Annotated in this window: 107 protein-coding genes and 4 tRNA genes (2 of these 111 only partly in view); 59 read left to right on the top strand and 52 right to left on the bottom strand. The window is 32.8% G+C overall.

Annotated elements, in window-relative coordinates:
* From dnaG to OD917_RS15730, 5 genes are all read right to left on the bottom strand, one after another.
* Positions 1 to 1082, bottom strand: partial view of a DNA primase gene (dnaG, locus tag OD917_RS15750; RefSeq protein WP_263524359.1) — the 5' portion only. 991 nt of this gene lie to the left of the window's left edge; 1082 of the gene's 2073 nt are visible here — the first part of the coding sequence; the start codon lies at positions 1080 to 1082; the stop codon falls past the left edge of the window.
* Positions 1083 to 1208: 126 nt separating this feature from the next.
* A complete protein-coding gene (locus OD917_RS15745; RefSeq protein ID WP_263524358.1) occupies positions 1209 to 2237 on the bottom strand; it encodes a hypothetical protein in 1029 nt (342 codons plus the stop codon).
* A 58-nt stretch (positions 2238 to 2295) separates the two neighbouring features.
* Positions 2296 to 3015, bottom strand: a complete 720-nt coding sequence (locus OD917_RS15740) for a hypothetical protein (protein WP_263524357.1) — start codon at positions 3013 to 3015, stop codon at positions 2296 to 2298.
* Positions 3002 to 3562 (bottom strand): RNA polymerase sigma factor, encoded by a 561-nt coding sequence (locus tag OD917_RS15735; protein ID WP_263524356.1) that lies wholly within the window; start codon positions 3560 to 3562, stop codon positions 3002 to 3004. Before OD917_RS15735 ends, OD917_RS15740 begins: the two co-directional genes overlap by 14 nt.
* A gap of 201 nt (positions 3563 to 3763) precedes the next feature.
* Positions 3764 to 4741: a polyprenyl synthetase family protein gene (locus OD917_RS15730; RefSeq protein ID WP_263524355.1), complete on the bottom strand. Its 978-nt coding sequence runs from the start codon at positions 4739 to 4741 to the stop codon at positions 3764 to 3766.
* A gap of 164 nt (positions 4742 to 4905) precedes the next feature.
* On the opposite strand from OD917_RS15730, the gene OD917_RS15725 reads away from it, so the two are divergent.
* Positions 4906 to 5766 (top strand): hypothetical protein, encoded by an 861-nt coding sequence (locus OD917_RS15725; protein WP_263524354.1) that lies wholly within the window; start codon positions 4906 to 4908, stop codon positions 5764 to 5766.
* Between the two features lie 121 nt (positions 5767 to 5887).
* On the opposite strand, the gene rlmN is transcribed toward OD917_RS15725, so the two are convergent.
* Positions 5888 to 6934, bottom strand: coding sequence for a 23S rRNA (adenine(2503)-C(2))-methyltransferase RlmN (gene rlmN / locus OD917_RS15720; protein WP_263524353.1), 1047 nt, complete (start codon positions 6932 to 6934; stop codon positions 5888 to 5890).
* Positions 6935 to 7308: 374 nt separating this feature from the next.
* Between rlmN and OD917_RS15715 the strand changes: the two genes are divergently transcribed.
* From OD917_RS15715 to OD917_RS15690, 6 genes are all read left to right on the top strand, one after another.
* Positions 7309 to 7869: a YceI family protein gene (locus tag OD917_RS15715; RefSeq protein ID WP_263524352.1), complete on the top strand. Its 561-nt coding sequence runs from the start codon at positions 7309 to 7311 to the stop codon at positions 7867 to 7869.
* Positions 7870 to 8174: 305 nt separating this feature from the next.
* Positions 8175 to 8744, top strand: coding sequence for a YceI family protein (locus OD917_RS15710; protein WP_263524351.1), 570 nt, complete (start codon positions 8175 to 8177; stop codon positions 8742 to 8744).
* A 5-nt stretch (positions 8745 to 8749) separates the two neighbouring features.
* Positions 8750 to 10201 carry a hypothetical protein gene (locus OD917_RS15705; RefSeq protein WP_263524350.1) on the top strand — a complete coding sequence of 484 codons (1452 nt, stop codon included), beginning with the start codon at positions 8750 to 8752 and terminating at the stop codon, positions 10199 to 10201.
* A 10-nt stretch (positions 10202 to 10211) separates the two neighbouring features.
* The gene (locus OD917_RS15700; RefSeq protein ID WP_263524349.1) at positions 10212 to 10763 is read left to right on the top strand and encodes a hypothetical protein; all 552 of its coding nucleotides are present in this window, start codon (positions 10212 to 10214) and stop codon (positions 10761 to 10763) included.
* Positions 10764 to 10942: 179 nt separating this feature from the next.
* Entirely contained in the window at positions 10943 to 11308 is a 366-nt protein-coding gene (locus OD917_RS15695; RefSeq protein WP_263524348.1) for a hypothetical protein, read from the top strand.
* A gap of 111 nt (positions 11309 to 11419) precedes the next feature.
* Positions 11420 to 12061, top strand: coding sequence for an O-methyltransferase (locus OD917_RS15690; protein ID WP_263524347.1), 642 nt, complete (start codon positions 11420 to 11422; stop codon positions 12059 to 12061).
* A gap of 249 nt (positions 12062 to 12310) precedes the next feature.
* Here the strand turns inward: OD917_RS15690 and OD917_RS15685 are convergent, their stop codons facing one another.
* The 7 genes from OD917_RS15685 to OD917_RS15655 form a co-directional block, all read right to left on the bottom strand.
* Positions 12311 to 12874 (bottom strand): phosphatase PAP2 family protein, encoded by a 564-nt coding sequence (locus OD917_RS15685; protein ID WP_263524346.1) that lies wholly within the window; start codon positions 12872 to 12874, stop codon positions 12311 to 12313.
* Entirely contained in the window at positions 12874 to 13221 is a 348-nt protein-coding gene (locus tag OD917_RS15680) for a twin-arginine translocase TatA/TatE family subunit (RefSeq protein WP_129746441.1), read from the bottom strand. Before OD917_RS15680 ends, OD917_RS15685 begins: the two co-directional genes overlap by 1 nt.
* A gap of 153 nt (positions 13222 to 13374) precedes the next feature.
* Positions 13375 to 15618, bottom strand: coding sequence for a M1 family metallopeptidase (locus OD917_RS15675; RefSeq protein ID WP_263524345.1), 2244 nt, complete (start codon positions 15616 to 15618; stop codon positions 13375 to 13377).
* Positions 15619 to 15683: 65 nt separating this feature from the next.
* Positions 15684 to 16190 (bottom strand): DUF6702 family protein, encoded by a 507-nt coding sequence (locus tag OD917_RS15670; protein ID WP_263524344.1) that lies wholly within the window; start codon positions 16188 to 16190, stop codon positions 15684 to 15686.
* Positions 16187 to 16942 (bottom strand): hypothetical protein, encoded by a 756-nt coding sequence (locus tag OD917_RS15665; protein WP_263524343.1) that lies wholly within the window; start codon positions 16940 to 16942, stop codon positions 16187 to 16189. The genes OD917_RS15670 and OD917_RS15665 overlap by 4 nt, the downstream gene beginning before the upstream one ends.
* Positions 16932 to 17660, bottom strand: coding sequence for a carboxypeptidase-like regulatory domain-containing protein (locus OD917_RS15660; RefSeq protein ID WP_263524342.1), 729 nt, complete (start codon positions 17658 to 17660; stop codon positions 16932 to 16934). Before OD917_RS15660 ends, OD917_RS15665 begins: the two co-directional genes overlap by 11 nt.
* Positions 17647 to 18414 (bottom strand): carboxypeptidase-like regulatory domain-containing protein, encoded by a 768-nt coding sequence (locus OD917_RS15655; RefSeq protein WP_263524341.1) that lies wholly within the window; start codon positions 18412 to 18414, stop codon positions 17647 to 17649. The genes OD917_RS15660 and OD917_RS15655 overlap by 14 nt, the downstream gene beginning before the upstream one ends.
* Before the next feature lie 166 nt (positions 18415 to 18580).
* Between OD917_RS15655 and pepE the strand changes: the two genes are divergently transcribed.
* The gene (pepE, locus tag OD917_RS15650) at positions 18581 to 19288 is read left to right on the top strand and encodes a dipeptidase PepE (RefSeq protein ID WP_263524340.1); all 708 of its coding nucleotides are present in this window, start codon (positions 18581 to 18583) and stop codon (positions 19286 to 19288) included.
* Positions 19289 to 19410: 122 nt separating this feature from the next.
* Here the strand turns inward: pepE and OD917_RS15645 are convergent.
* Both OD917_RS15645 and OD917_RS15640 read right to left on the bottom strand, forming a co-directional pair.
* Positions 19411 to 19483: transfer RNA gene (locus OD917_RS15645), tRNA-Gly, on the bottom strand.
* A gap of 98 nt (positions 19484 to 19581) precedes the next feature.
* Positions 19582 to 19654 (bottom strand) — tRNA-Gly (locus OD917_RS15640).
* Between the two features lie 135 nt (positions 19655 to 19789).
* Between OD917_RS15640 and OD917_RS15635 the strand changes: the two genes are divergently transcribed.
* Both OD917_RS15635 and OD917_RS15630 read left to right on the top strand, forming a co-directional pair.
* Positions 19790 to 20227 carry a GNAT family N-acetyltransferase gene (locus tag OD917_RS15635; RefSeq protein ID WP_263524339.1) on the top strand — a complete coding sequence of 146 codons (438 nt, stop codon included), beginning with the start codon at positions 19790 to 19792 and terminating at the stop codon, positions 20225 to 20227.
* Between the two features lies 1 nt (position 20228).
* Positions 20229 to 21812 (top strand): murein L,D-transpeptidase, encoded by a 1584-nt coding sequence (locus OD917_RS15630; protein WP_263524338.1) that lies wholly within the window; start codon positions 20229 to 20231, stop codon positions 21810 to 21812.
* On the opposite strand, the gene OD917_RS15625 is transcribed toward OD917_RS15630, so the two are convergent.
* Complete coding sequence (locus OD917_RS15625; protein ID WP_263524337.1) at positions 21801 to 22526, bottom strand: murein L,D-transpeptidase catalytic domain family protein; 726 nt, start codon at positions 22524 to 22526, stop codon at positions 21801 to 21803. The two genes, OD917_RS15630 and OD917_RS15625, sit on opposite strands and share 12 nt — an antisense overlap.
* A 289-nt stretch (positions 22527 to 22815) precedes the next feature.
* Between OD917_RS15625 and OD917_RS15620 the strand changes: the two genes are divergently transcribed.
* Positions 22816 to 25245 (top strand): carbohydrate binding family 9 domain-containing protein, encoded by a 2430-nt coding sequence (locus OD917_RS15620; RefSeq protein WP_263524336.1) that lies wholly within the window; start codon positions 22816 to 22818, stop codon positions 25243 to 25245.
* 139 nt (positions 25246 to 25384) lie between these two features.
* The gene (gene gpmI / locus OD917_RS15615; protein WP_263524335.1) at positions 25385 to 26902 is read left to right on the top strand and encodes a 2,3-bisphosphoglycerate-independent phosphoglycerate mutase; all 1518 of its coding nucleotides are present in this window, start codon (positions 25385 to 25387) and stop codon (positions 26900 to 26902) included.
* Positions 26903 to 27009: 107 nt separating this feature from the next.
* Here gpmI and OD917_RS15610 read toward each other — a convergent pair whose 3' ends face one another.
* The gene (locus OD917_RS15610) at positions 27010 to 28263 is read right to left on the bottom strand and encodes a DUF445 domain-containing protein (protein ID WP_263524334.1); all 1254 of its coding nucleotides are present in this window, start codon (positions 28261 to 28263) and stop codon (positions 27010 to 27012) included.
* Positions 28264 to 28485: 222 nt separating this feature from the next.
* On the opposite strand from OD917_RS15610, the gene map reads away from it, so the two are divergent.
* The 6 genes from map to pruA all read left to right on the top strand — a co-directional run bounded on the left by map (position 28486) and on the right by pruA (position 36694).
* The gene (gene map / locus OD917_RS15605) at positions 28486 to 29304 is read left to right on the top strand and encodes a type I methionyl aminopeptidase (RefSeq protein WP_111284594.1); all 819 of its coding nucleotides are present in this window, start codon (positions 28486 to 28488) and stop codon (positions 29302 to 29304) included.
* A 25-nt stretch (positions 29305 to 29329) separates the two neighbouring features.
* A complete protein-coding gene (locus OD917_RS15600) occupies positions 29330 to 30103 on the top strand; it encodes a class I SAM-dependent methyltransferase (RefSeq protein WP_129746453.1) in 774 nt (257 codons plus the stop codon).
* A gap of 113 nt (positions 30104 to 30216) precedes the next feature.
* Entirely contained in the window at positions 30217 to 33120 is a 2904-nt protein-coding gene (locus tag OD917_RS15595; protein WP_263524333.1) for a DEAD/DEAH box helicase, read from the top strand.
* Positions 33121 to 33194: 74 nt separating this feature from the next.
* Positions 33195 to 34448: a DUF5103 domain-containing protein gene (locus OD917_RS15590; RefSeq protein WP_263524332.1), complete on the top strand. Its 1254-nt coding sequence runs from the start codon at positions 33195 to 33197 to the stop codon at positions 34446 to 34448.
* Between the two features lie 80 nt (positions 34449 to 34528).
* Positions 34529 to 34915: a Co2+/Mg2+ efflux protein ApaG gene (apaG, locus tag OD917_RS15585; protein WP_008467225.1), complete on the top strand. Its 387-nt coding sequence runs from the start codon at positions 34529 to 34531 to the stop codon at positions 34913 to 34915.
* 153 nt (positions 34916 to 35068) lie between these two features.
* Positions 35069 to 36694, top strand: a complete 1626-nt coding sequence (pruA, locus tag OD917_RS15580) for an L-glutamate gamma-semialdehyde dehydrogenase (RefSeq protein ID WP_263524331.1) — start codon at positions 35069 to 35071, stop codon at positions 36692 to 36694.
* 80 nt (positions 36695 to 36774) lie between these two features.
* On the opposite strand, the gene OD917_RS15575 is transcribed toward pruA, so the two are convergent.
* Positions 36775 to 37521 (bottom strand): carbonic anhydrase family protein, encoded by a 747-nt coding sequence (locus tag OD917_RS15575; RefSeq protein WP_263524330.1) that lies wholly within the window; start codon positions 37519 to 37521, stop codon positions 36775 to 36777.
* A gap of 307 nt (positions 37522 to 37828) precedes the next feature.
* Here OD917_RS15575 and OD917_RS15570 point away from each other — a divergent pair, with 307 nt between their 5' ends.
* Positions 37829 to 38560 carry a hypothetical protein gene (locus tag OD917_RS15570; RefSeq protein ID WP_129746458.1) on the top strand — a complete coding sequence of 244 codons (732 nt, stop codon included), beginning with the start codon at positions 37829 to 37831 and terminating at the stop codon, positions 38558 to 38560.
* A gap of 78 nt (positions 38561 to 38638) precedes the next feature.
* Here OD917_RS15570 and rsmG read toward each other — a convergent pair whose 3' ends face one another.
* Entirely contained in the window at positions 38639 to 39268 is a 630-nt protein-coding gene (gene rsmG, locus OD917_RS15565; protein ID WP_263524329.1) for a 16S rRNA (guanine(527)-N(7))-methyltransferase RsmG, read from the bottom strand.
* 107 nt (positions 39269 to 39375) lie between these two features.
* Here rsmG and OD917_RS15560 point away from each other — a divergent pair, with 107 nt between their 5' ends.
* The 7 genes from OD917_RS15560 to OD917_RS15530 all read left to right on the top strand — a co-directional run bounded on the left by OD917_RS15560 (position 39376) and on the right by OD917_RS15530 (position 47343).
* Positions 39376 to 40473 carry a fatty acid desaturase family protein gene (locus OD917_RS15560; protein ID WP_263524328.1) on the top strand — a complete coding sequence of 366 codons (1098 nt, stop codon included), beginning with the start codon at positions 39376 to 39378 and terminating at the stop codon, positions 40471 to 40473.
* 75 nt (positions 40474 to 40548) lie between these two features.
* On the top strand, positions 40549 to 41739 hold the full coding sequence (locus tag OD917_RS15555; RefSeq protein WP_057123704.1) for a pyridoxal phosphate-dependent aminotransferase: 1191 nt from the start codon (positions 40549 to 40551) through the stop codon (positions 41737 to 41739).
* A gap of 377 nt (positions 41740 to 42116) precedes the next feature.
* The gene (locus tag OD917_RS15550; RefSeq protein WP_263524327.1) at positions 42117 to 42572 is read left to right on the top strand and encodes a ferritin-like domain-containing protein; all 456 of its coding nucleotides are present in this window, start codon (positions 42117 to 42119) and stop codon (positions 42570 to 42572) included.
* A gap of 322 nt (positions 42573 to 42894) precedes the next feature.
* A complete protein-coding gene (locus tag OD917_RS15545) occupies positions 42895 to 44763 on the top strand; it encodes a peptidase U32 family protein (protein ID WP_263524326.1) in 1869 nt (622 codons plus the stop codon).
* 521 nt (positions 44764 to 45284) lie between these two features.
* Positions 45285 to 46445 (top strand): formate-dependent phosphoribosylglycinamide formyltransferase, encoded by a 1161-nt coding sequence (gene purT / locus OD917_RS15540; protein WP_263524325.1) that lies wholly within the window; start codon positions 45285 to 45287, stop codon positions 46443 to 46445.
* Positions 46446 to 46447: 2 nt separating this feature from the next.
* Complete coding sequence (locus tag OD917_RS15535; protein WP_263524324.1) at positions 46448 to 46768, top strand: DUF6370 family protein; 321 nt, start codon at positions 46448 to 46450, stop codon at positions 46766 to 46768.
* Positions 46768 to 47343 carry a Crp/Fnr family transcriptional regulator gene (locus OD917_RS15530; protein WP_263524323.1) on the top strand — a complete coding sequence of 192 codons (576 nt, stop codon included), beginning with the start codon at positions 46768 to 46770 and terminating at the stop codon, positions 47341 to 47343. The genes OD917_RS15535 and OD917_RS15530 overlap by 1 nt, the downstream gene beginning before the upstream one ends.
* An 81-nt stretch (positions 47344 to 47424) precedes the next feature.
* Here the strand turns inward: OD917_RS15530 and aceA are convergent, their stop codons facing one another.
* A complete protein-coding gene (gene aceA, locus OD917_RS15525) occupies positions 47425 to 48705 on the bottom strand; it encodes an isocitrate lyase (protein WP_263524322.1) in 1281 nt (426 codons plus the stop codon).
* A 328-nt stretch (positions 48706 to 49033) separates the two neighbouring features.
* Entirely contained in the window at positions 49034 to 50635 is a 1602-nt protein-coding gene (gene aceB / locus OD917_RS15520) for a malate synthase A (protein WP_263524321.1), read from the bottom strand.
* A 211-nt stretch (positions 50636 to 50846) separates the two neighbouring features.
* Here aceB and OD917_RS15515 point away from each other — a divergent pair, with 211 nt between their 5' ends.
* The 4 genes from OD917_RS15515 to OD917_RS15500 all read left to right on the top strand — a co-directional run bounded on the left by OD917_RS15515 (position 50847) and on the right by OD917_RS15500 (position 54585).
* On the top strand, positions 50847 to 52328 hold the full coding sequence (locus tag OD917_RS15515) for a helix-turn-helix domain-containing protein (RefSeq protein ID WP_263524320.1): 1482 nt from the start codon (positions 50847 to 50849) through the stop codon (positions 52326 to 52328).
* Between the two features lie 6 nt (positions 52329 to 52334).
* Positions 52335 to 52694 carry a hypothetical protein gene (locus tag OD917_RS15510; RefSeq protein WP_263524319.1) on the top strand — a complete coding sequence of 120 codons (360 nt, stop codon included), beginning with the start codon at positions 52335 to 52337 and terminating at the stop codon, positions 52692 to 52694.
* Between the two features lie 322 nt (positions 52695 to 53016).
* Positions 53017 to 53733 carry a pirin family protein gene (locus OD917_RS15505; protein WP_008467248.1) on the top strand — a complete coding sequence of 239 codons (717 nt, stop codon included), beginning with the start codon at positions 53017 to 53019 and terminating at the stop codon, positions 53731 to 53733.
* Between the two features lie 318 nt (positions 53734 to 54051).
* A complete protein-coding gene (locus tag OD917_RS15500) occupies positions 54052 to 54585 on the top strand; it encodes a YceI family protein (protein WP_263524318.1) in 534 nt (177 codons plus the stop codon).
* Between the two features lie 161 nt (positions 54586 to 54746).
* Here the strand turns inward: OD917_RS15500 and OD917_RS15495 are convergent, their stop codons facing one another.
* Positions 54747 to 55607: an AraC family transcriptional regulator gene (locus OD917_RS15495; RefSeq protein ID WP_263524317.1), complete on the bottom strand. Its 861-nt coding sequence runs from the start codon at positions 55605 to 55607 to the stop codon at positions 54747 to 54749.
* Positions 55608 to 55701: 94 nt separating this feature from the next.
* On the opposite strand from OD917_RS15495, the gene OD917_RS15490 reads away from it, so the two are divergent.
* Both OD917_RS15490 and fabD read left to right on the top strand, forming a co-directional pair.
* Positions 55702 to 56064: a DUF983 domain-containing protein gene (locus tag OD917_RS15490; RefSeq protein WP_091492477.1), complete on the top strand. Its 363-nt coding sequence runs from the start codon at positions 55702 to 55704 to the stop codon at positions 56062 to 56064.
* A gap of 73 nt (positions 56065 to 56137) precedes the next feature.
* Positions 56138 to 57010 (top strand): ACP S-malonyltransferase, encoded by an 873-nt coding sequence (fabD, locus tag OD917_RS15485; protein WP_263524316.1) that lies wholly within the window; start codon positions 56138 to 56140, stop codon positions 57008 to 57010.
* A gap of 347 nt (positions 57011 to 57357) precedes the next feature.
* Here fabD and OD917_RS15480 read toward each other — a convergent pair whose 3' ends face one another.
* The 3 genes from OD917_RS15480 to OD917_RS15470 all read right to left on the bottom strand — a co-directional run bounded on the left by OD917_RS15480 (position 57358) and on the right by OD917_RS15470 (position 60544).
* Positions 57358 to 58263 carry a DMT family transporter gene (locus OD917_RS15480; protein ID WP_263524315.1) on the bottom strand — a complete coding sequence of 302 codons (906 nt, stop codon included), beginning with the start codon at positions 58261 to 58263 and terminating at the stop codon, positions 57358 to 57360.
* An 86-nt stretch (positions 58264 to 58349) separates the two neighbouring features.
* Positions 58350 to 59366, bottom strand: coding sequence for a UDP-glucose 4-epimerase GalE (gene galE / locus OD917_RS15475; RefSeq protein ID WP_263524314.1), 1017 nt, complete (start codon positions 59364 to 59366; stop codon positions 58350 to 58352).
* A 44-nt stretch (positions 59367 to 59410) separates the two neighbouring features.
* A complete protein-coding gene (locus tag OD917_RS15470) occupies positions 59411 to 60544 on the bottom strand; it encodes a DegT/DnrJ/EryC1/StrS family aminotransferase (protein ID WP_263524313.1) in 1134 nt (377 codons plus the stop codon).
* Positions 60545 to 60679: 135 nt separating this feature from the next.
* On the opposite strand from OD917_RS15470, the gene OD917_RS15465 reads away from it, so the two are divergent.
* Both OD917_RS15465 and OD917_RS15460 read left to right on the top strand, forming a co-directional pair.
* On the top strand, positions 60680 to 61918 hold the full coding sequence (locus OD917_RS15465) for a 3-deoxy-D-manno-octulosonic acid transferase (protein ID WP_263524312.1): 1239 nt from the start codon (positions 60680 to 60682) through the stop codon (positions 61916 to 61918).
* A 340-nt stretch (positions 61919 to 62258) separates the two neighbouring features.
* Complete coding sequence (locus OD917_RS15460) at positions 62259 to 62474, top strand: hypothetical protein (RefSeq protein WP_111284537.1); 216 nt, start codon at positions 62259 to 62261, stop codon at positions 62472 to 62474.
* Positions 62475 to 62587: 113 nt separating this feature from the next.
* Here the strand turns inward: OD917_RS15460 and OD917_RS15455 are convergent, their stop codons facing one another.
* The 4 genes from OD917_RS15455 to mutS form a co-directional block, all read right to left on the bottom strand.
* A complete protein-coding gene (locus OD917_RS15455; RefSeq protein ID WP_263524311.1) occupies positions 62588 to 62971 on the bottom strand; it encodes a DUF1508 domain-containing protein in 384 nt (127 codons plus the stop codon).
* 199 nt (positions 62972 to 63170) lie between these two features.
* Positions 63171 to 63256: transfer RNA gene (locus OD917_RS15450), tRNA-Leu, on the bottom strand.
* Between the two features lie 15 nt (positions 63257 to 63271).
* Positions 63272 to 63344 (bottom strand) — tRNA-Gly (locus OD917_RS15445).
* Between the two features lie 161 nt (positions 63345 to 63505).
* Positions 63506 to 66112 carry a DNA mismatch repair protein MutS gene (gene mutS / locus OD917_RS15440; RefSeq protein ID WP_263524310.1) on the bottom strand — a complete coding sequence of 869 codons (2607 nt, stop codon included), beginning with the start codon at positions 66110 to 66112 and terminating at the stop codon, positions 63506 to 63508.
* Between the two features lie 157 nt (positions 66113 to 66269).
* Here mutS and OD917_RS15435 point away from each other — a divergent pair, with 157 nt between their 5' ends.
* The 3 genes from OD917_RS15435 to OD917_RS15425 all read left to right on the top strand — a co-directional run bounded on the left by OD917_RS15435 (position 66270) and on the right by OD917_RS15425 (position 69609).
* Positions 66270 to 66701: a DUF1573 domain-containing protein gene (locus OD917_RS15435; protein WP_008467274.1), complete on the top strand. Its 432-nt coding sequence runs from the start codon at positions 66270 to 66272 to the stop codon at positions 66699 to 66701.
* A 75-nt stretch (positions 66702 to 66776) separates the two neighbouring features.
* Positions 66777 to 67319 (top strand): RNA methyltransferase, encoded by a 543-nt coding sequence (locus OD917_RS15430; protein ID WP_263524309.1) that lies wholly within the window; start codon positions 66777 to 66779, stop codon positions 67317 to 67319.
* Between the two features lie 106 nt (positions 67320 to 67425).
* Complete coding sequence (locus tag OD917_RS15425) at positions 67426 to 69609, top strand: T9SS type B sorting domain-containing protein (protein ID WP_263524308.1); 2184 nt, start codon at positions 67426 to 67428, stop codon at positions 69607 to 69609.
* Between the two features lie 72 nt (positions 69610 to 69681).
* On the opposite strand, the gene folK is transcribed toward OD917_RS15425, so the two are convergent.
* Positions 69682 to 70815, bottom strand: a complete 1134-nt coding sequence (folK, locus tag OD917_RS15420; RefSeq protein ID WP_263524307.1) for a 2-amino-4-hydroxy-6-hydroxymethyldihydropteridine diphosphokinase — start codon at positions 70813 to 70815, stop codon at positions 69682 to 69684.
* Between the two features lie 138 nt (positions 70816 to 70953).
* Here folK and sppA point away from each other — a divergent pair, with 138 nt between their 5' ends.
* The 3 genes from sppA (at position 70954) to OD917_RS15405 (ending at position 76450) form a co-directional block, all read left to right on the top strand.
* The gene (gene sppA, locus OD917_RS15415) at positions 70954 to 72711 is read left to right on the top strand and encodes a signal peptide peptidase SppA (protein ID WP_263524306.1); all 1758 of its coding nucleotides are present in this window, start codon (positions 70954 to 70956) and stop codon (positions 72709 to 72711) included.
* 12 nt (positions 72712 to 72723) lie between these two features.
* Positions 72724 to 73671: an alpha/beta hydrolase family protein gene (locus OD917_RS15410; RefSeq protein WP_263524305.1), complete on the top strand. Its 948-nt coding sequence runs from the start codon at positions 72724 to 72726 to the stop codon at positions 73669 to 73671.
* A gap of 175 nt (positions 73672 to 73846) precedes the next feature.
* A complete protein-coding gene (locus OD917_RS15405; protein ID WP_263524304.1) occupies positions 73847 to 76450 on the top strand; it encodes an AsmA-like C-terminal region-containing protein in 2604 nt (867 codons plus the stop codon).
* A 112-nt stretch (positions 76451 to 76562) separates the two neighbouring features.
* On the opposite strand, the gene OD917_RS15400 is transcribed toward OD917_RS15405, so the two are convergent.
* On the bottom strand, positions 76563 to 77609 hold the full coding sequence (locus OD917_RS15400; RefSeq protein WP_263524303.1) for a glycosyltransferase family 9 protein: 1047 nt from the start codon (positions 77607 to 77609) through the stop codon (positions 76563 to 76565).
* Between the two features lie 166 nt (positions 77610 to 77775).
* The gene (locus OD917_RS15395; RefSeq protein WP_263524302.1) at positions 77776 to 78570 is read right to left on the bottom strand and encodes a DUF2797 domain-containing protein; all 795 of its coding nucleotides are present in this window, start codon (positions 78568 to 78570) and stop codon (positions 77776 to 77778) included.
* 243 nt (positions 78571 to 78813) lie between these two features.
* Between OD917_RS15395 and OD917_RS15390 the strand changes: the two genes are divergently transcribed.
* The 3 genes from OD917_RS15390 to OD917_RS15380 are packed head-to-tail and all read left to right on the top strand — an operon-like array spanning position 78814 to position 81018.
* Positions 78814 to 80325, top strand: a complete 1512-nt coding sequence (locus OD917_RS15390) for a GH3 auxin-responsive promoter family protein (protein WP_263524301.1) — start codon at positions 78814 to 78816, stop codon at positions 80323 to 80325.
* 15 nt (positions 80326 to 80340) lie between these two features.
* Positions 80341 to 80742 carry a YbbC/YhhH family protein gene (locus OD917_RS15385; protein WP_263524300.1) on the top strand — a complete coding sequence of 134 codons (402 nt, stop codon included), beginning with the start codon at positions 80341 to 80343 and terminating at the stop codon, positions 80740 to 80742.
* A gap of 33 nt (positions 80743 to 80775) precedes the next feature.
* The gene (locus tag OD917_RS15380) at positions 80776 to 81018 is read left to right on the top strand and encodes a redox-active disulfide protein 2 (RefSeq protein WP_263524299.1); all 243 of its coding nucleotides are present in this window, start codon (positions 80776 to 80778) and stop codon (positions 81016 to 81018) included.
* 455 nt (positions 81019 to 81473) lie between these two features.
* On the opposite strand, the gene serB is transcribed toward OD917_RS15380, so the two are convergent.
* The 7 genes from serB to OD917_RS15345 all read right to left on the bottom strand — a co-directional run bounded on the left by serB (position 81474) and on the right by OD917_RS15345 (position 85572).
* Complete coding sequence (gene serB / locus OD917_RS15375; RefSeq protein ID WP_111283869.1) at positions 81474 to 82703, bottom strand: phosphoserine phosphatase SerB; 1230 nt, start codon at positions 82701 to 82703, stop codon at positions 81474 to 81476.
* 156 nt (positions 82704 to 82859) lie between these two features.
* Positions 82860 to 83297: a VOC family protein gene (locus OD917_RS15370; RefSeq protein ID WP_263524298.1), complete on the bottom strand. Its 438-nt coding sequence runs from the start codon at positions 83295 to 83297 to the stop codon at positions 82860 to 82862.
* 64 nt (positions 83298 to 83361) lie between these two features.
* Positions 83362 to 83802, bottom strand: coding sequence for an SRPBCC domain-containing protein (locus OD917_RS15365; RefSeq protein ID WP_263524297.1), 441 nt, complete (start codon positions 83800 to 83802; stop codon positions 83362 to 83364).
* Between the two features lies 1 nt (position 83803).
* Positions 83804 to 84214 carry a VOC family protein gene (locus OD917_RS15360; RefSeq protein WP_111283865.1) on the bottom strand — a complete coding sequence of 137 codons (411 nt, stop codon included), beginning with the start codon at positions 84212 to 84214 and terminating at the stop codon, positions 83804 to 83806.
* Positions 84215 to 84304: 90 nt separating this feature from the next.
* Complete coding sequence (locus OD917_RS15355; protein WP_263524296.1) at positions 84305 to 84709, bottom strand: SRPBCC family protein; 405 nt, start codon at positions 84707 to 84709, stop codon at positions 84305 to 84307.
* 33 nt (positions 84710 to 84742) lie between these two features.
* Entirely contained in the window at positions 84743 to 85147 is a 405-nt protein-coding gene (locus OD917_RS15350) for an SRPBCC domain-containing protein (RefSeq protein ID WP_263524295.1), read from the bottom strand.
* Between the two features lie 14 nt (positions 85148 to 85161).
* Complete coding sequence (locus tag OD917_RS15345; RefSeq protein ID WP_263524294.1) at positions 85162 to 85572, bottom strand: VOC family protein; 411 nt, start codon at positions 85570 to 85572, stop codon at positions 85162 to 85164.
* Positions 85573 to 85713: 141 nt separating this feature from the next.
* Here OD917_RS15345 and OD917_RS15340 point away from each other — a divergent pair, with 141 nt between their 5' ends.
* The gene (locus tag OD917_RS15340; protein WP_263524293.1) at positions 85714 to 86679 is read left to right on the top strand and encodes a GlxA family transcriptional regulator; all 966 of its coding nucleotides are present in this window, start codon (positions 85714 to 85716) and stop codon (positions 86677 to 86679) included.
* A 60-nt stretch (positions 86680 to 86739) separates the two neighbouring features.
* Complete coding sequence (locus tag OD917_RS15335; RefSeq protein ID WP_263524292.1) at positions 86740 to 87213, top strand: hypothetical protein; 474 nt, start codon at positions 86740 to 86742, stop codon at positions 87211 to 87213.
* Between the two features lie 20 nt (positions 87214 to 87233).
* On the opposite strand, the gene OD917_RS15330 is transcribed toward OD917_RS15335, so the two are convergent.
* From OD917_RS15330 to OD917_RS15305, 6 genes are all read right to left on the bottom strand, one after another.
* Positions 87234 to 87875, bottom strand: coding sequence for a murein L,D-transpeptidase catalytic domain family protein (locus OD917_RS15330; protein ID WP_263524291.1), 642 nt, complete (start codon positions 87873 to 87875; stop codon positions 87234 to 87236).
* A 139-nt stretch (positions 87876 to 88014) separates the two neighbouring features.
* Positions 88015 to 89247, bottom strand: coding sequence for an ATP-dependent Clp protease ATP-binding subunit ClpX (clpX, locus tag OD917_RS15325; protein ID WP_263524290.1), 1233 nt, complete (start codon positions 89245 to 89247; stop codon positions 88015 to 88017).
* Positions 89248 to 89432: 185 nt separating this feature from the next.
* A complete protein-coding gene (clpP, locus tag OD917_RS15320; RefSeq protein WP_008467307.1) occupies positions 89433 to 90107 on the bottom strand; it encodes an ATP-dependent Clp endopeptidase proteolytic subunit ClpP in 675 nt (224 codons plus the stop codon).
* Between the two features lie 317 nt (positions 90108 to 90424).
* Positions 90425 to 91747: a trigger factor gene (locus OD917_RS15315; RefSeq protein ID WP_263524289.1), complete on the bottom strand. Its 1323-nt coding sequence runs from the start codon at positions 91745 to 91747 to the stop codon at positions 90425 to 90427.
* A gap of 112 nt (positions 91748 to 91859) precedes the next feature.
* Positions 91860 to 92204, bottom strand: coding sequence for a phage holin family protein (locus OD917_RS15310; protein WP_263524288.1), 345 nt, complete (start codon positions 92202 to 92204; stop codon positions 91860 to 91862).
* Between the two features lie 56 nt (positions 92205 to 92260).
* Complete coding sequence (locus OD917_RS15305) at positions 92261 to 93025, bottom strand: alpha/beta fold hydrolase (RefSeq protein WP_263524287.1); 765 nt, start codon at positions 93023 to 93025, stop codon at positions 92261 to 92263.
* Between the two features lie 200 nt (positions 93026 to 93225).
* Between OD917_RS15305 and OD917_RS15300 the strand changes: the two genes are divergently transcribed.
* Positions 93226 to 94611 carry a hypothetical protein gene (locus OD917_RS15300; RefSeq protein WP_263524286.1) on the top strand — a complete coding sequence of 462 codons (1386 nt, stop codon included), beginning with the start codon at positions 93226 to 93228 and terminating at the stop codon, positions 94609 to 94611.
* 49 nt (positions 94612 to 94660) lie between these two features.
* Here the strand turns inward: OD917_RS15300 and OD917_RS15295 are convergent, their stop codons facing one another.
* The 3 genes from OD917_RS15295 to OD917_RS15285 all read right to left on the bottom strand — a co-directional run bounded on the left by OD917_RS15295 (position 94661) and on the right by OD917_RS15285 (position 98587).
* Positions 94661 to 95515: a DUF4249 domain-containing protein gene (locus tag OD917_RS15295; protein ID WP_263524285.1), complete on the bottom strand. Its 855-nt coding sequence runs from the start codon at positions 95513 to 95515 to the stop codon at positions 94661 to 94663.
* 5 nt (positions 95516 to 95520) lie between these two features.
* Entirely contained in the window at positions 95521 to 97794 is a 2274-nt protein-coding gene (locus tag OD917_RS15290; RefSeq protein ID WP_263524284.1) for a TonB-dependent receptor plug domain-containing protein, read from the bottom strand.
* A 79-nt stretch (positions 97795 to 97873) separates the two neighbouring features.
* Positions 97874 to 98587, bottom strand: a complete 714-nt coding sequence (locus OD917_RS15285; RefSeq protein WP_263524283.1) for a pyridoxine 5'-phosphate synthase — start codon at positions 98585 to 98587, stop codon at positions 97874 to 97876.
* 116 nt (positions 98588 to 98703) lie between these two features.
* Here OD917_RS15285 and OD917_RS15280 point away from each other — a divergent pair, with 116 nt between their 5' ends.
* From OD917_RS15280 to murI, 8 genes are all read left to right on the top strand, one after another.
* The gene (locus OD917_RS15280; RefSeq protein WP_263524282.1) at positions 98704 to 99363 is read left to right on the top strand and encodes a CBS domain-containing protein; all 660 of its coding nucleotides are present in this window, start codon (positions 98704 to 98706) and stop codon (positions 99361 to 99363) included.
* A 99-nt stretch (positions 99364 to 99462) separates the two neighbouring features.
* Positions 99463 to 100347 (top strand): NAD kinase, encoded by an 885-nt coding sequence (locus OD917_RS15275; protein WP_263524281.1) that lies wholly within the window; start codon positions 99463 to 99465, stop codon positions 100345 to 100347.
* A 173-nt stretch (positions 100348 to 100520) separates the two neighbouring features.
* Positions 100521 to 101213, top strand: coding sequence for a DUF6089 family protein (locus OD917_RS15270; protein WP_263524280.1), 693 nt, complete (start codon positions 100521 to 100523; stop codon positions 101211 to 101213).
* A gap of 2 nt (positions 101214 to 101215) precedes the next feature.
* The gene (locus OD917_RS15265; RefSeq protein ID WP_263524279.1) at positions 101216 to 101956 is read left to right on the top strand and encodes an isoprenyl transferase; all 741 of its coding nucleotides are present in this window, start codon (positions 101216 to 101218) and stop codon (positions 101954 to 101956) included.
* The gene (locus OD917_RS15260) at positions 101889 to 104636 is read left to right on the top strand and encodes an outer membrane protein assembly factor (RefSeq protein WP_263524278.1); all 2748 of its coding nucleotides are present in this window, start codon (positions 101889 to 101891) and stop codon (positions 104634 to 104636) included. The genes OD917_RS15265 and OD917_RS15260 overlap by 68 nt, the downstream gene beginning before the upstream one ends.
* A 42-nt stretch (positions 104637 to 104678) precedes the next feature.
* Positions 104679 to 105716, top strand: coding sequence for an OmpH family outer membrane protein (locus OD917_RS15255; protein ID WP_263524277.1), 1038 nt, complete (start codon positions 104679 to 104681; stop codon positions 105714 to 105716).
* 14 nt (positions 105717 to 105730) lie between these two features.
* Complete coding sequence (locus OD917_RS15250) at positions 105731 to 106234, top strand: OmpH family outer membrane protein (protein ID WP_263524276.1); 504 nt, start codon at positions 105731 to 105733, stop codon at positions 106232 to 106234.
* Between the two features lie 149 nt (positions 106235 to 106383).
* A complete protein-coding gene (murI, locus tag OD917_RS15245) occupies positions 106384 to 107160 on the top strand; it encodes a glutamate racemase (protein WP_263524275.1) in 777 nt (258 codons plus the stop codon).
* A 4-nt stretch (positions 107161 to 107164) separates the two neighbouring features.
* Here the strand turns inward: murI and OD917_RS15240 are convergent, their stop codons facing one another.
* Both OD917_RS15240 and OD917_RS15235 read right to left on the bottom strand, forming a co-directional pair.
* Complete coding sequence (locus OD917_RS15240) at positions 107165 to 108400, bottom strand: aromatic hydrocarbon degradation protein (protein WP_263524274.1); 1236 nt, start codon at positions 108398 to 108400, stop codon at positions 107165 to 107167.
* Positions 108400 to 109728, bottom strand: coding sequence for a DUF4270 domain-containing protein (locus OD917_RS15235; RefSeq protein WP_263524273.1), 1329 nt, complete (start codon positions 109726 to 109728; stop codon positions 108400 to 108402). The genes OD917_RS15240 and OD917_RS15235 overlap by 1 nt, the downstream gene beginning before the upstream one ends.
* A gap of 231 nt (positions 109729 to 109959) precedes the next feature.
* Between OD917_RS15235 and OD917_RS15230 the strand changes: the two genes are divergently transcribed.
* From OD917_RS15230 to OD917_RS15210, 5 genes are all read left to right on the top strand, one after another.
* A complete protein-coding gene (locus OD917_RS15230) occupies positions 109960 to 110802 on the top strand; it encodes a DUF6268 family outer membrane beta-barrel protein (protein WP_263524272.1) in 843 nt (280 codons plus the stop codon).
* Between the two features lie 12 nt (positions 110803 to 110814).
* Entirely contained in the window at positions 110815 to 111819 is a 1005-nt protein-coding gene (locus OD917_RS15225) for a Kelch repeat-containing protein (RefSeq protein ID WP_263524271.1), read from the top strand.
* Positions 111806 to 112138, top strand: a complete 333-nt coding sequence (locus tag OD917_RS15220; protein WP_263524270.1) for a DUF4907 domain-containing protein — start codon at positions 111806 to 111808, stop codon at positions 112136 to 112138. Before OD917_RS15225 ends, OD917_RS15220 begins: the two co-directional genes overlap by 14 nt.
* On the top strand, positions 112139 to 113251 hold the full coding sequence (locus tag OD917_RS15215) for a sensor histidine kinase (RefSeq protein ID WP_263524269.1): 1113 nt from the start codon (positions 112139 to 112141) through the stop codon (positions 113249 to 113251).
* A gap of 225 nt (positions 113252 to 113476) precedes the next feature.
* Positions 113477 to 114190 carry a LytR/AlgR family response regulator transcription factor gene (locus OD917_RS15210; RefSeq protein WP_263524268.1) on the top strand — a complete coding sequence of 238 codons (714 nt, stop codon included), beginning with the start codon at positions 113477 to 113479 and terminating at the stop codon, positions 114188 to 114190.
* An 84-nt stretch (positions 114191 to 114274) separates the two neighbouring features.
* Here OD917_RS15210 and OD917_RS15205 read toward each other — a convergent pair whose 3' ends face one another.
* Together OD917_RS15205 and OD917_RS15200 are read right to left on the bottom strand one after the other, a co-directional pair.
* The gene (locus tag OD917_RS15205; RefSeq protein WP_263524267.1) at positions 114275 to 114793 is read right to left on the bottom strand and encodes a gamma carbonic anhydrase family protein; all 519 of its coding nucleotides are present in this window, start codon (positions 114791 to 114793) and stop codon (positions 114275 to 114277) included.
* 11 nt (positions 114794 to 114804) lie between these two features.
* Positions 114805 to 115343, bottom strand: the 3' portion of a protein-coding gene (locus tag OD917_RS15200) for a type IX secretion system membrane protein PorP/SprF (RefSeq protein WP_111283807.1). 451 nt of this gene lie beyond the right edge of the window; the window shows 539 of its 990 coding nt (coding positions 452–990); its start codon lies beyond the right edge, outside the window; it ends in the stop codon at positions 114805 to 114807.

Raw genomic sequence — 115343 nt, 5'->3', positions numbered from 1 at the left:
TTTTCTAAATAAGCAACTAAATCGTCATGAGAATTTTTTCGAGCAAAACTGTCTGGATCTTCTCCATCAGGAAAAGAACAAACTCTTACATTCATTCCTTCTTCCAAAATCAAATCTATTCCTCGAATAGAAGCTCTTAAACCAGCTGCATCTCCATCAAAAAGAACGGTTATATTTCGCGTCAGACGATTTATTAAACGAATCTGATCTGGCGTTAAAGCCGTTCCAGAAGAAGCTACAACATTCTCTATTCCAGCTTGACTAAACTGAATTACATCGGTATAACCTTCCACCAAATAACAATTGTTTTGTTTGGCAATTGCTTGTTTAGCATGATAAATTCCGTAAAGGACTTTACTTTTATGGTAAATATCACTTTCTGGCGAATTCAGATATTTTGCTGCTTTTTTATCATTCGTTAAAATACGTCCTCCAAAACCTAAAACACGACCTGACATACTTTGAATCGGAAACATTACACGCCCTTTAAATCGGTCAAATGGTCTATCTTCTCTCGGAATTGTTAAACCTGTACTTTCTAGAAATTCTAATTTATAACCTTTCCCCAAGGCTTCTTTCGTCAAAGCATCCCAAGTTTCTGGAGAATATCCTAAATTGAATTTTTTAATGGTTTCATTCGTAAATCCTCTTTCTTTAAAATAAGATAAACCAATCGCTTTTCCTTCTTCAGAATTTATTAAAACATCTTGAAAATACTTCGCAGCAAATTCAGAAACCAAATACATACTTTCACGAAGATCTGTATTTGCTTTTTCTGCTTCAGTTTGTTCCGTTTCTTCAATTTCGATATTGTATTTTTTGGCTAAATAACGAATGGCTTCTGGATAGGTAAACTGCGAATGTTCCATTAAAAATTTAACAGAATTTCCACCTTTTCCTGTACTAAAATCTTTCCAGATTCCTTTCGCTGGAGAAACCATGAACGAAGGAGAACGCTCATCTGAGAATGGACTCAAACCTTTAAAATTACTTCCTGCGCGTTTTAAATTGACAAAATCGCCGATAACCTCCTCTACTCGAGCAGTTTCAAAAACAGAGTCAATGGTGCTTTGTGAAATCAAAGTGTATAAATTTTAAAAGTTGAGAGCTAGCAAAAATACGCAAATCTTGTTGGAATTTTAATCATTTTAAATCAAAAAAGCACCTCTGTTGAGATGCTTTTTTCACTAACTAAACGACCAATACTTTTAGTTTAAATCTACGCGAAGCCCTAACGATATGTTATTCTCTTTTACTAGATTATTTTGAAATAATGTATTTAAATCATACTTACAATACAAACTTAGTTCTCTATATCCTATATATGAGCTCAGACCATAAATAAAATTATTTACATTGTAATCGCCTTTTATTGTGGTTTTATATTTTAAATCTTCTTCTTCAAATTTTAATATCTGTTTTGATTTTACGTTGATTCCTGCATAACCCCCAATACCAAAACGGAAACTTTTATGAGTTTTAAAATACGTTTTTCCGTTACTTTCAGTGGGTCTGGTAAAATCAAACTCTAAATGTACCGGCGCAACCAAATACACATTTCTAAAACGAGATTCGGTCAAATGCATCTGGTTTTCTAATAGATTTGTCTGTTCTCCATCTACGACAAAACTTCTGTTATTTGTTGGACGTATATTATTATACATTAATGAAAGCCCGTATTTTGCATGAAGCAAATTGTCATTTTTCATTAATCTTGAATTATAAGTAAAACCCCATTCGTAAAAATGCGATCCCATAAATTTATAATTTGAATCCTGAAGCTTTCCATCTGCCAGCATATTATTTAAACCCATCGCAAATACAAACTGAGAAGTAGTTCTTTTTTCGCTTCGAATAGAATCTTTATGATGACTATATGACTTCCAGCGAATCATGTAGATTTTTGCAGAATCTTCTTTTATTTTCCCATCTACTTTTTTCTGAACTAAATCGTTTAGTTCATTTTGAGCCAGAGTAATTTTTTCTTCCATAATTACAGCTCTTGCCTCTGCCAATTCTTTTTTACGTTTTTCAGCCTGTTCCTGAGTAATTTTTCCTTCAGATAACTGAACGTTTACTGCTTCAACTTCTTCTTTTAAAGCTTCTTTTTCTTCTTTTGTAATCTTCTCGATTTTGTTAGCGATTCTTTTTGTTTCAGATTCAAAGGTTTCTTGTCCAATTACTTTACTTACCAAAAGGAAAAAGAAAAGAATGAAATAAATGGTAATATTTTTCATGATTGATTGATTTTTTAAAATGATTGATTAGTGATTGATGATTTTATTTATTAATGCTTTACTCTTGTTGATTTCTATTAGACAAAGCGACTTTTACTTCTTGAAAGTTTTTGTTTACTTTAGTAATCACTTTTTCTCTAAATGAAAGCTCTAACTCGCCGTCGACTTGATTCAATAAATCGTTGGCATTGATTTTTACTTTTGCTTTTTTAACGCCGCTTTCTGCCAAAACTTTATTTTCTCCTGTTTGCAATAATTGATCAACATTTTCTTTTTTAGGATTCTCTGTGATTACGGTTTGATTGTTTACTGATTGTTTTTCTTGATTGTTTTTGATGATGATTGAAGACTCCGCTATTTGATTTGATTCATTTTTACTGATTCTATTTAAAATTTGATTCCTAATTTTTTCATTTTTATTTACTTTTTCTTCCGAAGTTTTCTCGGCAATTGCATTCTCGGTTTTCGCTGAATCAATAGTATTTAAAACAGGTTCTGTAACCGATTCTTTTTTAGTTTTAGTTTCTTTTTCAACAACTACTGCTTCTGGCGTTTTAACTGCATTTTTATTTTGATTGAAAAACAACGTTCCAACCAATAAAAACCCAATAAAACTTGCTGCGATATACAGCCATTTTCTTTTTGATTTTTTCTCTGTTTTTTTCTCTTCTGCAACACTCAACATTGCATCCAATCGATCCCAGGCTTTGTTGCTTGGCTCGATTTCTCGTTGGTTTAGTTTTTCACGGAAATCCTTTTCAAAATTATTCGGTTCCATTATCTTGTTTTTTTAAAATAGTAATTTGTGTTTGCAGCATTTTTCTAGCGTGCGATAATTGCGATTTCGATGTTCCTTCATTAATACCTAACATCTTGGCAATTTCATTGTGTTTGTAACCTTCGATTGCGTATAAATTGAAAACCATTTTATAACCATCTGGCAAAGCATCAATTAAATACTGAATCTGTTCTACTGTAAATTGGCTGTCGATTTCATTAAAGCTTTCTTCAACAAAAAATTCATCTTCGGCAAATTTTACTTTTTTCTGAACTCTTAAATAAGAAATAGATTCGTTAACCATAATTCGGCGGATCCAGCCTTCAAAACTTCCTTTGTGTTCAAAGTTTTTCAAATTTGTAAACACTTTCATGAAAGCTGTTATCATTACATCTTCTGCCAATTGAATGTCCTTTATATATTGACGGCAAACACTTAACATTTTCGAAGAATATTTACCGTAAATCTGCTGCTGTGCCTGACGATTGTTCTCGACAGCCAACTTTATGATTTTGGTTTCTTCTTGATGTAACGAAATAATTTTCATTAATAAGCTCTTGGTTTTTGGTTTTAGAAACAGACTTCTATTAGCATAGACGATTGTCGATTTAAAATGGTTGCATGAACTTAAAAAAAAATCAAATTTTTAAATTCCAAATTCCAACGCATAGTAATACACAACTGATTTACAACAAAGTAAACCAATTATCTAATTAACAAGTTTTCTGATTATCTAATTTAAGAAAGATTATTTTTTTCTCTCAATAACGTAGTTCACCATCAAAGTCAAAGCATCTTTATACTCAGAGTCTGGGTAATTGTCTAAAAGAGAAAGAGCTTCCTGCTGAAATTCGACCATTTTGTTTTCGGCGTAAGCCAAACCATTATTATCTTTTACAAAAGCAATAACTTCCTTGACGCGTTTTTTGTCTTTGTTGTGGTTTTTGATGGAGTTTATCAGCCACTTTTTTTCTTGCGGAGTACAAGTATTTAAAACGTGAATTAAAGGCAAAGTCATTTTTTGCTCTTTAATATCAATTCCTGTTGGTTTCCCTATGGCTTCTTCGCTATAATCAAATAAATCATCTTTGATTTGAAAAGCCATTCCGATCAATTCTCCGAATTTGCGCATGTTTTCTACCTGAATATCGTCTTCGATTACGGCTTTCGCGCCAAGCGCACAACAAGCTGCAATAAGCGTTGCCGTTTTCTTTCTGATGATTTCGTAGTAAACATCTTCGGTAATATCAAGTCTTCTTGCTTTTTCGATTTGAAGTAATTCTCCTTCACTCATTTCGCGAACGGCTACAGAAATAATTCTCAATAAATCAAAATCGCCATTATCAATAGAAAGCAATAAACCTTTCGACAATAAATAATCTCCAACCAAAACGGCAATTTTATTTTTCCAAAGTGCATTGATTGAGAAAAATCCGCGACGACGATTACTGTCGTCCACAACATCATCGTGTACCAAAGTTGCCGTGTGAATAAGCTCAATTACTGAAGCTCCGCGATAGGTTCTTTCGTTTACAGTACCGCCAGAAACCATTTTTGCAGTAAGAAAAACAAACATCGGACGCATTTGTTTTCCCTTGCGGTTTACGATATAATAAGTGATTCGGTTTAGTAACGCAACCTTTGAAGTCATCGACTCATGGAACTTTTTTTCGAAAAGTTCCATCTCGGTAAAAATAGGCTGTTTTATTTGAGACGTAATATTCATTTAGACTTCAAATATACTATTTTTAATAAAAATACGTTGTGTATTTTAAGGTTGGATTTAAAAAAAAATTATGTCTTAATCTAAAAACAACTACCAAAAATAGCTCTAACTAATACTGATTTGAATTCATTAATTAAAAAAGAAGAACCCAAAACTATTTATTTATGAAAACAAAATTTTTATTACTTAGCACTTGTATTACTATGTCTTTTTTTGTCAGCTGTAATTCTGATGAAAAAACAAATGATGGATCTGGAACAGCGATTACAAATGAAGAGATTATAACCAACTCTAAAATCGATGCTTCTGTAGAAGATGTTACTAATATTGCCGAAGATCAATTTAGCTCTCAGATTAATGTAAATTCAAAACCAGGCGGACCTATAAAAAATTATCTTCCTAGCTGTGCCACAATTACTACGGTTTTAACTAACAATACTTGGACAAAAACAGTAGATTTTGGCGTTGAAGGCTGTACTCTAAATAATGGAAATACAGTAAAAGGAAAAATGGTTGTTTCTTTTTCAAACGATTTTAGCACTTCTACACAAACTATAAGCTACACTTTTGAAGGATTTTATCATAATGGAAGAAAACTTCAGGGAAGTAAAAGTATTGTAAGAACTATTAAAGAAACTGATTTATTGGTAACACCTCACCCTGTTTCGACAGCTTCGATAGATTTAACGATTACTTTTGATGATGGCGGTGTTTATACCAGAAAAGGAACTTTGATAAAAGAAATGACTTCTGGTTATGATACTTGGTACGATTGGGATGACAATGTATTTATTGTTACAGGAAGCGGTTCTACAACTTTCCCTAACGGAGATACTTTTTCGGCAGAAATTACAACTCCTTTAGAATTTAATGCCGAATGCAGAAAATGTTTTGCGGTAAAAGGTATTGTTTCTATAACTAAAAATGGTGCGACTGCAACTATTGATTATGGAAACGGAGAATGCGATACAATTGCAACAGTAACAAAAGACGGAGTTACAGAAGAAGTAGATTTGAAAAAATAGCATCCTTTTTGCCCAAAAAAAGAAGCATTAATAACAAGAATTATTTTCTCGTTTTTAATGCTTCTTTTTTTATCATCTAAAACCGATCATATACTACTCGCGGAGTATTTTTTAGCAAATATTATTCTGCTTCTTTATTGGCTAATTGTCCGCAAGCGGCGTCGATGTCTTTTCCTCGGCTTCTTCTCACTTTCACTACAACTCCAATATTTTCTAATGCTTTTATATATGCCATAATCGATTCTTCTGAAGCTTGCTGGAATTCTCCATCATCAATTGGGTTATATTCAATTAAATTGACTTTGCATGGAACATATTTACAGAATTTCACCAAAGCATCAACCGAAGCTTTATCATCGTTAATTCCTTTCCAAACTACATATTCGTAAGATATTTTACTTTTGGTTTTTCTGTACCAATATTCTAATGCTTCTCTCAAATCTTTTAAAGGGAAGTTTTTACTGAAAGGCATAATTCGAGCACGAGTTTCGTCTATCGCAGAATGCAAAGAAACCGCCAGTTTAAACTTCACATCGTCATCTGCCATTTTTTTGATCATTTTCGGAATTCCCGAAGTAGAAACCATGATTCGTTTTGGAGACATCCCTAAACCTTCCTCAGAAGTAATCATGTCGATTGCTTTAATGACATTATTATAATTCATTAAAGGTTCTCCCATTCCCATGAAAACAATATTCGAAAGCGGATGATTATAGTATAAACGGCTTTCTTTATCGATAGCTAAAACCTGATCGTAAATTTCGCCTGGCTCTAGATTACGCATTCGTTTCAATCTTGCTGTTGCGCAGAAATTACAATCTAAACTACACCCAACTTGACTAGAAACACAAGCCGTAGTTCTAGTTTCTGTCGGAATTAAAACAGATTCTACCACAAGCCCGTCATGAAGCCTAACGGCATTTTTAACTGTTCCGTCACTACTTTTCTGCATTGTATCAACCTTGATATGATTGATAACAAAATTGTTTTCAAGCATTGATCTTGTAGCTTTTGCCACATTTGTCATATCTTCAAAACTGTGAGCTCCTTTACTCCATAACCATTCATAAACCTGATTTCCGCGGAAAGCTTTATCCCCATTTTCAACAAAAAAATCGCGAAGTTGGTCTTTTGATAAGGCGCGTATGTCTTTTTTCTCCATTTGCATGCTGCAAAGTTAATTTTATTTCCAGTATTTTCTACAACTTAAAGCGTTTTCCATCCTTTTTTTCTTTATTTCTCTAATAAGAATTGGATCGAAAAAACGATACTTCCTCTATTGCTAAAAAAACACAACAAACTAATAAGCAATTACTTATGCTTTATTTTTTTAATCTTCAAAAGCTAAAACCTAGCTTTAATAAGGCTTCACATCCTTTACTATAACAATTTAATAAAACTTTAGCCATGATTTTTATCATTTCGTTTTCTACGCGCACGCGATAATTTTGGTCTAAGAAATAAGGATAACGGGTAATTCTTTTAACCACTAACTGAATTTGAAGCTTCCTTATTTAAATGATTAACCTATACTTTATCAAAATGAAAACAATTCAATCAATTTTACTGACAGTGATTTTCACAACACTTTCATTACAGGCAAATGCACAAAGAAATTATACGGTAAATACAAATTCCACTTTTGAAGTTGCAGGAACTTCTACCGTACATGACTGGGTAATGAAATCTACAGAAGGAACAGGAACTGCAAACCTAACAGTTAAAGATTCTAAACTGGCTGGCATTCATAGTCTATCTATTTCAATATTAGCAGAAAGTTTAAAAAGCTACAAAGAAAGCATGGATAAAGTAGCTTATGAAGCTTTGGATACTGATACGCATAAAAACATTGAATACGTTTTGAAATCTGCTGAAAAAATAGATGAATCAACTTGGAATCTAACTGGAGTTTACACTATTGCAGGAGTAAGTAAAGAATATCAAACTCAGGTAAAAGTAACTACTAATAAAGGAACAATCACGCTGCAAGGTTCTAACCAAATTACTTTTGGCGATTTTGAAATGACTCCACCAAAGGCTGCATTGGGAGTTGTTAAAGCTGGAAAAGATTTGACTGTGATCTTCAATATTGTTTTAAGCTAAAGAAAATCAATTTCTAATGTTAAAATAAATACCCTTTTTAAGTTTTTATTTTCTCCAAACAAATGTTAAAAACTGAAAACTTAATAAAATTCAATACCCGTTTTTGCTTTAGTGATCGATTTTGTAAAAAATGAAAACGTTGTAGTTATTAAATACTTATTTAATAAAATTTTAACAATGATTTTTATCATGTATTTCACTGATTTATAGAAGGATCTTTGATACAAGTTAAAACAACATTCTTAGTACTAAATAGAAACTGGCCGACTTATTAACTTATTTTTTATAATAAAAACATGACAAACATGAAAACAAGTACAATAAAATTTTTAGCATTCGTAACAGCTTTCTTCGGAATTACAACAATTGTTACTGCACAAAAATCATACAATTTAGACAGCAAATCTACATTCTCTGTTGCGGGAACTTCAACACTTCACGACTGGGAAATGAAATCGGCTTCAGGAACTGGAACTGCATCAATAAATATTGCTAACGGAAAATTAACTGATATCGATGCATTAACAATAACACTACCAGCAGAAACTGTAAAAAGCGAGAAAAAAAGCATGGACAAAGTAGCTTATGAGACTTTAAAGACAGATAAAAATAAAAATATTAAATACGTTCTAAAATCTGCCGAAAAAGTAAACGAAACTACTTGGGAGTTAACTGGAACTTACACAATCGCAGGAGTTAGCAAAGTATACAAAACAACTGCAAAAACAACGGTAACAAAAGATGGTTTAAATCTGCAAGGATCTAATAAAATCACTTTTACAGAATTCGGAATGAAATCGCCAACTGCAATGCTTGGCACAATTAAAACAGGTCAAGACTTAACCTTAAAATTTAATTTAAACTTTAATTTATAACCGCCATGAAGAAGATTTATATCCTATTTATTACAGTAATAAGTACGTTTGCTGTAAATGCACAAGTAAGCTTTGGAAACATGCAAAACCAAATCTCTAGAGGAAAAGACGGTATCAACGTTTTCGACGTACAAAAAGACACTAGAGAATTTAAAGGTCTTAGTATTGACCTTGGTGCTGCTTTCAACATGGATTTTCAAGCTACAAATTCATTTAACGACCAACCTAATAACATTACGACTGCAACTACTACAGCTACTGGAACAACCACTAGATCAATTACAGGATATCGTTTAATGAATACTGAGAACAATTTTACTCTTCCTGCTGCTGACATGTATATTGGTGCTCAATTGTTTGATGGAGTAAGAGTAAATTTAGATGTTTATTTAGCTTCAAGACACCACAATGATTCTTATGTAAAAGGTGGATACTTACAAATTGACAAGTTAGACTTCATCAAAAAAGATTTCTTGGCTGATGTAATGAAATATGCTACAATTAAAATTGGGCAGATGGAGAACAATTTTGGTGATGCTCACTTTCGAGGTTCTGATAATGGTAATACAATCAGAAATGCATTTGTTGGAAACAACATCATGTATTCTTTCACTACAGAAATGGGTATGGAGGTTTACTACAACAGAAGTGGATGGGTAAGCATGTTAGGTGTTACAAATGGTAATTTAAATCAAAGTAATGAAGAAGTTTTTTACACTACTGGACCAAACACTAATACAACACATAGCCCTTCAATCTTAGCTAAATTTGGTTACGATAAACAGCTTAATGACGATTTAAGAATAAGATTAACCGGTTCATATTATCATAATGCAAATCTTGGCAACGCAAACATCTATTCTGCTAATAGATCAGGATTTGGTTATTGGGGTATATTGAATAATAACGCTTATAAAAACACCATTACCAAGACAGATGCTGATGGTAACGTTATTTCTACAAATACTACTGATGTCGCTACTAGTTTTAGTAAAACATCTACTCCAGAGGCAACGTTCAACCCTAATTTCAAAAATTGGGCTACTACGTACATGATTAACCCTTTTGTGAAATATAAAGGACTTGAATTCTTTGGAACAATCGAATTAGCTTCAGGAGGAGATAAAGCTGGTACTGACGACAAACGTACGGCTAATCAATATGCTTCAGAGCTTATTTACAGATTTGGAAAAACAGAACAATTCTATATCGGAGGAAAATACAATACCGTATCAGGAAAATTATCTAATGCTGATGCTAAAGAGGTTACTGTAGATAAATTTGAAGCAAGTGCTGGCTGGTTTATGACTAAAAACATTTTAGCTAAATTAAACTACGTTAATCAAAACTATAAAAATTACTCGCAATTTACAGGAGATCCTGCTACTGGAAATCTAAACAACTTTTATGGTGGTAAATTTAATGGTTTAGTATTCGAAGCAACAATTGCATTCTAATATAAAAAAAATGAAAACAAGATTTTCAATATTAATTATGGGTTTAGTAATTTTCCTTTTCTTAGGAAGTGCTAAACCCACTTTTTTTGCAGAAGATACAGCTGTGGCAATAAATAAAATTAAAATAGAGATCACAGGACTATCTACTGTTGGTAAATACAATTGTTCTAATACCTTTAATATAAAAGACACTGTTTACGTAAACTCAGCTAGGAGAAACACTTTTAATACTGATATTAAAATGTCAAACTTTGATTGTGGCAACAAAATAATGACGAAAGATTTACAAGGAACAGTAAAAGTGAAAAAATTCCCCAACAGCACAGTTTCTATAAGTGATATAAAACCAATGGGGAAAAATTACAAATGTCGACTGAACTTTTTCATAACTGATAAAACTCTGAAATACAAAGATTTTATATTATATAATACCGATGATAAAATTCAAGGAACGCTAAGTTTGAAATTCTCTGATATTGAACTAGAACCGCCAGTAAAAATGGCTGGATTGATTAAAGTAAAAGACGACATTGTAATTAATTTCAGTTTGTTTAAAAATTAATTTTTTTCTTCTAAAAAAATTTAATGCCCAGCAACATAATTTCAAAATTTTGGCACAAGAATTGTCTAGCTCTAAAAAGAAAACATAATCTTACAAAGAGCTCAATCATTTTAAAATTTGTAATTTTATTTTTCAGCCATTTAACCTTTAAGTTTTATCAACCTAAAAAAATTGAAATTATGAAAAAACAAATTTTAAGTTTAGCTGTTATTGCCTTATTAGCATTCGCTGTTCAATCATGCGAGAAAAAAGAGCCAAAACCTGCAGAAGATGAGTTAACTCTTGGCAACAAAGTTGATTCTCTTACATCTGATATCGAAGAGGTAAAAGACAGCGCAGTAAGTAAAGCTGAAACCACAGCTACAAAAGCTAAAGATGCTACAGAAAAAGCTGCAAATGATGTAAAAGAAGCTACTAAAAAAGCAGCTGAAGATGTAAAAGATGCCACTAAAAAAGGTGCTGAAAAAGTTGAAAATGCTGCTAAAGCTGCTAAAGACGGAACTGTAAAAACAGCCAAAGAAGTAAATGAAGCTTTGAAAAAATAAATTTCATCAAAATCTAAACAGAAACCATTCGCAAAACGAATGGTTTTTTTATGCAAAATTGCAAGCGAATTATTTTTGTATTTTTGCATTCAAATTACTAGATTTTACAACATGCATTTTATATCTCAAGAATTAGAAGATTACATCGAACAACATTCTGAAAACGAACCAGAATTGTTAGCAAAACTCAATAAAGAAACGTACCAAAAAATACTTTTGCCAAGAATGCTTAGCGGTCATTTTCAAGGTCGCGTTTTAAGTATGCTATCTAAATTAATTCGTCCCGTAAATATTCTTGAAATTGGAACTTATACAGGTTATGCTGCTTTGTGCCTATGCGAAGGAATGCAGGAAAACGGACAATTGCATACAATAGATATTAAAGAAGAATTGGTCGATTTTCAGCGAAAATATTTTGATGCTTCCCCTTGGGGAAAACAGATTTTCCAGCATTTGGGCGAAGCCGTAAATATCATTCCAAATTTGGATGTAAAATTTGATTTGGTTTTTATTGATGCCGATAAAGAAAACTATCTGAATTACTGGGAAATGATTGTTCCAAAAATGAATAGAGGCGGAATCATTTTATCTGATAATGTTCTTTGGAGCGGAAAAATACTAGAACCAGTTCATCCAAATGATGTTAGCACAAAAGTACTTTTAGAATACAATCAGCTTTTGAAAGATGATCCGAGAGTAGAGACGGTTTTATTGCCAATTCGTGATGGATTGACGGTTTCGAGGGTATTGTAATTTTTTTAGATTTTAAGGTTCTGAGATACTGAGGTTCTAAGTTTTTAAACTAAAAATTTACTATTGGATTGCCTCCTGCTTTAGCTGGAGGAACATAATTTAAGATCAAGGGCTTTAGCCAAAACTCCTTCGAGTATTTGGCTAAAGCCTTTTTTATTTGCCTATAAAAAAACCTCCAGCTAAAGCTGGAGGCAATTGATATATAATCCTTAGTATCTTAGTATCTCAGAATCTTAGCATCTTAAAAAACTATCCTGGAAAATATTGCGGTTTCAGTTTTCTATAAACCAAATAAAGCAAAAATCCGAAAAGAGCTCCAAAGAAATATCCTGTAAGGATATCACCTGGAAAATGCAATCCTAAATAAATTCGGCTGTAAGCAAAAATTAAAGGCCACAGAAATATAAATCCGAAATATTTGAAATAGCGCTTTAAAATTAAAAATAAGAAAGTCGCAACCGCCATTGTATTAGCAGCATGTCCAGAGAAAAAGCTATATGATTGTCGAACCTGCACAACTCTGATAATTGAGTTAACTTCAGGATCATTACATGGTCGCAAACGCTGAAAAGTGTGTTTGAATAAGTTACAGGTTTGGTCTGTAAAAGCAATCAAAACTGCGATAAAAAGCAACAAATACAGGGTTTGCTTACCTCCTATTTTTTTATAAATAAGATAGAATAGCAATAAGAAAAATGGCGTCCAATACAACTGATTGGTAATAATAAGCCATAATTTATCGTATGTTTCAGAACCTAATCCGTTAAGAAAGATTAAAAGATCTTTATCTAATTCCTGTATTTTTTCAAGCATTACATTTGGCGTTTAATAGGTCCAGAGAGTGTGTCAATATCTTCTTTTACTTTTTCGATTTCATTTGCAGTATCTCCTAAAAGATTTCCTGTATCTCCAAGTAAATTCGATTTTGCGTTATTAATTTCTGCATTGATATTTCCAGTAATATCATTCAGAGATTTCGCATCAAGACCATTAGCCTCAGCTCCTTTCTGAATTTCGCTTTTAATATCATTGGTTGCATTTTTTAATTGAGCCATAGCTTTTCCCATTGTACGTGCAATTTCTGGCACTTTATCTGAACCAAAAAGCATTAGTACGATAAACAGTATAAAAACTAATTCTCCTCCTCCTATACCAAACATAACTTTTAATTTTGTAGTCGCAAAGATATTAAATTTTGCAGCTTAGAGTTTTAAAATTAACTTAAAAAGTCCTTGAAAATGCATTTAATTAAAATAAAAAAGCTCATCAAGCATTTATACACCTGATGAGCTTTTTATAAGCTTTTAATTTATTTAGTCAAATTTTGACTTTGTTTCTACTTTTGGCCAAGAGTTATTGGTTACATCAATATCAGCCGTTAGCAATTGCGGGTCAATTTGAATACTCTTAATTGCTTTTGTTGTAGCGTAAACTTTTTTAGCCGTTTCGTTACTTTTTCTCCAGATTTGAGCTGGGTATTTGTAACTGTCTTTTGAACCATCTTCATAAGTAATCTCAACTAAAATTGGCATAATCATACCTCCTGGCTTATTAAACTCTACTTCGTAGAAATATTTAGGAGATTTAATACTCGCTTTTTCTTCAGCCGTAAAAGTCTGATCTACATAATCCGCTAAAGGTTTAAAATCTTGCACTTTTAAAGCTTTTTTCTTAGAATCGCTTACTTCTGCATTATCTCCAGCGACTAAGTAAACAAAAGGTCCTTTTTCATATCCAAAACGTCCTTTTCTTACTTTGACATCTTTAATATCTGTAGTTGGAGTATCTGAAACATAATATTGTTTTACATCTTTAATTCCTATATCAACAAAATCTGTTGAGTAGAACCAACCTCTCCAGAACCAGTCTAAATCTACTGCAGAAGCATCTTCCATTGTTCTAAAGAAATCTTCTGGTGTTGGATGCTTAAACTTCCATCTGTTTGCATATGTTTTAAATGCATGGTCGAATAATTCTCTTCCCATAACCACTTCTCTCAAAATATTAAGACCAGTAGCTGGTTTTCCGTAAGCATTATTTCCAAATTGGTGAATAGTTTCAGAGTTTGACATAATTGGCTCTAAAAACTTCTGATCACCGCTCATATAAGGAACAATGTTTTTAGCCGGCCCTCTTCTTGAAGGGAAATTTGAATCTAATTCTTGTTCGGCTAAATACTCCAAGAATGAATTTAAACCTTCGTCCATCCAAGTCCATTGGCGCTCGTCAGAGTTTACAATCATTGGAAAGAAAGTATGTCCAACTTCGTGGATAATTACACCAATCATTCCGTTTTTAACTTCTTTGCTTGTTACGCCGTTTTCATCAGGACGACCGTAATTCCAGCAAATCATTGGATATTCCATTCCTTGATCTTCTGCTGAAACTGAAACTGCTTTTGGATAAGGATAATCAAAAGTATGAGCAGAATAACTTTTTAAAGTATGCGCTACAACCATTGTAGAAGTTTCACCCCAAAGCGGATTTGATTCTTTTGGATAAACAGATTCTGCCATAACAGTTCTGTCTCCAATTTTTACAGCCATTGCATCGTAAATGAATTTTCTTGAAGAAGCAATTCCAAAGTCACGAACATTTTTAGCACTGAATTTCCAAGTTTTTTTCTTTTCAGAAAAACCTTTTTCTGCTGCTTCTGCCTCTGCTTGTGTTACAATTACAACAGGTTTATCAAATGATTTTTGAGCATCTTGATATCTTTTTACTTGTTCAGCAGTAAACACTTCGCTTCTGTTCATTAATTCTCCCGTAGCATCAATTACGTGATCTGCAGGAACTGTAATATTTACATCAAAGTTTCCGAATGGAAGAGCAAACTCTCCACTTCCCCAAAACTGCATATTTTGCCATCCTTCAACATCATTATAAACTGCCATTCTTGGATAGAATTGTGCAATTACATATAATTTGTTGCCATCCTTCTCGAATAATTCATATCCTGAACGACCACCTTCTTTTCTATAATTATTGATATTATACCACCATTTGATCGAAAATGAAATTTTCTCTTTTGGTTTTAATGGCGAAGTCAAATTAATGCGCATCATTGTTTCGTTGATCGTGTAAGACAATGCATTTCCTTTAGCATCTTTAACTTGTTCAATGTTAAAACCACGTTCTAAGTCTTTTTTCAGATATTTAGAAGAAAATCCTTCAAGTGGCAAAACCTGACTAATTTTATCACTTTCTGCTAATGAAGTTTGCGTATTTGCTTTTGCCTGATTTTGGTCCAATTGTACCCATAAATATTCTAAACTATCTGGTGAATTATTAGTATATGTAATCGTTTCAGATCCGCTTAATCTTGAGTTTTTATCATCCAATTCAACATCAATTTTATAATCTGCCTGTTGTTGGTAATAAGCTGGCCCTGGTGCTCCAGAAGCTGTACGAAACATATTTGGAGTTGCCAGTAAATCGTACATCTGGCTAAACTTATTGGTATCGTATTTTCCCTGCTGTCTTGTAGGTGTGGTTGCTGCTTTCTCCTGCGCGACTAACATTGCAGGAAAAAGTAATAATAATGAAAGTTTTTTCATAAAAATCTAATGGTAATTTCTTAGGGCGTGAAAATAGTAATTAAAACACTAATTTTACGGATTCGCTAATACTTTAACAATTCTTTCCTTGAAGATTCTGTAAAAAGCACACTTCTTTTGGTATCAAATGCTGAAATATGTGTAATGTTTTGCTGTTCTGCATTCCAATCTACTAAAATAGTGTTCGAAATTTCAAGTGTTTTAAATTTATCAACATCCTTAATTCTTGAATAACAAACCAAAACGTCACCCGCTTCTACTTCCTTAGACAAAAAAGTTATAGCTTTCGATTGTCCGTTTACTTTAATTAAAAAATGTTCCGACAAGTATTTCTTCAATAATTCAACATCTGCTGGAGTTTCTTTGCTTGTACCCACAAATGCTTTTTTGTGATACTTTTTCTCCATTGCATTATTCAAATCATCAATAAAAATGCGGGAAGTAATTTGCAGCATCTTTTTTTCAGCTGCATAATTGACCTGAAAAACCCCAACATAAAATTTATGAAAAGTAAATGCTGAAGACAATACAAACAAAACTGCCAGCAAACAGTAAATTAATTTATTTTTCATTTTTGAACAGCAGGAGCTTTCTTAAATTCTTTATTCTTGTTAACCATAAAATCTATTAACTGAAATTTTTGATCAGGATCAACCAAATGTTTTGAATGCGGATCATTTGAACAATACATTAAAAACAGCTCAATTTCGTCGTCTTTAAGATTCAATGTTTTGGTATAAAAATCTTTTGTAAAATTATCTTTAGCATATTCTACAAAAGCAATATCTGTAACTTCTTCTTCTTTTACATCTTCTTTTTTGCTCAATAGTTTTTTGACATCTTTAAAAATACGAACAAAGTCCATTCCGTATTTAATAGTTTGATCTGAGAGCATCGCATTGTTTTTTGCGGTAGACTGTTTATCATCTTCAAACTGCATATCTACAATTCCTTGCGAACCGCCTCCCAGCGCCTTAACTTTTAATTCTTTTTGAACAACAACCTCTTTTAACTGATTATTTACTAAATCCAATTTTATTTTAAACAAAATTTCAGCGCAGTCTTTCTCAGTTAAAACAATTTTTTTTGATTGAAATGCTAAACCCGAAAACAGCAAAGTATCTTTTGGCCGAGCCATGATATCAAACAAACCGCCTGAACCAATAAATGTTCTGACATTTGCATTAACATTCATTACATAACCACTTTCTATGGCTAAAAAATCATTTAAAACCTGACCGTGCAATGGCTTTCTTGAACCGTTTTGTCCCAATACAATTTGACAAAATAAGCAGACAACGAGTATTCCTAATTTATTTTTCATTTTCGAGAATTGTTAGATATTTTCTTGCTAAATCTGTGATTAAAAACATACTCATTGTTTTGTTTTTAGTATTCAAAGATACAGCAAAATCAGCATCATCCACACAAAATAATTGAAATCCTTTTATATCATCAACAGGAATTCTTAATCTTTGCGTGTAATAATTCTCTTCAAAAAGATATTCCAACTTTCTAAAAAGAGCTTCCTTTTTCTCTACATTCACTTCTTTCTTCAACATGGCAGTTCTCCCCGAAATGGCATTTAAAAGCTTATCCACAGAAGTAGAAGTCGCAGTATAAACTTTTCGCTCTGCTGGAGTATATTTTTTCTGCCCATATGGAATAATTCCTAAATTCTCAGCAGTTATGTTAGCGTTTTCATTAACAATCACTTCTTTTAATTCAACCTCTTTTGCAGTCATTTTAATAAGAAGCACATTGGGCGAAATATCTTCTGAAGCTATTCTTCGCTTAAGCGGTTCTAAATTTACAGCAGAAAAAACCAAAACATCTCCTTCTTTAACAGCAATCGAAAAACCACCATCAGAATCAGAAATAGTTGCTGCTTGCGTGTTATTATTAACAATATTCACCCCTTCAATTGGAGTGGACTGTTCCATTACTTTTCCTACCAACTGCCTGTAATCGCTTTTTTGTCCAAAACTAAGTTGAACAAAAATCAAAAAAACAATACTTGATATTACTTTATTTATTTTCACTAGCAATTATTTCTTTATACTTTACAGCCAATTCCCCTAAAAGAAATTCTGTCGAAGTTTTATTTTTCGAATTTAAAATAATAGTAAATTTTTCATTTTCAATTGCATAATATTCAAACCCTTTTACATATTCTGCTGGAATTTTCAATCTGTCAATAAAATGATCAATACTAAACATATTCTCCAACAGCTTCATGAAAAATTCTTTCTTTTCGACTGCAACTTCTTTTTTAAGCATTGCCGTTCTTCCAGAGAAGAAATTCAGCAAAGGATCTGCAGAAATAGAACCGCCAACCATACCACCTCCATTAGCCGTCGCATTAAGAGCTGTTGCTGTTTCTAATTTTCTTTCTGCAGCAGTATATTTTTTTTGGCCTGCTGGGATTATCCCTAATTTTTCGGCACTAATATTATCGTATTTTTTCACAACAACCTCTTGCAATTGATACATTACCATACTAAGATTTACCATGAAATTAAGGTTTGAGAAATCTTCAGGTTTCAGCAAAATTCTCTTTTCTTTAAAACTGATTGAAGAAAAAACTAGAATATCATTTGGCTTTGCCAAAATTGCAAAAGATCCTGAAGCATCAGTTGTTACCGTTTCTTCCGTTTGTGCGTTAATCACATAAATACCTTCTAAATCTGATGTATTCGAAACTACTTTACCACTTAAAATAGCACGATCCTGAGTTTGAGACAAACAAGTCTGTCCCGCTAAAACAATTAAAAAACAAGTAATTTTCTGAAACAAAATGAAATAAATTAAAAATATTCTTAAAAGGGTAAAAATATCTTAATATGATCCAAATTAAGTATTAACGAGTTGGTAAAAATATGTTAATTAAAATGATAAAATTTTAGACAAAAGAGAGAGTTTTTAATACCTTTAACAAACAAAATTTTGAGTTAAAAAAATCATGAAAAGCGTTATTATTGCAAGCACTTCTACATTACACGGAGGCAACTATTTAGAATATCTTTTACCTACTTTAAAATCGCATTTTAAAAACTGCAAAACAATCCTATTTATTCCTTATGCACGCCCAAGTGGAATTTCGCACGATGAATATACACAAAAAGCAGCGGAAGCGTTTGCAACGATTAATATTGATGTTAAAGGAATTCATGAATTTGAAAATCCGCAAGACGCTGTAAAAAATGCAGAAGGAATATTTACTGGCGGAGGAAACACATTTTTGCTAGTAACACAGCTTTATAAAAACAACGTTATGCAGTTGCTTTCTGAAACTGTAAAAAACGGCACACCCTATTTAGGATCAAGCGCTGGAAGTAATATTTGCGGTTTGTCAATGCAAACTACAAACGACATGCCTATTGTTTACCCTCCAAGTTTTCAAACTTTAGGATTAATTCCTTTCAATTTAAATCCACATTATCTGGATGCTGATTTGCAATCTAAACATATGGGAGAAACACGCGAAACAAGAATTAAAGAATTTCATGCATTCAATTCAATTCCGGTTTTAGGTTTAAGAGAAGGAAGCTGGCTGGAAGTTAAAGGGGACAAAATAACTTTAAAAGGAAATCTGAAAGCTCGTTTGTTCAGACAAAATCAAGATCCAACGGAATTAGAAACAGAAAGCGATTTGAGTGATTTGAAATAATTTTGAACCATATAAGCTCATTTAAATCTAAAGTTTAAAAAATAAAATTTTTATATCATTTATATGATTTCAAAAAGAAACAAAAACAAAAAAGCCTCAAACATTGTTTGAGGCTTTTGAAGAGCGAAAGACGAGGCTCGAACTCGCGACAACCAGCTTGGAAGGCTGGAGCTCTACCAACTGAGCTACTTTCGCATTAACCGGGTGCAAATTTAAAAAATTTAATTTTAAAAACAAATAAAAATCAAAAATTTTATTTTCACAAAAACAAAACTAAAAAGTTTGTTTTCTAGAGCGAAAGACGAGGCTCGAACTCGCGACAACCAGCTTGGAAGGCTGGAGCTCTACCAACTGAGCTACTTTCGCATTGGTTGTGCAAATATAGAAAGAAAGTTCAGTTAAAAACAAGCTTTTCGGCAAAAAAAATTAATAAAAAACAACATTAATTTATAACTTATTTAAAATTAAAAAGTTATAAATGCAATATTTTTAAAAAAAATTATGATCACAATTAAAGAAATTACGTCAAAAGAGACTTATGCAGTTCGTCAACCCGTTTTAAGAAAAGGAAAACCTATAGAAAGCTGCATATTTGATGGCGATGATTTAGATACTACTCATCATTTTGGATTATTTGAAAATGAAGATTTAATAGGAATTATTTCGTTATTTGATAAAATCAACACTATATTTGCCGAAAAAAATCAAGCCCAAATTCGAGGGATGGCAGTTTTAGAAGGCCATCAAAAAAAGGGATTTGGAGAAGCTTTAGTTAGACATTGCGAAACCTACTGCAATGATAATCAAGTTGATTTGATTTGGTTTAACGCCAGAACAGCCGCTGTAGGCTTTTATCAAAAAATGAATTACCAACCCCGAGGTGAAGCATTTGATATTAAAGATGTTGGCGAACATTATTTGATGTTTAAAAAATTATAATATGAAAAAATTCTACTCTATAGTAGTAATATGCATTCTTGTTGGCTGTAAAAAAGACATTCCCAAACCTATTCCTGTTGCCAAAAAAAAGGTTCCAGAAATTATACTTACTGACGAAAGAAAAGTCGAAATAGACACTGCCACAATAAGCACTTTTAAAAGTGAAACTTTAAAAGAATTTTATATCGCATCAGAAAATCAAACTGTTTGGGGAAATCTTAAAAAAAGAAAATTCGTTTTATCTCAATTAGAAAATTCAAGTGAATTAGGTTTAGAACCAGAAGATTACAAAATTTCTCAGTTGAAAAAATTTGAAAGTAAAATTGGCAAGCTTAACGATAAAGATTTAGCCACTTATGATATTTTGTTGACTTATAATTTCGAAAAATACTTAAGCCATTTATATAAAGGCAAACTAGATCCTAAAAAAATTTACACTAATTGGGACTTGGATGAAAAGACATTTGATGTAAATAATGTTTTGATCAAGGCTTTCAATAGAGACAAGTTAGATAGTATTGTCGAAAATATTCAGCCGAAAACACAAACTTACAAAGAGTTGCTAAAAGCGCTGGAAATCATCAATACATTTCCAGATGACGATATAAAAACCATTGAATCTGCTGATAAAATTGTTCTAAACGATACCAATTCTGCTTTAATAAACATTAAAAAAAGGCTTTTGTATTGGAATGATATGACTGGAAAAGATAGTCTTACTAAGATTTATGACCAAAGGACTTTTGAATCGGTTAAAAGATTTCAAGAAAGGCATGGTTTAGCTGCAGATGGAGTTATCGGAGCAGGAACAATAAGCGCTTTAAACTACTCTAAAGAAAGAAGAAAAAAACAAATTATTGTCAATTTGGAACGCTGGAGATGGTATCCTTCTGAATTGGCTGAAAATTATTTCATTATCAACATCCCTGATTACAGCTTAAATGTAGTTGAAAATCAAGACACAACTTTGGTTCGAAATGTTGTTGTAGGAACGAATAAAAGAAAGACACCTATTATTACGTCTTTCTTAAAAACAGTCGTTTTTAATCCAACTTGGACTGTTCCTCCGACAATTTTAAAAGAAGATGTTGTACCAGCAATGAAACGCAATCGAAGTTATTTGGCTAAGAAAAACATCACCATTTATGACACATCTGGAAACGCAGTAGATCCAGTTAAATGGAATGAAAACAAACCAAACAATTATCGTTATGTGCAGAGTCCTGGCTATAATAATTCGTTAGGTTTAATGAAAATTTTATTCCCAAATCATCATAGCGTTTATTTGCACGACACCAATCACCGTAATATTTTTGTACGAAACAATCGTTCTATGAGTTCTGGATGCGTTCGTGTTGAAAATCCGTTGGAACTTGCACAGCATATTTTAGATGTTGACGGAAACTGGCCTCAAGATAGAATTGATACTATAATTGCCAGCAAGAAAACCATGAGTTTTAAAATCACTAAAAAATATGCATTATATCAATGGTATTGGACAGCATGGAGCAAAAAAAATCAGCTCCTTTTTAGAGCTGATATTTATAATTTAGATTCGGATTTATATGCTCAATTACGAAATTAGCCTTTCCTCCATCGAGAAACTTCTTGACGGATGATAGATATATAAACACGATTTGTCTTTTATTAATTGAATAATATCGTTTGTCAATTCAACTGGAACTGCTGGACAGCCTTGGCTTCTGCCTAATCTTTTATGATCTCTAATGAAAGATTCAGATACATAGTCTGCGCCGTGCATTACAACGCCTCTTTCGCGAGCATTGTCATTTACGCCATTTTCTAAACCATCTAAACGCAAAGAAGCGCCATGTTTGCCTTGATAAATTTCACCAGTTGCATAAAAACCTAAACTGCTTTTAAATGATGAATTAAGATTTGAAAATGCTGAAGCAAATTCTTCTCCAGTATTTCTTCCGTGAGCCACAAGTGAATTAAACAAAATTGTATTGCTAGTTAAATCAATCACCCACAAACGTTTAGTGTTTGATGACAAACTAAAATCAATTAATGTTAAGATATTTTTCTTGATCACTCCTCTTTCTTTCAACAAATAAAATCCCTTTAAAGCTTCCGAAAAAGTTTTAAGTTCAGGCATTTTAAAGTTGTTCGAATTTAATGAATTATAAACGCTCTCGATTTTGGAATCAACTGTAACTTTTTCAATTTTTGCAATTGTCTTTACAGTAGCATTTTTTTTAAGATCGGCAGTGTTTTTTGAATCTTTTCCAAAAGACAATAGCAAAAACACAAATAACGGATAAATTTTGTAAATCATTGAATTTCTTTAGGTTAAACAAAAAATTTGGGTATCGCAAAAGTATAAAAAAATCACGCCTTGCAAAATACAACCCTGATTTTCAGGCCTTTTTTGCTTAAACTTTAACATTATTAACATAAATATGCTTTTTCTGTAAGATTTTATCTTATAGTTAAATTCATAACATTTAAGCCATTTTTCTTAAAAAAAGCTGAACAAAATGGAAATCTTGAAACTTAAAGTGTAACAACTAGAATAAAATTTAGTCTATTGTTTCTATAAAAAACCTATTTCGCATAAAAAATCAATGAAAAAAATCATTTTCTTAAGTCTTCTATTATCTGCTTTGTGGAGTTATGGCCAGAAAAAAATACTTCAGGCTCAATTAACTTCGCAAGCCATTTCTATTGATGGAAAATTAGACGAACCTGCTTGGGAAAATGTGCCAGTTGCTACCGATTTTGTTATGCTTGAACCAGATAACGGAAAAGCAATTCCGTACGAAAAACGTACTGAAATTAAAGTCCTATATAATAATGACGCTATATATATAGGTGCAATGATGTATGATAATGAGCCTTCTAAAATTTTAAAAGAAATTTCTCAGCGTGATAATTTTGGAACAGCAGATCTTTTTGGTGTTTTTATAAATGGTTTCAATGACGGACAGCAAGATTTTATGTTTTACGTTTCTGCAGCCGATGTTCAGGGCGATTGCATCATGACCGACGCAAACGGAGAAGATTATTCTTGGGACGCTGTCTGGATTAGTAAAGCAGCAATAGCAGAAAACGGATGGATTGTCGAAATGAAAATTCCTTATTCTGCTTTACGTTTTTCTGCTGAAAAAAAACAAACTTGGGGAATTAATTTCTTTAGAGAAATCAAGCGTGAACGTTTTAAATATACATGGAATTTTGTCGACCAAAAAATTGGAACTTTTACACAACAGACTGGAACTTTAGAAGGAATTGAAAACATAAAACCTCCTACTCGATTGTTTTTTATGCCTTATGCTTCTTACTATTTAAATGCCGCTGAAGGGCAAAAAACGTATGGAACAATGAAAGGCGGAATGGATATTAAATATGGTATAACAGATGCTTTTACAGTTGATGCCATTTTAATTCCTGACTTTGGACAGACAAAATATGACGATCAAATTTTAAATCTTGGTCCTTTTGAACAGCAGTTTAACGAAAACAGGGCTTTCTTTACCGAAGGAACAGATTTGTTTAGCAAAGGAAATATGTTTTATTCCCGAAGAATTGGTGGCGCTCCATCAATCGACCCTTCATTAAATGAAAATGAAGAAATTACCGAATTGCCAGCCGCTGTAAATTTGGTTAATGCTCTAAAATTATCTGGAAGAACCAAAGATGGTCTTGGAATTGGGGTTTTAAACGCTGTAACCGAAAAGACTTTTGCTACAATAGAAAACAACGAAAGCGGAGAAACGAGACGTGTAATTGTTGAACCTCTTACCAATTACAATGTTTTGGTTTTAGATCAGCGTTTTCGCAAAAACTCGTCGGTTACTTTTATCAATACCAATGTGACTCGAAATGGTCATACTAGAGATGCAAATGTTACTGGTTTGGCATGGGATTTAAACACAAAAGCGAATACTTATAGTTTATTTGGAAATGTAAAATACAGCCATATTAATGATTTTCAAGATAAAAATGGTTTTTATTCGACAGTAAGTTTGGCCGAAACCAGCGGAAATTACCGATATAGCATTGGTTCAGATTTTGTTACAAAAGATTACGATCCAAATGATCTCGGAATTAATTTTTACACTAATTATTATAATTTTTATGGGAATGCCAATTATAGAATTCTAAATCCGACCAAAAAGTTCAACACTTTTAGAATCAACTATAATATGTATACCGAATTCAATAAAGAATCTGGAAAATTGCAGGACAATAATATAAATGCGAATTTAAATTTAACCACGGTAAAAAACAATTATTACGGAACTGGAATTACATTTTATCCGTTAGAAACTTATGATTATTACGAGCCGCGTGCCGAAAATAGATATGTTGCAATTCCGAGAAGAATAGAAACTTGGGGAAGTATTTCTACCAACTATAACCATAAATTTGCTATTGATTTAAACGGTACATTTAATGTGTTTGATGAATCTGAAAGAATTACGTATGGCTTTGATATTGGACCAAGATACCGTTTCAGCGACAAACTTTTATTGACTTATTTCTTTAGCTATCTTAGAAAAAATAATAATAAAGGCTACATCGATCAAATTGACAACGACAATAATGCTACGACTCCAAACGAAATCATTTTTGCCAATAGAAACGTTATTACATATTCCAATACTTTAGGAGGTAAATACGCCATAAACAGCACCATGACAATAAATCTTGCTGTTCGTCAATATTGGTCTTATGCTGATAATAAGGATATTTTATCATTAGAACCAAACGGAGAGCTTTCGCCTTATCCGCAGTACACTGACAATAAAAATTCAAGTTTTTATTCTTGGAATGCCGATTTATCTTATTCATGGTGGTTTGCGCCTGGAAGTCAGCTTACTGCTTTGTATCGAAATAACGCTTCAAATTTTGAAAGAGTTATTGATAAAGATTTCAGACACAATGTTTCAGGACTTTTAAATAATGATGCTTTAAAACACATATTTTCTATAAGTGTCAAATATTTTATTGACTATAATGCTGTCAAAAATAAAGTCAGAAAGCGAGCTTAGCGTGAATAAATTTTAAAAAATAAAGGCTTCTGCAATTAAATTAATATTTTTTATCTCTCTTCATTTTATTAAATATAAATGTAACAATCGTTTCTTGCCTATTTTAGAAATGGCTTATCTTTGTAGAAAACAAAAAGTAATGAACAAAAAAGTTATCCTTATGATTTTAGACGGTTGGGGAAAATCTCCTGACCCTAAAGTATCTGCAATAGACAATGCAAATGTTCCTTTTATAAACAGTCTATACAAAAATTACCCAAGCGCACAACTTAGAACTGACGGATTAAATGTTGGTTTGCCAGAAGGCCAAATGGGAAATAGTGAAGTTGGACACATGAATCTTGGTGCAGGAAGAATTGTATATCAAGATTTAGCCAAAATAAATTTAGCTGTAGAACACAAAACTTTAGCAAAGGAGCAAGTTTTAATTGATGCTTTTACTTACGCTAAAGAAAACAATAAAAAAGTACACTTTTTAGGATTAGTTTCAGACGGTGGTGTTCACTCACATACTTCACACCTTCGCGGATTAATCGATGCTTCTCAAGAATACGGTTTAGATCAAGTTTACATTCACGCTTTTACAGATGGACGCGACGTTGATCCAAAATCTGGAGGAAAATATATTCATGATTTAGAAGATTATATTAAAGATACTCCAGTAAAAATTGCTTCTATCATCGGGCGTTATTATGCAATGGATCGCGACAAACGTTGGGAACGTGTAAAATTAGCTTACGATTTAGTTGTAAATGGCGTTGGAACTCCATCAACAAATGCTGTGGCTAGTGTTTTGGACAGCTATGCAAAAGATGTAACAGATGAGTTTATCGAACCAGTTGTTATTGTTGACGAAAATGCAAAACCTCTTGCTACAATTGTAGAAGGCGATGTTGTAATTTTCTTCAACTTTAGAACAGACAGAGGTCGTGAACTTACTGAAGCACTTTCTCAGCAAGATTTCCACGAGCAAAATATGCATAAACTAAACCTTTATTATGTAACATTAACAAACTACGACGAAACATACGAAAACGTAAAAGTAGTTTACAATAAAGATAATATCACTGAAACGCTTGGTGAGGTTTTAGAAAAAGCAGGCAAAAAACAAATCAGAATTGCTGAAACTGAGAAATATCCACACGTAACATTCTTCTTCTCTGGAGGTAGAGAAACTCCTTTTGAAGGTGAATCTAGAATCTTGAGAAACTCTCCAAAAGTAGCAACTTACGATTTGAAACCAGAAATGAGCGCTTACGAACTAGCTGATGCTCTTGTTCCTGAATTGAACAAAGGTGAAGTTGATTTCGTATGTTTGAATTTCGCAAACGGAGATATGGTTGGTCACACTGGAATTATGGAAGCTGCAATTAAAGCTTGTGAAGCTGTTGACGCTTGCGCGAAAAAAGTTATCGACGCTGCTCTTGCAAATGATTATACAACAATCGTAATTGCTGATCACGGAAACTGCGAAACAATGATTAATCCTGATGGTTCTCCAAATACAGCTCACACAACAAACCCAGTACCGATTATTTTAGTTGACAAACAACTGAAGAGCATTCAAGATGGTGTGTTAGGCGATATAGCTCCAACAATTTTAGAATTAATGGGCGTGCAACAGCCAAATGCAATGACTTGTCATTCATTATTATAGGAAATATTTTTTCTTTATAAAAAAGAGGCAAATTTTAAAAATTTGCCTCTTTTTTTTACGCCCGTTTTTGTCATTTCGACGAAGGAGAAATGACAAGATTTTAGTTGTCAAATAATAAAATAATGATACAATTGCTCAACCCCATAAATCACAAGCCCAATAACCCCACCAACTAAAGTCCCATTTATTCTAATATATTGAAGATCTTTTCCTATTTCTAATTCTAGTTTTTCTGAAACTTCTTTTCCGTCCCAGCTTTTTACGGTTGACGAAATCAAATCCCCAATTACTTTTTTGTTATTTAAAAGAACCGATAATAAATCATTTTTTATAAAACTGTTGATTTTATCAATCATAATGGGATCTTCCTTAATTCCGTTTCCGAAAGTTTGAATTAAATTTGAAATACTATTTTTTATTGAAGAATCATCACCTTTATTCAAATCGTTTGTAATGGATAATTTTATTTCATCCCAAATTCCGTTGATGTAATCCTGAACCTCTTTTTTTCCAACAAAACCCAAAATCATATCATTGATTTTAATTCTCATTTCTTCGGAGTTTTTTATTTTGTCTAGAAAATTATAAACGTATTCGTCAATTTTAAGTCTTACCGTGCTTTCTGGATTTTTTGCTTCGTTTAAAAAATCTTGCAATCCATTAAAAACACCTTCCGTTATACTTTTATCAGCCAATCCGAAACTTAAAAAGGGAGTTGAAGCTTTTACTTTTTTTCGAATTAAATCTTTATTGCTCGCCAATTCAGCACTCATCACTTCCAAAAGATTAGTCAATAATTGATCTTTTACATTACCTTTTTGTAAAGGTTCTAAAGCCAATGCGACCCAATCTCCAAAATTTATTCCTTCAATTTTTTCTTTAAATTGAACCTGAATAAATTTTCTAACATCTTCATCTTTTATAGTTCTTAAAATCCCTGGAACAATGTTGAGAGCAACAACACTTGCAATTTTATTAGCATTTTCTTCATGCGAAAGCCATTCTGAAGCCTTGGTTGCAAAATTAAATTCATCCAGTTTAATTTCTAATTTTTCTCGGTCCAGAAATTCCTCAGAAACAAAATTTCCAAGGTTCTCTCCTATTTCATTTTTCTTGGTCGGAATAATGGCTGTATGCCAAATCGGAATTCCCATCGGATGGCGAAAAAGTGCCACAACCGCAAACCAATCGGCAATTCCACCAACCATTGCCGCTTCGCTAAAAGCCTGTAGCATCGGAATTTTAAAATAAATAGCAATTAAAAACAACAATACTGCAATACCCAAAAGTCCTAAAGCATTTCTCTTCATTTTCTTAAGAGCCTTTACTTTAGCAATATCTCGATCTATAATAGTTTCCATAATTATAAGCATTTGTACTACTAATTTATGTCTTTTTTCCGAAACGCTTTAACTCTATTGATTGTTTTGATAGTCACTAATTCACGAATTTTCTTTAAAAATTAATTAATCCATTTGTGTAATAACTTTTTTTTAATTTTTGGTTTGAGAGAATTCGAGAATTCGTGGCTAAAAAATTTAGATAAAATATTGTACTTTTGCGAACTGAAAAATGGAAAAAATATGATTATCCAAAAAACTAGAGAGGAAATCGAATTAATGCGCGAAAGTGCTTTAATCGTATCAAAAACATTAGGAATGATTGCTTCTGAAATTAAAGAAGGAGTTACTACATTATATCTTGACAAATTAGCCGAAGAATTTATTCGTGATCACGGTGCAGTTCCAAGTTTCCTTGGATTGTACGATTTCCCGAATTCGCTTTGCATGAGTCCAAACGCTCAAGTTGTTCATGGTATTCCAAATAATGTTCCTCTTAAAAATGGTGACGTTATTTCGGTTGACTGTGGAGCTTTCAAAAATGGTTTCCACGGAGATCACGCATACAGTTTCGAAATTGGAGAAGTTGCTCCTGAAGTTAAAAAACTTCTACAAGTAACTAAAGAATCTCTTTATGTTGGAATTAGAGAATTTAAAGCAGGAAATCGTGTGGAAGATGTTGGAAATGCGATTCAAAAATATACTGAAGCTCATGGTTACGGAGTTGTTCGTGAATTGGTTGGACACGGTGTTGGACAAAAAATGCACGAAGAACCAGAAATGCCAAACTATGGAAAACGTGGACGTGGAAAGCTTTTTGTTGAAGGAATGGTTGTAGCAATCGAACCAATGATCAACATGGGAACTAGAAACATCAAACAACTAAAAGACGGCTGGACAATCTTGACTGCTGACGGAAAACCTAGTGCGCATTTTGAGCACGATGTGGCTTTAATTGATGGAAAACCAGAATTATTATCGACTTTTCAATACATCTACAAAGCTCTAGGAATCGAAAGCAACGAAGAAGACGAATTCAGAAAAGTGCCTTTGGTTCTATAATAAAAAATAACCCGAATCTATTCCTGTGAAAAAATTATTTAAACTTGTACTTAATACAATTCCGCGCCCTTTATTAATTCGCTTGAGTTATGTTGCGCGTCCAATTTTGGCTTTCTCTTTAAGAGGAGATAAATTTACAGATCCTATTGATGGAAGAAGCTTTAAATCGTTTTTGCCTTACGGATACGGGAAACAACGTAATAACGTGCTTTCGCCAAGTACACTTTCTTTAGAAAGACACCGTTTGCTTTGGTTGTATTTGAATGATCAGACTGATTTTTTTACAACGCCAAAAAAAGTATTGCATTTTGCTCCAGAACAAGCTTTTTATAAAAGATTCCGAAATCAGAAAAACCTCGATTATACTACAACCGATTTACTTTCGCCTTTGGCTGATGTAAAAGCAGATATCTGTAATTTACCTTTCAAAGACAATGAATATGACGTTATTTTATGTAATCACGTTTTAGAACATATTCCAGATGACACAAAAGCAATGCAGGAATTATACAGAGTTTTAAAACCAGGCGGAATGGCGATTTTACAGATTCCTCAGGATTTATCTCGCGAAGTTACCTTTGCAGATGATTCTATTACAGATCAAAAAGAACGTGCTAAAATCTTCGGACAATACGATCACGTGCGCGTTTACGGACGCGATTATTTCGATAAATTAAGAAGCATTGGTTTTATTGTTATCGAAGAAGATTATACGAATAAAATTGCACCAGAATTGGTTGAAAAATATTGTTTAGCTAAAGGCGAAATTATTCCGCTTTGCTTTAAACAAGAAAACTAATTCTTTTCACCATAAATAAGTTCATTTAAAGAGTTTTCAAATTATTGTTATTTTGAAAACTCTTTATTTTTTGCCCAATTCCCAAATTACAAGCCTAATCAAATCCCTAAATCTTGGAACCTACAAAACCATTTCAATTCTGTTTTGACATCAGTTTGGAAAAAAATCTGAATGTCTATATTCCAACTGCCTACATCGTTGAGAATACTACTGAAATTAAGTATTTAAACAAAAAAGCCAGTCCCGACGTGCTGGAAAGTTTTGGAATCGTTTTTGAAAATTTAGATTCTAATACCAAAAGAATTTTGACAGCCTGCGATTCTTTAAAACCTGAATTCATTTTCAAGAAGTTCAGCGCAAAAATCAAATCGGCTAAAACAATTGCTGATCTTCAAAAAGATTCTAAAATTGATTTTGCCATTCGTCAGCATTTAAAATTCAATTTGAGTTCATTTTACGATTTGATTGTAAAAGAGCAATTTCCTTTGTCACTAAATCTCGGACCAGAAAAAGATTTTTATCGTTCGAGAGTCAATATTGATCCGCTTGATTTTGAACCTCAGATTCAATTTGACAAACATCCTGAAGGAATCACTTACACTCTTTCTTTAAAAGAAAATGAAACCACTTTTGCTCCAATGGATATCAAAGCTGAAATTCTTTTGGATGAACCCGGCTGGCTCATTATCAATAAAAAATTAGGACAGTTAAAAGAGCTAAATTCTAAGAAACTGATGCCTTTTTTAAAGAAAAAATCAATTGAAATCCCTTCAAAATTAGTTGATGATTACTTTAAAAGTTTTATTCCGCAAATAGCGAAAAAAATTGATATTGAAGCAACTGGTTTTGAAATTGAACTTCGAGATAAAATCATTTCCTGCACGATTCAGCCTATTCATGATTTCTTTAAAAACTGTTATTATCTCAATCTTTATTTTGATTATAACGGATATTCATTTGATGCAAGCAAAACTAAAAAAACACATTCTTTTGTCGATTTCAGTGTTGCTAATGAACCTAAAATAATTCAGTTTAAAAGAAATTCTGAAGAAAGTTTTTTTATCGAAAAATTAAATGAAATTGGTTTAACCAAAATCAAAAACGAACTATTTGGATTACATTCAGAAGCAGAGAATAAAGATCCTTATGTCAATATTCAACTAATTATTGATAATAAAGAAAAGCTGAAAAGTTTAGGTTTTACTGTTGAAAATCTGAAATTAGAAAGCAGAGAGATTGTTACAGAAAGTTATACCATTTCTGCATCAAAAGAAACGACTGGAGATTGGTTTGATATTAAAATAATTATTACCGTTGGAAATTATAAAATCAATTTCAGCGAAATTATTCCAAATATAAAAAGCAAAGAAAGACTTTTTGCGTTGCCTGACGGAAACTATTTCTTGATTCCGTTAGAATGGTTTAGCAAATACGGCTCTTTGGCAAAATTAGCCAAAACAGAAAATGGCGTTTTACTTTTACGAAAAAGCAATTTTACTGCTTTAGACGGAATTTCAGAAATCGACAATGATTTAGATCAAATTCATCAAGCTGAATTTACAGCTTCAGATTTAATAAAAGCAACTTTAAGACCCTATCAAATTGAGGGTGTAAAATGGCTTTTAAGACATTTTAATTCCAATATGGGTGCTTGTTTGGCCGATGATATGGGACTTGGAAAGACGTTACAAACTTTGTCTGTTTTGGTTTCGGTGCAAGAACAATTAGGCTTTACAACCAAAACTACTAATTTTGATTTATTTGCCAACGAAACTACTGTCGAAAGAGAACCGCTTAAAGCCCTTATTGTTCTTCCTTCTTCATTAGTTTTTAACTGGTTTAATGAAGCTGGAAAATTTACGCCTCACTTTTCGAAAATGCAATATGTTGGAAATGACAGAAAATCATTAGCAAGCAGAATCAATTCAACCGATTTGATTTTTACAAGTTACAGCATCATTCATCGCGATATTTCAATTTTAGAAAAATACGATTTCCGTTATTTGATTTTGGACGAAAGTCAATATATCAAAAACAAAAATTCTAAGATTTTTAAAGCCATAAATAAAATTAGTACGGGACATAAAATTGCCTTGAGTGGAACTCCGATCGAGAATTCGCTTGACGATTTATGGTCGCAAATGCAGTTTATCAATCCAGAGATTTTAGGAAGCTATGCTTTTTTTATGGAAAATTTCAAAAATCCGATTGAGAAAAAACAGAATGAAGAGGTTTTGGCAGAATTAAAAAATCTTATTCAGCCTTATATTTTGCGACGAACTAAAGAACAGGTTTTAAAAGATTTGCCAGAATTAATAGAGCAGATTTATTACTGCGATATGGATCCTGAACAGGAAAAATTATACGAAAAAGAAAAATCTAAAGCTCGTAATTTCCTTCTTAAAACTGACGGATCTCCTGACAAAATCAGCATTATCAATACTTTGATGAAACTGCGTCAGTTAAGTAATCACCCAAAAATGGTCGATGCTGACTCAGAAATTGATTCTGGAAAATATATTGCGGTTACGAACTATTTAGAAAGTTTAGTAAAAGGAAAACAGAAAGCGATTATTTTCAGTTCGTTTGTTACCAATTTAAGTTTTTATACCGATTGGTGTAAAGAAAATAAAATTGAATTCTGCGAAATTACAGGTGAAACACCTGCAGACAAAAGAGAACAGCAAGTAAAATTATTTCAGGAAAAAGAAAATCCGTTGTTATTCTTTATTTCATTAAAAGCCGGTGGAGTTGGCTTGAATATTACAAAAGCTTCTTACGTATTATTCTTGGATCCGTGGTGGAATCCTTTCGCAGAAAAACAAGGAGTTGGTCGAGCACATAGAATTGGGCAATTGAATAAAGTAAATGTGATTCGTTTTATTTCTAAAAACACTGTTGAGGAAAAAATCATAAAATTACAGGAAAACAAAAAACTATTATCTGATTCCCTTTTAGAAGAAAGTTATATTAATGATGAAATTGAAGGTAACTTAGAATATATTTTGGGTTCTTAATAGTTAAATCCAATAGATTGGCATCTTTTTCGTTATATAAAATTGTTATATTTACAATCTTACAACGAAATAAGATGCCAAAATTTTTCTATTCAAGCTTCATTTTTCTTTTTATTTTCACTTTAGCGAAAGCTCAAGAAAAAGAAATCGATCCTCCTTATAATATTAAAACTGTCTCTTTTATTCAGAATGGCAGTAATGTTTCGCCCATTTTCGAATTAGGTTCAGCATTTACATTTCAATTTGATGATTTGTTTGGCAATGAAGCCAATTATTATTTTGAAGTTATTCATTGCGATTACAACTGGTATCCAACAGATATTCCAAAAACTGACTATATTCTCGGTATGGATAATCAGAGAATTACAGATTTTTCGAATTCTTTTAATACACTTCAGGTTTATACGCATTACAGACTTTCTTTCCCTAATCAGTTTACGCAGCTATTGAAACTTTCGGGAAATTATATGCTTCGAATTCTAAACGATGATAAAGAAGTCGTTTTCTCAAGAAAATTTATTTTGTACGAAAACCATTGTACCGTTGGAGCTCAAGTAAAAAGAACCCGTAACCTCAGCAATATTGACTATAAACAGAATCTTGATATTGCAATTTTGTCAAATGATATTGTTTTTCAGACACCATTGCAGAATGTAAAAGTTCTTTTATTGCAAAATGGAAACTTTCATACTGAGATAAAGAATATTGTTCCTCAATATACCATTGGTAATCAGCTTATTTATAAATATGACAAAGAAACCCAATTTTGGGGCGGAAATGAGTTTTTATATTTTGAAAATAAAGACATTCGTGCAGCAAATAATAATGTGGCTAAAGTAGGTTCTAACGGCGATATTTATAACGCTCATTTATACACTAATGCAGCAAGAGGAAATCAGATTTACACCAATTATGAAGATGTAAATGGAAATTTTGTTGTGAAAAATATCAATGGTTCTAACAATGATATTGAAGCCGATTATGCTTGGGTATATTTTACACTTTCGGCACCTGCTTTTAGATTGAACAAAGACATTTATATTACCGGAATGTTCAATAATTATAGTCTTACGCCAGAATATAAAATGGATTACAACACTGACAAAGGCGTTTTCGAAAAAGCCATTATGATCAAACAAGGTTTTACCAATTTTCAATATACTGTAGCTGATAAAAAAGGAGTCATTGATAATGAAAATGCTATTGATGGAAACTTTTATCAGACTGAAAATGAGTACACGATTTTAGTCTATTATAAAGAAGCTACAGATCGTTATCAGCGTGTAATTGGAAAAGGAAATGCAAACTCTATCAATATAGTCAACTAAAACAAATGTTAAGGTTTTAGATTAAACGATTTTTTTTCGTAGCTTTGCCTCTATAACACTCACATATATACGGCGTTAGTATGGTTTCTCAAATTACACGAGGCATAAAAATATCTGTTTTGACTAGTTTTGAAGGTACATACTTCAAGAACTACAAGATTCATTTTGCTTTTAGCTACGTAGTTACCATCGAAAATCATAGTAAAGATTCTGTACAGTTAACTTCTCGCCACTGGGAAATTTTTGATTCTTTAAACGACTTAGAAGTTGTAGACGGCGAAGGCGTAATTGGCAAAAAACCGGTTTTAAAACCTGGAGAAAATCATACTTACAGTTCTGGTTGTTTATTATCGTCTCCTTATGGCGCTATGAAAGGTCATTTTAATATGATCAATTTTACTACAACAAAAACATTCAAAGTTATCGTTCCTACTTTTAGAATGTGTGCTCCTTTTGCTTTAAATTAAGATATAATTTGCAACGATTGCTTTTATCGTTATCTTAATCATAAAATTGTCAATTTATTAATTTATCCTTTGTACTTTTGTGCAGCGTTAGATTATTCGTAACAAAACAAATCGTCTAACTTTAAATTGTCTAATTCACAAATTTTAAATAACATGCTTAAAGGATTTTTCCATGTACCAAAAGCGGTAAACGAGCCTGTAAAAAGCTACGCACCAAACTCTCCAGAAAAAGCAGCTGTTCAGGCGGCTTACACAACAATGTGGAATTCTCAAATTGACGTTCCTTTGCATATAGGAAGCGAAGAAATCAGAACTGGAAACACAAGAAACATTACAGCTCCACACGACCACAAACACGTTGTTGGAAAATATCATTTAGCTGAAAAACAACATATTGAAAAAGCAATTGCTAATGCTCTTGAATCAAGAAAAGCATGGGCAAATATGGCATGGGAACAACGTGCTGCTATTTTCTTAAAAGCTGCTGAACTTATCGCAGGACCATACAGAGCTCGTATCAACGCTGCGACAATGATTGGTCAATCTAAAAATATTCACCAAGCAGAAATCGATGCTTCTTGTGAATTGATCGACTTTTTACGTTACAATGTTGAATATATGACTCAAATCTACAACGATCAGCCAAAATCAGATTCTTCTGTTTGGAATCGTGTAGAATACAGACCTTTAGAAGGTTTTGTTTATGCTATTACTCCTTTCAACTTTACTGCAATCGCTGCAAATCTTCCTGCTAGTGCTGCTATGATGGGTAACGTTGTGGTTTGGAAACCAAGTGATAGCCAAGTATTTTCTACAAAAATCATTTTAGATGTTTTCAAAGAAGCTGGAGTTCCTGATGGAGTTATAAACGTAGTTTTCGGAGATGCTTTAATGATTACTGATACTGTTTTGGCAAGCCGTGATTTTGCAGGTATTCACTTTACAGGATCAACTCACGTATTTAAAGATATTTGGGCAAAAATTGGTGCAAACATCCACAACTACAAAACCTACCCAAGAATTGTTGGTGAAACTGGAGGTAAAGATTTTATCATTGCTCACCCAAGCGCAAACGTAAAACAAGTTGTTACAGGAATTACTCGTGGAGCTTTTGAATTCCAAGGGCAAAAATGTTCTGCAGCATCTAGAGCTTATATTCCGCAAAGTTTATGGCCAGCTGTAAAAGAGCAATTAATTACTGATGTAAAATCTATGAAAATGGGTTCTCCAGAAGATTTTGGAAACTTTATTACAGCAGTTATTCACGAAGGTTCTTTCGATAAACTAGCTAGTTATATTGATCAAGCTAAAAAAGATGCTGACGCAGAAATCATCGTTGGAGGAAATTATGACAAATCGGTTGGATACTTTATTGAGCCAACAGTTATTGTTACTACAAACCCAAAATATACTACAATGGAAACTGAGTTGTTTGGACCAGTTATCACTATTTATGTTTATGAAGATGCTAAATGGGAAGAAACTCTTGAATTAGTTGATACTACTTCTGAGTACGCTTTAACAGGAGCTGTATTTAGTCAAGATCGTTATGCTATTGAAATAGCAACAACTAAATTACAAAACTCTGCTGGTAACTTCTATATCAATGATAAACCAACTGGAGCTGTTGTAGGAATGCAGCCATTTGGCGGAGCAAGAGCTTCTGGAACTAACGATAAAGCAGGTTCTGCATTAAACTTATTACGTTGGGCTTCTCCAAGAACTATCAAAGAAACTTTTGTAACTCCAGAAGATTACAGATACCCTTTCTTAGGATAATCTGATTTTAGAGTTTAGAGTTCAGATTATAGATTATAAAAGGCTTAGACTTCATTCTGAAGTTTAAGCCTTTATTTTTATTAAAGAAAAATTACTTCTCCAGAATGCAGATCATAATAAGCACCTATTATTTTGATTTCGCCTTTATCTTCCATTTCTTTCAAAATTGGGCTTCTCGATTTTATATCTGCAATTGTCTGTAAAACATTATTTTTTGCAACATATTCTACAAAATCATCGTTCTTCACAGTTTTATCACCAGCAAAATCTTGAGATTTAGCAATAGCTGGTTTTATTTTTGCAAGCATTGCTGTAATATTTCCGAGTTTTACATCATCGATTGCAGATTTAATGGCTCCGCATGATTCATGTCCTAAAACCAGAATAAGTTTTGCTCCAGAAACTTTACAGCCAAATTCCATACTGCCTAGTAAATCCTCATTTACAAAGTTCCCTGCAACTCTTCCAACAAAAAGATCTCCAATTCCTTTATCAAAAACATCTTCAACTGCAATTCTACTGTCAAGACACGAAAGAATAACAGCTTTTGGATATTGCCCTTCTGCGGCATCACGCACTAAGGCTGAATGATCTCTTAAAGTAAGATCATTATTCATATAACGCTTGTTTCCATCTTTCAAACTTTTTATGACCAAATCTGGAGTCAAAGCTTTCTGCTCTTCGGCAGTTAAAACTTTCTCTTTCAAAGGAACTAATTTCGAAATCTTGTCCAAAGATTCGTTCTCAGATTTATTTTTATCTGATTTTTTTTCGCAGGAAACTGCTAATACTAATAAAGGGAGCAACATAAAAATTACTTTTTTCATTTGAGATAATTTTAAAATTATGAAAAACACCTAAAACATAAAACACTACAAATAAGAACTTTAAAGAATTTTACAGAAGTAAAAACTTACACTAAAGTATAAAAATATCTACAAATAAAAAGATCATTTTTGCATAATATTTTTTGTAATACTTTTCTTATTTATTTAAAAATCAACACTTTAAAAACTCAAATTGTCTTATTTTAATACTTTAAAAACTTATTGTTCCTTTCAAAAAAAACTCATCCGCATAAATTTGCTCATCATTAATCAACATTAAAAGATTTAATAAATTAACAACATAAGTATGAGAAATTTAAACAATGTTCCTAAAGTTATTATGGAATCTAAAAGCATTGGACATGCTATTGATTATAAATGGACAAAAAAGAAAATAAATAAACTTCTAGATCCCGTTGAAGAAAATGAAGAGCTTGAAAACACTTTAATGCACATCAACCATAAAGGCTCAATTGGTTTGACTGCTGCATTATTAGAGTGGGTTTACTGGCGTTTTACAGGTTACAGTCAAGCTACAAATGATACACAAAAACGAATTGAAGCTCTTTGGTGTTCTGTCACTAATCTTGAACAAACAAATCCATTATTATTTGATACCGATTTTGAAGTTCCTGCAAATGGTTCTGTCAATGGTGCATTATGGATTGCATTAATGAACGTAACAATGATTGATGCAAAATACAGAAGAGGTTCTTACTTCTTACAAAATGATCTTGTTGGATTAATATTGTTGGCGCGCCACATTACTCCAAAAAAGAAAAAATTTGACAATTGGTTGGGTCAGACAATTACAAACTTAATTCACACACATCCAAATCCATATCAAAATGATGAATTAGATGAAAGTGATGAAATGATTTATGATTCTTCAAACGAACCTGTAATTTCGAGAGAATACTTCTTTGACACAGCATTTGAATATTCTGCTGAAGCATCAGAAAATGCTATTCATAGTTTCATCGACAATTTAGATCATAAAGCAAATACATTCCTGAATTTTTCAAAGAAAGCTTCATAATTTTAAACGTTAGTTTTAATTCAAAAAAATAACCCGATTTAGAAACTCTAATCGGGTTATTTGCTTTTATATAAAATATTACGGTTTAAACTTTAAAGGAAGATGAACTACTTTTTTGGTTTCAAAAAACTCATCTTCAAAATAATCTGCCAAATCATATAAGGTAGCATTTGGAAAATCTTTTAATTCATCAGCTAAATCTCCACCTTTTAAATAAAGAATTCCATTTTTTAAAGTGTGTTTGTGCTGTTTCTTAATTTTATCTTTAATCCAAGAAACAAAATCAGGCATATTGGTTACAGCGCGGCTTACTATAAAATCGAAATCTCCTTTTACCAATTCAGCACGTTTTTGTTCTGCTTTTACGTTTTTCAATTCTAATGCATCTGCAACGCCTTGTACTACTTTTATTTTTTTAGCAATAACATCAATCAAATAAAAACGAGTTTCAGGAAAAAGAATTGCTAACGGAATTCCAGGAAAGCCTCCTCCTGTTCCAACATCTAGAACAGTCGCTCCAGGTTCGAATTTCATTATTTTAGCAATTCCTAACGAATGCAAAATGTGTTTCGTATACAAAGAATCAATGTCTTTTCTAGAAATCACATTGATTTTTTCATTCCAATCGTGGTATAAAAAGTCTAATTTTTGAAATTGTTCGATTTGAAGATCGCTCAAATTGGGAAAATATTTCAATATCTCATCCATTGCTGTAAATTTTTAACAAAAGTACTACTTTACGATTGAAATATTTAACTCAATTTTGCAAATTGAGAATTTATAATAATTACCTTTGAAAACTATTTAAATCAATTATGAATAACGACGCACCTATTTTTGCAAGGCAAGACAATCTGAAGTTTTTCAGAACGCTTAACTCTCGCGTAAACAATTATTTCAAAGAAAATAATATAAAAAAAACCGGGAATTGGCAGTTACATTTAAAAGCTGTTATTCTATTTGCTGTTTTTTTAACTCCCTACTTTTTAATCCTTACGCTTGACATGCCTTTTTGGGTAATGTTGCTTTTATCAATCGTAATTGGAATTGGAATGGCTGGCGTGGGAATGAATGTAATGCACGACGGAAACCACGGATCATATTCTACTAAGAACTGGATTAATAAATTCATGGGTGGAACTATTTACGTTTTGGCAGGAAATGTATACAACTGGCAAGTACAGCATAATGTTTTGCATCACACTTATACTAATATTCCTGGTCACGACGAAGATCTAGACGCAGGTCGTATTATTCGTTTTACGGAACATGCAGAATGGCATAGTTTTCACCGTTTCCAACATTACTACTCTGTTTTCTTATACGGATTATTAACTTTCAATTGGGCACTTACTACCGATTTTAAGCAAATGCGTAATTATCTTAAAAGAAAATTATCTTACGGAGAACCAAAAAGCCCAAAAATCCTTTGGACAACTCTTATAATCACAAAAATGATTTATCTTTCTATCTGGATTGTTCTGCCAATTTTAATTGGAATTACTTGGTGGAAAGTTCTTTTAGGATTTTTTGTAATGCATTATACAGCTGGATTAATCTTAAGTATTGTATTCCAATTAGCACACGTTGTAGATCATACCACAAATCCAACTCCAAATGAATTAGGAGAAATGGATAACACTTGGGCTGTTCACCAATTGTACACAACGACTAATTTTGCTCCCAAAAATCCAATTGTAAACTGGTACACAGGCGGATTAAATCATCAAATCGAACATCATATTTTTCCAAATATTAGTCATATTCATTACGGTAAAATTGCAAAAATTGTAAAAGAAACAGCAAAAGAATGCAATTTGCCATATTATGAATACAAAACAATGGGAAGTGCCGTTGTTGCTCACTTTAAACATTTACGTGATTTGGGAATGAAACCAGAATTAGCAGTTTAAAAACTAAAAAAAATCTATTAATAATTAACCTTCCTTAATAGGCGTAGCAAATTAAGGACATTCAAAAATTTTATAATGAATCATATTCTTTCGGACAGAATCAACAACTTAGCGACTTCGCAAACATTAGCAATGGCCGCTTTAGCACGCGAATTAAAAGCACAAGGAAAAGACATTATCAGCTTAAGTTTAGGTGAGCCAGATTTCAATACACCTGATTTTATCAAAGAAGCTGCAAAAAAAGCAATCGACGACAACTACAGCACATATTCTCCAGTTGATGGATACCAAGATTTAAAAGAAGCTATCTGCAGAAAATTCAAAAGAGATAATGATTTAGATTACAAACCATCTCAAATCGTAGTTTCTACAGGAGCAAAACAATCTTTATACAACATTGCACAAGTAATGTTAAACGACGGTGACGAAGTTATCTTACCAGCACCTTACTGGGTTTCTTATTTCGAAATCGTAAAACTTTCTGGTGGAGTTCCAGTAGAAGTTCCAACTTCTGTTGAAACAGATTTCAAAATCACTCCAGAACAATTAGAAGCTGCAATCACACCAAAAACAAAAATGATGTGGTTTTCTTCTCCTTGTAATCCATCTGGATCTGTTTACAGCAGAGAAGAATTAACAGCTTTAGCTAAAGTTTTAGAAAAACACCCAAATATTTATGTAGTTGCAGATGAGATTTATGAGCACATCAATTTCTCTGGAACTTTCTGCAGTATCGGTTCTATCCCAGGAATGTTAGAAAAAACAATCACTGTAAATGGAGTTGCAAAAGCATTTGCAATGACAGGATACAGAATTGGTTACATCGGAGCTCCAGAATTCATCGCAAAAGCGTGTACAAAAATTCAAGGACAAGTAACTTCTGGTGCAAATTCTGTTGCGCAACGTGCTACAATTACAGCTGTAGATGCTGATCCAAGCGTATTAAACGAAATGGTTCAAGCTTTCCACGGACGTAGAGATTTAGTGGTTGGATTATTAAAAGAAATTCCAGGCGTAAAAATCAACGTTCCAGAAGGAGCTTTCTATGTATTCCCAGACGTTTCTTCTTTCTTTGGAAAAACTTTAAAAGGACACGAAATTAAAGATGCAAACGATGTTTCTATGTATCTTCTAGCTGAAGCAAACGTAGCAACAGTAACCGGAGACGCTTTCGGAAATCCAAACTGTATTCGTTTCTCTTACGCAACAAGCAACGATATCTTAAAAGAAGCATTACGCAGAATCAAAGAAGCTTTGACTGCATAACAATATACTAAGTTTTACTAAAACGGCTTAAGGTTCAAAAGTTTCATCACTTTTATACTTTAAGCTGTTTTTTTATGGACGTGTCCCTTTCCCGATAGCTATCGGGAGGCTATCTGCTACAAGTCCTCGCACTTCTTTTATCAGACTCTGGGCTTTCCTCTTCTATCCCTCACGCAAACTGTAAACGAGAAATATCATTTTCAAAAGAAAATCCAAAGCTTCTAAAATTGTTGAAATTCGAGAAATTCGAAGCAAACAAAAAAACAGTTTCAAAATTCCCATTCTACAATATTATAAAACCTCGATTGCAATCATGTAAAACAAAGCCTTTTATAATTGCAAACTTTGTAACATATTAATTTCAAAAATTATATGTCATGATAAATGCAGAAGAAACCACAACAGAAACAATTAAAACCTTAGAAGGATTAATTTCGATTCTTGAAGATGGAAAATTAGGATATACAGATGCAGCTGAACATGTAGAAAATCCAGCAATGAAAAGCGATTTTCTTGAATATGCTCGCGAAAGAGCGTTGTTTATTGTAGAACTACAAAATCAAATCAACAAATTAGGAAAATCGACAGATACTTCTGGCGGCGGACCACTTGGTGTTTTACACCGTACATGGATTGATATAAAATCAGCATTTACAGGAGGTGATACAGAAGCCATTATAAATGCTTGTATTACTGGTGAAGAAGCCGCAATCGAAAAATATAAAATGGCACTCGAAGGGAATCTTTTAGAACACGATCAAATTTACATTGTATCGAAACAATTAAACAGTATTCAAAATACTTTATCACAAATTAAAATGAGAGCAAACTAATCGATTCATGCTTTTTTTTGAAAACTGCTCGGTCTTCGGATCGGGTGGTTTTTTTGTTTCTAATAAAAAAACCTACATAAGCAGATTAAAATCTGCCCCTACAATATGTCCTGAGTCTACGACTCTTTCTTGATTAATTTGCGAAGTAAGAATTCATTTTGTAGCAACGAATTTTAATTCGTAAATTAGAAATAAAATAAATTCATCCCATATTAAGTTAACAATTTCAAAAAAATCGCTTCATCACTAGCAAACTCGAATAATTTATTAGACCTTTGCACACTTTTTTTCGTGAATACCACAAAAGGCTAAAGTTTTAGAAATGAAGAAGAAAATAGAAATATTAGCTCCAGCAAGAGATTTAATTGGCGGAATGGCAGCTATTAACAGCGGTGCAGATGCAGTATATATTGGAGCACCACAATTTGGAGCACGTTCTAATGCCAACAACTCTATTGAAGATGTTGCAGCATTAGTAAAATATGCGCATTTATTTAATGCTCAGGTTTTTGTGGTAATGAATACCATTTTATACGACAACGAATTAGAAACGTGTCGTGCCATGATTTGGGAATTATACGATATTGGTGTCGATGCTTTGATCATTCAAGATATGGCAATTATGGAAATGGACTTGCCTCCTATCGTACTTCATGCCAGTACACAAGCTAATAATCGTGACAAAGAAAAAATAAAATTCCTTAAAGATGCTGGAATCAAACGTGTGGTTTTAGCGCGTGAATTGAACCTGCATCAAATTAAAGAGATCTACGATTACGCTGATGTTGAATTAGAATTCTTCGTAACGGGAGCACTTTGCGTATCATTCAGCGGAAACTGTTATATGAGTGTGGCAAACGGAGAACGTAGTGCGAACCGTGGTTCATGCGCGCAAAACTGCCGTTTACCATATAACTTAATCGACGGAAATGGAGATACTTTAATCAGAAACAGTCACTTACTTTCGATTAAAGATTTAGACGTTTCAGATCAAATCCCGAATTTGATCGAAGCTGGAATCGTTTCTTTCAAGATCGAAGGAAGATTAAAAGACGTTGCTTACGTTAAAAATAACGTTTCTTATTTACGTCAAAAACTAGACAGCTATTTAGAAGGAAGCGATAAATACATCAAAGCTTCTTCTGGAAAATGCACCTATACTTTCGATTCTACTTTAAGCAGAACTTTCAATCGTGGTTATACTGATTATTTCGTAAACGAAAGACATAGCTCAATTGGTTCTTGGGAAAGTCCAAAATCAAAAGGTCAATATATTGGTAAATTAATTCGAACTATTGGAGATGCTTACGAAATTGAAAACGGTGAATTATTAAACAATGGTGATGGACTTTGTTTCATCAACGAAAACAATGAAGCCGACGGAATCTACGTAAACAAAGCCGAAAACGGAAAAGTTTATCCAAACGTTTTAAAAGAAATAAAAGACGGGACCTTTATTTATAGAAATAATGACGCTGCTTTCATCAAAATCGTTGAAAGAGAAGACAGTGCGATCCGTAAAATTGGAACGACTTTATTACTTACAGAAAACGAAAACGGTTTTGAATTAATCGCAACCGATGAAGACGGAAACGTAAGCACAGTAAAATTAGAACACCCGAAAGAAAAAACGAAAACAGGCGAATCGATCGAAGAAAACATTAAAGTTCAGTTGGCAAAAACAGGCTTTACGCCTTACAGCGCTGATGAAATCAATGTAATGTTCTCTGAAAATTGGTTCCTTCCTATTTCAAAAATCAATGAAATGAGAAGAAATGTTTTCGAACAATTATCAGAAATTCGTTTGGCAAATTACGTTCGCGAAGAGCATCAATTGGTAAAAACATCACATCCTTATCCAGAAACCAAATTGGATTTCATGTACAACGTTTCGAACAAAACCGCTCGTAAATTCTACGAACGCCACGGTGTTACCGAAATCGAAAAAGCATTTGAATTACAATGGGATCCAGGAAAATCTCGTGTAATGACAACTAAATATTGCATTAAATACGAATTAAAAAAATGCCCAATTCACCAAAAAGATATAGTTGGTGTCAAGGTAAAAGAGCCATTAGTATTAAAACAGGGAGAATTGGAATACAAACTAAAATTCAACTGTAAACCCTGCGAAATGGAAATCTGGGAAAAAGATGCTGAATTTGAGATTGAAGAAGATCATTTTCATTAATATTATTTAACCGCAAAGAACGCAAAGAAATACGCAAGGTTCGCAAAGATTAATTTTAAAATCTTTGCGGACCTTTTTATTTTGGGCGTGCCCCTCCGGGTCGGGCTATCCGTTACAAGTCCTCGCACTTCCTTCGTCAGGCTGTGGGCTTTCCACTTCTATCCCTCACGCAAATATTTTCAGAAGAACTTTTAGGTTTATAATTCCCCGAATCTTGTCATTTCGAGGAACGAGAAATCGCACTAGAAACTCCGCAATCAAAATCGCCAATCTTTGTCGAATCCCGAGTGTGATTTCTCGTTCCTCGAAATGACAAACTGTATGGTTACTTTTTCTAAAACGTAAGTTGGTTATTAAATTAAATCTGCTTGAATCTGCAAAATCTGCGTGAGAAATTCTTTGAGTTCTTTTTTTATCTTAAAAACAAAAATTTAGCGCTCTTTGCGTAAATCTTTGCGAACTTTGCGGTTAAAAAAAGCTTTTTCCCTACTTTTACTACTTAAACACTACAAAACTCCAAAATGAAAATATTACTCCTAGGTTCAGGCGAATTAGGCAAAGAATTCGTAATAGCCGCACAACGAATCGGACAAACCATAATCGCAGTTGACAGTTACGAAAATGCACCAGCCATGCAAGTCGCACACGGTTTTGAGGTCATTAATATGCTCGACGGCGAAGCTCTTGACCAAATCGTAGCCAAACACAAACCAGACTTTATCGTTCCCGAAATAGAAGCCATTCGCACGGAACGTTTTTACGATTACGAAAAACAGGGAATTACCGTTGTTCCTTCAGCGAAAGCGGCAAACTTTACCATGAATCGTAAAGCTATTCGTGATTTAGCCGCAAAAGAACTCGGATTAAGAACAGCAAAATACCAATACGCAACCTCAGCAGAAGAACTGCAAAAAGCCGTTCAGGAAGTTGGAATTCCTTGTGTGGTAAAACCTTTAATGTCATCTTCTGGAAAAGGACAATCAACAATCAAAACTGAAAGCGACATTGAAAAAGCATGGCAATATGCCGTTGCAGGCTCGCGTGGTGATGTTATTGAAGTGATTGTGGAGGCTTTTGTTGATTTTCATTCAGAAATTACGCTTTTAACGATTACTCAAAATAACAATCCTACATTATTCTGCTCTCCAATTGGACACAGACAAGAAAGAGGCGATTATCAGGAAAGCTGGCAACCTGCTTTGGTTTCAGAAAAAGATTTGTACGAAGCGCAGGATATGGCCGAAAAAATTACGGAAGCCTTAGGCGGTGCCGGACTTTTTGGTGTTGAGTTTTTCCTGACCAATGAAGGCGTTTATTTCTCTGAACTTTCTCCACGTCCGCACGATACCGGAATGGTAACTTTGGCTGGAACGCAAAACTTCAACGAATTTGAATTGCATTTAAGAGCTATTTTAAGTCTTCCAATTTTCGAAATCACTTTAGAAAAAGCTGGAGCAAGCGCCGTAATTTTAGCATCAGAAGATTCTGCAAATCCAACTTTTACAGGAATCGAAAAAGTAGCGGCTTTACCAAAAACCGATTTCAGGATTTTCGGTAAGCCAACTTCAAGACCTTATCGAAGAATGGGAGTTGTTTTAAGCCATGATTCACTTTCAACTCCAATTAATGAAGTAACAGAACGCGCCAAAGAAACTGCAAAATTAATAACCGTAAATTCTTAACTATGAAAAATATATTATTGGTGACATTCCTTTTTATTGGAATTGCTGTTCAGGCGCAAGACAAAAAGAAATTTGACAACCCAACAATCGTTGAAGCTTCGTGCGGAGAATGCCAATTCGGAATGAAAGGTAAAAGCTGTGATCTAGCAATTCGTATTGACGGAAAAAGCTATTTTGTAGATGGAACTACGATTCACGATCACGGTGATGCACATTCGGAAAAAGGTTTTTGCAATGCAATCAGTAAAGCTTTAGTTACGGGAGAAATCAAAGGAAACAGATTTAAAGCAACTTCATTTACCTTAATCGACGATAAAAAATAATGGAATTAATTCTTGAAAACATTGCCAAACACGTTTCTCTTACACCAGAAGAACAGGCGCTTTTTTTATCTAAACTGGAAACCAACACTTATAAAGCAAAAACACTGTTGTTAAATGCTGGCGAAGTCTGCAAACATTCTTATTTTGTAAACTCTGGAATTTTAAGAAGCTTTAATATTAATGATAATATTGTCGAACATGTTCTTTCGTTTGCCTGCGAAGGCTGGTGGATGAGCGATATGTACAGCTTTTTTTCTCAAAAACCAGGACAGCTTTTTATTGAAGTTTTAGAAGAAGCAGAAGTAGTTTCTTTATCCAAAGAAAATCAGGAGCAATTGTATCTTGAAATTCCTAAGCTGGAACGTTTTTTTAGGATCTTGATTGAAAATTCTTTGGTAGCGAATCAACAAAGATTAATGGATAACTTGAGTTTGCCTGCAGAAGAACGTTTCGAAAAATTCACTAAAAAATACGGAACATTAGTTCATAAAGTTCCTCAAAAACAAATCGCTTCTTTCATTGGTGTTACGCCTGAATTTTTCAGCAAAATGAAAGCTCGTCTTTTGAAAAAGTAAAGTTTTCCGCCACGAATTCCCGAATTATTTTTTTTATAATCTTTGAGAATAAAAATTCGTGAATTCGTGGCGGAAAAAAAATTAAAATTGCTCAACCTCGGTAGAATGTTTCATTGCTGTTATAGCTGATTTTCCAAGCATAACAGTATTTTGAACCGCGTCAAAATAAGAAGTTCCTACAAAAGCCTGATGTTTTACTGCTCTGAATCCGTTTTGCTGTAAAGCGAATTCTCTTTCCTGTAATTCAGAATAGCCAGCCATTCCACGTTCTTTGTAGGCTTTAGACAATTCGAACATACTTGTGTTTAAAGCATGAAATCCTGCCAAAGTGATGAATTGAAAACTATAACCCATTTCTGCCAAATCTTCTCTAAACGTTTCCATTTCGGCAACTGATAATTTTGCTGCCCAATTGAAAGACGGAGAACAATTATAAGCCAGCATTTTATCTGGAAATTCTTTTTTCATTGCTTTTGCAAACTTTCTTGCATAATCTAAATCCGGATTACTGGTTTCCATCCAAATTAAATCGGCATAAGGTGCATAGCTCAAGCCTCTTGCGATTCCCTGTTCTATTCCGTTGTTTACATAGAAGAAACCTTCACTTGTTTTTTCTCCAGTTAAGAATTTCCGATCTCTTGGATCTGCATCACTTGTCAATAAATTTGCTGCATCGGCATCTGTTCGGGCAACGATTAAAGTCGAAACTCCCATAACATCTGAAGCCAAACGGGCAGCAATAAGTTTATTAATCGCTTCTTGCGTTGGAACCAAAACTTTTCCGCCCAGATGTCCGCACTTTTTAGCAGAACTTAACTGATCTTCAAAATGAACTCCAGAAGCTCCAGCTTCAATCATCGATTTCATTAATTCGAAAGCATTTAAATTTCCTCCAAAGCCTGCTTCAGCATCGGCCACAATTGGCACTAGGTAATCTTTTTTATCTTCAATATTATTTACAATCTGAATCTGATCGGCACGCAGTAAAGCGTTATTGATCTTTTTTACCACCAATGGCACACTGTTTACAGGATAAAGCGATTGATCTGGATACATTTCTCCTGCCAGATTTGCATCGGCAGCAACCTGCCATCCGCTTAAATAAATTGCTTCTAAACCTGCATCGACTTCCTGAATCGCCTGATTTCCAGTCAATGCTCCTAAACCAGCAACATAATCCTGACTTTTTAACTTTCTCCATAATTTCTCTGCACCTATTTTAGCAATAGAATGCTCAATGTGATATGACCCTTGAAGCGACACTACTTCACTCGCCGTGTAAGGACGCTCAACACCTTTCCATCTCGGGTTCGTAATCCAATCGTTAATCAATTCCTGAATTCTGTCTTCTGTTGTTTTCATAATATAGTTTAGTTAAAGTGGTTAGTAAGTAATAGTTTTCAGTCTCAGTTATCAGTATTCAGTTTTAACTGGACTTATTTTTTCTTTGAGTATAATTTTAAACACATAGAAACATAGCTTTCCTTTGTGGTTAAAGGCGTTTCACTTCTTTCAATACACATAGCTATCTGTGAAAAACTAGTTTTTTCTTTTATCTTTTATTTAAATCTAAATCTATGTTTCTATGTGTTTAAATAATTTAAGACTAAATTTTATCTGTCTAATCTGCTAAATCTGCGGAAAAAATTATTAGCTCGCAGATTTGGCAGATTGAGCAGATTTTAAAAGTTTATAAGTATTTATAGCACGGAATTGTTAGAAAATCTACAAAATGCAGGTTTACTACTAATCTTTCCAGCATTTTTTCTGCTAGTGGAAACTGTTGCTTTTCATAATTTTCTGCTCCTATTTCTTCTTTGATTTTTCTAAATTCATCTAAAGCCAATTTGTGATAATATGCCAAATCTAATTTTTTGCTATTATCTAAAATAACTTTATTCTGAAGCCATTGCCACAATTGTGATCTCGAAATTTCGGCTGTTGCTGCATCCTCCATTAAATTATGAAGCGCCGCTGCTCCTTGTCCGTTTAGCCATGAAGCCAGATACAGAACCGCAACATTGATATTTTTTCGAACACCAATTTCAGTAATCAATCCAATTGGCGGTTCGATCAAATCTGCTTCTGTAATTCTTCTGTGCTCTCTTTTAATATGAATCTGATTTGGAGTTGGCATTCCTTCATCAAAAACGGCTTTTGCTAGCGAAACTAAATCTGGATGCGCAACCCAAGTTCCGTCATGACCGTTCCGAACTTCGCGTTCTTTATCCGTTTTTACTTTCGCAAAAGCGATTGCATTGGCTTCATCATTATTTCTAATCGGAATTTGAGCTGCCATTCCGCCAATGGCGTGAATTCCCCTTTTATGGCATCTCTGAATTACCAAATTTGAATAAGCATTCATAAAAGGCGAAGTCATATTTACCTGATCTCGATCTGGAACAATGAATTTTGGATTTTTTCTAAACTTTTTAATGTAAGAGAAAATGTAATCCCATCGCCCACAGTTCAAGCCAACAATATGTTCTTTCAATTCGTAAATGATTTCATCTAATTGGAAACTTGCTGTAATTGTTTCAATTAAAACCGTCACTTTGATGGTTCCACGTTTCAGATTTAGATAATCTTCTGTAAAATCAATTACGCTGTTCCACCATCTTGCTTCTAGATAATGTTCTAATTTCGGAATGTAGAAATACGGTCCAGAATTATTCTCTAAAAGTCTTTTATGATTGTGAAAAACATACAAACCAAAATCTATCAGCGATCCTGAAACTTCATTTCCTTCAATTAGAAGATGCTTTTCAGGCAAATGCAAACCTCTCGGACGTACAATTAGCGTTGCGATTTTTTGATTTAAATGATAAGATTTCTGTTTTACCAAATCGGTAAACGTGATGGTTTTATTAACGGCATCAATCAAATTCATTTGTCCATCCATTAGGTTTTGCCAAGTTGGCGAAGTGCTGTCTTCAAAATCGGCCATAAAAGTTTTCGCACCCGAATTCAAAGCATTGATAATCATTTTGCGATCAACAGGTCCAGTAATTTCCACTCTTCTGTCTAATAGATCTTTCGGAATTTCTCCAGCTGTCCAATTACCTTCTCTGATGCTTTTTGTTTCCGGAGTAAAAACTGGCATGATGCCCTGATCAAAAGCAACTTGTTTTTGCTCTCTTTGCAAAAGCAGTAATTTTCTTTGCGATTCAAATTTTTTATGCAATTCGGTAATAAACGCAATCGCTTCTTCTGTCCAAATTTTTGGATAAGCAAGCTTTTTGTCGGCCAGAATTTCTAAAGCCATTTCAGTAATCTCTAATTGGTTTTTCATAGCTGCAGATTTTAATTTTTATTAGACTAAAAAGTTTCTCTTTCTAATCATTTTTCATTTCATCAAAACAACAAAACCATAACTAACTCATAATTAACATGTTTTGACAGTACAATGTTATAAAAAAGTTTTTTACAAAACAAGCGAACGTTCGCTAAATTTTAAAAATATTTATTTTGCGATTGTTTTTAGAATACTTATATTTGACATTATGGATATCGAAAAAGACTATATAAAGCTGATTTTTGGGCTAAAATTGAAGCAAGTTCGCACACAAAAAAACTTGTCTCTTTTTGGTTTGGCCAAACTGACCAATCTATCAAAATCATATTTGAACGAGATTGAAAAGGGAAAAAAATATCCCAAAACAGATAAAATTTTGCTTTTATGTGAACATTTGGACGTGACTTACGACCAAATGGTATCTTTAAAACTCGATAACAACCTCGCTCCGATTGGTGAAATCTTAAAATCTGGAATTTTAAAAGAGATTCCGCTGGAACTTTTTGGAATTCAAGAAGCTGATTTAATTGATATTATTGCGAATGCTCCTGCTAAGGTCAATGCCTTTATCAGTACTATTTTTGAGATTGCACAGCATTATAATTTAAGCCGAGAAAGTTTTTTTCTTGCTGCTTTGCGTTCTTATCAGGAAGCGCACAGCAATTATTTTGAAGATTTAGAAGAAAAAGTAATTGCTTTTTCAAGGTCATTTCAGATTAATTTAGATTCTAAAATCAGCATCGAAGAACTGGAAGCGATTTTAAAAGAAGAATACGAATACAACATTAAAGAAATCGCTTTTACAGATCAGGAAGCTTTAGGAGATTTGCGTTCAATTTACGTTCCGAAAAGTAGAACTTTATTGCTTTCAACCGAAATTGATGCTCCACAGAAAGCTTTTATTTTAGCCAAAGAAATAGCCTATAATTATTTGAAAATTTCGGATCGTTTACTCACTTTTACTTGGATTAAGTTTGAAAATTTTGATCAGGTTTTGAATAACTTTTACGCTTCTTATTTTGCAGGCGCTTTAATATTGCCCAGAAAATTAGTGGTGGATAAAATCAATCTTTTTCTGGAAGACGAAAATCCAAAACCAGAAGAATTTGTTCAATTAATTGAAAGTTTTGAAGTTTCGCCTGAATCTTTTTATCAGAGATTAACCAATTTATTACCAAAAGATTTTCAGTTGAAAAACCTTTTCTTCTTGAGATTATCTCACCGAATTGGTTCTGATGTTTATCAAATCAACAAGGAATTGCACATTACACATCAGCAGGAACCGCACGCCAATGAAACCAACGAGCATTATTGCAGAAGATGGGTTTCGGTAAAAACTATTAACGAAGCAATCAGACAAAATAAGCCTCATTTTTTTGATGCTCAGATTTCGAGTTACGCCAATAGCGGAAACGAATATTTGGTTTTTTCATCGGCTACAAAAGATCCCTTCGCAGAAAATTACATTAGAAGTATTTCTGTCGGAATTTTAATTAATCCGACAATGAAAAAGAAATTTAAATTCATTGACGGAAAACCTTTGGTAAAACGAATTGTAGGTGTAACTTGCGAAACTTGCGCCGTACAAAATTGTTTAGAAAGAGCTGCTCCGCCAATTGTTTTAGAGAAAAAGAAACGTCACGAAAATACAGATGCGGTTGTACAGCAGTTTATGAATCAATATAGTTAGAATTTTATGCACTATTTATCTTTATTAATAATGCTGTTTTCTATTAATTTAAGCCAGAAAACAGAAAAACTTAATGGCCGTTATAATTACCTAATAGAAGATAACGATTTGTATATTCTAAAAGATAAAATTACTTTTAAGGATAGCGTTTTTGCTTTTGACAACAAGTATCTGCCAAAAGGAAGGATTTCTTATGGCAACGCAATACTACTTGATAATTTTATTAATACGGATTTGATTATCAGTATCCCAAAAGATCAAATCGAAAAAGATACTATTCCTTTTTTCATGCATGATAAGAAAAGTTCTTCTATGAATTATCTTGATGAAGTGGTTGGGAAAGGGAAATTGATTAGGATTAAATAATTTAGTTGAACAGATTTCAGTCTAATAATTCGCCCCAATCTTGTCATTTCGACGAAGGAGAAATCCACGTGAGAAGCTCGACAAAGATTGGATTCACATTGCGGATTTACTTGCGAAGATTTCTCCTTCGTCGAAATGACAAGCCACGTGGTTACTTTGAGATAAACCCTTTGAATTTCTGTGACTTTGTGTCTTTGTTTCTAAAACCTTAGTCCCTCAGAACCTTCAAAACTTAGCATCTCAAAGAACTTAACCTAGATTAAGTGCTTTTCCTTTACATCGACCGTATCTTTGTACTATAAAAATACAAAAGGATAAAATCATGGAAAATATAGTATTGCACAAAGCAGAATCAAGAGGAAACGCAAATCACGGATGGTTGAACGCTTATCATAGCTTTAGTTTTGCGAGCTGGTACAATCCTGATAGAATTCAGTTTGGAGCGCTTCGTGTTTTGAACGATGATACGATTGCTGCTGGAATGGGATTTGGAACGCATCCTCACGATAACATGGAAATTATTACAATTCCGCTTGAAGGTGATTTAGCACATAAAGACAGCATGGGAAATACTGAAGTTATTAAAAACGGAGATATTCAAGTGATGAGCGCGGGAACTGGAATTCAGCATAGCGAGTTTAATCCGAATGCAGATCAGCAGACTAAATTATTGCAGATTTGGTTGTTTCCAAATAAAAGAAACGTTACGCCACGTTATCAGCAAATTACTTTGGATGTTGCTGACAGACATAATAAATTATCTCAGGTTTTATCTCCAAATGCAGATGATGAAGGTGTTTGGATTCACCAAGACGCTTGGTTCAACATGGGTAATTTCGATTCTGGAGTTACTGCTGAATATAAAATCAAAAAAGAAGGAAACGGAGTTTATGCTTTCGTTTTAAAAGGAAATGTAACCATCAACGGTCAGGAATTAAATTCTCGTGACGCAGTTGGAATTTCAGGAACTGATACTTTAAATATTAAAGCCAATACAGATGCTGAATTTTTATTAATGGATATTCCTATGAATTATTAATTCAAACAAAAACAATTAAATACCTGTATCTTGAAACGATAATCAATCTGTAAATCAGATTATTATCGTTTCTTTTTTTGTAACTTCAATCATTGAACGGTTTTAAACTTAAAAGGATAAAAAGTCTCTCGCAGATTTTGCAGATTCAGGAGATTGTAAAAATAAAAATCTGCTTGATCTGCAAATCTGCGGGAAAAACAAATCACAATCTTATTACATTTTTTATTTCTTAATCTAGGTTAAGTGCTCCAGGACAACTGTCACCGTAACTTTGTCCTATCAAAATGAAACAAATTAATTATTTAAAAAAATAAAATTATGGCAACTACAAAATGGTCAATTGACCCAACTCACTCAGAAATTGGTTTTAAAGTAAAACACATGATGTTTACTAATGTTTCAGGAAAATTTGGAACTTACGATGCAACAGTAACAACTGACGGAGAAAATTTCGAAAATGCAGATATTCAGTTTTCTGCTGACATTGCTTCTATCGATACTGCAAATGCAGACAGAGATGGTCACTTAAGAAGTGGTGATTTCTTTGACGTAGAAAATCATCCAAAATTAACATTCAAATCTTCATCTTTCAAAAAAATCGATGATGGAGATTATGAAATTACTGGAGACTTAGACATTAAAGGTGTTTCTAAAACTGTAAAATTCCCAGTAGAATTTAGCGGAATCATGACTGATCCTTGGGGAAATACTAAAGTTGGTTTAAATATTGAAGGAAAAATTAACCGTAAAGACTGGGGTTTAAACTGGAACTCTGCTCTTGAAACTGGCGGTGTGTTAGTTGGAGAAGAAGTTAAATTAAACATCGAAATTCAATTAGCAAAACAAGCTTAATCTTTGGTTTTAGATTAGATTTAATTGGTTGGTTAGGAAGCCTGCACCTTTCTCGGGAGTGCAGGCTTTTTTGCTTTTAGGAACGAGCTTCGACTTCGCTCAGCCTGACATCCATTTCAAGATATATCGCATGTTAGACTGAACGAAGTCGAAGCCTTTTTTTATTTTATATTTCTAAATTCTGTTGGCGACATTCCTGTTTGTTTTTTGAAGAAGCGGGAGAAATACGAATAATCTTCGTAACCAACTTTGAATGCGACTTCATTTACGGCTAATTGCTTATCGATCAGCATTCTTTTGATTTCTAAAATCACTCGGTCTGTAATTACTTCTGTGGCGGTTTTTTGGAGAATTTCGTTGCAAATTCTGTTCAAATGCTTAAGTGTGATATTTAATTTTTCTGCATAAAATGAAGGTAATTTCTCGGTTCTGAAATATTCTTCTAAAAGCGACTCGAATGTATTTATTTTGATATTGTACGAATGCGTTTGATGGGAATATGTTTCACTATATTTTCGTGCAACTTCAATATGAATACAGTCTAATAAATTCAGCAATTTATCTAATTGATATTTATTATTCTGGCTATTTTCCTGAATCAGAAGGTCAAAATAAGGTTGGATTTTCGGAATTTCATTTTCTTCAAAAACCATTTCTGGTCGATTATGAATTGAATGGTAAAAATTATAATCGTTAATTTTTTTCTGTCCGAAATACAAATTGTACAATTCTTGAGAAAAGATAATTACAAAACCTTCAATATTTTCCGATAAATTCCAATGATGCATTTGTCCTGGTTGCAACACAAACAAACTTCCTCTTTTGATTTCAAACTGGTCAAAATCGACTTCATGCAATCCTGAACCTTTCGTAAAAAAGACCATTAAATACGAATCATGCCGATGCGGTTCTTCGACAAAACTGTGATTTTTCAAATGTTCTTTAAATGTATTTACATAGAAATCACGGTGAATATCGTTACAGCTAAAATTCTGAACACTATAAACGGGATATCTTTTCATAAAATGTCTTTTTTGTGCTATAATAAGCGAAGATATAAAAAAGACTTTTAAGTCATTCCAAATTACCTTTGTATAAACAAAAATCAACATTATCATGTCAAGCGCATTAACTCATATTTTAAAAAACGAATGTCCTGTTTGTCATAAAGGAAAAGTTTTTACAGACAAGAACATTTTTCTAAATTTCAGTTTTCCAAAGATGAATGAATACTGCAGTCACTGTCACTATAAATTTCAAAAAGAGCCTGGTTACTTCTTTGGAGCAATGTATGTAAATTACGGATTAACAGTAGCTCAAGGAATTGCAACGTATTGCATTGCACAGTATTTCTTCGAAACCAACTTCGATTTAAGAATCCTTCCTATCATTGCTGTTGTGATTACTTTACTGACTCCTTTTAATCTTAGATTTTCAAGATTAGCGTGGATTTATATGTTTAAGGGTTATACGAGCTAAAAAAATAGTACTTTTGCCTTCCAATTGAAACTAATTTTCAATTTTAAAAAAAAGTAAAAATTAAATTAGACAAATGAAAGCATACGTATTTCCGGGTCAAGGAGCGCAATTCACAGGAATGGGTAAAGACCTTTATGAAAATTCGGCTGTAGCCAAAGAATTATTTGAAAAAGCTAATGAAATATTAGGTTTTAGAATTACAGATATCATGTTTGAAGGCACTGCCGAAGAACTAAAAGAAACTAAAGTTACACAACCAGCTGTATTTTTACACTCTGTTATTTTAGCTAAAACTTTAGAAGATTTCAAACCGGAAATGGTTGCAGGACATTCATTAGGAGAATTCTCTGCTTTAGTTGCTAACGGAACTTTATCTTTTGAGGATGGTTTAAAATTAGTTTCTCAACGTGCATTAGCCATGCAAAAAGCTTGCGAAATCACTCCATCTACAATGGCAGCTGTTTTAGGTTTAGCTGATAATGTTGTGGAAGAAGTTTGTGCTTCTATTGATGGTGTTGTGGTTGCTGCAAATTATAACTGTCCTGGACAATTAGTAATTTCCGGTGAAACTACTGCTGTTGAAAAAGCTTGTGAAGCTATGAAAGCTGCTGGAGCAAAACGTGCTTTAATTTTGCCTGTTGGAGGTGCTTTCCACTCACCAATGATGGAACCAGCAAGAGAAGAATTAGCTGCTGCAATTGAAGCAACGACTTTCTCTACTCCAATTTGTCCAGTGTATCAAAATGTAACTGCAAACGCAGTTTCTGACGCAAATGAAATTAAAAAGAACTTAATCATTCAATTAACTGCTCCTGTAAAATGGACTCAGTCTGTTCAGCAAATGATCGCTGATGGCGCGACTTTGTTTACTGAAGTTGGTCCTGGAAAAGTTTTAGCTGGTTTGATTAATAAAATTGATAAAGAAGCTGCTACTGCTAACGCTTAATCTTAGAGACGCACTGCAGTGCGTCTTTCGTATCTAAATCACATAAAAAAACCTCATAGACTTAATTAGTTTATGAGGTTTTTTTATTTTGTTATTTTCTCAAAGGATAATTCTGAATTCTTTTAGACATTTCAGCTTTAAATTCCTCTGGTGTCAATCCCTTTGCAAACTCGGCATCAAAATCAAAAGCTTCAGGGTCTATACCTTTAAATTTTGGCTTTTAAACTTCGTATTCAACTCTTGGCTCTTCAACCTTGTTCTTTTTATTTTCTTTACCCGAACTCATTATTCCTACATTTCTTATTCTTACAAATTTACAAAATAAAGTAAATCAAATTGATTCTTTTTTACAAAGCTTTCTTTTCCTTCTTTTTGTAATTAATAATAAAAACTCCCAAAATAATCAAGATTGTAGCGATTATAAAATCGATGGTAATTTTTTCATCCAAAATCAGCCAGCCAAAAAATACAGCAATTATGGTATTGATATACGCTAAAATAGAAACTTGAACTGGCGTAACGTGTTTCAAAGCGTAATTGTAACTAAAAAAAGCAATTACAGATCCAAAAATCGACAAATACAATGCGGCTAAAATACTTTTAGAACTCCATAAATTCACATCGATAATTGGCGAAAAAATAAATGCCAAAATAATCTGAATGCACGAAGCCATTGTAAACTGGTAAAATAAATTAAGAATTATATTTTTAGATTTGTTCCCATGAATTTTGGTATAAATTGTTCCGGCAGCCCAAGCAGTAATCGCAAATCCCATAAACATCATTCCGATTCTGTAATCGGCATCTAAAAAAGATCTTAGTCCATCTTTAAATATAAAAACGACTCCCGAAAATCCTATTATAACTCCAATAAATCCTCTTAAACTTGGTTTTTGTAATTTAAATAAAATACTGCCAAGAAAAATAAGTATAGGGGACATCGCACTGATTACCGAAGCCAGTCCGCTTGGCACAGTCTTTTCAGCAACGGTTGTAAAACCATTTGCAATTACAATCATCAAAATAGAAGGAACAAGCTGATGTTTTAAATTTTCCCACCCAATCCATTTCAATTCTTTTTTGAACAATAAAATAATCATCATAATTATTCCCGCCAATCCCTGACGAATTGAAGTTACAAACCAAGGCGGAATCGTTTCAACTGCAACTCTAATCCCTAAAAAGGTAGTTCCCCAAATAATTCCAACAGCCGCTAAGGCAAATATTAATTTATAATCTAAACTTTGTTTCATGATAATTAATACGCTAAAAAAAAATCCCAAACTATACTGCTATAATTTGGGATCTTAAAATTTTATAATTTTAACTGATAAAGAATTTATTTATTCCTCACTTTTTGTTCCCATTTCCAAGCACTTGCCATAGCTTCGTCTAAACTTAGCTCAGCCTTCCAACCTAAGACATTATTTGCCTTATCAGTATTCGCGTAAGCTTCGGTAATATCACCTTCACGACGTGGCTTAATTACGTATGGTAATTTTTTATCGCTTACTTTTTCAAAACTATGAATGACTTCAAGAACAGAACTTCCTTTTCCTGTTCCTAAATTGAAGGTTTCAACTTTCGCTAAATTCTTTTTATTTAATAAACGCTGTAAAGCAATTACGTGCGCTTTCGCTAAGTCAACAACGTGAATGTAATCGCGAACTGCAGTTCCGTCTGGAGTTGGGTAATCATTTCCAAAAACAGATAATTCTTGACGCAATCCTACTCCAGTTTGCGTAATAAAAGGAACTAAATTCTGAGGAACTCCTAAAGGCAATTCTCCAATTTCTACCGATTCGTGTGCTCCAACTGGATTAAAATAACGCAATAAAATAGCACTGATATTGGTAACTTTAGCTGTATCTGTAATAATTTCTTCGCCAATTTGTTTTGTATTTCCATAAGGAGACATTGCTGTTTGGACTGGCGCATCTTCTGTAATTGGCATTTTTTCGGCTTGACCGTAAACCGTACAAGAAGAACTGAAAATAAAACTTGCCTCTGGCTTTTGCTGTAATTCTTGCAAAAGATAAATCAAACTGCTAATGTTGTTTTCATAATACAACAAAGGCTGTTCAACACTTTCTCCTACTGCTTTTGAAGCCGCAAAATGAATAACTCCTGTAACATCATTGTGTTTTTTAAAGAAATCCTGCACTGCAGCTTTTTCCCTTAAATCTAATTTTTCGAATAAAGGAGTTTTTCCTGTAATCGCTGTAATTCCTTTTAAAACATCTTCTGAAGAGTTTGAAAGATTATCTATAATCACTACTTCGAAGCCTTCATTTTGCAATTCGACTACAGTATGAGATCCAATAAATCCTAACCCTCCTGTTACTAATACTTTCATTTTTTGGTTTGTTTGTGGTTATTTTTCGGCTAATAAGCTTTTAATTATTTGTTTAAAAATTCTAAAACAGAATCTGTAATGAATTTAATTTGTTCATCGTCAAGCTCTGTATGCATTGGCAAAGCAATAACTTCTTTTACCAATTGGTTTGTTACAGGGAATTGCTCTTCTTTATAACGAGGATCTAAATATGCTTTTTGAGAATGTAACGGAATTGGGTAATAAATAGCACAAGGAATTCCTTTATCCAATAAATGTTGCATTAAAGCATTACGATCTGCATCAATAATTCTTAATACATATTGGTGGAAAACGTGATCATTTTCGTTTGCATCAAAATCTGGAGTAATAATTTTTGCATTTCCAGCGAAAGCTGCATTATATTTTGTTGCTGCTAAACGGCGAGCCGTGTTATATTCATCTAAAAGAGGCAATTTTGCATTTAAAACTCCTGCTTGAATACTATCTAAACGTGAATTTACACCTACAACATCATGGTGGTAACGCTCGTACATTCCGTGATTTACAATTCCACGAATAATGTGAGCCAAATTATCATCGTTTGTAAAAATTGCTCCACCATCTCCGTAACATCCTAAGTTTTTCGAAGGAAAGAACGAAGTTGCTGCAACATGTCCAATTGTTCCAACTTTAGTTTTTGCTCCAGATTTAGAAATATAATCAGCTCCAATTGCTTGCGCATTATCTTCAATTACATATAAATTATATTGTGATGCAATTTCCATAATAGCATCCATATTCGCAGCGCGTCCAAATAAATGAACAGGCACAATAGCTTTAGTTTTTGGCGTAATTGCTTTTTTTACTGCATCAATATCGATATTCATATTTGTCATATCCACATCAACCAAAACCGGAGTTAACTGCAATAAAGCAATAACCTCAACTGTAGCAGCAAAAGTAAAATCGGCAGTAATAACTTCATCTCCTGGCTGAAGCCCTAATCCCATCATCGCAATCTGCAAAGCATCTGTTCCGTTTGCACATGGAATAACATGTTTTGCACCTAAATAATCTTCAAGATTTTTTTGAAACTGATGAACTAAAGGTCCGTTAATATAAGTATTTGTGTCTAAAACTTCTTGAATTGAAGCATCTACAGTAGATTTTATTTTTTCGTATTGACTTTTTAAGTCAACCATTTGAATTTTTTTCATTGTTTGAATGTATTTAAAAATTAAAGACACTGTTTAAACAGAAATCTCTAAAAGGAGGAACAAAAATAGTTATTAATAGCTTCAAACCAATGAAAATAGTCGAAAGAAATGTAATTTAGCTGCAAAAATTATTACATGCTTTTTTTATACAATTTAACCCTATACATCGCAGGATTTTTCTTAAGAATCGTAGCCTTATTTAGTCCGAAAATTAAGCTTTTTGTTGAAGGCCGAAAAAATGTTTTTTCAACTTTAGAAGAAAAAATAAAACCCGAAGACAAGACAATTTGGTTTCATTCTGCTTCATTAGGAGAATACGAGCAAGGGCTGCCAGTTATTGAAAAAATCAAAGAAAAATACCCTTCGCACAAGATTATTGTAACCTTTTTTTCACCATCTGGATACGAAGTGCGTAAAAACAACACAGTTGCCGATGTTACTGTTTATCTTCCTTTGGATACAAAAAGCAATGCAAAAACATTTCTAAAATTGGCTCATCCTGAATTTGCTTTTTTTATCAAATATGAATTTTGGTTAAACTATTTAAAAGAATTAGAAAAAAGCAAAACTCCAACTTATCTGATTTCAGGAATTTTCAGAGACAGCCAAATGTTTTTTAAATGGTATGGCGGATTCTACAGAAAAGCATTAAAAGCATTCACTTATTTCTTTGTTCAAAACGAAAAATCAAAACAAAAAGTAGAAAGTTTAGGATTTAATAATGTAATTGTCTCAGGCGACACTAGATTTGATCGCGTCAATGCAATTTTAGAACGTGATAATTCGTTAGATTTTATACAAAATTTCAAAAATAATCAGCCAGTTATAGTTATAGGAAGTTCGTGGCCAAAAGATGAAGTTTTAATAAGCGAATACATTAATCAAGCCCCAGAAAATGTAAAATTCATAATCGCACCGCATAATATCAAACCTGATCAGATTTCAGATCTTCAGTCAAAAATTACTAAATCAACTGTTTTATTTTCAGAAAAAGAAAACAAAGATTTAGCATCTTATAATGTTTTCATCATAGATACAGTTGGTTTGCTGACTAAAATTTACAGCTACGGAACTATTGCATATGTGGGCGGCGGATTTGGAAATCCTGGCATACATAATATTTTGGAACCAGCGACATTTGGAATTCCAATCGTAATTGGACCAAACTATTCTAATTTTGCAGAAGCGGTTTCACTTGTTGAATTAAAAGGATGCGCGATCATTTCAAATTTTAAAGAATTAAAAGAGGCTTTTGACCATCTTTTATCTGATAACTCTTTCTATAATGAAAAAAGCGAAATATGCAAATCCTTCATTCAAAACAACAAAGATGCTACAGAAACAATTATGAAAGTCGTTTCTAAAGCCCTTTAAAGCAAATTTCTAGCATTAAAAGAGATTTTTATGGCAATTAAACTTATTAAAATATATTTTTAAGATATTTAGCGCTATAAAATATTCTACAAAAAACAAAATAAACTATAACAAACCCAATTAAAAGACTCAAAACAACGATAGAATTTTCAACAAAAAATAAATTACACAAAACATACAATAATATGATTTATATTTACTATTTTGGCATATTATTTGATAACTAAGATAATCGTGAGTAAGGAAAATATTTTAAAAAAAAAGTGAAAAAATATTTTACATATTAAAAAATTTATATCTTTGCCACGAATTAATAATTAACCTTTTATAATAAAGTAAGATGAAAAAAGTATTTTTAAGTTTAGCTGTTGTTGCTGTTTTAACTGTTGTATCTTGTAAAAAAGCTGACGCTGCTGCTGAAGCTCCTGCTGTAGATTCTGCTGCTGTTGCTGTTGATTCAGCTGCTGCTGTAGTTGATTCTGCTGCTACAACTGTTGATTCAGCTGCTGCTAAAGTTGATTCAGCTGCTGCTAAAGTAGAAGAAGTAAAAAAATAATTAGAACCTAAGTTCTAACGATTTTAAAGCCATCTTTTAAGATGGTTTTTTTTTGATCAACATTGATCTACTTCAAATAAAAAAAAAGCGTTTACAATTGTAAACGCTTTTTTTTATTCAACCTCCTCCTCTACTTCTTCTTCAGACTCCTCATCTTCAAAAATCAATTCATTTGAAGAGAAATCTAAAATTTCCGACCTAGAGGAATAAGTCACAATTTCTTTTATCCCTTTCTGCAAAAGCAATTCCGTGCTGTATTTACGACTTGTAGCAAAATGAACCTCCCCAAGCATTAATTTAAAAAAATACTTCCCACCAGAGCCTTTAAATTTCAAAAACTTTGCAAGATCAATATTCGCTTTAAATTTCTCAATATCTTCTTCACACTCAAATCTCAATTCATAACTCAAACTCGTAAAAATAACTTTCCCTCTACGCGAAGTAAACGTAAATTTATATTCATCATTAAATCGCCTGCTAATTACAAAAGCACCCATTTATAAATTTTAGATTATTGATTTTAGATTTTTTCTGAGATTCTGAGATTCTGAGATTCTGAGATTCTGAGATTCTGAGATTCTGAGATTCTGAGATTCTGAGATTCTGAGATTCTGAGATTCTAATAAATTTACTGCGTAAATTTATTACCTGCAAGTCTGCAAATAAAAAAAGCCTCTTCAAAAGAAGAGGCTTTAGTACTCAGAGCGGGACTTGAACCCGCACGAACATTGCTGTTCACTGGATTTTAAGTCCAGCGTGTCTACCAATTTCACCATCCGAGCATTATATGGTTTTAGAGCGAAAAACGGGGCTCGAACCCGCGACCTCGACCTTGGCAAGGTCGCGCTCTACCAACTGAGCTATTTTCGCATTTTCAAATTTTATTAAGAACCGCAACACTTGATTTGTTTCGTATTGCGAGTGCAAATTTAGGACATTTATTCAATTACACAAGCGTTTTTCTAAAAAAAAATCCACTTATTTTATAACATTCTGATAACCTAAACTTTAAAATTGAAAATTTTTATATTTTATTTTTTAACCAGCATTCTTTTGATCTCATTCAGTTTCATCAACGCCTCTACTGGCGTAATTGCATTAATATCGAGATTCAAAATTTCTTCTTTTATCTCTTCCAATAAAGGATCATCCAAATTAAAGAAACTCATCTGCATTTCTTCATTTGCCGATTTTATTCCGTTTAGAGCATCACTTGAATGATTTTTTTCTAATTTCTTTAAAAGCTTTTGAGCTTTCGAAATAACCAGCTGAGGCATTCCTGCCATTTTTGCCACGTGAATTCCAAAACTATGCGCGCTTCCTCCTTTTACCAGCTTTCTAACAAAAAGAACAGTATCTTTTAATTCTTTTACCGCCACATTGAAATTCTGGATTCTTGGCATCGATTCCGTCATTTCATTCAACTCATGATAATGCGTTGCGAAAAGCGTTTTAGCTCTTCCTGGATGTTCGTGCAAGAATTCCGCAATTGCCCACGCAATTGAGATTCCGTCATAAGTACTCGTTCCTCTTCCAATCTCATCCAGCAACACCAAACTTCTATCTGATAGGTTATTCAAAATAGAAGCCGTTTCATTCATTTCGACCATAAAAGTTGATTCTCCCATCGAAATATTATCAGAAGCTCCAACTCTGGTAAAAATCTTATCTACAATTCCCATTCTAACGCTATCAGCAGGAACAAAACTTCCCATTTGAGCCAAAAGCACAATTAAAGCCGTTTGTCTCAAGATAGCCGACTTACCCGACATATTAGGCCCCGTAATCATAATAATCTGCTGCGTTTCTCTATCTAAGAAAACATCATTTGCAATATATGGAGTCCCAACAGGCAATTGTTTTTCAATTACAGGATGTCTTCCGTTTTTAATATCTAATTCAAATGTATCATCGATTTCAGGCTGCACATATTGGTTTTCTACAGCCATTTGCGTAAAAGAGCACAAACAATCCAATTGCGCAACCAAATACGCGTTCATTTGAACTGGTTTGATATAAGTTGAAATCCAAGCTACTAATTGCTCAAAAAGTTCACTTTCTATTTTATAGATTTTTTCTTCTGCTCCTAAAATTTTGGTTTCGTATTCTTTTAATTCTTCTGTAATGTAACGTTCTGCATTTACCAAAGTTTGTTTACGAATCCATTCTTCTGGAACTTTATCTTTATGGGTATTTCTAACTTCGATATAATATCCAAAAACATTATTAAAAGAAATTTTCAATGAAGAAATTCCTGTTCTTTCAGATTCTCTTTTTTCAATTCCTTCCAAGAATTCTTTTCCTGAAGTTGAAATCGCACGAAGTTCGTCCAGCTCTTCATTTATTCCGCTCGCAATAGCATTTCCTTTTGAAATGGCAACAGGAGCATCTTGATTTAAAGTTATTTTAATTTTTTCACGAAGCAAATCACAAGCATGCAAACTGTCTCCAATTACTTTTACAGCTTCTTGTGGACTTTCAAGCGCCAATGTTTTGATCGGAATAATAGCATCTAAAGATTCCTTTAGATAAACAATTTCACGAGGAGAAACTTTTCCTGCAGCAATTTTAGAAATCAAACGCTCTAAATCTGAAATCTGTTTAATCTGATATTGGATATTGTGCAGAATTTCAGGATTTGACTTTAAATACGCCACGACTTCATGACGACTCTTTACTTTATTAGCATCTTTTAAAGGCAATGCCAACCAACGCTTTAACAAACGTCCTCCCATTGGAGAAAGCGTTTTATCGATAACATCTAAAAGCGTAACTGCATTTGGATTATAACTGTGATACAATTCTAGGTTTCTGATGGTAAAACGATCCATCCATACATAAGCATCTTCTGCAATACGCTGAATTGCTGTAATATGCTGCACACGATTATGCTGCGTCTCTGACAAATAGTATAAAATTGCTCCAGAAGCTATAATTCCTTCTTTCAATTCCTCAACACCAAATCCTTTTAAGGAATTAGTTTGAAAATGCTTTGTCAAAGTTTCTAAAGCATAATCTTCTTTATAAATCCAATCTTCTAAGAAAAAACTATGAAAATCTTCTCCGAAAGCAGTTTTAAAATCATTCTTATTATTCTTCGGAACCAAAACCTCACTTGGATTAAAGTTCTGCAATAATTTATCAATGTATTCTGCATTTCCTTGAGCCGTTAAAAACTCACCTGTCGAAACATCTAAAAATGAAATTCCGATATTTTTATTAGCAAAATAAACAGATGCTAAGAAGTTATTTGATTTTGACTGCAAAACCTCATCATTCAAAGAAACCCCTGGAGTTACAAGCTCAGTCACACCTCTTTTTACGATTGTTTTTGTCATTTTTGGATCTTCCAGCTGATCGCAGATTGCCACACGAAGTCCGGCTTTTACCAATTTTGGCAAATAAGTGTTTACAGAATGATGCGGAAACCCAGCCAATGCTGTTTCAGTATCAGAGCCTGCTCCTCTTTTAGTTAAGGTTATCCCTAAAATTTTGGAAGCTCGAATGGCGTCTTCTCCAAAGGTTTCATAAAAATCTCCTACTCTGAAAAGCAGACATGCATCAGGATATTTAGCCTTGATCTCGTTGTACTGTTTCATTAAAGGTGTTTCTTTCACCACTTTCTCTTTAGCTGCCAAATTGATATATTTTAAATGAAAAATTAAGACAGCGAATTTATGATTTTTTGAAAGAATATTGAATGCTTCAAAAATTAAAATATTTTAAGATATTTTTAGGTTGTGGTTTAAGAATTTTATATAGCTTTGTTTATCATTTAAAAAAAGACCCTTAAAGATGAAAAAAATAATTTTATTCGCTATGTTGGCTGTAGCTGGTATCACGGCTACTAATGCACAAACAACTAAAAAAGCTAAAGCAGCTAAAGTTGCTAAAGTTGAAGGAGCTGGAATGCTTTTCGAAACTGAAACTATCGACTACGGAACTATCGCTCACAATGCTGATGGAAAACGTGAATTCGTTTTTGTTAACAATGGTACAAAACCTTTAATTATTACAAACACTCAAGGATCTTGCGGATGTACTGTTCCAACTACTCCAAAAGAGCCAATCGCTCCAGGAGCTAAAGGTGTTATTGGTGTAAAATACGCTACAGATAGAGTTGGTGCTTTCACAAAAACTGTAACTGTAACTTCTAACGCTGAAGGACAACCAACAAAAATCCTTACTATTAAAGGTACTGTTTTACCAGATCCAGTAAAAAGCTAATCTGAAAAACATTTAAAATAATCAAAAAGCTTCCTTATCTTTGGAAGCTTTTTTTATGACTACAATTCAAAAACAATGAGAAAACTCGAAAACAGCGAACTAGACCGTAAATCGATTGAAGATTTTAAAAAATCGGAAAAAACACCTTTAATATTAGTTTTAGACGATATTCGAAGTCTGCACAATATTGGTTCTGTTTTTAGAACAGCTGACGCGTTTTTGATTGAAAAGATCATTTTATGCGGGATCACAGCAACACCTCCAAATAAAGAAATTCATAAAACCGCTCTTGGCGCAACTGAAACTGTTGCTTGGGAACATCATGAAAATGTTTTAGAAGTTATTGAAAACTTAAAAAAAGAAAATGTTCTGACAATGGCTATAGAACAAGTTGAAAGTTCGGTTTTTCTTCAGGATTTCAAAATTGAAAAAGACAAAAAATATGCTTTAGTATTTGGGAATGAAGTTTTTGGCGTATCGCAAGAAGCTGTGGCTATGTGTGATGGATGTATTGAAATCCCACAACTTGGAACCAAACATTCTCTTAATATTTCTGTAAGTGCCGGAATTGTTGTTTGGGATTTATTTCAAAAGATAAATTGGCCAAATAAAAAATAACCCGTCTTTTTACTAAAAAAATGTGATTTTAAAATATTTTCCGAACTTAAAATGTTAGAAATGTAAATATATTTTTTTATTATTATAAAAGTGATACTTTTATGATATGAAAAATAATTACTTAATAAAAATCTCCTTTTTATTGTTTGCATTAGGATTGAACCAATCATACGCAAGCAATAAAAACATTATAAATAAGAGCATCACGATAATCCCAAACGATACCCTTAAATCTGCCCAAAAACAAATTATAAAAACAAGTGTTTATATTGATCCACCAGTAATAAAAGCTACGGGAGATCAAATATACTGCCCTCAAAGCACCATAAAAATTATAGAAGATATTACCATAACAAACGATCCCTTAGAAACAGGAACTGAAGCAATTTATATTCAAATTTCTTCGGGATATTCACAAGGTTTTGACAAACTGGAACTTTCAAATCCTACATCGCACTCAAATATTACTACAAGTTGGGATGCTGTTGCTGGAAAACTGACCTTATCAAATCCTACAGGAGCCGATGTTTTATATTCTGATTTTGTTGCTGCTATTAAAGATGTTGTTTTTACAAATTCTTCTGCTACAGCTTCTGGAGTAAAGACATTTTCTATAACAATGGGCAAGGCAAATTATTTACCGTCCACACAGCATTATTATGAATATGTTCCAAATATTGGCATTACATGGACTGCAGCTCGAGATCTAGCGGCCGTGCGTACCTATTATGGCCTTCAAGGATATTTAGCTACAGTTTTATCTGCCGATGAAGCAAAATTAATTGGTGAACAGGCTTCTGGAACAGGATGGATTGGAGGAAGCGACGCCGAAACCGAAGGAGTTTGGAAATGGGTTACAGGTCCTGAAGCAGGAACTATTTTTTGGAATGGAAACCAAAGCGGTTCTACTCCAAATTATGCGTTTTGGAACTCTGGAGAACCGAATAATTTAGGTGATGAAAATTATGCTCACATTACACAACCAGGAGTTGGAATCAAAGGTTCTTGGAATGACTTATCAAATACTGGGTCTTTAACTTCAGGCGATCCTTACCAACCAAAAGGATACGTTGTTGAATATGGCGGAATGCCAGGCGAATCTCCTTTAGAAATAGCAACAAGCACTAAAATCACAATTCCTGTAGTAACAACTGTTACACCATCTCCTGTTTGTGATTCGGGAAGTTTTATTCTTAACGCAACAGCAAATACAGGCACAATTAGCTGGTACGATGCAGAAACTGGAGGGAATTTATTAGGAACAGGCACTACCTATACTACTCCAACAATAAATACCACGACAACTTATTACGTAGATGCTGGCTGCGAATCGAACCGGAAATCTGTAATTGCAACGGTAAACACAACGCCTTCAGTACCTATCGCAGAACAAGAAACTTATTCAAATTGCGGACCTGGATATTTAACAATTAAAGCGACTTCTAATATCGGAATAATTAATTGGTACACTACAGCAACTGGAGGAACAACTGTTCTAACTGGTGAAAGTTTCACAACTCCCCCAATTACAGCAAACACCACTTATTATGCCGAAGCTTCAAATAATGGCTGTATAAATCCAACTCGAACTCCTGTAAATATTGTAATTTATACACCGCCAGCTGTTACGGATGAAACCTTGCCTTTATGCCAATTTCAAACCATAACGTTAGACGCAGGAATATCTGGAATGAGTTATTTATGGTCAAATGGCGCTATGACTCAAACTATTAATATCAATGAAGGAGGCAAATACACTGTTGATGTAACAAGTCCAGCTCCCGAAAGCTGTACAAGCACAAAAACAATCATAGTCGAAGAGCACAAAGTTCCTCAGATTGAACGCGTTGATGTTGAAGGAACGAGAGCCATTATTTATCCAGTAAAAGCAGAAGATTATTTTGAGTATTCTGTAGATGGTGTCAATTTTCAAGATTCTACTGTTTTTTATAATGTTCCAGGCGGGCTCCAAACAGCTTATGCAAGAGAAAAAAGCGGTTGCGGACAAGTTACCAAACAGTTTGTTGTGCTTGTTTTTCCTCCATTCTTTACACCAAACAATGATACTTTCAACGATGTCTGGGAAGTAACTGGAATGGAGAATTATCCTCAGGCAGTTGTAACCATTTTTGATCGTTACGGAAAATTTGTAGCACAATTAAACAGATCAAAAATGAGCTGGGATGGTACTTTAAACCAAGTTGCTCTTCCCGCTTCTGATTATTGGTACGCTTTAAAAGTAGATGATTCAATGCCTGTTTTAAGAGGTCATTTTACTTTGAAAAGATAGTTTTTAAATTAGAGAATGTGTCAATTAGATAATTTGGTAATCAAAAAATAATATGCTTACAGAATTATCTCATTAACTAAGCTTCTTCTTAATCTCATTTAAAATAAAAATATAGTCTTCGTGTTTTTTGACAAAATCACGATTAGAAACATCTATAATTAGCACATTCAAATCGGTTTGCGATTTTATATATTCTAAATAACCATTATTGATTTTATCTAAATAAGCCCCTTCGATGTTTTGTTCGTAGGTACGCCCTCGCTTTTTTATGTTTTGAAGAAGACGTCCTGTATTCTGATACAAATAAACATACAAATCAGGCTTAGGCATTTCCTTGTAAATGATATCAAATAGATTTCTATACAAACGATACTCATCTTCTGCGAGCGTTATTTTGGCAAAAATCAATGATTTAAAAATATGATAATCGGCAACTATAAAATCTTTAAACAAGTCAAATTGAGCCAAATCATCAGCTAATTGCTGATAGCGGTCGGCTAAAAAAGACATTTCCAAAGGAAACGCATATCGGTTTTGATCTTTATAAAACTTTGGCAAAAACGGATTATCGGCAAATCTTTCCAAAACGGTTTTTGCATTAAAATCTTCCGCAATTTTATGGACCAAAGTTGTTTTTCCAGCACCTATATTTCCTTCAAAAGAAATATAATTAAACTCATTTAACCGAATTTTACTAAGCGGATTTTCTAAATCTTGAACTACTGTACATACGCTTTCATCGGGCGTAATTGCAATTAGCTCAGAAATTGTTTTCTTTAAAATAGGATGTTCCCAATTCAGCTTTAAATCTTTCATTGGCAACAAAACAAAATTTCTATTCTGCATTAAAGGGTGGGGAATCTGAAGTTTCTCTGAGTCAATTATTTCATCATCAAAAGCAATCAAATCAACATCGATAATTCTAGATTGATATCCTTCTTGATTCAAGCGAATTCTTCCTAATTCTTTTTCAACTTTTAAAACCTGATTTAATACTTTTTGTGCAGATGAAGTAGTATGCAAAAGAAGCGCACAATTATAAAAAGCATCACTTTCAAACCCCCATGCGGGAGTCTCGTAAAGTTTTGAAACCTGAATAACAGTCCCAACATTTTGATGTATCAAATTGATACAATTTTGAATGTTTTCTAGTCTGCTGCCTTGGTTGCTGCCTATCGATAAAACGACTTGATGCTGTAATTTCATAATTATTGCAAATTAACTAAAACTATTTTAGAATTAACCAATATATTTGTGAAACGACGTCTCAAATACAATCATTAATTTAGATGTTTAGTTTGTAACGTTTTGCCCTTTTTTACTACTTATAAAAAAAATATACATATGAAGTTTTTAGGAAATGTAATTGCCACTGTAATTGGTATTTTTGTTTTTATCATGCTCTTCTTTTTTGGAGTAATCTTTATCGGAGTTGTTTTTGGCGGAGATGATAGTGTTTCTGTTAAATCTGATTCGGTCATTGAATTAAATTTAAAAGAAATTAAAAATGACTACGCTGGAAAATATAAAGATCCATGGGTAACTCGCTTTTCTGAGCAAAAAGGCATTGGTTTAACTGATGTAATTAATGCCATTGAAGCCGCAAAAACAGACGATAACATCAAAGGAATTTCGATCCTAAATGATGAATCTTCTCTTGGTCTAGCACAATATAAAGATTTAAGAAATGCTCTTGAAAGCTTTAAAAAATCAGGAAAATTTGTTTGGGCTTACGCCAATTCTTATTCGCAAAAAGAATATTATCTAAATTCTGTTGCTAATACTATTTATTTGAATCCTGCTGGAGATTTAGATTTTAAAGGTCTTTCTTCTGAAATTATGTTTTTCAAAGATTTTCAAGATAAATCTGGAATCCATATGGAAGTTATTCGACACGGAAAATACAAAAGCGCCGTTGAGCCTTTCTTAGAAAATAAAATGAGCGACGCTAACAGAGAACAGATAACTGCACTTTTAAATTCTATTTGGGCTACCGTTTCTGCAGATATTTCTAAAAGCAGAAATATTCCGTTGCCTAAGTTAAATGAAATTGCGAACGGACTTTTGGCAAGAACTCCAGAAATGGCTAAACAGCAACATTTGGTTGATATTATTGCTTACGAAGATGTTTATCATGATGCCATCAAAAAAGCGTTGAAAGTAGACAAAGACGAAGATTACAATAAAATTTCGATTATAGATTATACTCAAAATAATGTAACAACAGCTTTAGCCAATACTGCAACAGATCAAATAGCTATCATTTACGCTCAAGGCGAAATTGGAAGCGGCGAAGGTGATGTAAATACAATTGGAGAAGGTTCAATGAGACGATCTCTTCAGGAAGCTAGAAAAAATGATGATGTTAAAGCTATCGTTCTTAGAATTGACAGTCCAGGCGGAAGCGCTCTAACTTCTGATTTAATTTGGAGAGAAATCGAGATTACAAAAAAAGTTAAACCAGTTGTGGTTTCTATGGGTAATTATGCCGCTTCTGGCGGTTATTATATTGCCTGCAATGCCAATAAAATTTTTGCTGAAAACAACACCATTACAGGATCTATTGGAGTATTCGGAATGTTACCAAACTTTAGTCCATTAGCCAATAAATTAGGAATCAATTCTGAGCAGGTTAAAACTCACGAAAACTCAGCAAACTACAGTCCGTTTTTACCAGTTGACGAAAAATTCAAAGCGTTTACTTTAGAAGGAGTTGAAAAAATATACAACACTTTTGTAACTCACGTTGCTGAAGGCCGAAAAATGACTTTTGCACAAGTTGATTCAATTGCGCAAGGAAGAGTTTGGTCTGGAACTGAAGCTTTAAAAATTGGTTTGGTTGATAAAATCGGTGGACTGAATGATGCAATTGCTGAAGCGGCAAAAATCGCCAAAGTAAAAAAATACAGTACTCAGAATTATCCTGAATATGAGAAAACCCTAAACGATCTTCTTTCAAATCTGCCTTTTGCAAGATCTAAAGAAGCTTTCATTAAAGAAGAAATTGGAGAAGAAAATTACCTTCTAATTGAGCAGGTAAAGAAATTTCAAAAACAAAAAGGCGTACAAGCAATATTACCTTACGGAATCAATATTTATTAATTGAATTAAAAGATGAATAAAGCAATTCTTTTTTTAACGGTTTTGTTTTGGAGCTTTTTAAATGCCCAAACCAAAAAAGAGATCACTTTTAAAGAATCTCCAGCGATTTTAAAAATAAATACTGATCAGATTTTTGGTACGCTGACGACTCCTGATTTGACCAAAAAATATCCTGTAGCTCTAATCATTTCAGGATCTGGCCCAACTGACCGCAACGGAAATAATCCGATGATGAAAAACAATTCGTTAAAAATGCTGGCAGAAGCTTTAGCAAAAAATGGAATTGCATCTTTGAGATATGACAAAAGAGCCATCGGAGAAAGTAAAGCTGCTGGCGGATCTGAAAGCAGTTTGGTTTTTGAAAATTATATTCAAGATGCCAAAAGCTGGATTAATTATTTAAAACTAGACAAACGCTTTTCGAAAGTAATTATAATTGGCCATAGCGAAGGTTCTTTGATTGGAATGGCAGCAAGTGCAAAAGCAGATAAATTTGTTTCGATTGCAGGCGCGGGCGAACCAGCAGATCAAATTCTAAAAAACCAAATTGGTGCTAAGTCAATGAAACAGCTTAATGATATGACTTTCCCGATTATAGATAGTTTAAAAAACGGATTTGAAGTAAAAAAAGTTGATCCAATGCTGAATTCTCTTTTCAGACCAAGCGTTCAACCTTATTTGATTTCGTGGTTCAAATACAATCCGCAAACTGAGATAAAGAAATTGACTATACCAATTTTAATTCTACAAGGAAATAATGATATTCAAATTTCTGTAAAGGATGCCGAGAACTTAAAACTGGCAAATGCAAATGCAGAAATACAGATTATTGATAAAATGAATCATATAATGAAAATCATTGAAAGCGGTAACGATGCCAATTTAGCAAGCTACAATAATGAAACACTTCCTATTTCAGAAGCATTAATTGATAAAATAGTTTCATTTATTCAGAAATAATAAAATAAATGCAGTTAAAAATCCGTTTTGAAAGTATTTCTCAACGGATTTTTTTTATTTAATATATTTAAATAAATTCCTACATTTTTATGAAAATTTTATCGTTCTACTCTAGTAAAAAAAACTATTTTTGCAGGAGTTCATTTTAATAAGTTAAACCCTCAAATCTATTTATATGCTAAAAAAAGTTTTAAAAATAAGTGCCATAGTCCTAGTGGTATTTGTTGCTGCATTATTTGCCATTCCGTTTTTATTTAAAGATCAAATTAAAGCCAAGATTGTCGAGGCTATCAACGAAAGTGTTGATGCTAAGGTGAGTTTTGCGGATGCTGATTTAAGTTTATTTAAAAATTTCCCGAACGCAACGGTTGGAATTGAAAAATTAGTTATCATCAATAAAGCTCCTTTTGAAGGTGATACTTTGGTTTCTTTAGGCGAATTAAATTTAAAAATGAGCGTTAAAGAACTTTTCAAAGGAAAAGAAGAGCCTTTAAGCATTCAGGGAATTAGTTCTACAAACGGATTAATAAATATTATTTTCAATAAAGATGGAGTTGGAAACTTCGACATTGCTTTAAAAGATAAAAAAGAAGAAACAAAAGACGAAGCCAGCAAACCGCTTGCTCTGAAAATTCAAAACTATAAAATTGAGAATTTTACTTTTAGATATATCGATCAAGGTTCTAAAATTAAAATGGTAATTGACAGTTTAAACCACGAAGGAACTGGAGATTTTACCAATTCGAAATTGGATTTAACTACAAAATCTACTGCAAAAGTTTCATTGGACATGGATAAAATGAATTACATGAAAAATGTAAAACTAACTTTAGACGCAGTTCTTGGAATCGATTTAGAAAAAAGCAAATATACTTTTAAGGAAAACAAAGCTTTAATCAATCAACTGCCTTTAGAGTTTGACGGATTTATCCAAATGACTGAAAAAGCTCAGATTTACGATTTAAAGTTTAAAACCCCTACTTCATCATTTACCAATTTCTTAGGTTTAATTCCTTCTGCTTACGCATCTAGTTTAGAAGGTGTAAAAACAACTGGAGATTTTACTGTAAATGGTTTTGCAAAAGGTGAATTGACAGATACAACTGTTCCTAAATTCAATATTGAAATTGCATCAAATAATTCTTCATTCCAATATCCGAACCTTCCAAAATCGGTTCAGAATATTGTAATTGATACTAAGATCATTAACGAAACTGGAATCTTAAATGATACTTATGTAAATCTAGATAAGTTATCTTTCAGAATTGATCAAGATGTTTTTAGTGCTAAAGCTAATATTAAAAACATCACTGTAAATCCGATAATCGATGCGGCTTTAAAAGGAACAATCAATTTGGCTAATCTTTCAAAAGCATATCCTATTAAAATGGATAAACCTTTGGCGGGTATTTTAAAAGCCGACGTTACAACAAATTTTGATATGGCTTCTGTAGAAAAAAGTCAATACCAAAATATCAAAAATGCTGGTACAATGAGTTTGTCAGGATTTAAATATACTGACGAAAACAATAAATCAATGAACATCAGCACGGCATTGGTAGAATTTAATCCGAGTAAAATCAACTTAAAACAATTTGATGCTACAACTGGAAAAAGTGATATCAGCATTAACGGAGTTTTAGAAAATTTCTATGGTTTTATGTTTAAGAAACAAGAACTAAAAGGAAATTTCAACATGAGTTCAAAGCAATTGGCTGTTGATGATTTTATGACTGCTGGCGAACCTGCAAAGGAAGAAACCAAAACTCCAGCGAAACCATCTGAGGCAATGAAAATTCCTGCTTTCTTAAACTGTACATTAAACGCAAAAGCAACAACAGTTTTATATGATAATTTAAAACTTCAGGATGTTGCTGGAACATTGATTATTAAAGACGAGAAAGCAACTCTTCAAAACTTCAAAACAAACATTTTTGGAGGATCAATTGGTCTTAACGGAGCTGTTTCTACTAAAGAAAAAGTGCCAACGTTTGACATGAATTTAGGTTTCAATCAAGTTGATATTGCGCAGACTTTTACACAGTTGGATATGATGAAAAAAATCGCTCCAATTGCCGGAATCATTAACGGAAAATTAAATTCGACTATTAAATTGAATGGTAATTTGGATGCTAAAGAATTGACTCCAGATTTAAAATCAATTTCAGGAGATTTATTAGGGCAATTATTATCTACTACCGTAAATGCTAAAAACTCAACTGTTTTAAATTCTCTTACTTCAAATGTAAAGTTTCTTGATTTAAACAAATTGAATTTGAACGATTTGAAAATGGCATTAACATTTGACAACGGAAAAGTAAATGTAAAACCATTCGATATTAAATATCAAGATATTAAAGCCACAGTTGGAGGAACTCATGGTTTTGATCAAACTATGAATTACACGATTAAGTTTGATGTTCCTGCAAAATACTTAGGAACTGAAGCAAACAATTTAATAGCAAAATTATCTCCTGCTGATGCTGCAAAATTAGATAACATTCCAATTAACGCTGCTTTGACTGGTAACTTTTCAAATCCTAAAATTAGTACAGATATGAAAACTGCTGTAAGCAGTTTGACTACACAATTGGTTAATCAGCAAAAAGAAAAACTGACTCAAAAAGGAACTTCAGCGCTTACTGATTTAATCAATAAAAATACTAAAGCGAAAGATACAACTCAAGCTGCTAAAACAGAAAAAGAGCAAAAAACTCAAGAAGCAACTAAAAAAGCAAGTGATTTAATTAATGGTCTTTTTAAGAAGAAGAATCCGTAATCATTAAGAAGCTAAGGTTTTAAGATACTGAGATTCTAAGTTTTTTCTTTAGAATACTTATAAAAAATCCTGTTCTTTCGAACAGGATTTTTTCTTTTATATCATTTTAGTTTTACTTGTCTAGAATCTTATGTATTGCTTTTATAAAATCTGGAACTCCTAAAACATTTGTATCCAAACCTACACTTCCGTTTCCGTAAGGTTCATATTTTTTCAAATTAGAAACCGAAAACAAACCTGCTGTTGGGGCCTTTGAAGCACTCGATAAATGCATGATTCCACTGTCTGCACCAACAAAAACATCAACATTTGCTAAAACAGAACCAATTTCTCTAACGTCTTTACTGTAAAAAGTTGGCGCTTCAAAATTGATTTGAGAAACGTTCTCTACTGGTAAAACTTCAAAAATATTTTCATTTGGAAATTCTTTTTTCAAAGCAGTATAAAATTCTTCCCACCAAACTGGATTATAACATTTCTCGCCTGTTGCATAGGTAAAAATTGCAATGGTTCTTTTATTTGGATCAATAATGCTATCTAAAATAGTCTTTCCGTTTGCAATTTCTTTTTCACTCAATTTAAGATCTAAAAGCGCAATAGGTTCGTTTTTATCTTCTATTCCTGCTTGATTTAGAAAATATCTAAAATTATAAACAGGATATTTTGCAATATGGTCGTAATCACTGTGTTCTAAAGTAACCCCTTCAGGAAGATTTCCGAAGAATTTGTATTTAGCACTTGAGAACTTAACGCCTAATCTTCCAGAAGAAGAATTCTGATCGACATTGATAGCGATATCATAGTTTTGTGTTCTGATCAGAGTCCAAACTTTAAAGTATTTTACTAATTCTTTAAAAGGCTTTTTCGGCAGATGAATAATTTTATCAATATTTTCATATTCCTCAAAAACAATAGGTGCAAGAGTACCTTTTACAAATACATCGATTGTACATCCAGGAAAAGTTTTGGCAACCTCTTGAACTAAAGGTGTAATTAAAAGCATGTTTCCTAATCGACCGTTTGGTCTGCAGATTAAAACTTTTTTAATCTTACTTTTGTCAATGGGTTCGATATTACGAATGTCTACACTTCCAACATTCTTGGTTAGATTTCGCATTAGGGAACGCCTAAAAACATTAACTTTTTTTAAGTTACTCATGTGGGGAATTGTTTTGTGTATTATTTTTGAAAATTAAATTGCCTTAAACACATGTCAAAGCTATAATTATTCATCAACTAATTAACACAAAACAATAAAATAAATTGCAAATTTTAAATTAAAACAATTTAAAATTAAAAAAAGATAACAATTTAGTAATAAAAACTTACACATTTATGGTTACGACATAACCTTCAGAACCGCGAATATTAAAAACTGTTCCGTTTTCAAATAGCAAATACTGACCTTTTATTCCAGTTAATTTTCCAATAAACGAAGGCGTTTTATCTAAGTTTAGACTGTTTACTTTTGCAGGATAACTCAAAACTGGATATTGAAGATCGTAGACATCATTTTTTTGAGAATAAAAATAATCTTTAACTTCTGCTGGAATCAAACTTTCAATTTTAGCTTTTTCTGCAATTAGGTCAAAAGTTTCAACAGAATTCTGAAGCATTTTTCTCCAATTGGTTTTATCTGTATAATGATCTTTTAAAGCTACTTCTGTTATTCCTGCCAAATATCTATTCGGAACCTCAACAATTGCAATTGCATGTGAAGCGCCTTGATCGATCCAACGTGTTGGAACTTGAGATTTGCGAGTAACTCCAACTTTTATTTCACATGCTGAAGCCAAATATACAATATGCGGCTGTAACTGAGCTTTAGATTCATATTCTAAATCTCTATCTGCAATTCCTAAATGTGCTGTACTTAATTCTGGTCTCATGATCCAATCTCCAACTGCAGGACTTGAATAAAAACATTCGTAACAAAAACCTTGTCGGTATATTTTTTTCTTTTTACCACAATTTAAGCATTGGCAACCCACAAAATTGATTTCGATTTCTTTATCCAATAATTGATTAACATTCAGAAAACTATCTTCAAAAACCAAATAATATTGAATTGGGCTTCCAAATTCAGTTTGCATTTTTGTCAGTACGCCTTGATATTGCATTTGTATTTTTATTTATAAATTGCTGATTTAGAATTATCAAAAGATTTAAAAATTTTTGTGTTAAAATTCGACTTATTAGGTAGAATCTTTACCCAAAATCGAATTGTTTTTTACAAAAAAATATTATTTTTGATATGAAGACAAAGTTACTATTTGTCTCTTGATATTCAAATTTTATGTTTTTTGTTTTGCGAAGACTGCGAGATTTAAAACCTAAAATCTAGTAATCTAAAAACCAAATTCATGCCTTTATCTATTATCAATTCGTTTGCATCTTGGGTCCTTAAACAAAGGATTCATCAAATAGAGCTTTTTTTAAAATACCCAAATGAAGTTCAGGAAGAATTATTGCATAATTTATTGATGGCATCGGAAAATACGGTTATTGGAAAACAATACGAATTCTCAACTATTAATTCTTATCAAACTTTTGCAGAAAGGGTTCCAATTGCGACTTACGAAGAGCTGCAACCGCTTATCGAACGCACGCGTCTGGGAGAACAAAACGTTTTTTGGGAAACGCCAATTAAATGGTTTGCCAAATCAAGCGGAACTACAAATGCAAAAAGCAAATTTATTCCAGTAAGCAACGAAGCTCTAGAAGACTGCCATTATAAAGGAAGTAAAGATCTTTTGTGTCTTTATTTAAACAATAACGAAGATTCTGAATTGTTCTTAGGAAAAAGTCTTCGTTTGGGAGGAAGTTCTCAAATTTACGAAAACAACAATACTTTCTTTGGAGATTTATCGGCAATTTTAATTGAAAATATGCCTATTTGGGCAGAATTCAGCAGTACACCAAGCAGTAAAACTTCTCTAATGAGCGAATGGGAAAGCAAAATCGCTGCCATTATTAACGAAACAAAAAACGAAAATGTAACCAGTTTTGCTGGAGTTCCTTCTTGGATGCTGGTTTTAATGAATAAAGTTTTAGAAAATACCGGCAAGCAAAACTTACTGGAACTTTGGCCAAATCTTGAAGTTTATTTTCATGGAGGCGTGAGTTTTTCTCCGTATAAAGAACAGTACAAAAAAATTCTCCCAAGTTCTGATTTTAAATACTACGAGATCTATAATGCTTCTGAAGGCTTTTTTGCGATTCAGGATTTAAATTATTCTAGTGATTTATTGCTAATGTTAGATTACGGAATTTTCTACGAATTTATTCCGATGGACACTTTTGGAACTCCAAACCAAAAAGTAGTTCGCTTGGCCGATGTTGAACTGAATAAAAATTACGCAATTGTTATTACTACTAATTCTGGTTTGTGGCGCTATTTAATTGGCGATACGGTTCGTTTTACCTCTTTAAATCCGTACAGAATTAGAGTTACGGGAAGAACTAAACATCATATTAATGTTTTTGGCGAAGAATTAATGGTCGAAAACACTGATCAGGCAATTGCAAAAGCTTGTCTGGTTACACAAACAGAAGTTATTGATTACACGGTTGCTCCTATTTTTATGCATGACAAAGAAAAAGGTGCGCACGAATGGATGATTGAATTCAAGAAAAAACCAGCAGATGTTGGTCTTTTCCAAAAAGTTCTGGATGAAACGTTACAGACTTTAAACTCTGATTACGAAGCGAAACGCTACAACAATATGACTTTAAATCCTTTGGTTATTAATGTTGCCAGAGAAAACCTTTTTTATGATTGGCTAAAAGAAAGAGACAAATTGGGCGGTCAGCATAAGATTCCAAGACTTTCGAATCAGAGGGATTATTTGGAGCAATTGAAAGAAATGTGTTAATTTATATCTAGTCATTTGATCAAGAAAGTTTTATCTAACAGAGAAATTGAGCTTAAAATTTTAATTGCTCTTCTTTTAATTCTTATTTTCAGTTGCTGTTCTCATTCAAAGTATGGAAGTGATCAGGCAGAATTTGAATTAAAACGTGCTCTTGAAGATCCTAGTCATGACAATTTTGTTGATAACAAAAAAGTACTCATTAAGGATAACCAAACTGCAATCAAAATCGCAGAACCTATTCTTTTTAGTATTTATGGGGAAGATGAAATTAAACATCAAAAACCTTATGAAGTAAATCTAATTAATAATCATTATGTTATTAACGGAACACTATTATGGGGAGAACAGGGAGGAACATTTCTAATTATAATTGACGCAAGGAATGCAAAAGTTTTAAAAATTACCCATTCCAAATAACTATTTAATTTTCTTAAATAAAAATTCTAAAAGATGAAAGATACAAAGTTCAGTGACATGAGTACTGAAGAACTAATTAAGAATCAGAAGACATTAAAAACAGTAAATACCGTTTTTTGTGTTGTGTTATTTATGTTATTCGTCCTTAATATATTCATTGTTTTCATGAAAGGTTTTAGCGCAATGAATGTTATTCCAATTGCTTTGTTGCCTATTCTTTTCTTGAATCTGAAAAATTTAAAAGAAATTAAACGAGAGCTAGAATCTCGTGAATAGTAATCATTAATTATTCAAGAATAAATTTTTTTTTGAATTGCCACTAACTTTAGTTAGTGGTCTAGATCAGATTATATCTCAGGCTTTAGCCGAACATTTACAATTAATGGTTAATTTTGGCTAAAGCCATTTATCACCTTCATCCATTATTCCTCCAGCTAAAGCAGGAGGCAACTCATATCCGATTCTAACATTTTACAGCACTTTAAAAACCACTAATTCCACTAAATCTGCATGAGGGATAGAAGTAGAAATCCTTTTGTGGCGGGGTTCGCCACAAAAGATTGCAACGGATAGCCCGACCCAGAGGGACATGCCCATATAAAGAACCTCAGCTCTTTTTTGAAGAACTGAGGTTTTGTTTTTTTATTTTGATTGTGGAATTGCTAGTGTGATTTGCTTCGCCTATTCGCTATCGCTCGGGTCTCCCTACGGTCGAAATGACAAACTTTACTTTACATCATATCAATATATCTATCGTGGTATCCTAAAAGATACAAAACACCGTCAAGGCCTAGACTAGAGATTGAGGTTGACGCGCTTTCTTTTACTTTTGGTTTGGCGTGGAAAGCGATTCCTAGACCAGCTAAGTTTAGCATTGGCAAATCGTTTGCTCCGTCTCCAACTGCGATGGTTTGATTGATGTGGATTCCTTCTTTTTCGGCGATTGCTTTTAGATATTCGGCTTTTTTCTGACCGTCAACAATATCGCCTAAATATTTACCTGTCAGTTTACCATCTTTTATTTCTAATTGATTGGCGTGAACGTAATCTATTCCTAATTCCTTTTGAAGGTATTCTCCGAAATAAGTAAATCCTCCAGATAGAATAGCGGTTTTGTAACCATAGTATTTTAAAGCTTTCATCAATCGATGTGCTCCTTGTGTGATTGGCAAATTAACCGCAACTTTTTGCAAAACTTCTTCGCTTAAACCTTCCAAAAGAGCCATACGCTTTTTGAAACTTTCGTTGAAGTCAATTTCACCGTTCATAGCCGATTCTGTAATGGCACGAACTTGATCTCCTACTCCATTTAACTCTGCTAATTCGTCGATTACTTCGGTTTGAATTAAAGTAGAATCCATATCGAAGCAAACCAAACGGCGGTTTCTTCTGTAAATGTTGTCTTCTTGGAAAGAAATATCGACATTCAGCGTTCTAGAAACTTCCATAAAACTTGCTGTCATGATGATCTTGTTTACAATTTCGCCCGTTACAGACAATTGGATACAAGAACGTGGATATTCTTCTTTCTCGACAATAGAAGTTCTTCCCGTTAATCGGATGATAGAATCGATATTCAAATTTTGATCTGACATTATTTTGGTTACTGCTGCCAATTGTGAAGCGGCTAGTTTTTCGCCCAAAATATTGATAATGTAACGTTGCTTAGATTGTGATTTTACCCAAGTTTCGTAGTCTTCAATAGAAATAGGAATAAATTTTACTTTGATTTCTAACTCGTAAGCTTTAAACAATAAGTCTTTTAAAACTGGCGCTGAAGAAGAGCCAGCAGCAATTTCGAACAAAATTCCTAAAGAAAGTGTGTCATGAATATCGGCTTGACCGATATCTAATATATTAGCATCGTATGCTCCTAAAACAGCTGTTAAACCTGCTGTAACCCCAATTTTATCGTGTCCTGAAACTTTTAATAAAATTATCTCTTTATCTTCTGCTGCCATTTTTCTTTCTTGATTTTGAAGCGACAAAAATCGGCAATCTCTCGTTGATAAAAAAGAATAATCATTGTTTTTTTGAAATGAAAAAGCACATTTCCATGTGCTTTTTCAAGTAATTTAACATTTCTGTTTTATTATTAAAATAACGTAACTTTTTGATTACTTCATTGGTTCATTTTTATCAAAACTTACCATCCAGTTTATACCAAACTTATCTTTGAACATTCCAAAATAAGATCCCCAGAAAGTATCATTCATTGGCATTTCTACTTTTCCACCAGCCGAAAGTCCGTTAAAGATTTTATCGGCATCTTCTCTGCTTTCAGCATTAATAGAAACAGAAAAGTTATCGCCAAAACCGACATCTCCGTATCTTGGATGCGTGTCGCTTCCCATTAAAATACTATTTCCGATTGGAAGAGATACGTGCATAATTCTATTCAAAGCTTCTTCAGAAAGCACTTCGCCTTCTTCTGCAGGAGCATCTTTAAATTTTCCGATATACGGAAAATCTCCTCCAAAAACTGATTTATAAAACAGAAATGCTTCTTCGCATGTTCCATTAAACATTAAATATGGGTTAACTGCTGTTGCCATGATATTTTTTTTAATTGTTAATTACAAATTTTAAATTATTAATTATCTGTCTTTCTTCTTGCTATTATTTCTCAGACAATTCTTTAATCAATTCTAATGCTTTTGGAAAAGCATCTTTAAAATAATCAATATGTTTTTCGATTACATCTACTTCAACATGAAGATCGACAACATCACCTTTTTGAGTCAGTCTGTAAGTTTCCATTGCGCCACTCCACTTTTCTGTTTCTTCATTTGGCGGAACTTCCTTATGATCTTTAATTTCGCCAAGATGCTTAAAAGCCATATATTCATTTGGAATTTTTCTGTCAATAAGACTATTCATTCCATCTGCTCCGTCTGGGCCTAAAAAATAAATTTTATCGCCTTCGTTCCAAGTCGATTCAGCGTAACTTCCTTCGGCAAAAACGCTTGTCCATTTTCTGTACGTTTCATCGTCCCATAAGACTTTCCAAATCTTTTCTTTAGAAGCCTTTATATCTATATTAAACACTAATTTTTCCATCTTAACCTGGTAATTTACTAAAGTCCATAAATAAAACATTCCAACGATGACCATCTAAATCGGCAAAACCACAACCGTACATCCAACCCTGACTTTCAGCAGGTGGAGCAAAAACATTTCCGCCGGCTTCTTTGACTTTTTCTGCTAGTTCATCGACTTCTTCTCTGCTTTCGGCATCGATCGAAATCAACACTTCTGAGCTTAATTTAGTATCTGTAATACTGTTTTGCGAAAAGCTCGAAAAAAGCATTTCTTCAAAAAGCATTACTACAAAATGTCCTTCACCTACAACCATGCACGTCGAACTCGGCGTATCATGTTGTTCATTAAACGAAAAACCAATTTTCCAGAAAAAATCTTTCGCTTTTGCTACGTCCTTTACAGGAAGATTCAACCATATTTGTTTTGTCATTTTTTGTTTTTTTGTTGGGTTAGATATTTATTTTTTTCTTTTTTAAACCATATAAGTAATGTAAGCTTTTAAGTTTTTAATCTTTGAACCTTAGTTATTCTCTACGTAATTTTTAAAATTATCCAAAATTGCTTGCCAGCCTGCGCGCTGCATTTCTTCTGGATTTTGTGATTCTGGATCGAAACTCTCAATTATTTCAACACCTTCAGGAGTTTCTTCAAAAGTAATTTCGGTTTTTCTGCCGTCTCCCATTGTATAATTGATTGCTTGATTTTCTTTCACCAAAGTATATTCTCCACCAAAATCAAAACTCATGCTACCATCTTTTGCAGCCATTGTTGTAGAGAATTTACCTCCTTCTCTTAAATCATTTTCTGCTTTTGGCGCATGCCATTCTGGAGAGGCAAATGCCCATTTTGTAATATGTTCTGGAGCATTCCAATAATTCCATACTTTTTCTAACGATGCATTTACGGTACTTTTTATTGTTATCATTATTCTTATTTTTATGTTTATAAAATTTATTTCTTAAAATGATTCGACGTAATTTTTAAAATTTTGAATAATTGCAGTACAAAATTGTTCCTCCATATCTGCTGTTTCTGGTGTCGTTGGCTCAAATATTTCAGTAATTGTTACCGCATTATTCTCGCTATCAAAATGTACACTTGCAGTTCTATCGTCAAAAAGTTTATATTCTATTAATGAAAACTTTTCTATTTTAGTATAAATGCCTTCAAAGTCAAAACTATCGCTACCGTCTTTAAGAGCCATAGTAAATTTGAATTTGCTTCCTACTTTCAAATCATTTTCGACATAAGGAGTGTGCCAATCCAGAGAAGCATTATTCCAGTTCATAATATGCTCAGGCAATGTCCATAATTTCCACACTTTTTCTATTGAAGCATTTATGGTGTTTTGAACCTTTATCATGTCTTTATCCTTATTTACATATTCTCAGGAATCTGACTTTCATCCATATAGAAAATTTCCCAATGATGCCCGTCTAAATCAAGAAAAGTTCTTTGATACATCCATCCATAATCCTTTGCTGGAATATAATCTGCTCCGCCTGCTTTAACAGCCTTGTTGATCATTTCATCTACTTGTTCACGAGAATCTAAGGAAATCGAAATAAGAACTTCGCTAGTTGTTTCAGAATTACAAATCTGTTTGTTTGTAAAAGTTCGATAAAACTCTTCCACCAAAATCATAACAAATATATTTTCGTCAATAACTATACAAGCTCCCTTTTCGTTTGTGAATTTTGGATTGGTCGAAAAACCAAGTCCATTATAAAATAATATTGCTTTGTTTAAATCTTTTACGGCAAGATTTAAGAAGATTTTTGTTTTCATCTTTATAAAATTACGAATTAATTAAAACAAATTTAATTTTTTAAGATTAGTTTAAAACGACAATAAAAGTCATTTTTAGGGGCATTTAAGACAAAATACTTATTTTTGTTTTGATTTGAAATTTCAAAAACCACAAAAATCATGAGCAAGAAATTAGGATTAATCGTGCCTCACGACTATAAATTATTAAGTATTGCGGCTATTTTAGAAGTATTCGAAACGACTAATAAATTGAGTTCGGGAAACGAAAAACCATTCGAAATCATGATTTTTCAATCTAAAGAACAATCAGATCAAGGAAATATTTTTGGCTATACTTCAAACGAAATTGAAACTTCAGATATTGTTTTAGACCTCATTTTGATTCCAGCTTTTACGACTGACAATATGAGCGAAATGATTAAAAAGAATAGAAATTTTATTCCGTGGTTACAAAAACAACATCAAAACGGAGCCGAATTAGCTAGTTTTTGTACGGGAGCTTTTTTATTTGCCGCTTCAGGTTTATTGAACGAAAAATTAGCCACAACACACGTAGACGCTTGCAGCGCTTTTACAAAAGCATTTCCGATGGTAAAACTAAAACCCGAAGAAACCCTTACTGCTGACGGAAGTTTATACACCAGCGGCGGATCGACCTCAACTTTTCATTTATTGATTCTTTTGGTTCAAAAATTCTGTGGCAACGAAATGGCGGTTAATATTGCCAAGATATTTTCTATTGACTTAAACCGTTATAAACAAAGCTATTTTAGTACTTTCAGACCAAATCATCTACATAACGACACTTTAGTTGCAATGCTCCAGCAAAAGATTGAAAGCCAATATCATTCAATCGAAAAACTAGAAGAAATTACCAAAGACATTCCGACAAGTGCGAGAAACATGACACGACGTTTTAAACAAGTGACAGGAATTCCTCCAATTGAATATCTGCAGAATATAAGAGTTGAAAGTTCAAAAAAATATCTGGAACAAACACAGCTTTCTATTTCAGAAATTATCGAAAAAACAGGTTATAACGACCCAAAAGCTTTTAGAAAAGTGTTTTATAAAATGGTTGGAATGAAACCTATTGAGTATCGAGAGAAATTTAGAGTGCAATAAAATATTATTATTTTATAATTATTTTCCTATTTTTATCATCGCGTTTAAAATTTTAAAAAGATGAAAAGAATTTTCGGAATTTTATTAATTGTTTTATTTTCAGCCAGCTGTGATTCAAACCCTCTTAAAGAAGAACCTATCACTGGTTATGTTCTTGACGCCACTATAGACTTCAGCGTTGTTAATTCTAAAAACGAAGATTTATTAAATCCGAGCAATCCTGACAGTTATGACCAAAGTAAAATAAAAATACTTTTTTTATTGAATGGTAAATTGGTTCCACAATATCAAGGAAACTTAGATTACCCAAATTTCTTCATGATTTATCAAAATTCAGATCGCTATGTAATTAGGGTTTTCTTAAATTACGATAAAGGAGAAAAATTACCTGAAACATATATTCAATGGAATGAAAACGACAAAGACATCGTAAAAGTTGAATATTCTCGAACAAAAAATTCTACTATCAAAAAAAATGTTTGGCTTAACGATCAAGCAATTACTAATCCTAATTATTTGACCATTATAAAGTAAGCTTTTAGCTGATTATATATTTATGTTTTTATAATCCATATTAGGACTTTTTTATTGGTTTTCAAAAGTTCATCAATTTCTTTCATGCTTTCGTTTGAAATTGCTGGACAGCCCCAGCCTTCTGGTGTTCCTTCGGGATAAACTTCATTATCTGAAATTGCATCCCAAGAATGCAGAACTATAGCGCGACTTCTGGCGTTTGAATTTGTTTTGTCTTTTCCCTGCAAAACATAATTCACTTTTATTCCCCATTCGCTTACACCTCGATCTAAAACCACATATTTTCCAACAGAAGAACAATGCGAATCAAATTCATTGCTAATCTGCGGCTTCTCTTTAGAAGAAGTTCTTCCCCATTGATTGTCTCCGCATCCGTGACTTACCATATAAGATTTTGAAACTGCTTTCTTTTTAAAATCATAAACAAAAAATCTTTTATAACCAGAATGCAATCCTAAATCGATCAATATAAATTTACTTTGATTTAGATTGTTTTTCTTGCAATACTGCTCTGCCTGTTTGTAATAATCATTGTAATTGATTTCAATTCGAGGTTTTTCTTCTGAAACAATTTCGCTGTTATGTTTATTTTCAGAAATAGTTATTGCTTTATTTTCTTTAGAACAAGAAAAAAGCAAACTCACACAGATTATAAAAAACATTTTTTTCATGCTTAAATTTACACAAAAAGACAAACGAAAATAGGCTCTAAAAAGTATAAAAAAAACCTGCTCAAAAAATGAACAGGATTTTAGAAGTAAACTTAGCCAAAGTTTAAAACTTTGATTAAGTGAAATTGGTTTAAGAAGCAATTTCCATACGCTTCAATAAGTTTTTACTCAAAGTATGTTCTGCGTATTCTTTATCGATTGTCAAACTTGTATCATCTGAAGTTGGCAGTTCGTACATTGCATCTGTCAAGATAGCTTCACATAAAGAACGCAATCCACGAGCTCCTAATTTATATTCTAAAGCTTTATCTACAATAAAATCTAAAGCTTCGTCTGTAATCGTGAATTCAACATCATCCATTAAGAATAATTTCTGATATTGTTTCACCAAAGCATTTTTAGGCTGTGTCAAAATCGCACGAAGTGTCTCTTTATCTAAAGGATCCATGTGTGTTAAAACTGGCAAACGACCAATAATCTCAGGAATTAAACCAAAATCTTTGATGTCCTTCGGGATAATATATTGCAACAAATTATCTTTATCGATATTGTCTGTATTTTTAGAAGTTGAATAACCAACTGCCTGACGGTTTAAACGTTTTGAAATAATACGTTCAACTCCATCAAAAGCACCTCCAGCAATAAATAAGATATTTTGAGTATTTACCTCAACGAATTTTTGGTCTGGGTGTTTACGTCCTCCTTTTGGTGGTACATTTACAACCGTTCCTTCTAACAACTTCAATAATGCTTGCTGAACACCTTCTCCAGAAACGTCACGTGTTATTGAAGGATTATCGCTTTTACGAGCAATTTTATCAATTTCGTCAATAAATACAATTCCTCTTTCGGCTTTAGCTACATCATAATCTGCAGCCTGAAGCAAACGAGTTAGAATACTTTCTACGTCTTCACCAACATATCCTGCTTCTGTTAATACTGTCGCATCAACAATTGCCAACGGAACGTCTAACATTTTAGCAATCGTTTTTGCTACTAATGTTTTCCCTGTTCCTGTTTGACCAACCATGATAATGTTACTTTTTTCGATCTCAACTTCATCGTCTAATTGCTGTTGCATTAAACGTTTGTAGTGATTGTAAACTGCAACTGACATTACTTTTTTAGTCTGATCTTGACCAATAACATATTGATCTAGGAAAGCTCTAATTTCTTTTGGTTTCTTTAAAATTAAGTCTCCAACTAATTTTGCACTTCCACTAGATTTTAATTCTTCTAAAACAATTCCGTGCGCCTGTTCAATACACTTATCACAAATGTGGGCATTGATACCTGCAATTAATAAATTAGTTTCTGGCTTCTTTCTTCCACAAAACGAACATTCTAATACTACTTTTGCCATTCTTTATTTAAGTTACTAAGCTGCAAAGATACTAAGTTTATAAGCTTTTTAATCTAAAACTTAAAAACTTAACTTCTTTACAGCTTAATATTTTTATTTTTTGTTTCAAATTTCAGGTTTCAAGTTTTAAGTTAACCGAGGCAACTTGAAACCTGAAACCTGAAACAAAATTTAACTTTAAGAAATTATCCTCTTCTTAATACTTCATCAATCATTCCGTATTCTTTTGCTTCATCAGCTTTCATCCAGTAATCACGCTCACTGTCTTTGTGAACTCTTTCGAAAGTCTGACCAGAGTGGTGAGAAATAATGTTGTATAATTCATCTTTTAATTTCAACATCTCACGTAAGTTGATTTCCATGTCTGTTGCAACACCTTGTGCTCCTCCAGATGGTTGGTGAATCATTACTCTTGAGTGAGGCAATGCAGAACGTTTTCCTGCAGCTCCTGCACATAATAAAACTGCTCCCATAGAAGCGGCCATTCCAGTACAGATTGTAGCTACGTCTGGTTTGATGTACTGCATAGTGTCATAAATTCCTAAACCTGCATAAACACTTCCTCCTGGCGAGTTTAAGTAAATTTGAATATCTTTTGAAGCATCAGCGCTTTCTAAGAATAATAATTGCGCTTGAACGATATTAGCAATTTGATCGTCGATACCTGTTCCTAAAAAGATAATTCTATCCATCATTAATCTTGAGAAAACGTCTAATTGAGAAATGTTCAATTGACGCTCTTCGATAATATAAGGAGTCATGTTTGTTGGAGTCATCGCCGCAACGATTTTATCATAATACATTGCATTTACTCCTTGGTGCTTTGTAGCAAATTTTTTGAATTCTTTACCGTAGTTCATATTTTTAGTTTAAAGTTGAAAAGTCTAAAGTCAGAAATTGACTTAAACGAATAAAACAAAGTTCATACCTTTTTATTAGGGATGCCAATTTGTCTTCTTTTTATTTTGTTTCAGGTTTCAAGTTAATTTAATTTCAAGTTATATAAATAATGTGGAACTTAAAGCATCAAACAAAAAAAGAACGTCAATAGAAGAAAAACTTCCATTGACGTTCAAATATAATTATTTTTATCTTTCAGTTTCTGTAATAAAATCTTAATTTTTAAAAAGTATACTTCTTAACTTAGACTTTACAGCTTTAGACTTTCAGACTGAATTTATTCTCCGTAAGAAGCTGCAATAAATTCTTCGTAAGTAACCTCTTTAGTTGTTGGGTTAGCTTTTTCTTTGAAAATATCTAACATTTTAGCTGCTACAACTTGCTCAGAAAGTCTTTTCACTTCGTCTTGGTTAGATAAAACTCTAGCCACAATTCCTTGAACTTCTTCATCAGTTGGGTTTGTTTGACCAAATTGAGCCATTTGTTGTCTGATAGCGTTTGAGGTAAACTCTTTCAAATCTTCAAATGTAATTTGGATATTGCTTTGAGCTAAAGCTTTTCCTTCGATTAATTGGAAACGTAAACCTTTTTCAGATCTTGCGTATTCAACTTCAGCTTCTTCAGCAGAAAGTTTTTTCTCTCCAACAGTTTGCAACCATTTTTTCAAGAATTCAGCTGGCAAATCAAATTTTGTGTTTTCGATTAAGAAATCTTGAACATCTAATAATAATTTTTGGTCAGCTTGTTGAGCAAATTGAGACTCAGCATCTTCTTTAATTTTAGCTTTTAAATCTTCTAAAGAAGCAACTTTTCCTTCACCAAAAAGTTTATCAAATAATTCTTGGTTTAATTCAGCTGGCTCAGAACCGTTGATCGCTTCGATAGTAAAGTTTACTTCAACATCTAAACCATGAACACCTTCGTGACCTACTTTTAAGTAATCCATTAATTGGTGATCATCTTCAAATAAACCTTTTGTGCTTACTGTAACAACATCTCCAACTTTTTTACCTGTGAATTGTTTTTGAGCTTTTTTGCTGAATGCATCTACAGAAATTGTAGTTGTATTGTTGATTCCGTTTGCTTCACTTGAGAAAGTTCCAGTTAAATCAGATTTAGCATCAGAAACTTCTTGAGGAACCGCTTTTCCAAATTGTTTTTGGATACGCTCCACTTGTCCGTCGATTAATTTATCGTCAGCAGTAACAATATATTTTACGATATTATTTTTAGCTTCTAAATCAATTTCGAAGTTTGGCACTAAACCAATTTCGAACTCAAAAGTTAATTCTTCTGCATTCCAGTCAAGGTTTTCGTTTACTTTTGGAAGCGGAGTCCCTAAAAGATTTAATCTTTCAGATTGAATATAACGCTCTAAAGCCAAATCAACTACTTTTTTAATCTCTTCTTGTTTGATAGCTTTTCCGTATTGCTTTTCAACAAGATCTTTAGGCACTGCACCCTTTCTAAATCCTTTTACTTGCGCTAAAGGCATTTTTTCGTTAATTCTTTTTGCTACTTGACCTTTATAATCCATATGAACAACGTTCATAACAATTGTCTCGTTTACAGCGTCTATTGCTACTCTTTTAATATCCATCTTCTTCTTTAATTTACGTAATAAAATTGGGTTGCAAAATTATAAAATTTTTGCAACCCAACCAAGTTTTTAATCTATTGTATTTGAAGCAGTTTTAATCTGCTCAATTGTTTTATTTATCGTCTCCTAATATTTTATAAGTAAGAGATTGAAGTATAGACAAAATAATACTGAATATTAGTGCTGTCCAAAATGTATCGATTACAAAACCTCCAACAATTTTTGTGCACAGTAAAATAATTACAGCATTTATGACTAATAAAAATAAACCAAGCGTAACAAACGTTACTGGCAGAGTTAGCAATACTAAAATTGGTTTGATAAAGATATTCAGCAATCCTAAAACTACTGCAACAATTACAGCCGTCCCAAAACTAGCAACATGAACCCCAGTTAAAATGTTAGACAATAATAAAACTAAGGCAGCCGTAACAAGGAGTCTAAGTAATAATTTCATGGTTTTTCAGGTTTAAAATTTATTTAAAAGTAATAAAATTTTTATCAAAACTATTTTTATTCCTTTAAAAACATCGCTGTCAATTCGAAAAACATCTTCGGATTTTCGGCATGAAGCCAATGTCCAGCGTTTGGAATAGTATCTAATTGCAGATTTGGAAAATGATTGCGAATTCCATCAACATCTTCATCTTGAATATATCCAGAGTTTCCTCCTCGAATAAATAGAGTTGGTTTATCAAAAACCAAATTATCAGGAAGTGGTTTTCCTATGGCATCTAAATTATTATTAAAAGCATCCAGATTAAATCGGAAAGCCAATTGTCCAGGCTCTTTCCAATATAGATTTTTTAATAAAAATTGACGCGTCCCAAAATCAGAAACATATTGCGACACAATTTCTTCAACATCATTTCGGCTTGGTTTTACCGAAAAATCAACTGCATTTAATCCTGCCAAAATATCTTGATGATGCTGTTTGTAAAACTTTGGACCAATATCTGCCACAATTAATTTATCTACAAGATCAGAATGAGTTGTTGCAAAAAGCATGGCAACTTTTCCGCCCATCGAATGTCCGAGAATATCAATTCTAGTTAAATTATTTGCCTGACAGTATTCATACACATCTTGAACCATTGCTTCATAACTCCATTCATCTGAATGAAAACTACGCCCGTGGTTTCGTAAATCTAAAATATGAACTTGAAATCCAGCTTCTACATACTGTCCAGCAAGTGTTTTCCAGTTATCAGACATTCCAAGAAATCCATGCATGATGATAAACGGTTTTCCTTCGCCTTCTATTTTTGAGTATAACATTTAATTTATTTATAAAAATTCTGTTTACAAATGTAAAAAACTATCAATTAATCTCTAAAACTAAATATTCTCCAAAATTTTTATTGATTTAATTTTATTAGAAAAAAGTTTACAGGCTTACGGATTCCCGTAAAGACATTCGGTTTATATTAATTATTTTCGCCTCAAATTCAACCTTAATTTTTTAATACAACCAAATCATGATTAAAAAAATTTTTTTAATGTCTTTAGTTCTTTCGCAACTAGCAATCTCTTGTTCAAGTGACGAAAGCACTGACGAAACAACACCAGAAACAGAATTAACTTTAGAAGAGCAAATTGCTGCTTTAGTAAAGCAACCGTACTCTAATTTAACGCCTTCTCAGCAAAAAGTAAAATTAGAAGCTGAAGCTAACGATATGTTAGTACAATTAGACAAAACTAAAAGTTCTAGCGCAATTGAAGCATTAGAAAATTTATCTCGTTTACTTAGCCAAAGTAGCGTTGATATTTTTGACGGAAAAAGTGGAAATGGTGTTGAAGAAGCTCTAACAGTATCGGGTGTTTATGGTATCTATACTTGGAACAGCACAGGAAAAGCATGGACTAAAACCGCTTCAAGCACTGAATTAAAATTTGTTTTCCCAGCTAAAGAAGGACAAACTACAAACAATGCAGTATTTTCTACAAAAAGCACTTCATCTGATGTTAAAGTTCAAATTATTGACACTTATGCAGAATGGGGATGGAATGAAGAAACTCAACAATATGGCCCTATAACTCCAGAATTAAATGACTGGTTTTATTTACCAACATCAGCAGATGCTGTTTTAACAATCGACAATGCTCAAGCTGCAACTATTGCACAAACTGCAAAATATGCTAACGGTAAAGAAGTACCAACTGATTTTACTTATAAAGTAACTTTAAATGATGGTTACACTTGGGAAATGAGTTCTACAAAAGGTACACAAAATACTGCTAAAGCATCTCTTACTTTCAACGGAAAAAACTTAATTACATTTAATGCTGGAAGCAATGCTGAAATTGACAAATTAATTGACAATGATGAGCTTGTTCAATACAGAGGTAAAGCAAATGGATTGTTTACATTAATGGACAATTTCGTAATTCTTGCTGATATGGATTTAGCAACAGAAGCTGCTGATGATGCTGCTTTAGAAAGTGCTAATGTTCGTCCTACTCATCCTGAATATAACGACGCTAATAGCGATTTCAAAGCATATTACACTGCTTTAAATGCATACGAGAAAAAAATATCTGAAGGTACTGCAGCTAATTTCAACAAAAACATAAAATTAATTTTAGTATCTAAAAAAGACGGAACAAAAATCGCTGATATCGTTCAACATTCTGAAAAAGATGGTGAATATACTTTCACTTTACCAGTTTGGGATGCAGAAAGTAAATATTGGACTTCTTGGACTAATGAAGGAGAATCTTTCACTCAACCTTATCTTGAAGAAGTTTATTACTTAAAATTCAGTGATAGCACAGAAGTTGAAATGAGCGCTTATTTCTCTGAAGGGTTCTCAAATTTCGAAGCTAAATTTGAAGAGTTTATTAAAGCTTTCGAGAAAAAATAATATTTTTGAATTACAGTTTAAAGCCGGTCTGAATATCAGACCGGCTTTTTTACTTTTTAGGAGGAGTTTTTACGATTATAGTACTTTGTCCGTATCCGGCCCAAATTCCTATTCCGCCTTTTATATTGGATTTCAAACTTATGTTGGCAGGATAAATAGGATTCTGGCTATTCACAATTTCATTTTGCCAGCTGTTCCAAAAATCTAGAGCTTCTTTTGTCTGCGTTCTTAATTTTACATGAATTAAATCTCCATCTGCAAAATAAGGCGTGAATTTAGTTTTAGGAAATAATATTATTCCTCTATTTATTTGCACTGAAACAGCTGAAGTTTCAAAATTCTTATCATCTAAATTTCCGTAAAATGCAGGAACAAAAATAGGTTCTTCACCTTCAATTTTAGTTGCAATCTGATAATAGTTTTTCTGACTAATTGGATCATCAAATTTTACAAAAACATAACCTGTTGTATCTGCAGGATTTCTTTTAATATATTCGGCACTTTTTAGCGTAACACTTTCTGGAATTGTTGTCACTGCTTCAATAACGCGATCTAAATATTCAATTTTTAATGAATATGATTTTCCCGCTTCTCCTTTTATTGCTGAACCAAAATAAACAAATGGAGGGATTCTGTCTTTATCATTTTTAACTCTTAAAACTTCAAAGTTTACACCATCTGAAATCGTAATTTTTGCCGACCTAATTACGTGATTCAATATGTTTGTAGAATCAATAACGTCAGTAACGGGAATACTTGTAGACAAAAGGACATTGGCAATATCACCTTCTTCAATCCAGCCTTCGACTACAATTTTAGACTCCAAACTTTTTTCAGTGGTAAAATCATTATTCGAACAGCTTACCAACACTAAGCCTAAAAATAAAAGCAAATACTTTTTCATATTTCTTAAAATTTAAATCTCCAACTAATAGAAGGCAGAATGCGATACAAAACCTTCTCTTTCTGAGACACTACAACTTTATCTTTATTTTCGTTTACTTCAACATCTAAGACCACATAAATTGGATTTGCAATATTGAAGGTATTATAAATTGAAAAATTGAATACGCTTTCTTTTTTTGCTGTTTTAATAAAATAATAATTAGCCGAAATATCAGTTCGAATGTAATTAGGTATTTGCGCATTATTATACCCTGAATATTCCTTAACTGGATTATTATTAATAAAATACCAAGAAGTTGGCATTGTAAATCGGTTTCCAGAACTGAATACTTGGGTAAGTCCAAAATTCCATTTTGAATTCAAATCATACATTCCAACCAAAGAAAGATTATGGCGTCTGTCATACTTTGCAAAATAAGTTTTACCATTATTCAATTCATCAAAATTTCGATCAGACCAGCTTAAGGTATAACTTAGCCAACCACTAAACTTTCCGTTGCTTTTTTTAAGCATCGTTTCAAGTCCATACGCTTTTCCTTCTCCAACATACAAATCATTTTTAAATGTTGTAATTTCATTGAACTGCGTAACTCCATAAGGATATTCCAATAAATTTTTCATCGAACGATAAAATCCCCCTAAAGAAGAATTCCAATTTCGTGAGAGATTTTGATTAGAACCAATTGAAAATTCATTTGAAGATTGCGGTTTTATACCATCAGAACTTGCAATCCAAAAATCTGTCGGAATTCCAACGCTTGAAGTAGTTATTAAACTCAAATACTGATATTGTTTATTATAAGATGCGTAGAAAGAATATTTTTCGTTTGCCAAATAATTCAACACTATTCTAGGCTGAAAATGCAAATAAGAATCTGATCCTGAAGTATAATAATTAATTCGAAGTCCTAAATCTGCAGCTAGCTTTTCAGTTATTTTTAGTTTTGCATTTGTAAAAATTGCCGCTTCATTAGCATTAATCTTATCTTGAATATTATTATTGGTTGTTGCAAAATTTTCAACGTTTACCTTTTGCGGCTGCAAATTATGGTAGACATATTGAAGTCCAGATTCTATTGGAATATTTTTAATGAAATATTGTACCGAATTTGTAAATCCAAAATCCTTTACATACGAAGAAACTTCAAATTCAATTGTAGCTTGCTCCATCTTTAAATCATTTGAATATTGGCTAAAATAAACGGCATTTGACATGTTTACTTTAGGCGAAATTGTGGTAATTAAAGATGGCGAAACTGTAAAATTACTCCACTTCAAACTTGTTTTAAGCGCGAGGTTTTCATCTTTAATTTTCAATTCATCGCCACTTGCAAAGGCATCTATAACAAACAAATTATTCTTTGAAATTTGAGATAAAAAAGTAAGATTACCATCAGAAAAACCATATTTCATATCTTGAACATCATTGCTTTTTGATCCTGATTTCAAGATTGGACCAACAATCTCATCGATATATGTTTTTCGTCCAGAAATATAAATTCCTGTTTTACCGCTAAAAGGAGCCGCAATACTAAGCTGAGAAGCTAAAATTCCAAGATTTCCTTGAATGCCAAATTCAGATGGCAGTTTTTTATTAGAATTCAACAAAGTTGTCGAACTTAATCTTCCGCCGTATTTTGCGTTTGAACTTGATTTATCAAATTCTACGTCTTTTATATGATCTGCATTATAAAACGGAAAAATTCCAAGCAAGTGGGACATTCCATAAATAGGAGTTCCATTATATAAAATTGCATTATGACCAGGATCTCCGCCACGAACATAAAAATAACCATTAGCATCGCCCGAATTCTGAACACCAGGAGTTAGCTGTAAAATTTTTATAATATCTGTGGTTCCTAAAACAGTCGGAACAGAGGATAATTCTTTTACATTAAAGGAAAGCTTTCCGTTAGAAAGATTGGTTATGGCACTTTTTTTATTGTTAGAAATGATAACTTCTTTAAGATGCGCGATGTCTTTTTCTAAAACAATTGAAACAAAAGTATCCTTCTTAATTTTAAATTGAATGTTTTGTGAAATATATCCTGATTGATGGATTTTAATTTTTATTTCAGCTAAAGGAGCATTTATCGAAAAATTGCCAAGAGAATCGGCTATAGAAAAGGCTTGAAAATCTTTTGCTGTAAATGAAATATTGGCACCAACTAAATTTTCGTTTTCAGAAGATTTTATATTGCCAGAAATAGTCGCCTTTGATTGTGCAAATACACTGAAAAAAGAAAGGAAACAAAAGAATGTAATTAATTTCGACACTTGGATTTTAATAAGAAAAGTGCGAAAATAAACAATTATAACCCAATTACATCAGGTTATAATTGTTTTTCATTTTATCTTACTTCAATTTGTTCAAATACATATTTACAGTATTATCCAAACCAAGATAAAGCGCTTCTGAAATTAAAGCATGTCCAATAGAAACTTCCAATAAACCAGGAATATTTTCTTTAAAAAATTTGATATTATCTAAACTCAAATCGTGTCCAGCATTAATTCCTAAACCTAATTCATTTGCCAATTTAGCTGCTTCAACATAAGGTTCAATTCCTTTCTCATTCCCTAAACTATATTGATGAGCGAAAGATTCAGTATATAATTCGATTCTATCTGTTCCTGTTTTTTTAGCGCCTTCAATCATTTCTAAAATCGGATCAACGAAAATCGAAGTTCTGATTCCATTTTTTTGAAATTCCTGAATAACTTCAGTTAAATATTCTTGATTTTTAATCGTATCCCAACCTGCAGAAGAAGTAATTGCACCAATCGCATCTGGAACCAATGTAACCTGATCTGGTTTGCATTCTAAAACCAAATCAATAAAATTATGCTGCGGATTTCCTTCAATATTATATTCTGTCGTAATAATTGCTTTCAAATCGCGTGCATCCTGATAGCGAATATGACGCTCATCTGGACGTGGGTGAATCGTAATTCCCTGCCCTCCAAATCGCTGAATATCTACAGCAACTTTTAATAAATCAGGAACATTTCCGCCTCGTGCATTACGAAGCGTTGCTATTTTATTGATATTAACACTTAACTTTGTCATATAAATAGATAATTAATTCTAGTAACACTATATTTGTTACGACAAAAATACAAAGTAAAACAGAGCGGTTTTCGGTATTTTTTGATTATTTTGCATCAAATATCCTCAATTGATTTATGACAGAAATTACAAACTATATCACAAATGATTTCAGAGCGATTGATAGTCAGGAGACGATAGCATCGATTCAGGACTTTTTTATTGATGTAAATTTTTCTCATTTTCCGATTTTAGAAGATGGTATTTTTATAGGAAGTATCTCTTCTGATGATGTTGAAACATTTGACATTGAAAAAAAAGCAATTGACTACAAATACACTTTAGAACATTTTTTTGCAAGAAAATCTATGCTTTGGCTAGACGTTCTTGAAGTTTTTGCTAAAAACCACACTAACCTTCTTCCAATTCTTGACGAAAACAATAACTATGTAGGTTATTATGAAATGGAAGATATCATGAAGTTTTTTCAGGAAACTCCATTTTTAAAAGAACCAGGAGCGATTATTATTGTTCAAAAAGGTCTTTTAGATTATTCAATGAGTGAGGTTACCCAAATTGTAGAAAGTAATAATGGTAAAGTTTTAGGATGTTTTGTGTCTGAAGCCGATTCAGAAAACGTTCAGATTACTGTAAAAATAGGTTTAGGAGCCATTAATGAGATCATTCAGACCTACAGAAGATATGGTTATGAAATTATTTCAGAACATCAGGAAGACACCTATATAAATAGCCTAAAGGAACGATCGGATTATTTAGACAAATATCTTAATATATAAGTTATGAATATGCCAATGAGAAAATTAGTTAATTAGATGATTTTCGCATTTCACAATTATCTAATTGAACCATTGACAAATTCTCTAATTTAACAAAGAATGAAAATAGCCATTTACGGACAATATTATCAGAATAGTACTGAACCAATTATAAAAGACATTTTCAAGTTTTTTAACACCAACAATGTTGAAATGGTAATTGAAGAAAACTTTCTTAACATGCTTTACGAAAAACAGCTAATTAAGAAAGAGTATAAAACTTTTCCATCAAACAGCGCCTTAGACAATAGTTTTGAAATGTTGATAAGCATTGGTGGCGACGGAACTATTTTAAGAGCCGCCGCTTTTGTTCGTAATTCAGGCGTTCCATTATTAGGTATTAATGCAGGAAGATTAGGCTTTCTGGCGAAAGTTCAAAAAGAAAACATTGACATTTTGTTGCAATATGTAATCGATCAGAACTATACAACCTCTGAAAGAACTTTGCTTGGACTAACTGCCGATCCTAAAAATGAAGCTTTCGAAGAACTTAACTTTGCAATGAACGAAGTTACAGTAAGTAGAAAAGATACAACTTCGATGATTACAGTTGAAACCTACTTAAACAACGAATATCTAAACTCTTATTGGGCAGACGGTTTAATTATCTCTACTCCTACTGGTTCAACTGGATATTCTTTGAGCTGTGGTGGGCCAATTTTAACGCCAGATGTAAAAAGCCTAGTAATCACACCTATTGCCCCTCATAATTTAACTGCCAGACCACTTGTTATTCCTGATGATACCGAAATCACACTACGTGTAACAGGAAGAGAAGATCAATATTTAGTTTCTTTAGATTCAAGAATTTCTTCGGTAAAAAATGAATCTATTTTAAAAATCAAAAAAACAGATTATAAAATAAAAATGGTTGAAATACCAGGCGAAACTTTCTTAAAAACATTAAGAAATAAATTGCTCTGGGGAGAAGATAAAAGAAATTAAACTCTTTTCTGAATCCCTACTATACGATAATACCACATTTTCTCGTTCTGCATGTAGTGAATCATCATTAAATGGCTCAAAATCATAACGTAAATTGAAAAAAAAGCACATTTAAACAAAGGAACTTTGATTCGTATCGATAATTATTATATTTGCACGCAATTTTGAATTAAATGAAGAAAATTTTTAATTTATTGTTATGTTTTTTCCCCTTTATTACACTTAATGCTCAGATAAATGAGATAGGTGTTTTTTTTGGAGGAAGCAACTTTGTAGGCGATGTTGGTAAAACAACTTATATCGCCCCAGAAAAACCAGCCTTTGGTATTTTATACAAATGGAATAGAAGCCCAAGACATGCATGGCGATTTTCATACACACAATCAAACATTATTGGAAATGACTTCAAGTCTGAAGAAACAGGCCGAAACCAGAGAGGCTACCGTTTTGAAAACGATATTAAAGAACTCTCTGCTGGTTTAGAATTCAATTTTTTCGATTTTAATTTGCACGATTACCATACAAAGATAACTCCTTACATTTTTTCAGGGTTAAATTTCTTTGTCTTCGATAACTTATACCGATATTCTACAAGTCCAAACGTAATATACGCGCAAAAAAATAAAAGTTCATTTGCTATACCTATTATATTAGGTATAAAATCGAATATAACTCCACGTTTCGTTTTAGGAGCAGAAGTTGGAGCACGCTATACTTTTACAGACAACATTGACGGAAGCAATCCGAATACAAGTAATCCAGATATTTTAAAATTTGGAAATTTAAATAATAATGACTGGTATGTTTTTTCAGGTATTACTTTAACGTATACCTTTGGACAGAAACCTTGCTATTGCCCAGAATAAAAATGAATTTAATAGAATCAATAGATCACACAAACTTACCTAAACACTTGGCCATTATCATGGACGGTAATGGACGATGGGCAAAGCAACAAGGCTTTTTGCGCGCGTTTGGCCACGAAAATGGTACAAAATCTGTAAAAGAAATAATCAAAACCTCAGCTAAACTGGGTATTGAGTATTTAACCCTGTATGCTTTTTCAACAGAAAACTGGAATCGTCCAAAACTGGAAGTTCAGGCACTTATGAAAATATTGGTAAATTCATTAAAAAAAGAGCTTGTTACCCTTCAAGAAAACAATATCAGGCTTAATGCAATTGGAAATCTTGATAAATTACCAAAAACAGCCCAAAAAGAACTTTTGGATGTTATGGAAAAGACCAAAAACAACACTCGATTAACACTTACGCTCGCTTTAAGCTATGGATCTAGAGAGGAACTGGTAAATGCTATTAAATCAATTAGTGATAAAGTTAAAAATAATATAATTTCAATAGACACTATTGACGATTCAATTATAAATGAGCATCTTTACACGCAAAATTTACCAGACGTAGATTTATTAATACGAACAAGTGGAGAACATAGAATAAGTAATTTTTTGCTTTGGCAGATCGCCTACGCAGAATTGTATTTTACTAATGTCTTGTGGCCAGACTTTAAAGACCAAGATTTATATGAGGCTATTATTAGTTATCAAAAAAGAGAACGTAGATTTGGAAAAACCAGTGAACAAATTAAATAATTTTTTAGTGTTGCAAAAAAAAATACAAATAGTCTTTACCCTATTACTTTTGGGTAGTTTTTCACAAATTAAAGCACAAGAAAGAGTTCCTTTTGATCAAGGGAAAAAATATATTCTAGCCAAAGTTTCTGTTGTTGGTAAAATAAGCTTCAATGAACAGACTGTTGTAACCTTTTCAGGCCTTCAAAAAGGACAGGAAATCACTGTTCCTGGAGAAGAAATCAGTAGCGCAATTAAAAAATTAGGTAAACTAGGTCTTTTTGATGAGATCGCTTTCTATGTAAACAAAATAGAAAATGATAGCATTTATTTAGATCTTGATATCGTTGAACTTCCTAAATTAAACGAAGTTAAATTTGTTGGAGTTAAAAAGAGCAAAGTCGAAGGTTTAATTAAAGATAATAACCTGACAAAGAACAAGATTGTCAATGAAAACTTAATTACGACAACGAAAAATTATATTGAAAACAAATACAAAAAAGAAGGTTTTTATAACACAAAAGTTACTATAACAAATACTCCAGACACGATTAACGGTCACCAAGTTAATATGCTTGTCAGGATAGACAAGGGAGATAAAGTAAAAATCAGCAACATTGATTTCATTGGAAACAAACAACTTACAGGAAATCAATTGCGTGCTGCAATGAAAGACACAAAGCAGAAAAACTTTATCAGAGTTTTTAAAGCGTCTAAATTTATCCCAGAAAAATACAAAACTGACTTAGAAAAAGTAATCGCAGCCTACAAAGAAAAAGGATATCGCGATGCGAGAATCATCTATGATTCAGTAAAATACAACAAACAAAAAAATACTCTTGCTATTAAGATTAATGTAGAAGAAGGAAATAAATACTACTTTGGAAACATTAAATTCTTAGGTAATACAGTTTATTCAGACCAACTTTTAAGCCGTTATTTAGGCATTAAAAAAGGAGAAACTTATAATGGCGTTTTATTAGAAAAAAGAATCGCTGATAAAACAAAACCAGACGCAGAGGACATTACCAATTTATACCAAAACAACGGTTATTTATTCTCGAATATTAACGCTGTAGAGGTAAAAACAGTAAACGATACAATCGATTTTGAGATTAGAGTTACAGAAGGTCCAATTGCTTATTTTAATAAAATTACTGTTGTTGGAAACGACAAGACAAATGACCACGTTATCTATCGTGAGTTAAGAACTAAACCAGGAGAGAAATACAGTAAAGAACAATTAGTTAGAACCATTCGTGAGATTGGACAATTAGGTTTCTTCGACCCTGAGGCAATTGATCCTAAATTTAAGAACGTAGATGCTGGTGCTGGAACAGTTGATATTGAATATAATGTTGTAGAAAAAGGATCGAGCCAGGTCGAACTTCAAGGAGGTTACGGTGGTGGAGGTTTCATTGGAACTTTAGGGCTTTCATTTAATAACTTCTCTGCTCGAAAATTATTTGATAAAGAAGCTTACAAGCCTTTACCAATGGGAGATGGACAAAAAGTTGCACTTCGTTTACAAGGAAGTACATACTTCCAAACGTATAGTTTATCTTTCTCAGAACCTTGGTTTGGAGGAAAAAAACCAGTACAATTTAGTTCATCTATTTCATACAGTAAGCAATTTCTTAACAATTACATCACTAGAACTGTTGATAGAAGCAAAAGTTTTAATATTTTTACAGTCCAAGTTGGTTTAGCAAAAAGATTAACTGTGCCAGATGATTATTTTGTGTTATCACAATCTGTAAGTTATCAGCACTATGATTTGAACAATTACAATACAGGTTTATTTACCTTTGGTAATGGTGCATCAAGAAACTTAGCTTATACTATCGGACTTTCAAGAAGCAATAAAGGGGTAAACCCGATATTCCCAACTTACGGTTCTGAGTTTAGTATTTCTGCAAAAGTTACACCACCTTATTCATTGTTTAATGGAATTGATTATGGTGATTTAAAAAATCAAAAAGAATACAAAACACAATATACTGGAACATCAGGAAGTGGTGTAGACGGAAAACCACTTAACAATGGTGATTATGTTAAAACAGAGACAGTAAACGGAACAACTGGTTATGTAAGTGTTGGTTCTGATTATGGAAGTGCAGATACAGATGTAGCGAAAGTCGATCAGAAAAAATATAATTGGTTAGAGTACTATAAAGTTAAATTCAAAGGAGATTGGTATACTAAGGTTTATGGAAAATTAGTATTAAGAACACTTACAGAATTTGGTTTCTTAGGAGCTTATAACCAAGAAAGAGGTGTAATTCCGTTTGAGCGTTTTTACTTAGGAGGAGATGGTATGGCCAACTACTCTATGGATGGTAGAGAGACCATTCAGTTGAGAGGTTACCCAAACAACTCTTTAACTCCAGTAAACTCTGCTGGTGATGCGATTGGAGCTACAATTTATAACAAATTCTCAATGGAATTGCGTTATCCAATTACATTGAAAGCATCTGCTTCGATTTATGCATTGACGTTCTTAGAAGCTGGTTCATCGTATCCAACTTTCAAAGATTACAACCCGTTTGACTTAAGTCGTTCTGCTGGTGCTGGTTTACGTGTATTCATGCCTGCATTTGGATTATTAGGTATTGACTTTGGTTACGGATTTGACGCTCTTCCTGGACAAACAAAAGCTAATGGCTGGGAAACACACTTTATTATTGGACAACAATTTTAAAGAAATAACGTTTGGTTAAAAATCATCAAATAAAGTTATGTTATGAGAAAACAATTTTTATTTATATTTTTAGCCTTGATTGTAGCAAATACAAGTCAGGCACAAGGAAAGACGACTAGAATTGGCTACATCGACATGGAATATATTTTAGAAAATGTTTCCGATTATAAAGAAGCCAAATCACAATTAGAGCAAAAAGCTCAAAAGTGGAAACAAGAAGTTGAGGCTAAAAAATTAAATATAAATAACCTTAAAGAAAGTTTAAAAACAGAAAAAGCTTTACTTACTAAGGAATTAATTGAAGAGAGAGAAACTGAAATTAAGTTTCTGGAGCAAGAAATGATGGATTATCAGCAGAAACAATTTGGGTCTGATGGTAATTTAATGAGGCAGAAAGCAGCATTAGCAAAACCAATCCAAGATCAGGTTTTTACTGCTGTCCAGGATATTGCAGAAGCAAAGAATTATGATTTTATTTTTGACAAATCATCAGATCTTACAATGCTTTTCAGTAACAAAAGATTTGACATCAGCGATCAGGTTTTAAGGGTTTTAAATCGTACAGAGAAACGTGAACAGCTGACGAAAAAGCAATTAAAAGAACAAGAAGCGAAAGAGAATCTTGAAAATGCAATTGACGAAAATCCAGCTATGGCTGAACGCCAAAAAGCACTTGATGAAAAAAAGGCGGCTAGAGAGAAACTAATTCAAGATAGAAAATTAGAACAGGAAGCCAAGAAAAAAGAATACGAAGACAGAAGAAATGCTTTAGCTGCTGAAAGAGAAGCTAAAAAAAATGGCACGGTTTCTGGAACAGCTAAAACAGCGACAGAAACACCAGCAACAACAACAGATGCTGCAAAAACAAGCTCTACTGCTAAAACTGCAACACCTGCTGCTACTGGAGAAACACCAGCCGCTGAGCAGCCTACGATGACAAAAGCTGAGGAAAGACAATTACTTTACGAACAACGTAAAAAAGAATTGGAAGAAAAAAGAAAGAAAATTTTAGAAGAAAGAGAAGCGGCTAAAAAAGCAAAAGAGGCCGAAACGCAAAAAACAAATACGACCAATAATTAATTAATATTTTAAAAATGATGAAACAAATCAAAACTTTACTAATTGCTGCAATTCTTATTTTAGGAGCAAGTAACACAATGAACGCGCAAGCGAAGGTAGCCCATGTTGATGTAAGCGAGATCATGTCGAAAATGCCTGCTATGCTAGATGCTCAAAATCAACTGCAAAAATTAAGTGGTACATATGATGCTGAATACAAAAAAATGGTTGATGAATATCAAGTAAAAATCAAAAAGTATGAAGCTGAAGCAGCAACAGTAACTGATGCAGTAAATGGTGAGCGTTCTAAAGAAGTTCAAGATATGCAAAAAAGAATTGTTGACTACAGAGACAATGCTCAAAAAGAATTACAACAAAAAGAAACTGATATCGTAAAACCTTTAATGGAAAAAGTTAGAACTTCTATCCAAAAAGTTGGAAAAGCTAAAGGTTTCCAATACATCTTAGATGGTTCTACTTTATTATTAGCTGATGGTCCAAACATCACTGCTGACGTTAAAAAAGATTTAGGATTCTAAGAAATTAAATCTCTATAATTAAACTGCTCAATTTATACAATTTGAGCAGTTTTTTTTTACAAAAAATTAAAATTAATCGCTGGTATTTTTTCTAGATTTGACTTAACTTAGAGTAACAATTTATACTCAAAAAATACTAAATTTGCTTTATGACAAACAATAATCCTATAGGCGTTTTTGATTCTGGCATTGGCGGAACTTCAATTTGGAGCGCCATTCACGATCTTCTTCCAAACGAAAAAACCATTTATCTTGCTGACAGCAAAAATGCACCCTATGGTCAAAAAACTAAAGAAGAGATTGTTGCTTTAAGCAAAAAAAATGTAGAGTTTTTACTAGAGAATAATTGCAAATTAATTGTTGTTGCCTGCAATACTGCGACGACAAATGCAATATTAGAGCTTCGTGCAGATTACGATGTTCCGTTTGTTGGAATTGAGCCTGCTATTAAACCTGCAGCAAATAATTCTCAAACACAAGTAATTGGAATTCTTGCAACAAAAGGAACCCTAAATAGTGAGCTGTTTAATAAAACTGCCGAAATGTTCCAAAATACAAAAATCATTGAGCAGGTAGGCTACGGACTTGTACAGCTTATCGAAGATGGTAATTTGTATTCACCAGAAATGACACAATTATTAGAATCTTACCTTCAGCCAATGATCGAAGCTAATATTGATTATTTGGTTTTAGGATGCAGCCATTATCCTTATCTAATTCCTCAAATACAAAAAATTCTCCCAGATCATATTAAAATAATTGATTCAGGAGAAGCTGTTGCTCGTCAGACTAAAAATCTGCTTCGAGATAAGGTCGGTTTTTCTGAAAATACAGATAATGATCCTGTATTTTATGTTAACTCTGACCCTAAAGTATTAGAGTCCATTTTAGAATACAAATATCCAGTAATCAAAAAAGACTTTTAGAGTCTTATTCAATTTTTCGCTTGACGAACCAAATTCCGTCCAACGATAAATTGAGCGATATTTTATGGTAATTTTCCTTTATTAAATCATTTGCAATTCTACCTTTCTGTCCATAAGAATAGGAAACATTAAGAGATGAAAATGTATTTTCAATTGGCAAATTAAGTCCGATTGAGATTGAGGCATTATTGACACGGTGACTATCTACTTCAAGATAACCTGTATCATAATTTATTCCTGCAGCATACCCTATTCTATCCCAATATTTTCGTGCGTTCTTTTTTGAACTATAGGTAAATCCAAGAGCAAACCGGTCTTGATTTACAAATTCTCCATAAAGTTCAGACTGGTTTGTATTTCCCCAAAAACTCTTTTCGTAATCTAAAGTCACATTTAGATTATTTTTAAAGCGTTTACTAGCTCCAAAACCTATTTCGAGAGGCATGTAATAATCATCAACGTCTGAAGCTACGTCTGTTTCAATAGACGATTGAACTTCGTCTGCAATACTCGTTACAGACTGTACTTTTGATGCATTTATTTTTGCTGGAACTTTTAATGTTGTTCCTACTGTAAAAGTCGAATCTACTTTAAATTGCGCTCCTAATGTTGCACGGACTCCACTGTAATCTGTTGTTTTACTTATGGTTGTAATTGCGTTTGAAACCAGAAAAGCACGATCATCAACGGTATTTCCAAAAAGCACTGTTGCAGTTGCTCCAAGCGTCAATTTTTTTCCGAATTTATATCCGTATGAGAAATCTAAATTGTTTAATCCGCCTGATCCTTCTGCACTTACATAATAATATTCCTGGCTATCTGCAATAGGCAGTTTTAAATTCGAAATTTTAAAAACAGAACTAGAATATGGACGAAGCGATAAACTAAAACCTGAATTTTTAGTTACTGGAAATGCAAAAGCCAAATGAGAAAACTGAAAATTATTTCGTTTTTCTGTTCGAGAACTACTTTGATAAGTCGTAGAAATGGCTTTCCCTCCAATATCAAAAAGAAAGTGATTTTGATACATAAACCCAAGCGATGCCGGGTTCAAATTATTGATAAAAGTATCTGATGGCAAAGCAATTCCTGATGAACCAATTGAAGGCAGATAACCAAAATCTGAATCATATAAACTTCCGACGCCATATAATGAATATGGCGAACTAGAAATACTTTGCGAAAATGAAGTCAACGACATTAATAGGAAGCAACTCCATAAAACAATTTTATTTTTCATTAATAAGAGATGTAATAAATTTTCAGCTGAATTTTATTGTTCAAATGCTTTTGGTCACCCAAAACTAATCGGTTAACAGACTGTGCAATTCCTGGCAAGGTTAAAATAAGTGATGACCTCGAATCGGATGCCTTTAGCATTTCTTTCTGCAGAAAAGCTCCAATGGAAACAGAATAGCCGACATTTTCATTAAACTCGTCGCTCTTTTGACTCAATTTACCATAAACCGCAGTACCAGCTGAATTTACCAGCGAACCGCTTATTCGATTCAAATTATCTCCAACATAAACAGTGAGAGAATCTGCTAAAGGATATTTTTCTGAATAAGAATTATTGACGGGTTTCAAAATCAATTCTGCATCGACAATAGCTCCATTAGTCGAAATATTTTTAAACTGCTTTATATTTGGAAAATCAACCCGACAAGCTACTCCAGTTCCAGACTGAATGTATCCTTGATTGTTTGTTAATGTACTGGATAATTTACTGGTCGAAATGGGGAGATTTTGAAGAATTGTACCCGTTTTATCTGACGATATAGAATTAAACTGTTTTGTGGCATCTAGAATCTGAAAATCGAGTATATAAGAATCCGCTTCATCATCTGCCTGGTATTTTGAATAGTACAATCGCACTTTACTTGTTGAAACACTAAAACCAATAGCGCTTGAAGAATTTCCGGTATCAGGTACAAGCACTAATCCTTTTAAATATTCTGTAAAACTATCATAGTCTGTAATTTCTCTTTTTTTGATTTTCAGGAAAAGTGCCTCTCCAAACTCCTTACTCATTTGGATATTTATAGAATCTTTCTGTAATGGTCTTGGCTTGTATGAAATTGTTCCAAGGCTTTCTGAGCTATAACTCAAAGTTGAATTATTGTAGAAATTATCATCTTCAGAATTTGGCTTAACCCTTTGAGTTAATCTATGAATATTAAATGTCTGTACCCTTGTGGTGTCTCCATAATAATAACGATCGTATTTAAGAATCATAGAAATAGAATCGAAAACATAGTTCACAGATTCTGTATCTGATCCCACACTTGTTAAAGCATAAGTACTCGTAGAAAGCTGGAAATAGCTATCAGATTTTACTTTTCCAAAAATAGGATCATCGTAATTTCCAATTAAAATTCTACTTCTATTTGAAGTCGCCAGCGAGTCAAAATTTATAGTTGACATATCGACCGTAACGGTATCAATTAAGACCACTTTATTACTCAAAGCCAAATAATCTGATCCAACTGTAAATTCACCCGTGTCTGTATCTGTCCCACATGAAAATAAGCTCATTACAAAAAGCAGTATCAATATAAACTTGCGCATAATCTAATTTTTGCGCAAATATAAATTGCTCACTCTGGCGATACACTATAACATATACTACCAAGCTTTTTTAAGCTACAGACTGCACAAATCCATCTACAATATCAATTCTATTCTCAAATTTTAATTCGACCTTAAAAAGGACGGTTTTGTCTATCAAAACAGGTCATATATATATCTTCTTTTTTTTAAGAGGGCCATCCACCTAATTTTGAGCCAATAAAATAAATAATGAAAGTACGGTTTTTAATTTGTTCTCTTTTTTTGATTTCAGTTTTAGGTTTGGAAGCTCAGGAAAATTTCAGCGCCAATGTGAATTTCAAAACTGAGCCAACAGATAAAATAAATTTTAACGAAACAGACATTGCTATTTTTTATCAAAAAGAACTAGGAACAAAAAGCAAAATAGCGAACACATTAGAATATTCAAATTTAAAAGTGAATTACGAATTTAATCCATACAACTTTTATGAAGATCAGGATAAATTCAACCAGATTCAAAACAAATTTGAATATTCGTATGAAATGTCAGAAAAAACAAAATGGCAGTTTTCTATTATTCCAACGGCAAACTTTCAGAGTAATTTAGATTTTTCAGATCTCACTGTTCTAGGAAGTTTAGCGATTAGCCAGCAGATTGGCTCAAAAGTAAACGTAATAGTTGGAGCTGGGCGAACATCAATTTTTGGAGCGCCAAAAATTACACCGATTGTGGCTTTTGGTTATAAAATGAATGACAAAACCGATTTTAGAATTGGTTTTCCAGATTCGAAAATTTCTTATTCAAATAATGTTCGAAACAAATTTAGTTTAACGAACAGTTTTAATGGAAATTTTTATCATCTAGACGAAAGCACCAATGCAGATAATAATGCTGAAAAAGCTGTTTTATCACAAATGACATCGGCTTTGGAATACGAAAGAAACGTTAGCGGCAATTGGTTTTTAAATTTTAAAGCAGGTTACGATTTTGATAAAAAATACAACTTATTAGACAGCAGTGACCATAAAGTATACGATTATAATACTGGAAATGGTTACGTTTTAGGAATAGGGATCAAATACAAACAATAAATTAAATAAACTATGATTAATCTAAAAAAAGGAATTTTATTCACAGCGCTTTTTTCGAGCCTTTTTTTTCTAAGCTGCAGTAATGATGAAGACGATGATTTAGTAGGAAACTGGATTAAGAAATCTGCCTTTGACGGTCCAGCAAGATCTAGCGCAACAAGTTTCGTTATTGGAGATTTCGCATATGTTGTCGGTGGTTATACTGGAGATGAATATTTAAAAGATTTATGGGTTTACAACTCATCTGGAGATTATTGGGAACAAAAAGCTGATTTTACAGGAGTTGGAAGAAGTTCTGCTTCTAGCTTCGCATTAAACGAAAAAGGATATGTTGGTCTTGGTTACGATGGAACCAATAAACTGAAAGATTTTTACCAATACGATCCATCTAGCAACAGCTGGACTCAGAAAGCTGATTTTGCTGGAACTGCTCGTTATGCGGCTGTAGGTTTTCAAGTTGGCGGTAAAGCTTATTTCGGAACAGGTTATGATGGAAATTATTTAAAAGATTTCTATCAATATGATGACCAAGCAAATACTTGGACACTTTTAAGTGGTTTTCCTGGAAATAAAAGACGTAATGCTACTGTATTTGTAATTGCAGACAAAGCTTATTTAGTTACAGGTTCAAACAACGGAACATACCAAGAAGATTTCTGGGAATTTGATCCATCAACAGATGCATGGGTTAAAAAAAGAGATATCGATAAAGATACTGATGACGATTACTCATACAATGACGATTATGCGATTGTTCGTTCAAACGCTTCTAGTTTCTCAATGAACGGATTAGGATATGTTGTTGGAGGTGAAAATGTAAAAACAGTTTGGGAATACAATCCAACTACTGATTTATGGGAAGAAAGAACTCCCATGGAGGGTGCAACAAGAACTGACGCTGTTGGTTTCGCGATTAACAACAGAGGGTTCTATATGTTAGGCCGAATTGGTTCTACATATTTTGACGATGCCTGGGAGTTTAAACCGTTAGACGAACAAAGTGATGACGATAACTAATACTCAAAAAATCTTCTGGACCAATATCCAGAAGATTTTAATATTTACTGCATTTCTTTTATTTTTTGCTTCATGCGAAAAAAATGAGAGACTAAAAACTTCAACATTTAGAACAAATTCTGGATGGGGATATACCATTAGCTATAAAGAAAAAACTTTAATTAAACAGACCGTTATTCCAGTTATAAGTGAAAACAAAAGTTTTGCAACAGAAAGAGATGCTTTAAAAGTAGCCGATCTTGTAAAAGACAAACTTGAAGAGAACTTATCTCCAACAGTAACCGAAAAAGATTTAATTTTATTAAAAATAAAATTATAAATGCAGTTAGATACCATAAAAAATACCGGCTATAACAAAATTCTATTCCATTGTGCAATATGGATTTTCTTTATTTTAACTTCGTTAATTCAGTTTTACGAAAGTCCCTTTAAAATCAGTAATGATTTTTATGCGCAATGGTCAACTGGAATAGTATTGTTTTACCTGAACTATTTTTATTTGGTTCCTCATTATTTATTGCAAAAAAAATATTGGCTTTACTTTACGTTTGCCTTTGGTTTAATTGCACTTTTTATGGTTATCAGGCTAAATTATTTTATTCCTGAATTTAGACATTTAAGACCCGAGAATATAATGCCCCCGAGAACTTTTCCTCAGGGTCCGCATTTTTTTCCTAGAGAAGGCAGAATGCATCCGAGAATGATGAAGCAACCACTTTTTTTTAAATTTGCACCTTCATTTTTCTACATTCTGATTATTACAATCTCTGCAATTATTAGAACACTAACTGAATTTTATAATAATCAGCAAAATAAACTGATTGCCGAAACACACAGAACAAATACAGAATTAATCTATTTGCGTAAACAAACCAATCCGCATTTTTTATTTAATTCTTTAAATAGTATTTATTCTTTGGCACACAAAAAATCTGATTTGGTCCCTGATGCCATCGTGACATTGTCTGAACTTATGCGCTATATGTTGTATGAGACAGATAACAAAACGGTGGCTTTAGAAAAAGAGGTCAATTATATTCAGAATTATATCGAATTACAAAAACTAAGATTAAACAATATTGAAGACATTGTTATCAATGTACATGGCGATACTAAAAATAAATTTATTGAGCCTTTACTATTGATTTCTTTTGTTGAAAATGCCTTCAAATACGGAACTGATTATAAAGGAGCCGCTCACGTAAAGATTAAAATTTTGATTACCGATCACAATCTTGATTTCTGGATAGAAAACACAATCGAAAATTATGTGAAAGACCCTGAAAATTCAGGAATTGGATTAGTAAATATTCAAAGCCGTCTTGATCTGCTTTATCCAAATGCACACGAACTAACCATTACTCAGGATAATGAATATTACAGAGTTCATCTGAATTTAAAATTAGATGAAATCAAAACCGCTATGCATTAATAAAACTGATTATGGACAGAAAAAAACATTCTAAAAATAGCATTTTGAGCATTGCTTCATTAGCAAAAGCTTCAAAATTTTTAGAATGATTTTCTAAAACCATTACAGTTAATGCGTGATTTAATTTCTTAACACCAGTATTTTATGAAAATTTTAAAACATAATTTACTGGTTTAAATTACTTTTGAATGCCAAAACAGATTCAAAAATTTTAATCCTAAAAAAATGAAATGTGTAATTATTGATGACGAACCATTAGCAGTAGAATTATTGCAGGATTTTGTCAAAAAAGTAGATTCATTAGAATTGATCAATTCATTTAACAATGCAATTGATGCCGTTTCATTTATCAATCAGAATAATGTTGATTTGGTTTTCCTGGATATTCAGATGCCACATTTTTCTGGGATTGATTTTTTAAATACAATCGAAAAAAAACCTCTTGTAATCTTCACTACTGCTTATTCTGATTATGCTGTAGAAGGCTTTAACCTTGGTGCTGTAGATTATTTGGTAAAACCAATTCCTTTTCACCGCTTTTTAAAAGCTGTTGTAAGGGCGCAGCAAGTTTTACATCCGGCAGCAACAAATCAAGTTGCTGAAAACACAAATGCTCCCGAAATAGATCAGGATTTTATGTTTGTAAGAGCTGAATATGAAAATGTAAAATTGAATTTTGCTGATATTCTTTTTATTGAAGGATTAAAAGATTATGTCAAAATTTACACAACAGACAATAAATTTACGCTGACTTTAATTAGCTTAATCAAATTAGAGAATCTTCTTTCCAGCAAAGGTTTTGCAAGAATTCACAGATCGTATATTATCAACATAAAACATGTGAAATCGATTCAGAAAAACAAGGTTTTAATAAGCGATAAAAGAATTCCAATCAGCGAAAGCTATAAAAGCACTTTCTTCGAAAAAATCAACCTTTAGTTTTTTTTAAAAAAAATTCCAAAAAAAAAATAAAAATTCCAAATTCCAAGAGTCTAACCTTTTTGGAATTTGGAATTTTTAAACTTAATCTTCGTTTTTAAACCAACCTGAGTACATTACATAATTGTTCGAAATACGCTCGATTTCGCCTGCAAAATCAGATTGGTCAATATCTTTTACTTTTTTAGCAGGAACACCTGCATATATGCTTCCTGAAGTTACTACCGTATTTTGAGTTACCACTGCACCGGCAGCAATTATAGCATTGCTTTCTACAACACAATTATCCATTACAATTGCACCCATTCCTATTAAAACATTATCATGAATAGTACATCCGTGTACTATTGCATTGTGTCCAATTGAAACATTATTCCCAATAATTGTTGGATGTTTTTGATAAGTACAATGAATAATAGCGCCGTCTTGAATATTTACTTTATTCCCAATTTTAATAAAATTAACGTCGCCTCTAACAACAGCATTAAACCAAACGCTGCACGACTGTCCAAAAGTAACATCTCCTACAATAGTCGCATTTTCAGCAACATAACAATCCTCTGGAATAAGAGGTGATTTTCCGTTTACAGACTTGATCAACATAATAATAAAGTTTAGTTAATTGCAGGACAATTACAGTCGTAACGTTCTTTTGTACAGAATAAATTAATTCCTAAAGTAATTTGATGATAACCGCCAGTATCAAACTTTACATCTCCCATTACATGAGAATATGTGTAAGCAAACATAAAGTTCTTAAAATTAACTCCAACAATTGGCGTTATAAATTCTAATTTTTGAGAAGAAACTCCGCTTCCAGAAAGATATTGAGCTCCATCAAAACCTCTTCTATAAGATAAAGCAGCCCAAAGACTTCCAAAATCCATACTTTTATACGCTTTCATATTCACATCAAGCGTTTTTTCTTTTGTTTGATCAAAGTACTGAAAAAGTATAGAAGGCTCCCAAGTCCAATTTTCGTTTTTACCAAAAACGTAACCAGCACTAAATAAAAACTTTCTAAGATTATCGCTTTCGTAATCTGTGTATAATTCTCTTCTTGTTTCTAATAATCCCTGAATAGTTGCATGAGCGTAAAAATCCAAATAGTTGTAAGACGCTCCAATATCAACATTAAAATAAGAATCTTTCT

The organism is Flavobacterium sp. SH_e (genome assembly GCF_025717045.1).
Lineage (GTDB): Bacteria > Bacteroidota > Bacteroidia > Flavobacteriales > Flavobacteriaceae > Flavobacterium.
Note: the sequence above shows the minus strand (reverse complement) of the source record. Positions and strands in the feature narration are given on the sequence as shown.

Excerpts from the sequence above, each read along its gene's own strand:
- gpmI (WP_263524335.1), top strand. The coding sequence starts at position 25,385 with ATGAACAAAAAAGTTATCCTTATGATTTTAGACGGTTGGGGAAAATCT.
- OD917_RS15230 (WP_263524272.1), top strand. The coding sequence starts at position 109,960 with ATGAAAGTACGGTTTTTAATTTGTTCTCTTTTTTTGATTTCAGTTTTA.
- OD917_RS15400 (WP_263524303.1), bottom strand. The coding sequence starts at position 77,609 with ATGAGTAACTTAAAAAAAGTTAATGTTTTTAGGCGTTCCCTAATGCGA.
- OD917_RS15250 (WP_263524276.1), top strand. The coding sequence starts at position 105,731 with ATGATGAAACAAATCAAAACTTTACTAATTGCTGCAATTCTTATTTTA.
- serB (WP_111283869.1), bottom strand. The coding sequence starts at position 82,703 with ATGGCAGCAGAAGATAAAGAGATAATTTTATTAAAAGTTTCAGGACAC.
- OD917_RS15395 (WP_263524302.1), bottom strand. The coding sequence starts at position 78,570 with ATGCAATATCAAGGCGTACTGACAAAAATGCAAACTGAATTTGGAAGC.
- OD917_RS15410 (WP_263524305.1), top strand. The coding sequence starts at position 72,724 with ATGAATAAAGCAATTCTTTTTTTAACGGTTTTGTTTTGGAGCTTTTTA.
- OD917_RS15225 (WP_263524271.1), top strand. The coding sequence starts at position 110,815 with ATGATTAATCTAAAAAAAGGAATTTTATTCACAGCGCTTTTTTCGAGC.
- OD917_RS15215 (WP_263524269.1), top strand. The coding sequence starts at position 112,139 with ATGCAGTTAGATACCATAAAAAATACCGGCTATAACAAAATTCTATTC.
- OD917_RS15735 (WP_263524356.1), bottom strand. The coding sequence starts at position 3,562 with ATGAAAATTATTTCGTTACATCAAGAAGAAACCAAAATCATAAAGTTG.
- OD917_RS15435 (WP_008467274.1), top strand. The coding sequence starts at position 66,270 with ATGAAAAAAATAATTTTATTCGCTATGTTGGCTGTAGCTGGTATCACG.
- clpP (WP_008467307.1), bottom strand. The coding sequence starts at position 90,107 with ATGAACTACGGTAAAGAATTCAAAAAATTTGCTACAAAGCACCAAGGA.
- OD917_RS15360 (WP_111283865.1), bottom strand. The coding sequence starts at position 84,214 with ATGACAAAACAAATATGGTTGAATCTTCCTGTAAAGGACGTAGCAAAA.
- murI (WP_263524275.1), top strand. The coding sequence starts at position 106,384 with ATGACAAACAATAATCCTATAGGCGTTTTTGATTCTGGCATTGGCGGA.
- OD917_RS15535 (WP_263524324.1), top strand. The coding sequence starts at position 46,448 with ATGAAAAATATATTATTGGTGACATTCCTTTTTATTGGAATTGCTGTT.
- OD917_RS15205 (WP_263524267.1), bottom strand. The coding sequence starts at position 114,793 with ATGTTGATCAAGTCTGTAAACGGAAAATCACCTCTTATTCCAGAGGAT.
- OD917_RS15220 (WP_263524270.1), top strand. The coding sequence starts at position 111,806 with ATGACGATAACTAATACTCAAAAAATCTTCTGGACCAATATCCAGAAG.
- OD917_RS15405 (WP_263524304.1), top strand. The coding sequence starts at position 73,847 with ATGCTAAAAAAAGTTTTAAAAATAAGTGCCATAGTCCTAGTGGTATTT.
- OD917_RS15365 (WP_263524297.1), bottom strand. The coding sequence starts at position 83,802 with ATGGAAAAATTAGTGTTTAATATAGATATAAAGGCTTCTAAAGAAAAG.
- OD917_RS15610 (WP_263524334.1), bottom strand. The coding sequence starts at position 28,263 with ATGGAAACTATTATAGATCGAGATATTGCTAAAGTAAAGGCTCTTAAG.
- aceB (WP_263524321.1), bottom strand. The coding sequence starts at position 50,635 with ATGAAAAACCAATTAGAGATTACTGAAATGGCTTTAGAAATTCTGGCC.
- OD917_RS15570 (WP_129746458.1), top strand. The coding sequence starts at position 37,829 with ATGAGAAATTTAAACAATGTTCCTAAAGTTATTATGGAATCTAAAAGC.
- OD917_RS15465 (WP_263524312.1), top strand. The coding sequence starts at position 60,680 with ATGCTTTTTTTATACAATTTAACCCTATACATCGCAGGATTTTTCTTA.
- OD917_RS15725 (WP_263524354.1), top strand. The coding sequence starts at position 4,906 with ATGAAAACAAAATTTTTATTACTTAGCACTTGTATTACTATGTCTTTT.
- OD917_RS15295 (WP_263524285.1), bottom strand. The coding sequence starts at position 95,515 with ATGAAAAAGTATTTGCTTTTATTTTTAGGCTTAGTGTTGGTAAGCTGT.
- OD917_RS15255 (WP_263524277.1), top strand. The coding sequence starts at position 104,679 with ATGAGAAAACAATTTTTATTTATATTTTTAGCCTTGATTGTAGCAAAT.
- OD917_RS15355 (WP_263524296.1), bottom strand. The coding sequence starts at position 84,709 with ATGATAACAATAAAAAGTACCGTAAATGCATCGTTAGAAAAAGTATGG.
- sppA (WP_263524306.1), top strand. The coding sequence starts at position 70,954 with ATGAAGTTTTTAGGAAATGTAATTGCCACTGTAATTGGTATTTTTGTT.
- galE (WP_263524314.1), bottom strand. The coding sequence starts at position 59,366 with ATGAAAGTATTAGTAACAGGAGGGTTAGGATTTATTGGATCTCATACT.
- map (WP_111284594.1), top strand. The coding sequence starts at position 28,486 with ATGATTATCCAAAAAACTAGAGAGGAAATCGAATTAATGCGCGAAAGT.
- rsmG (WP_263524329.1), bottom strand. The coding sequence starts at position 39,268 with ATGGATGAGATATTGAAATATTTTCCCAATTTGAGCGATCTTCAAATC.
- OD917_RS15630 (WP_263524338.1), top strand. The coding sequence starts at position 20,229 with ATGAAAAAATTCTACTCTATAGTAGTAATATGCATTCTTGTTGGCTGT.
- OD917_RS15505 (WP_008467248.1), top strand. The coding sequence starts at position 53,017 with ATGGAAAATATAGTATTGCACAAAGCAGAATCAAGAGGAAACGCAAAT.
- OD917_RS15700 (WP_263524349.1), top strand. The coding sequence starts at position 10,212 with ATGAAAACAAGATTTTCAATATTAATTATGGGTTTAGTAATTTTCCTT.
- OD917_RS15425 (WP_263524308.1), top strand. The coding sequence starts at position 67,426 with ATGAAAAATAATTACTTAATAAAAATCTCCTTTTTATTGTTTGCATTA.
- OD917_RS15265 (WP_263524279.1), top strand. The coding sequence starts at position 101,216 with ATGAATTTAATAGAATCAATAGATCACACAAACTTACCTAAACACTTG.
- OD917_RS15305 (WP_263524287.1), bottom strand. The coding sequence starts at position 93,025 with ATGTTATACTCAAAAATAGAAGGCGAAGGAAAACCGTTTATCATCATG.
- OD917_RS15280 (WP_263524282.1), top strand. The coding sequence starts at position 98,704 with ATGACAGAAATTACAAACTATATCACAAATGATTTCAGAGCGATTGAT.
- OD917_RS15710 (WP_263524351.1), top strand. The coding sequence starts at position 8,175 with ATGAAAACAAGTACAATAAAATTTTTAGCATTCGTAACAGCTTTCTTC.
- OD917_RS15340 (WP_263524293.1), top strand. The coding sequence starts at position 85,714 with ATGAGCAAGAAATTAGGATTAATCGTGCCTCACGACTATAAATTATTA.
- OD917_RS15675 (WP_263524345.1), bottom strand. The coding sequence starts at position 15,618 with ATGAAAAAACTTTCATTATTATTACTTTTTCCTGCAATGTTAGTCGCG.
- OD917_RS15300 (WP_263524286.1), top strand. The coding sequence starts at position 93,226 with ATGATTAAAAAAATTTTTTTAATGTCTTTAGTTCTTTCGCAACTAGCA.
- OD917_RS15730 (WP_263524355.1), bottom strand. The coding sequence starts at position 4,741 with ATGAATATTACGTCTCAAATAAAACAGCCTATTTTTACCGAGATGGAA.
- OD917_RS15480 (WP_263524315.1), bottom strand. The coding sequence starts at position 58,263 with ATGAAACAAAGTTTAGATTATAAATTAATATTTGCCTTAGCGGCTGTT.
- pepE (WP_263524340.1), top strand. The coding sequence starts at position 18,581 with ATGAAAAGCGTTATTATTGCAAGCACTTCTACATTACACGGAGGCAAC.
- OD917_RS15260 (WP_263524278.1), top strand. The coding sequence starts at position 101,889 with ATGAGGCTATTATTAGTTATCAAAAAAGAGAACGTAGATTTGGAAAAA.
- OD917_RS15315 (WP_263524289.1), bottom strand. The coding sequence starts at position 91,747 with ATGGATATTAAAAGAGTAGCAATAGACGCTGTAAACGAGACAATTGTT.
- OD917_RS15390 (WP_263524301.1), top strand. The coding sequence starts at position 78,814 with ATGCCTTTATCTATTATCAATTCGTTTGCATCTTGGGTCCTTAAACAA.
- OD917_RS15625 (WP_263524337.1), bottom strand. The coding sequence starts at position 22,526 with ATGATTTACAAAATTTATCCGTTATTTGTGTTTTTGCTATTGTCTTTT.
- OD917_RS15665 (WP_263524343.1), bottom strand. The coding sequence starts at position 16,942 with ATGAAAAATAAATTAGGAATACTCGTTGTCTGCTTATTTTGTCAAATT.
- OD917_RS15455 (WP_263524311.1), bottom strand. The coding sequence starts at position 62,971 with ATGGGTGCTTTTGTAATTAGCAGGCGATTTAATGATGAATATAAATTT.
- OD917_RS15695 (WP_263524348.1), top strand. The coding sequence starts at position 10,943 with ATGAAAAAACAAATTTTAAGTTTAGCTGTTATTGCCTTATTAGCATTC.
- OD917_RS15530 (WP_263524323.1), top strand. The coding sequence starts at position 46,768 with ATGGAATTAATTCTTGAAAACATTGCCAAACACGTTTCTCTTACACCA.
- OD917_RS15490 (WP_091492477.1), top strand. The coding sequence starts at position 55,702 with ATGTCAAGCGCATTAACTCATATTTTAAAAAACGAATGTCCTGTTTGT.
- OD917_RS15370 (WP_263524298.1), bottom strand. The coding sequence starts at position 83,297 with ATGGCAACAGCAGTTAACCCATATTTAATGTTTAATGGAACATGCGAA.
- OD917_RS15330 (WP_263524291.1), bottom strand. The coding sequence starts at position 87,875 with ATGTTTTTTATAATCTGTGTGAGTTTGCTTTTTTCTTGTTCTAAAGAA.
- OD917_RS15495 (WP_263524317.1), bottom strand. The coding sequence starts at position 55,607 with ATGAAAAGATATCCCGTTTATAGTGTTCAGAATTTTAGCTGTAACGAT.
- OD917_RS15240 (WP_263524274.1), bottom strand. The coding sequence starts at position 108,400 with ATGAAAAATAAAATTGTTTTATGGAGTTGCTTCCTATTAATGTCGTTG.
- OD917_RS15430 (WP_263524309.1), top strand. The coding sequence starts at position 66,777 with ATGAGAAAACTCGAAAACAGCGAACTAGACCGTAAATCGATTGAAGAT.
- OD917_RS15745 (WP_263524358.1), bottom strand. The coding sequence starts at position 2,237 with ATGAAAAATATTACCATTTATTTCATTCTTTTCTTTTTCCTTTTGGTA.
- OD917_RS15555 (WP_057123704.1), top strand. The coding sequence starts at position 40,549 with ATGAATCATATTCTTTCGGACAGAATCAACAACTTAGCGACTTCGCAA.
- OD917_RS15715 (WP_263524352.1), top strand. The coding sequence starts at position 7,309 with ATGAAAACAATTCAATCAATTTTACTGACAGTGATTTTCACAACACTT.
- OD917_RS15275 (WP_263524281.1), top strand. The coding sequence starts at position 99,463 with ATGAAAATAGCCATTTACGGACAATATTATCAGAATAGTACTGAACCA.
- OD917_RS15335 (WP_263524292.1), top strand. The coding sequence starts at position 86,740 with ATGAAAAGAATTTTCGGAATTTTATTAATTGTTTTATTTTCAGCCAGC.
- OD917_RS15285 (WP_263524283.1), bottom strand. The coding sequence starts at position 98,587 with ATGACAAAGTTAAGTGTTAATATCAATAAAATAGCAACGCTTCGTAAT.
- OD917_RS15500 (WP_263524318.1), top strand. The coding sequence starts at position 54,052 with ATGGCAACTACAAAATGGTCAATTGACCCAACTCACTCAGAAATTGGT.
- aceA (WP_263524322.1), bottom strand. The coding sequence starts at position 48,705 with ATGAAAACAACAGAAGACAGAATTCAGGAATTGATTAACGATTGGATT.
- OD917_RS15590 (WP_263524332.1), top strand. The coding sequence starts at position 33,195 with ATGCCAAAATTTTTCTATTCAAGCTTCATTTTTCTTTTTATTTTCACT.
- OD917_RS15210 (WP_263524268.1), top strand. The coding sequence starts at position 113,477 with ATGAAATGTGTAATTATTGATGACGAACCATTAGCAGTAGAATTATTG.
- folK (WP_263524307.1), bottom strand. The coding sequence starts at position 70,815 with ATGAAATTACAGCATCAAGTCGTTTTATCGATAGGCAGCAACCAAGGC.
- pruA (WP_263524331.1), top strand. The coding sequence starts at position 35,069 with ATGCTTAAAGGATTTTTCCATGTACCAAAAGCGGTAAACGAGCCTGTA.
- OD917_RS15235 (WP_263524273.1), bottom strand. The coding sequence starts at position 109,728 with ATGCGCAAGTTTATATTGATACTGCTTTTTGTAATGAGCTTATTTTCA.
- OD917_RS15310 (WP_263524288.1), bottom strand. The coding sequence starts at position 92,204 with ATGAAATTATTACTTAGACTCCTTGTTACGGCTGCCTTAGTTTTATTA.
- fabD (WP_263524316.1), top strand. The coding sequence starts at position 56,138 with ATGAAAGCATACGTATTTCCGGGTCAAGGAGCGCAATTCACAGGAATG.
- OD917_RS15620 (WP_263524336.1), top strand. The coding sequence starts at position 22,816 with ATGAAAAAAATCATTTTCTTAAGTCTTCTATTATCTGCTTTGTGGAGT.
- OD917_RS15350 (WP_263524295.1), bottom strand. The coding sequence starts at position 85,147 with ATGATAAAGGTTCAAAACACCATAAATGCTTCAATAGAAAAAGTGTGG.
- OD917_RS15550 (WP_263524327.1), top strand. The coding sequence starts at position 42,117 with ATGATAAATGCAGAAGAAACCACAACAGAAACAATTAAAACCTTAGAA.
- OD917_RS15515 (WP_263524320.1), top strand. The coding sequence starts at position 50,847 with ATGGATATCGAAAAAGACTATATAAAGCTGATTTTTGGGCTAAAATTG.
- OD917_RS15545 (WP_263524326.1), top strand. The coding sequence starts at position 42,895 with ATGAAGAAGAAAATAGAAATATTAGCTCCAGCAAGAGATTTAATTGGC.
- purT (WP_263524325.1), top strand. The coding sequence starts at position 45,285 with ATGAAAATATTACTCCTAGGTTCAGGCGAATTAGGCAAAGAATTCGTA.
- OD917_RS15510 (WP_263524319.1), top strand. The coding sequence starts at position 52,335 with ATGCACTATTTATCTTTATTAATAATGCTGTTTTCTATTAATTTAAGC.
- OD917_RS15705 (WP_263524350.1), top strand. The coding sequence starts at position 8,750 with ATGAAGAAGATTTATATCCTATTTATTACAGTAATAAGTACGTTTGCT.
- apaG (WP_008467225.1), top strand. The coding sequence starts at position 34,529 with ATGGTTTCTCAAATTACACGAGGCATAAAAATATCTGTTTTGACTAGT.
- OD917_RS15575 (WP_263524330.1), bottom strand. The coding sequence starts at position 37,521 with ATGAAAAAAGTAATTTTTATGTTGCTCCCTTTATTAGTATTAGCAGTT.
- OD917_RS15560 (WP_263524328.1), top strand. The coding sequence starts at position 39,376 with ATGAATAACGACGCACCTATTTTTGCAAGGCAAGACAATCTGAAGTTT.
- OD917_RS15690 (WP_263524347.1), top strand. The coding sequence starts at position 11,420 with ATGCATTTTATATCTCAAGAATTAGAAGATTACATCGAACAACATTCT.
- OD917_RS15670 (WP_263524344.1), bottom strand. The coding sequence starts at position 16,190 with ATGAAAAATAAATTAATTTACTGTTTGCTGGCAGTTTTGTTTGTATTG.
- OD917_RS15270 (WP_263524280.1), top strand. The coding sequence starts at position 100,521 with ATGAAGAAAATTTTTAATTTATTGTTATGTTTTTTCCCCTTTATTACA.
- OD917_RS15740 (WP_263524357.1), bottom strand. The coding sequence starts at position 3,015 with ATGGAACCGAATAATTTTGAAAAGGATTTCCGTGAAAAACTAAACCAA.
- rlmN (WP_263524353.1), bottom strand. The coding sequence starts at position 6,934 with ATGCAAATGGAGAAAAAAGACATACGCGCCTTATCAAAAGACCAACTT.
- OD917_RS15470 (WP_263524313.1), bottom strand. The coding sequence starts at position 60,544 with ATGAAAAAAATTCAAATGGTTGACTTAAAAAGTCAATACGAAAAAATA.
- OD917_RS15345 (WP_263524294.1), bottom strand. The coding sequence starts at position 85,572 with ATGAAAACAAAAATCTTCTTAAATCTTGCCGTAAAAGATTTAAACAAA.
- OD917_RS15685 (WP_263524346.1), bottom strand. The coding sequence starts at position 12,874 with ATGCTTGAAAAAATACAGGAATTAGATAAAGATCTTTTAATCTTTCTT.
- OD917_RS15380 (WP_263524299.1), top strand. The coding sequence starts at position 80,776 with ATGAAAGATACAAAGTTCAGTGACATGAGTACTGAAGAACTAATTAAG.
- OD917_RS15680 (WP_129746441.1), bottom strand. The coding sequence starts at position 13,221 with ATGTTTGGTATAGGAGGAGGAGAATTAGTTTTTATACTGTTTATCGTA.
- OD917_RS15460 (WP_111284537.1), top strand. The coding sequence starts at position 62,259 with ATGAAAAAAGTATTTTTAAGTTTAGCTGTTGTTGCTGTTTTAACTGTT.
- clpX (WP_263524290.1), bottom strand. The coding sequence starts at position 89,247 with ATGGCAAAAGTAGTATTAGAATGTTCGTTTTGTGGAAGAAAGAAGCCA.
- OD917_RS15635 (WP_263524339.1), top strand. The coding sequence starts at position 19,790 with ATGATCACAATTAAAGAAATTACGTCAAAAGAGACTTATGCAGTTCGT.